The following is a 110995-nucleotide window of genomic DNA, read 5'->3' as shown; positions in this document are numbered from 1 at the left end:
GAAATACCTGTCGTCGTCGTCCGTCCGGACCGGAATCCGGGCGGCGACGCTGGAGGACAATTCGGAGAGATCCCTTCCCCACTGCTTTTTCGTGTACCCGCGGAAGAACATGTCGCAAAGACGGCTGCCCACGGAATTCAGCACCACATCCTCGCTGCTGCGCAGAGGCGCGCGCGGCTCCCGGATCGACTCCAGGAATGCCGGCACGTCGGCCTCTTCCAGTTCCAGTCCGAATACCGCGTTCAGCGTGGTCCGGTTGATCGGTATCGGAAAATGCCGGCCGTCGACGCGGGCCAGCACCCGATGCTCGTAGAACCGCCAGTCGGTGAAGCGGGACAGCCAGGCCATCACCCGCCGGCTGTTGGTGTGGAAGATGTGGGGGCCGTACGGGTGCACCAGCACGCCGTGGGCATCCGTCTCGTCCCAGGCGTTGCCGCCGATGTGCGGACGGCGGTCGATGATCCGGACGGAATGGCCGGCATCCGCCAATCGCCTGCCCGCGACGGCGCCGGCAAAACCGGCACCGACGACCAGCACGTCCGGGAAATCACTCGTGAGCCTCATGCTTTCTCGCTGCTCCGGGTATTGAAATCGTCTGCGGGCGTTATTGGGCCACAGTAGCCCGCCCCCGGGAACCACCCCTGCGCGCGTCGGCCGCTCAGCGGTCCTGCGCTTCGAGCAGTCCGGCAAGCTGCTGCTCCAGGTTGTGCACGAAGCGGGGCGTGTCGAACAGCACGCCTGTCTCGCGCACCGCCTCCAGGCGCTCGCGCAGGCGCAGGCAGGCGTTGGGCGTGGTCGCGAGTTCGACCGCCTTGTCCTCGTAAGCCTGCAGGTCGTACGTGATCAGTTCCGGCAGGCCCGCGGCGGTCAGCAGCGCTCCGGCCATGCGCGAGGCGAAGCAGCGTCCGGACAGGGTGAGGACCGGCAGGGTCATCCACAAGGCATCGTTGGCGGTGGTTCCGGCGTTGAACGGGAAGGTGTCCAGGAAGAGGTCCGGCACCGCGTAGCGCGCCAGGTAGTGTTCCGGCGCCACCCGGCCGGCGAAGAACAGCCTGCCCTCGTCGATGCCCCTCGCCTGCGCCTCGCGCCGCAGGTTGGCCTCGGCCCAGGGATTGTCCGACAGCAGCCACAGCATGCTGCCGGGCACCCGGCGCAGGATGTTCATCCACGCGTCGAAGACTTCGGCCGTGTACTTGTAGTTGTTGTTGAAGGAGCAGAAGACGAAGCCTTCCGGCGGCAGGCCGCAGCCCTTGCGCGTCGGCGCCGGCGAGCACAGGCGCTTGCGGTCGCTCACCTGGTACACGTCCGGCATGTAGATCGGCGTTTCCGAATAATAGCCGGCGTATTCTTCCGGAATCAGGAAGCGGTCGGCGATGACGTAGTCGATGCAGGGCAGCCCGGTGGTGGCCGGCAGGCCGAGATAGGTGATCTGGATGGGCGCGGGCCGGTGGGCCAGCATCTGCGTGCGGGCGCCGCGCGTCTGGCCGTGCAGGTCGATCAGGATATCGATCTCGTGGCTGCGGATGAGCTGCGCGGACGCCGCCTCGTCGAGCCCGTCGATGCGAATGTAGTGGTCGAAAGCCTTCACCACGCGCTGGCGCAGCGCCGAGCCGTCCTCGGGCGACCAGCAAAAGCCGTAGATCTCGAATTTCCCGCGGTCGTGCAGTTCGAACAGCTCGGCGGTCAGCATGGACACCGGGTGCAGGCAGAAGTCGGACGAGCAGTAGCCGATGCGTATCCTGTCGTGGCGATAGCCCTGCTCCGGCGCGAGGACGGGCATGTCCGCCGGGATCTTGCGGCTCGCGTAGTTCGTCGCGGCCGCGAGCTGTTCGGCCGGATCGTCGGACAGGCTGATCATCGCCAGCGCCGAAGTGGAGCGGCGCATCAGTTCCGGGTCGACGCCGGCGGGCGGCGCATGGACCGGCCACAGGCACTGCTTCTCGCGCAGGAACACCCAGTGGTGCAGCACGTCCGGCTGGCCGGGATCGATCGCCAGGCTGCGGTCGAGGCAGGCCAGCGCGTCGGCATACCGCTTTTGCCCCTCTTCGAGGCGCCCGCAGTTGTTGAGCACGGCGATCAGGACGGTGCGCTCGTCCGGCCGCTCGGGCGATGCATGCTGCTCCACCCACTGCCATTGCTCCATCGCCGCGTCGGGCTGTCCGAGGCGTTCGTACACCAGGCCGAGGTTGAACCTCGGCTGCACGAAGCCGGGCGCCAGCCGGACGGCCTGCTCGTATGCCTCGCGCGCGCCCTCCACGTCGCTTTCGGCGAACAGCGCCACGCCCAGGTTGAACCATGCGAAGTGGTCGTATGCGCTGCGGTTGCGCTTGAGCCAGGTCTGGTAGAGCACGGCGACGAGCCCGCTCAGCCCCCCCGCCTCGAGCCGGTTCGCGTAGTTCAGCAGTTGCGGAAAGTCGAGCCTGCGATGCCAGATCAGATTCACGATGCCGGCGTAGTCGACGTCTTTCATTTCACTCAAGATGAACGCTCCGGAAATGGCGACGCCTCCAGCGGCCGGGGCCTGGACCGGCTGGAGGCGTGGCGATGCGGCCGGCAACGGCGTCGGTCAGCGCGATCAGCCCAGGTTGAGCTGCTGGATCTGGTCGGTGGTCATCGCCGCGACCTGGGCCGGAGTCAGCGCCTGGACCTGCGCGGAGGTCAAGGCCGCGACCTGGTCGGTGCTCAGGCCGTCCTTGATCTGGGCGGTCGTCAGCGCGGCGATCTGGCTCGTCGTCAGTTCCTTGATCTGATCGGTCGACAGCCCCGACTGGATCTGGTCGGTGCTCAGGGCCTGGACCTGGGCGGCGGAGAACTGCACCAGGTCCTCGGTCTGCAGCGCGCCGATCTGCTCGGTGCCGAGCGCGCGGATCTGGGTCGCCGTCAGCGCCTTGACCTGGGCGGTCGTCAGCGCCTGCACGTTGTCGGTCGACAACTTGCCGACCTGCTCGGTGGTGAGCGCGGCGACCTGGGCCGCGCTCAGGCCCTGGATCTGGCCGGTCGTCAGCGAGTTGAGCTGGTCCGTGGTCAGGCTGCCGATCTGGGCCGCCGTCATCGCGCCGATCTGGCCGGTGCTGAACTCGACCAGATCGCCGGTCTCGAACGCCTTGATCTGCGACGACGTCAGGGCCGCGATCTGCGTATACATCAGCGCCTTGACCTGGCCCGTCGTCAGCGCCTGGATGTTGTTCGTCGACAATCCCTTCACCTGGGCCGCGGTCAGCGCCGCGACGTCTTCGGTGTTCAGCACCGCGATCTGGTCGCTGTCGAGGCTGTTCAGTTGCGCCACGGTCATGGCCTTGACCTGCGAGGTCGTGAGCGCCTCGACGTTCGCGGTCGAAAGCTGGGCGACCTGGTCGCTCGTCAGCGCCGCCACCTGCGTCGCCTTCAGCCCCGCCACCTGGTCGGTGCCGAGCGCGTTGAGCTGGTCCGTCCCCAGGGCCTTGATCTGCGCGGCCGTCAGCGCGCCGAGCTGATCGGTGCCGAGCGCGGCCAGATCCTCGGTTTCGATGGCGCCGACCTGGGCCGAGGTGAGCGCGGCGATCTGCGCATAGCTGAGCGCCTTCATCTGGCCGGTGGTGAGCGCCTGGACGTTGGCCGACGACAGGCCCTTCACCTGGGCGGCGGTCAGCGCCGCGACGTCGGCGGTGTCCAGCGCCGCGACCTGGTCGCTGGTCAGGCTGTTGAGCTGCGCCACCGTCAGCGCCTTCACCTGGGCGGCGCCCAGCGCCTGCACGTTTCCGGTGGCCAGGTTGGCGATCTGCTCGGTCGTCAGCGCGGCGACCTGCGTGGCCTTCAGGCTGGCGAACTGCTCGGTGCCGAGCGCATTGAGCTGCTCGGTCGTCAGCGCCTTCACCTGCGCGGCGCTCAGCGCCTGGAGTTGCGCGGTGCCCAGCGCGGCGACGTCGGCGGTCTCGATCGCCTGGATCTGGGCGGAAGTCAGCGCCGTCATCTGCGCCGCGGACATCGCGTTGAGCTGGGCGGAGGTCAGCGCAATGATGTTGTCGGAAGACAGGCTCTTGATCTGCGCCGCGGTCATGCCGGCCACGTCGCCCGTATCCAGGGCCGCGACCTGGTCGCTCGTCAGGCTGTTGAGCTGGGACGACGTCAGCGCCTTCACCTGTGCCGCACTCAGCGCCTGGACGTTCGCCGTGGCCAGGCTGACGACCTGCTCGGTCGTCAGCGCGGCGACCTGCGTCGCCTTCAGGCTGGCGAACTGCTCGGTGCCCAGGGCGTTGAGCTGCTCGGTCGTCAGCGCCTTCACCTGCGCGGCGCTCAGCGCCTGCAGTTGCGCCGTGCCCAGCGCGGCGACGTCGGCGGTCTCGATCGCCTGGATCTGGGCGGAGGTCAGCGCCGTCATCTGCGCCGCGGACATCGCGTTGAGCTGGCCGGAAGTCAGCGCGACGATGTTGTCGGAAGACAGGCCCTTGATCTGCGCCGCGGTCATGCCGGCCACGTCGCCCGTATCCAGGGCGGCGACCTGGTCGCTCGTCAGGCTGTTGAGCTGCGCCACCGTCAGCGCCTTCACCTGCGCCCCGCTCAGCGCCTGGACGTTCGCCGTCGACAGGCCGGCGACCTGATCGGTCGTCAGGGCCGCGATCTGGGTGGCTTTCAGGCCGGCGATCTGGCCCGTGCCCAGCGCATTGAGCTGGTCGGAACTCAGCGCCTTCATCTGGGCCGCCGTCAGCGCACCGATCTGCGCGCTGCCCAGCGCGGCGACGTCGGCGGTCTCGATCGCCTGGATCTGCTCCGAACTCAGCGCCGCCATCTGCGCGGCGGACATCGCATTGAGCTGGTCCGAACTCAACGCGGCGATGTTGCTCGTCGACAGCCCCTTCACCTGGGAGGCGGTCAGCGCGGCGACGTCCGCCGTGTCCAGGGCGGCAAGCTGGTCGCTGGTCAGGCTGTTGAGCTGCGCGGTCGTCAGCGCCTTCATCTGGGCCGCGCCGAGGGCCTTCACGTTGTCCGTCGACAGGCTGGTGATCTGCTCCGTGGTCAGCGCCGCGATCTGAGTCGCCTTCAGGCTGGCGAACTGATCGGTGCCGAGCGCGTTGAGCTGGTCGGAACTCAGCGCCTTCACCTGCACCGCCGTCAATGCGCCGATCTGCGCGGTGCCCAGCTTGGCGATGTCGGCGGTCTCGATCGCCTGGATCTGGCCCGTGGTCAGCGCCGCCAGTTGCGCGCCCGAGAACGCGGCGAGCTGATCGGAAGTCAGCGCGACGATGTTGTTCGTCGACAAGCCCTTGAGCTGGGCGGCCGAGAACGCCGACACGTCCGTGCCCAGCGCGGCGATCTGGTCGCTCCCGAACGCGTTGAGCTGGGCGGTGGTGAGCGCCTTGGTCTGGGCCGCCGTCAGGGCGGTGGCCTGGTAGGTGATGAGACCGTCGGAGAACGCGGTCGTGTCGAAGGCGGCGATCTGGCTCGCGTTGAGGACGACGAGGTCGGCGGTCTCGATGGCGCCGATCTGGTCGGACGTCAGGGCGCTGATCTGGGCGGTCGACATCGCCTTGAAATCGGACGTCGACAGCGCCTGGATCTGAGCAGTGGTCAGCGCCGAGATCTGCGCCCCCGACATTCCGCTGATGATGGACATGACAACCCCTTTTGCCTTTTGCGCCACGACGGCGAGACGTTCTGGAAAGATCCGGAGCGCCGTGCGACGACCCGGTCCGCATTGCTTCTATGCTTTCTGGACCCTTCATCGGACAAATCTCCGGGAACTTTAGGGCCCGGATTCTCCCGCCGCATCCGGCCGTGCCGGGGGTCACGGCCCTGCCCGATCGCCGCCCGCCGCGCCACTCCCATATATATGTATACGGCGGACGCGCCCATCGCCGGCCGGCGCGGAACCTCATCGCGGATTCGCAACGCGCCGGCAACCTGCCGCATGGGCCTCACTTGCGGAAAATGCGCACGGCAAGCCAAAAAACGCCTAAAGATTTTTCCGGGGTCACCGTAAGAGCAGCCAAGAGCACAACGAAACGCTCCTCACCCGCCCAGGCAGACGACAGAACCAACGGGTGTATGACCAACCTGACCTTCCAGGAGAAACATCATGGCCCAGACGATCAACACCAACGTGGCTTCCCTCAACGCGCAGCGCAACCTGTCCACCTCGCAGAGCTCGCTCGGCACCACCCTGCAGCGCCTGTCTTCCGGACTCCGCGTCAATAGCGCGAAGGACGATGCCGCCGGCCTGGCGATCGCCGAGCGCATGAACACCCAGGTGCGCGGCATGAACGTCGCCATCCGCAACGCGAACGACGGCATCTCGCTGTCGCAGACGGCCGAAGGCGCGCTGGGCAAGATCGGCGAGAACCTGCAGCGCATGCGCGAACTGGCGGTCCAGTCGGCAAACGACACGAACGACAGCGACGACCGCACGATGCTCGACGCCGAGTTCAAGCAGCTCGCCGAGGAAAACGAACGCATCATCAAGAACACCAAGTTCAACGGCCAGGAACTGCTGACCGGTGCGGGCGGCGACAGCGGCACCTTCACCTTCCAGGTCGGCGCCAACACGAGCACGGACAACCAGATCGCGATCACCACGACCGACATCGCCACCGACATGGGCACCGCCACGCAGGGCACCAGCGCGACCCTCGGCGCCGACGCCGCGGCGGCCCGCGACGCGATGGACGCCGTCGATGACGCGATCACCGTCATCAACACCGCGCGCGCCAACTTCGGTGCCTCGCAGAACCGGTTCGACGCCGTCATCAGCAACCTGCAGGTCGCCGCCGAGAACCAGTCCGCCGCCCGCGGCCGCATCATGGACGCCGACTTCGCGACGGAAACCGCCAACCTCTCCCGCACCCAGATCCTGCAGCAGGCCGGTACCGCGATGCTCGCCCAGGCGAACTCCTTGCCGCAGAACGTGCTGTCGCTGCTCCGCTAAGCCCGGGCCGGCCTGAAACAACGATGGGCGCGGAGCGTAAGATACGCTCCGCGCCGTCTGTCCATAAGGAGGACATATCATGTCGATTCAGCCCATCAGCCATAGCGCCGTCGCCATGCAGTCCATGGTGGGGCGCGATACGCAGGTGGCCCGGAGCGCGCCGGCGGAGCAAGGCGGTGCGGTCCCGGCCCAGGGCGTGGACGGCGCCGGGAGGGTCCCCGGCGCGGGCGAATTGCAGAAGGCGCTCGAGGACGTGGCCAGGGCCGTGGCACCAATGGCGCAGAGCCTCGAGTTCTCGCTCGACAAGGACTCGGGCCGGACGGTGGTCAAGGTCATGGACACCGAGACGAACGAAGTGATCCGCCAGATCCCCTCCGAAGAGGTGCTGGCGATTTCCAAGGCAGTAGACAAGTTGAAGGGCCTGTTGCTGAAGCAGCAAGCCTGATACCCGGGAGGTTCCCATCATGGCAATCAGCGCTGCAGGAGTCGGTTCGGGGTTGGACGTCTCGGGCATCATCAGCCAGTTGATGGCGGTCGAGCGCCAGCCCCTGACTCGCATCGAATCCCAGCAAAGCAGCTACCAGTCGAAGCTTTCGGCCTTCGGCCTGTTGAAGAGCGCGATGTCCAAGCTGCAGGACGCCGCCGCCACGCTCGCCAAACCGGGCACTTTCTCCGCGACCGCCGCCAGCGCGGGCGACACCAAGGCATTCACCGTCAGCTCGACTTCGTCGGCGCAGACCGGCAGCTACAACGTCGAGGTGAGCGCGCTCGCGCGCACGCAGCGCGTGGCCACCAGCGCCACCGCAGAACCCGCGGTGGGCGAAGGCAGCCTCACGATCAGCCTGGGCCGCTACGCCGAGGATGGCAGCTTCACGCCGGCGGAAGACGGCGAGAAGACGATCTCGCTGGCCGCGGGCGCCACGCTCGCCGACCTGCGCAAGGCGATCAATGCCGCCGACGCCGGCGTGTCCGCGCAGATCGTCAACAACGGCACGGTGAACCAGCTCGTCATCAGCAGCAAGGAAACGGGCGCCGCCAATGCCTTCAGGCTGAGCGGCGACGGCGCGCTGGCAGGCTTCGGCTTCGACGCCGGCAACCCTTCGGGCTCGTCCCTGACCTCGGTGCAGCAGGCGCAGGATGCGCGCCTGACCATCGACGGACTGGCGATCACGCGCAGCACCAACACGGTGACGGACGCCATCGAGGGCGTCACCCTCAAGCTCGCCAAGCTCACCGACGAAGAGACCGCCGTCACCGTCACGCGCGACGACACCGTCGCCACGAAGGCCATCGACGACTTCGTCAAGGCATACAACGAACTCAACACCCTGATCCGCAGCCAGACCAGCTACAACGCCGAGACCAAGAAGGCCGGCACGCTCAACGGCGACTCCGGCGTGCGCTCGATCCAGAACCAGATCCGCGGCGTGTTCTCCAACCCGCTTTCCGGCCTGAGCGGCGCGACCACGCTGTCGCAGATCGGCATCACCTTCAAGACGGACGGCAGCATTTCGGTCGACAGCACCAAGCTCACCGAGGCGCTGGCCGACCCGGCGAAGAAGGTCGGCGAGCTGTTCCGCGGCAACGGCACCGTCGAGGGCTTCGCCAAGACGCTGGAAAGCCGCATCAAGTCCATGCTGGACACCGACGGCCTGCTCAGCGCCCGCACCGAAGGCATCAGCCGCTCGATCAAGGCGCTCGACGACCGCAAGGAGACGATGGAGCTGCGCCTGGCGCGCATCGAGGCACGCTATTCCGCGCAATTCACCGCGCTGGATGCGGCGATGTCGAGCATGAGCACCACCAGCGCCTACCTGACGCGGCAGCTCGCCAGCCTGTCTGCCTAACGATCACATCGGGCTTCCCCGCAGGAGACACGTAAAGATGTTCGGAGGCTTCTCCAATCGCGCTGCGGCCTACGCCAAGGTCGGCGTCGAAACCGGCGTCAATACCGCGGACCCCCACAAACTGATCCTGATGCTGTTCGACGGCGCCCTGCTGCAGGTGCGCAGCGCCGCGATCGCCGTCGGCGGCCAGGACGTGTCCGCCAAGGGCCAGGCCATCTCGAAGGCCATCGAGATCATCATCAACGGCCTCAAGGTCAGCCTGGACATGAGCGCCGGCGGCGAACTCGCCGTCCGGCTGGCCGCGCTCTACGACTACATGAGCGACCGCCTGCTCTACGCCAACCTGCACAACAGCCAGCCGGCGCTGGAAGAGGTCGGCGGCCTGCTGGCCACGCTGCGCGAAGCCTGGGCCGGTATCGCCGGCAAGGCGGAGGCGACCGCGGCGGCGGCCTGACCGCCGCATGGCGCGGGTCTTGCTTCTGGTTGCATGGAAACATTCCGGAGCCGCGCCATGCCGACCCTCCACGATATCGACGCCCTGCTCGCCCGCTACCAGGCGATGGCCGATGCCGCACGGGCGAACGACTGGGACACCCTTGCCGCCCTCGAACGCGAGGCGGCCGAGCTGCGCGCCGCCTGCATCGCGCGGGCCGGCAGCGCGGCGGCCGATGCGCAGGAACGCGCCGCGCTGGCCGAAGGCATGCAGCGGATCCTCGCGCTGGATGCCGAGATCCGCAGCCACGCCGAACCCTTCCTGACCGCCGTGCGCAAGCTGCTCTCGGACGGCGTGCGCGACCGGGCGGTGCGCGCCGCCTACGGCGCACTCGAGCCCTGAGCCCGGGCGGCCCGGCCGCTGACGACACGGAGCGCGCACCGTGATCCCCGCCGACCTCGCCGCGCGGCTGCGGCTGCTCAACGAAGCGAGCTTCTTCAACGCCGACCAGCCGGTCGCCGGGCTGCAGCGCGCGCGCGAGATCCAGGCCGACCTGCCGGATCTCGTGCCGGGGCAGCGCGTGCTCGCCACGCTGCAGCAGGCGCTGCCCGACGGCACCTTTCGCGCCCTGATCGCCGGCCGGCAGATGACGCTGGCGCTGGACGCGTCCGCCAGCGCCGGCGACACGCTCGACCTCGTCGTCACCGAAACCACGCCGCGCACGGTGTTCGCGCGGCTCGCCACGCCCGACGCGGCCGCGGGCAACGCCTCGGCCCTGCCCTCGCTGAGCCGGACGGGGCGCCTCATCAGCTTCCTCCTGACCGGCCAGCCGGCCTCGGCACCCGCGGCGCTGTCGGCCGGCAGGCCGGTCCTGGACGCGCCGCCGGCCAGCGGCGCGCAACTGGCGCCGGCGCTGCGTGAAGCGATCGGCCGCAGCGGCCTGTTCTACGAATCGCACCAGGCCCAATGGGCGCAGGGCAGGCTCGACGTCGCGGCGCTGCAGCGCGAACCGCACAACCTGGCGGCCGCAGGCGGCGAGCGGCCGGGGAGCGGCCTGCCGGCCGCTGCCGCCGATGCCGCGCGCAGCGCGGCGGCACAGGGACGCGCCAGCGAACGGAACGCCCCGCCCGACGACACCGCGGCCTCGCCGCGCGCACGCCCCGCGGCGGACGAATCCCCCATGCCACGCGGCCTCGCCATCCCGGAACGCCTGCTGCCGGTGGTGCATCAACAGCTCGACGCACTCGCCACCCACCAGTACGTGTGGCAGGGCCAGGCGTGGCCCGGGCAGGCGGTCGAATGGATCATCCACGACCCCGAGAACGAGGCGCCGGAGCGGGAACAGGCCGAGGCCGGGGAGGAACCCGCCCCGGAATGGAAGACGACGCTGCGCCTGACGCTGCCGCGCCTGGGCGGCGTCGAGGCCGAACTACACCTCACCGCCGCCGGCGTGGCGCTGCGCATGCGCGCCGACGACCCGGCCGCCATCGCCGCGCTGCAGGAACGCCGTGCCGAACTGCAGTCCGCGCTCGACGCCGCCGCCCTTCCGCTCACCGGCATGGTGGTGGAACCGCGATGAACGCCGGCCCGGCACCCGATCCGCGCGGCGAAGCCGTCGCCCTCGCCTACAACGCGGGCGAGACGGCGCCGCGCGTCGTGGCCAAGGGGCGCGGCGTGATCGCCCGCGAAATCATCGAGCGCGCGCGCGAGGCCGGCGTCTATGTGCACGAATCGCCGGAACTCGTCGGCCTCTTGATGCAGGTCGACCTCGACGAGCGCATCCCGCCCCAGCTCTACGTCGCGGTGGCCGAACTGCTGGCCTGGCTCTACCGCGTCGAACAGGGCGCCGGGGCCGGCAGCGCCCCCGTTCCGGCGCCGGGCAGCCTGCCCGGCGCGCTGCCGCGCCGGGGCGCGAAAGCACACCCGGGCTGAGTCGTGCTATAAGCCTCGGCATCCCCGCAAGCCTTCGCCCGGTCACCATGGCCACCGACAACAACCAGACCCGCGTCGAACTGCTGCACGCCGACGACGAATCGCGGTTCCTGCTGCGCGACCCGCGCGAGATCGCGCATCTCATCCGCGAACTGTCGGACGAGCGCACCCTCGTCACCGCCCATCTCGCGCCGGGCAACCAGTCCTTTCTCACCCTGGTCCTCGGCCTGACGCCCGGCGAGGATACGCTGCTGCTCGACGGCAGCACCGCCGAGGCCATCAACCGGCAGATCGAGCACGCGGAACAGATCACCTGCATCACGCAGCTCGACAAGGTTCGGGTCCAGTTCTCCCTCGGGCGTCCGTCGCGCAGCGACGCCGGTTCCGGCCCGGTGTTCAGCGCGCCGCTGCCGGCGGAGATCCTGCGCCTGCAGCGGCGCGATTTCTTCCGGCTCAGCACGCCGGTCACGCATACGGTGGTGTGCTCGATCCCGCTCGGCGCGGGGCGGGGGAAAGGCGGCCGGGTGGACATGCGCATCCTGGACATCAGCACGGGCGGGATCGCCATCGCGGTCCCGCCCACCGGCATCGCGTTCGAGCCGGGCATGTCGTTTGCCGGATGCCGGCTCGAGCTGCCCGACAGCGAACCGATTCCGGCGCATCTGACGGTGCGCAACCTGTTCCGCCTCGTCACCCGCAACGGCGTCGAGATGCTGCGTGCCGGCTGCCAGTTCTCAGGGCTTCCGGCACAGGCGGAGAACGTCATCCAGCGCTACATCATGAAGAACGAACGCCAGCGCGCCGCCCGCGCACGCGGCCGCCGCTGAAACCGCCCATGTCCACCGCAGAGCCAGAACACGCCGGCCACGACGAACCCGAGCGCATCCAGCCGCTGCCGACCGAGGGCCTGGACAGGTACCTGCTGCACGGCCGGCGCCAGGTCCGCCAGTTGCTGCAGGCCCTGATCGATGCGCATGCGCTGGTGAGCGTGCACCTGCCGCCCGGGCGCGAATCCTTCCTGAGCGCCCTCGTCTCGCTGTCCGGCGACGAAGAGTCGCTCTACCTCGACGCCTGCATCGACGAAGGCACGAACCGCCGCGCGACCCTGGCCGACAAGCTGATGTGCGTCACCCAACTGGACCGCATCCGCATCCAGTTTTCCATCGAGGCCGCCACGCTGGTGTCGCTCGACGGGCGGACGGCGCTGCTGGCGCCGGTTCCGGGCCAGATGCTGCGCCTGCAGCGGCGCGAGACCTACCGCCTGCAGGTCCCGCTCAGCCACGAGGCGCGGTGCGCGATTCCCCGGCCCGGCGACGCGGGCAGCCTGTCGGTGCGGATCATCGACATCGGCGCGGGCGGCATCGCCTTCCACGCCGCGCCGGATGCGCTGCCGCGGCTCGAACCCGCGGCCGAACTGCCCGGCTGCCTGTTGCTGCTGCCCGACCTCGACCCGATCACGGCGACGCTGGAGGTGCGCAACGTCAATCCCCAGCGCAACCGCAGCGGCATCGAGACATTGCGCGTCGGCTGCCGCTTCGCCGCCCTGCCGCGCGGCGCGGACACCGCCATACAGCGCTACATCCTGCGCACCGAACGCGAAATCAACGCCCGCGAGCGCGGCGGCCTGTGAGCGTCACGGCAGCCGGTGCGCGACGAGTTCGAACACGTCACGCTCGCTTTCGCTGCTCGATGCCGAAATGACGCGCCGCTGCATCTTCACGTAGCGCTTTGCCGCGGGTGCATACCAGACCAGGTAGTGGATGCCGACCGGCTCGAGCTGCGCCTGGGCCGGGCCGCCGGTAGCGTTGCGGCTGCTCCAGACCTCCACCTTGTAGGCATCGAACGTGCCGGCCGGCACCCTGACCGATTCCTCGCCCAGCACCTTCGCCACCGAATGCCAGTTCGTCCAGTACCCGCCCACCTCCGGGGTCGCGAAGCCGCGCGCGCCTTCGCCGCGGGACAGTTCGACGAAGGCGCCCCAGTACGGGCTGAACTCGGTCCCGATCCCGTTCCATTCGATGAATCCGGGCTTGCCGCCCGCCCAGCGCCGCACCTCGCCGCCCGCGGCCGTGTCGGGCTCGACGATCTTCAGGGCGTCGGTGACGACCTCGCCGGCCACCGACTGGACGGCGACCTCGAAGCGGCGTTTCGGACTCGTCGGCCACTTGCCGCGCGATTCGTAGGTCCAGCGCTCACCGCCGAGCGGGCGGCCTGCATCGGCCGCGCGGGGAACCTCCACCGCAGGCACCGCGGCCAGCAGCGCAGCCGCGCTCGCTTCCGGCCGTGCGACCGGCGGCAGCGCGGAGGGCGCGGGCGCAGTCCTCGCGATGGAAACCGGCTCGCGGACGGTGCCCGGTGCCAGGCTCGGCGAGAACGTCGGTTTTGACGGGTTCGCCGGCCGGGGAGCGACGGTGACCACCGGGCTGGCCACCCGCCTATCCGCCTGCGGGGCCTTCACCGCCGGTGGCGCGGCAGCCGGCGCATCGGCCACAGGCGTCGCCGCAGGTGCGGTGGCCGACGGCACGGACGCAGGGGCCGATGGCACGGCTTGCGGCTCGCGCACCGTTGCCGCCGCCACATCGGGCGCCGCCCGTGCGGCCGGCGCCGCGGACGGCGAAGGCGCGGCGGCCTGCCCGGCGCCCTCGCCTTCCGTCCGTGAGACCGGCTGTTCCATCACGGCATGCCTGGCGACGCCGAACCACACGGCGCTGCCGGCAACGATGGCGGCGACGCCGGACAGCGCGATCCATCGCATCGCCCCCTTGCCGGCAGCGCCATTGCCGCCCGCCGGCGGGGACGAAGCCGGTTCCGCCGCGGCTGCGGAGAGTGCCGATGCCGGCGCGGCCCCGCTGCCCAGGATCCGCTCCAGGGTCCGGATCAGTTCGCCGCTCGACGCTTCCCACTGCTTGTGGTTGATCTCGATCGCCTGCCGGCGGGTCAGCGGCTTCAGCTCCGGCGGCAGTTCGTCCGCCTGCGGCATGACGGCGCCGCCCACCAGCACGGGGACCACACGGATGTCGCGCCGCAGCGCGGTGGCGGTTTCGATGCGGATGAAATCGGCCGGGTCGTCCAGCCGCCGCCTGCCGGCAGCATCGGTGGCATTCGTCCATTCGTCGCCGATGATGACGATCAGGACCCGGCACGACCCCACCGCATCCTCGATGGCGGCGACGAAATCGGTGCCCGGCTCGATGCCTTCCACATCCATGAAGATGCGCGCGCTGCCGAAATACCCGGCCAGCCGGTCGTACAGCCGGCCTGCATAGCCCGCCGAGTCGTCGCGTCGATAGCTGATGAAGACCCCGTCCACGGCGTGCGAGACTCCCTTCGTCGGACGAACCATTGCCGGAAAAGCGCATCCCGGCATGGACGCGGATTCCGCCGTCCGGAGAAAACGGGCTTCGCGGCATCACCCCGCGGCGGGAAATGCGCCGCCGGACGTCCGGACCCGGCCTGCGGCGGCACCTCGAGCGCCGCGGCCGAGCCGCGTCAGACGGACATGTTCATGATGTCCTGGTACGCGGTGACGAGGCGGTTGCGGACCTGCACCATCTGCTGGAAGGACAGGTTGGCCTTCTGCAGATTGACCATGACGTCCTGCAGATTGACGTTCGGGTCGCCGGCGGAAAAGTTCTGCGCCATCTCCCGCGCCTCGTTCTGCGCGGCGCTGACGTCCTTCAGCGCACCGTTCAGCACGTCGGCGAAGTTGACGCCGCCCGCCGCCTCTTCGGGCTGTACGGGCTTGTTCTGCGCTGCCTGCGATACCGAGCGCAGCTCGCTCAGCATCTGGTCGATTCCGCGGGTGTCCATATCCTTGCCCCGGGTGCCGGGTGGTGCGTTGAAGACGATTCCAATCTAGCACAGCAATCCGCATGCCACCATGCGGCAGCGGCTTACACGTCGTAACCTTCGTCGCGGTACTGCTGCAGCTTGTAGCGCAGGGTACGCTCGGAAATCCCAAGCCTTTCAACGGTTTTCTTGCGCGAGCCGCCCAGTTCCCGCAGCGTGGCGAGGATGTGCTCGCGCTCCAGGTCCTTCATGTTGGCCGACCTCGCGCCTGCGGCGAGCGCCGGGGCGGCAGAATCTGCCGCCCCGGCGGCCTCGTCCGCCGCCGGCGCCGCGGATACCGTCCGGGCCGCGGCTTGCGATGGCGCGCCACCCGCGCCGTCCGCCGCCGTCCGATCCCACGCCGGCAGGCACAGGCGCAGCGTCCCGGGCGCCACCGTGTCGCCCGTGGTCAGGATCAGCAGCCGGTGCACCGTGTTCTCGAGTTCGCGGACGTTGCCCGGCCATGCGTGGCGGGCGAGCAGCGCCTCCGTCTCCGGCGACAGGCGCACCTGGCGCTTGAGCAGCGCCGCATGGCGGGCGAGGAAATGGCGCGCCAGCGGTATGACGTCGCCGGGCCGCTCGCGCAGCGCGGGAATGGCGAGCGGAAAGACGTTCAGGCGGTAGTAGAGATCCTCGCGGAAGCGGCCGGCCGCCACCTCCTTCGCCATGTCGCGGTTGGACGTCGCCAGCACGCGGATGTCCAGCGGCACCGGCTTCTTGCCGCCGACGCGCTCCACCTCGCGCTCCTGCAGCACGCGCAGCAGCTTGGCCTGCAGCCCGAGCGGCATCTCCGAGATCTCGTCGAGCAGCAGCGTGCCGTTCTGCGCCTGCTCGAACTTGCCCGGCTGCGCGGCCTGCGCGCCGGTGAAGGCGCCCTTCTCGTGGCCGAACAGGGTCGCCTCGAGCAGGCTGTCGGGGATCGCCGCGCAGTTGATGGCGACGAAGGGCCCGGCGGCGCGCGGCGAATGCGCATGGATGTAGCGCGCGAAGACCTCCTTGCCGGTGCCGGATTCGCCCGACAGCAGCACGGTGGCGTCCGTCCCGGCCACCCGCGCGGCGAGCGCGAGCAGGTTGCGGGTATGCGGGTCCTCGGCGATGGTGTCGTCCGGGCCGGCCTGCACCGCGGCGTAGCGGCGCACGCTCTCGAGCAGCACGTCGGGCTCGAAGGGCTTCATCAGGAAATCGCAGGCGCCGCCGCGCATCGCCGCCACCGCCTTGTCGACGTCGCCGTAGGCCGTCATCAGCAGCACCGGCAGTTGCGGCAGCCGCGCGCGGATCTCGTGCAGCAGTTGCAGGCCGTCCATCGGCTGCATGCGCAGGTCGGTGACGACGAGGTTGAAGGCGCGGCGCTCCAGCTCGGCCAGCGCCGGCAGCCCGCCATCGACCCCGGTGACCTGGTGATGCGCCATTTCCAGCGTGAAGCACACCGCGTCGCGCAGCGCCGCGTCGTCCTCGACGACGAGAATGTTCAGTGCCTGGCTCATGTTTCGGGGACCGCGTCGGCGCCCGCCCCACCGCCGGCGGCCAGCGGCAGGGCGAGCGTGAAGATGGAACCCTGGCCGGGGGCGGAACGCAGCGTGATGTCGCCGCCGTGGCCGCGCGCCACGCCGCGGGCGATGGCCAGGCCGAGCCCGGTGCCGTCGGCGCGGGTGGTGAAGAACGGATCGAACAGCCGCGACTGCAGCTCCGGCGGCACGCCGCGGCCGGTATCGCGCACGACGAAGCGCAGCCCGGGAACCGCGCCGCCGGCCGCCGCTTCGAGCGCCACCCGCAGGCCGACGCTGCCGCCCGGCCCGGTGGCCTGGATGGCGTTTTCCAGCAGGTTGGTCAGCGCGCCGGCGATCGCCTTGCGGTCGCCATGCACCGCCGCATCGCCGCAGTCGCACTCGCAGCGGAAGTCGATCTGGCGCGCGCGCGCCAGCGGTTCGAGCGTATGCGCCAGTTCGGCGGCCAGCTCGCAGGCGTTGAAGCGCTGCCGGCCGAGGCTGTCGCCGCGGGCGAACAGCAGCATGTCGCGGATCAGGCGCTCGAGGTAGCGCAGGCGCTCGATCGCGCGGTCGGCCACCTTCGCCCTCTCCGCCGCGCCCAGCTCGGCCTGGCGCAGGTTGCCGGTATAGAGCAGCGCCGCCGCCAGCGGCGTGCGCAACTGGTGGGCGAGACCGGCCACCATCTCGCCCATCGCCGCGAGGCGTTCGTTGCGCTCGGCCGCGAGGCGCATCTGGTAGGTGCCGGTGATGTCGTGCAGCAGCAGGATGCGCTCGTCGCCCGACTCCAGCGCGGTTTCCGACAGCGCCAGCCGCAAGGTCTCGCCGCCCCGGGGCAGCGTGACCTCGCCCGGCGTCCCGGTGGCCTGCAGCGCGCGGCCGACCTGCGCCCAGTCGCGCCCGGCGAGGTCGGCGCCGAACAGCGCCTCGGCCGCGCGGTTGACCTGCACCACCTTGCCGCCGCGGTCGAGCACCACCACCCCGGCGGGCAGCGCGCCCAGCAGCATCGTCAGGCGCTCGGTGAGCTGCGCCACCTGGGCCTGCAGTGCGTTGTAGGCGGTGGACAGTTCCTCCGACGCGCGGCTGAAGAGCGCGAAAGCCTCCGCCAGTTGGGCGGCATCGAGCGCCGGGGGCGATGGCGTGGTGGCGTCGGCGGCGGTGCTCATCTCGGTCGGGATGCGGGTTCTGTCGGTGATCGGATGCCGGAATGGCGGCCCGCGTCGCGCGCGCTCCTTGCACCGGGCGCATCGGCCGGGCCATTCCCCCGTGGACCACTGTAGCCCACGGTCCGCCATGGTAGCCGGCAAACAGGCGGCAAAAAATGCCGCTTTTCCCCCGCTCCCGCTTGCGCCGGCGAGCGGAGAATGCCGTCATCCGGAATTGGGACGCAACGGGGTCGCGACCATGGCAACCGCAGAAAACACCGCAGACGCAGCCCTTGGCGCCGCGCCCGCCGAAGGCGGCCGGGCCTCGCGGCTGCAGCAGACGCTGCAGAACATCAACGCGCTCAGCCAGCGCCAGAAGATCGCCGGCGCGGCGGCGATCGCGCTCGCCATCGCGCTGATCGTCGGCGCGCTGCTGTGGAACCGCCAGCCCGAATACGCGGTGCTGTTCTCCAACCTGGAAGAACGCGACGGCGGGCAGATCATCGCCGCATTGCAGCAGCAGAACGTGCCCTACCGCATGTCGCCGGCCGGCAACGCCATCCTCGTGCCGCAGGCGATGGTGCACGAAACCCGGCTCAGGCTGGCCGCCGGCGGCCTGCCCAGGGGCGGGCTCGCCGGCTTCGAACTGATGGACGGCCAGAAGCTGGGCATCTCGCAGTTCAACGAGCAGATCAATTACCAGCGCGCGCTCGAGGGCGAACTGTCGCGCACGGTGCAGTCGATCGCCGCGGTCGCCGGCGCGCGGGTGCACCTGGCGATGCCCAAGCAGACCGCCTTCCTGCGCGACGACCAGAAGCCCACCGCGTCGGTGATGGTCAACCTGCGCGCCGGCCGCACGCTGGATGCGAACCAGGTGGCGGGCATCGTGCACCTGGTGTCGTCCAGCGTGCCGCGCATGACTGCCTCCGGGGTCAGCATCATCAACCAGGACGGCGAACTGCTCACCCAGCAGGCCGACCCGCTGCGCCGCGCCGGCATGGACCCGACCCAGCTCGACTACGTGCGCGAGATCGAGGCCGGCATGATCCGCCGCATCGAGACCATCCTCGGGCCCATGCTCGGCAAGGACAACTTCCGCGCCCAGGTCGCCGCCGACGTCGATTTCAACCAGGTCGAGCAGACCGCCGAGACCTACAAGCCCAACCCCTCGCCCGACCAGGCGGTCCGCAGCCAGCAGACCAACGAGCAGATCAACCCCGCGCCCGGCGCGATCGGCGTGCCCGGCGCGCTGACCAACCAGCCCCCCGCTCCGGCGACCGCGCCGATCACCGCGCCGGCGGTGCCGGCCGGACAGGGGGCCGGCGCGGCGGGCGCCGCCAGCAGCGCGCGCAGCGCGGTCCTCAACTACGAGCTGGACCGCACGATCCAGCACGTGAAGCAGTCCATCGGACAGCTCAAGCGCCTGTCGGTGGCGGTGGTGGTGAACCACCGCCCGGCGACCGCGCCCGACGGCCAGACGCAGAGCCTGCCGCCGACCGAGGAGGAACTGGCGCGCATCACCAACCTCGTGCGCGAGGCGGTGGGCTACAGCGCCGGCCGCGGCGACACCATCAACGTGGCCAGCAGCAGCTTCACCACGCCGGCGGCCGAGGCCACCCCGCCGCTGTGGAAGGACCCGGAGATGCTCGATCTCGGCAAGGAGATCGCACGCTGGCTGGCGGTACTCCTGGTGATCCTGCTCGTGTATCTTGCGGTGATCCGCCCGCTGGTGCGTACCGTCGTGCCGCCGAAGGAAAAGCCCGAAGCGGAAGGGGCCGGGGAAGCCGGCGAGGAAGGCGAAGAAGGCGAGGAAGGCGTGCGCGTCACCCTGTCCGAAGCCGCCGAGGAGGACAGCTACGAGGCTCACCTCGAGCGCGCACGCAACCTGGCGCGCAACGACCCGAGGATGGTCGCCAACCTGATCAAGGAATGGATGGGCGTCACCGAGGAGAGCCGCAAGTGACGACGCCGGAAGAGGGCCTGGAGAAGGCCGCGCTGCTGCTGATGACGCTGGGTGCCGACGAGGCCGCCGAGGTGCTGAAGTTCCTCGGCCCGCGCGAGGTGCAGAAGCTGACGATGAAGATGGCGACCATGCCGGCGCAGCCGCGCAGCAAGGTCGACCCCCTGCTGCTCGAGGTGAACGAGCATTTCGGCAAGGGCACGCTGATCCAGTCCGACCAGGAGCAGTTGCGCACGATGCTCACCAAGGCGCTGGGCGACGAGCGCGCCGGCCAGTTGCTGTCGCGCATGGTGCAGGGTTCCGACACCGCCGGCATCGAGGCGCTGAAGTGGATGGACGCCGCGACCGCGGCCGACCTCATCAAGAACGAACACCCGCAGATCATCGCCACCATCCTGGTGCACCTCGAGTACGACCAGGCGGGCGAGATCCTCAAGCATTTCGGCGACCGCCTGCGCAACGACGTCGTGCTGCGCATCGCCACGCTCGACGGCGTCCAGCCGGCCGCGCTCAAGGAACTCAACGAGGCCCTGTCGCGCATGCTGGCCGGCGCGACGACGGTGAAGAAGGCGGCGATGGGCGGCGTCCGCCACGCCGCCGAGATCCTCAACTTCGTCGGCTCGGCGCAGGAAACCGCGGTCATCGACAACGTGCGCGAATACGATCCCGAACTGGCGCAGAAGATCCTCGACGAGATGTTCGTGTTCGACAACCTGCTCGACATCGACGACCGCGGCATCCAGACCATCCTGCGCGAGGTGCAGTCCGATTCGCTGATCGTCGCGCTCAAGGGCGCCACGCCCGAACTGCGCGAGAAGGTCTTCCGCAACATGTCCAGCCGCGCCGCCGAGATGATGCGGGAAGATCTCGAATCCCGCGGGCCGGTGCGCCTGTCCGAGGTCGAGGCCGAGCAGAAGGAAATCCTCAAGATCGTGCGCCGCCTGGCCGAGGAAGGCCAGGTGATGATGGCGGGCAAGGGCGGCGACGATGGCTTCGTGTAAGCGCCGCATCGCGCCGCGCGGCGGCGGCAGGGCAGCCCGGTGAGCATCACCCGCCACCAGGCGGCCGGCGCCTATCGCCGCTGGGAACCGGTCGATTTCGACGCCCCGGAGACACCCCCCGCGCCCGACCCTCCGCCGCCGGCCGAAGAGCCGGCACCCGCGCCGCTCCAGCCCGAACCCGAGCCGGAGCCCCTGGCCGGCCTGCAGTTGCCGACCGCGGAGGACATCGAGCGCATGCACGAGGATGCACGCGCCGCCGGCCATGCGGAAGGTCATGCCGAGGGCTACGCGGCGGGCTTCGAGGCCGGCCGCGAGGCGGGCCAGGCGGAAGGCGCGGAACGGGTCGAGGAAGCCGCCCGGCGCCTGGCGGAACTCGCCGGCAACCTCGACCAGGCGCTGGGCCGGCTGGACCAGGAAGTCGCCGAGGAGTTGATGGCGCTGTCGATCGAGATCGCGCGCCAGATGGTGCATCACACGCTGGCCGTGCATCCCGAGGCGGTGATCGACACCGTGCGCAGCGCCTTGCTGCAGATCCCCCAGGGCCACGCCCAGATCCGCCTGCACCCCGACGACTGCGAACTGGTGCGCCAGCACATGGGCGAGCAGCTCGGCCATTCCGGCCACCGCATCATCGAGGATGCCGAACTGCTGCGCGGCAGTTGCCGCATCGACAGCCCCGGCGCGCAGGTCGACGCCACGCTGGAGACGCGCTGGCAGCGCACCCTCGAGACGCTGGGGCGCGAACATGCCCAATGGCAGCCGTCCGACGACGACGGGGAGGCATGATGGAACATCACGGCGTGCTGTGGCGCAGCTTCCTCAAGAGCGGCGCCAGCCTGGTGGAAAGCTGCAATCCGCTGGAAGTGTCGGGCCGCCTCACCCGCATCAACGGCCTCGTCATGGAGGCCGCCGGACTCAAGCTGCCGCTGGGCTCCGGCTGCCGCGTGCTGGTGCCCGGCGGCGGGGCGGTCGAGGCCGAGGTGGTGGGCTTCAACGGCGAAAAGCTCTTCATGATGCCGACCGACGACGTCTTCGGCCTGGCGCCGGGCGCGCGCGTGCTGCCCATGGAAGTGGGCGCGCCGCGCCTGGTGCTGGGCAAGCACATCGGGCCGCGCCGCCGCGCCGCCGACCGCGCCAAGCATCTGCCGGTGGGCGACGCCCTGCTCGGCCGCGTGGTGGACGGCGCCGGCCGGCCGCTGGACGGGCTCGGCCCGCTGGTCACCCAGGAAACCCGCTCGCTGCAGGGCCGCGCCTTCAATCCGCTGGCGCGCGCCCCGATCTCGCAGCCGCTGGACGTGGGCATCCGCGCGATCAACGCCCTGCTCACCGTCGGCCGCGGCCAGCGCCTCGGCCTGTTCGCCGGTTCGGGCGTGGGCAAGTCGGTGCTGATCGGCATGATGGCGCGCTACACCGCGGCCGACACCATCGTCGTCGGCCTGATCGGCGAGCGCGGCCGCGAAGTGAAGGAATTCATCGAGCAGAGCCTGGGTGCCGAGGGCCTCGCGCGCTCGGTGGTGGTGGCGGCGCCGGCCGACACCAGCCCGCTGATGCGCATGCAGGGCGCCTCCTATGCCACGACGGTGGCCGAATACTTCCGCGACCAGGGCAAGCAGGTGCTGCTGATCATGGATTCGCTCACCCGCTACGCCATGGCGCAGCGCGAGATCGCGCTGGCGATCGGCGAGCCGCCGGTCACCCGCGGCTACCCGCCGAGCGTGTTCGCGCGCCTGCCGGCCCTGGTCGAACGCGCCGGCAACGGCCCGGCCGGCGGCGGTTCCATCACCGCCTTCTACACCGTGCTGGCCGAGGGCGACGACCAGCAGGACCCGATCGCCGATTCCGCGCGCGCCATCCTGGACGGCCACTTCGTGCTGTCGCGCAGCCTGGCGGACCAGGGCCACTACCCGGCCATCGACATCGAGCAGTCCATCTCGCGCGCCATGCACAACCTGGTGGGCGACGATCACTTCGCGGTGGTGCGGCAGTTCAAGCAGTTCTTCTCGCGCTACCAGCGCTCGCGCGACCTGATCGCGGTGGGCGCCTACCAGCCCGGCGCCGACCCGGTGCTGGACATGGCCGTCAAGCTGTACCCGCGGCTCGAAGCCTTCCTGCAGCAGGGCATCCACGAGCGCGAGGGCTACGACGGCGCGCTGGCCCGGCTGGCCGAGGTATTTGCCACACCCGCCTGACCGAAGAGGCTCCGCGCATGATGATGCCGCGTTAGAATCGCGCACCCGATCCGCAAGACGTCCGAGATGAGCCGCTTCCACCTCCAGCCCCTGCTCGACCTCGCCCAGACGCGCACCGACGAGGCCGCGCGCAGGCTGGGCGAACTGATCGCCAGCGAACGTACGGTGGAGCAGAAGCTGAAGCTGCTGGAAGACTACCGGCAGGAATACCACGACCGCTTCATGCAGGCGGTGCGCGACGGCATCGGCCCCGACGCCTGGCGCAACTACAGCGCCTTCCTCGGCCGCCTCGACGACGCCGTCGCGGTGCAGCGCAAGGCGGTCGAGCAGTCCCGCCAGCAGACGGCGCAGGGCCAGCAGAACTGGCTGGCGCAGCGCAACCGGCTGAAAGCCTTCGACACCCTGTCGCAGCGCCACCAGGCCGGCGTCGCGCGCAGCGAGGCGAAGCGGGAGCAGAAACTCACCGACGAACACGCCGCGCGGCGCAGCCGCCAGGACGACGAGTAAGGGGACGGGCGGCCCGGCGGATATGGCCGGACGCGAGCGCGGCACGGGCATGGCATGAAGCTTGCTGATTGCAGGCATGGCATGAAGCTTGCTGATTGCAGCTCGATGTCCATGCAGATCCGCCATCCCGAGGTCACCACCATGCCCGCCCCCGTTTCCTCCAGCGCCGCACTGCCCGGTCTCGCCGGGATGCTGTTCGCCTCCTCCGTGCAGACCGGCGTCAAGGGCGCGGCGGCCACTTCGTCCGCCACATCGTTCTCCACCACCCTGCAAAGCCGGCTCGACGGCCGCCCCCCGGCGCGCGAACCGGGCGCGCACCTGGACGGCGCCGAACGCCCGCGCGAGCCGGAACGCAGCCCCGAGCGAGCGCGCGAGCCCGAGCGGCAGAATGCTGGCGCGCCGCGCGACGGCGCCGCAAACGGCAAGGCGGACGGCGCGCAGGAAGGCCGGCCCGCCGACGGCAAGGGCGCGCATCGCGAAACCTCGGGCGCGCATGGCGAAGGCACGCCTGCATCGCAGGCCGGCGGCAAGGCGGCGGAAGGCGCCGCCGCAGCGTCCGCCGCCGGCGGCACGGACCCGATCACGCTGGCGGCCCCGGCAGCCGTGGTGCTCACCGACGCCGCGGCCGATGCCGATGGCGGAACCGACGATACCGGCATCGATGCCGACTTGCCGGCAGAACTTGCCGCCCTGCTGCCGCAGCTTGCCGCGGCGAGGATGGCGGAAGGCGCACCCAGGCCCGGTCCGGCGGCGGATGACAGCCCGGGCAAATCGCTTCAGAATTCCGGCCTGCTGCCGAGAATGGATGCAGGACTGCCGGGCGCCGGGCGCGGCGCCGCGGATCCGGCGCTCATGCTGCAGGCGCGCGAGAACGCGGCGGCCGGCCGGCTCGCCGCCGGGGTGAAGGGCGCGGACGGGGCCGGCGCGGCCCTTGCCTCGACGCTTCCCGGCGACGCCGTGCCGCACCCTGCCGGCGAATTCGCCGCCTTGCGCAACCAGGCCATCGCCGCCCGGCCGGCAACGCCGCAACTGCCGGTCAACACACCGGTCGGACGGGATGGCTGGGTCGACGAGGTCGGCAACCGCGTGACCTGGATGCTGGGCCGCGCCGAGAGCAAGGCCGAGCTGGTGCTGACCCCGCCCAACCTCGGCAAGCTCGAAGTCTCGATCAACCTGAACGGCGATCAGACCACGGCACAATTCGTCGCGAGCAGCCAGGCTGCGCGCAATGCGCTCGAGCAGGCCCTGCCGCGCCTGCGCGAGATGTTCGCGGAAGCGGGCATCAGCCTCGGCGAGGCCAGCGTCGGCACCTCCGGCGAGCAGCAGGCCGGACGCGACGGCGGCAGCGGCGGACGCGGACGGGGCGGCGGCACGCTCGGCAACGGCACGGCGGCCACCGCCTGGTCGAGGCAACACGACGGGATGGTCGACACCTTCGTCTGAAGCGCCGGAATTGGGGCGGGTCTGCCCCACTTTTCCGCGCTTCGTTCGCAGCGGCCATCCTGGATAATGGGATTCAGGATCTAGGAGAGTCGCATGGCGAAGGCGCCAGCCAAACCGGAAGCTGCCACCGAGGCAGCCCCCAGGAAGAAGGGCAAGCTGCTGCTGATCATCATCATCGTCCTGCTCGTGCTGTTCGTCGCAGCCGCGGGCGTGGTGGTGTTGCTGCTGCTGAAGAAGGACAAGGGCGGCGGCGACCATGCGGACGCGCAGGAGACGGCCCCGCACTCGACGATCGATCTGTCCAAGCCGCCCGCCTTCGTGCCGCTGGACCCCTTCACCGTCAATCTGCGCCGCGACGAGGGCGACCACTACCTGCAGGCGGTCATCGTCCTGCGCGTCGGCGATCCCAAGCTGGCCGAGAGCCTCAAGGCTTTCATGCCCGAGATCCGGCATCGCATCAACCTGCTGCTGTCGTCCAAGCTGCCATCCGAGCTGGCCGACACCGTGGGGCGCGAAGCGCTCGCCGAGGGCATCGCCACCCAGGTGAACGAGGCGCTCGGCTTCCCCGCCGGCACCGATTCACGCGGGCGGACGCGCTCGAACGGGCCGGTGCAGGCCGTGCTGTTCAACTCGTTCATCATCCAGTGACGGACCCCCGCGATGTCTTCGGACTTTCTTTCCCAGGAAGAGGTTGACGCCCTGCTGCGGGGCGTCACCGGGGAGTCCGACGAGCCGGACGAAGATCTCGCCGACGAGGGCGGCGTCAGGCCGTACAACCTCGCCACGCAGGAACGCATCGTGCGTGGGCGCATGCCCACGATGGAACTGATCAACGAGCGTTTCGCGCGCTACCTGCGCATCGGCATGTTCAACTACATGCACCGCAACGCCGAGGTGTCGGTGGGCGCGATCAAGGTGCAGAAGTACGCGGAATTCATCCGCAACCTGGTGGTGCCGACCAACCTGAACCTGGTGCAGGGCAAGCCGCTGCGCGGCACCGGCCTGGTGGTGTTCGACCCCAACCTGGTGTTCCTGGTGGTCGACAACATGTTCGGCGGCGACGGCCGCTTCCATACCCGCGTCGAGGGACGCGACTTCACGCCGACCGAGCAGCGCATCATCAAGGGCATGCTCGACGTGGTGTTCGCGGAGTATGCGCGCGCCTGGGCGCCGGTGTTCAAGTTCGAGCTGGAATACGTCCGCTCGGAGATGAATTCGCAGTTCGCCAACATCGCCACGCCGTCCGAGATCGTCGTCGCGACGAGCTTCTCGCTCGACTTCGGCGGCGCGCAGGCGGAGATGCACGTCTGCTTTCCGTACTCGATGCTGGAGCCGATCCGCGACCTGCTCTACTCGACGATGCAGAGCGATCACCTGACGCAGGACAAGCGCTGGATACGGCTTCTGTCGCGCCAGTTGCAGACGGCCGAGATCGATCTGACGTGCAACTTCGGCACCGCCCGCGTGACGCTGCGCGACATCGTCGACATGCGCGTCGGCGACGTGATCCCGCTCAACGTCCCCGAGGCGCTGACGGCCGAGGTGGACGGCGTGCCGGTGTTCGAGTGCCGGCACGGCACGAAGAACGGGCGCTATGCGCTCAAGGTCGAACGCATCGTCAATCCCAACGAGAACGACGCCCCACAGATTCCTGGAGGCCAGAATGGCTGACGACAACCAGATCAGCGACGACGACTGGGCCGCCGCGATGCAGGAACAGGCTTCGGCCGAGGCCGGCGTGGGCGATGACGCCGCGCAGGTGGCCGCCGAACTCGCCGCCGCCGCGATGGGCGATTCCCCCTACCAGGCGCGCCCCGCCAGCCAGATCTTCGAAGACTTCGGCTCGGCCGGCGGCAAGCCGGGCTCGCTGAACGACTTCGACATGATCCTCGACATCCCGGTGCAGATCACGGTCGAACTCGGCCGCACCAAGCTGTCGATCCGCAACCTGCTGCAATTGGCGCACGGCTCGGTGGTCGAGCTCGACGGGCTGGCCGGCGAGCCGATGGACGTGCTCGTGAACGGCACCCTGATCGCGCAGGGCGAGGTGGTGGTGGTCAATGATAAGTTCGGCATCCGCCTGACCGACATCATCAGCCCCGCCGAACGCATGCGGAAGATCCGCCACTGATTCCCCGCCCGCGGCGCGACGCCGCCGCGGGCCCGCCACACACTTCGCCTTCGACGAGCAGCACGACGTGCCCATTCCCCCGTTCGCCCTTGCGGCCCTCTCCCTGCTGTCCGCCGCGCTTCCGCTGCACGCCGCGGAGCCGGCCGGCGCAGCCTCCCCGGCCGCGCCGGATCTCGCCGCCGGCCTGGGGCAGATGGCCGTCGGCCTCGCCGTCGTCGTCGCCGTGCTGCTCGCCTGCCTGTGGGCGATCAAGCGCCTGTCCGCCCCCCGTGGCACGGCGGCCTCGGCGCTGAAGGTGCTGGGCGCGGTGGCGGTCGGCCCGCGCGAGCGCGTGGTGCTGGTCGGGCTGGGCGACAAGGTGCTGGTGCTGGGCGTGGCGCCCGGGCAGGTCAGGACGCTGCACGTGCTGGGCGCCGACGAACTGCCCGTCCCCGTTCCGGGCGCGCCGGCGGCAGGCATGAAGGACTTCCCCGCCTGGCTCCGGCAGGCGATGGAGCGCCGCCAGTGAGCCCCGGACCCATGCCGCGGCGCGCCTCGCCCGCCGGCGCGCTGCCGGCGCTCGCGCGCTGCGCGGCCGGATTCGCGCTGGCGCTGGCGCCGCTGCTGGCCGCGGCGCAGGCGCTGCCGACGCTGACCGCCACGCCCGCCGCCGGCGGCGGCACCACCTACAGCCTGACGATCCAGACGCTGGTGCTGATGACGCTGCTCAGCTTCATCCCGGCGATGGTGCTGATGATGACCAGCTTCACGCGCATCATCATCGTCTTCTCCCTGCTGCGCCAGGCGATGGGCACGCAGACCGCGCCGCCCAACCAGGTGCTGCTGGGGCTGGCGCTGTTCCTGACGTTTTTCATCATGGCGCCGGTGGCCGAGAAGGTCCATGAGGAAGCCTACCTGCCCATGTCCCAGGGCACGATACAGTTCGACGAGGCGCTGCAGCGCGCCTCCGTGCCGATGAAGACCTTCATGCTCAGGCAGGTGCGCGAGCCCGACCTGTCGCTGTTCGCCGGCCTGGCCGGGCTGCCGCCGGTGGACAAGGCCGAGGACCTGCCGATGCGCGTGGTGATCCCCGCCTTCGTCACCTCGGAGCTGAAGACCGCGTTCCAGATCGGCTTCATCGTCTTCATCCCCTTCATCATCATCGACATGGTCGTGGCCTCGGTGCTGATGTCGATGGGCATGATGATGATGTCGCCGGTGATCGTGTCGCTGCCGTTCAAGATCATGCTCTTCGTGCTGGTCGACGGCTGGACCCTGCTGATCGGCTCGCTGGTGCAGAGCTTCGCGCCCTAGCCCGCCGAGGAGACGCCATCATGACCCCTACCACCGTCATCGACCTGGGCCGCCAGGCGATCGAGATCACGCTGCTGGTGTCGGCGCCGCTCTTCCTCGCCGCGCTGGTCACCGGCCTCATCATCAGCGTCTTCCAGGCCGCCACGCAGATCAACGAGATGACGCTGTCCTTCGTGCCGAAGCTGGTGATGATCTTCGTGACCCTGGTCGTGGCCGGCCCGTGGATGATCACCACGCTGACCGACTTCATGCGCCGGCTGTTCGAATCCATCCCCGCGATGATCGGCTGACGGCGCCCGGCCACGGCATCCCATGCTCAGCGTCACCGCCGCACAGCTCGACGCCTGGCTCGCGGCGCTGATGTTTCCGCTGGCGCGCCTCCTGGGCCTGTTCTCGTCCGCGCCGGTGTTCTCCAACCGCGGCGTGTCGATGCGCGTGCGGCTGGCGATCGGGCTGGCGGTGACGGTCGCGCTGTTGCCGGCCATGCCGCCGATGCCCGCGGTGCCGCCGGGCTCCGGGCCGGGGCTGGCGATCTTCGTGCAGCAGATCTTCATCGGCATCGCGATCGGCTTCATGATGCGCATCGTCTTCGCCGCGGTCGACATGGCCGGCGCGCTGATCGGCATGCAGATGGGCCTGTCGTTCGCCGTCTTCTTCGACCCCGAGGCGGGCGGCCAGACGGCGGTGATGTCCGACTTCCTCGGCCTCGTCACCACCCTGCTCTTCCTGTCGGTGAATGGCCACCTGCTGCTGATCGACGTCACCGTGAGGAGCTTCGAGTGGCTGCCGGTGGGCGCCGGGACGGTTCGCTCGTCCGGCTGGGGCCACGTCGCGCGCACCGGGGCGACGGTGTTCGCGGCCGGGCTGCTGCTGGCGCTGCCCATCGTGGCGGTGCTGCTGGTGGCCAACATCGCGCTCGGCGTGCTGACGCGGGCCGCGCCTCAGCTCAACCTCTTCGCCGTCGGCTTTCCGATCACCCTCACCGCCGGCTTCGTCAGCCTGATGCTGGTCTTCGCGAACTTCGCGCCCGTGCTGCAGAGCCTGTTCGAGCGCGGCCTGGACACCATCGCGTCGATGCTGGAAGCGCTGGCGCCGCTGCCGCCCGTCCTGCCCTGATCTCAGAGCTGCGGGAACTGGCGCGAACGCACCAGGCGGATCTCGCCGCTGGCGACGCGGCGGGCGAACGGGCGGGTCGACTCCATGCCTTCTTCGTAGCGCAGCACGTCGTAGCCGGCGAAACCGCCGGCCTCCGCCATGCGCTGCGCGCTGCGCAGGAAGACCTGGCGCGCCTCGCCCTCGCCGCCGGTGATGAGCGACTTCATGCGCAGGTCCATGCGCACCCGCTCGTCGCCCGCGCGGCTGACGTCGATGCTCCAGGTCGGCGCCAGCGGATCGTAGATGGCGTAGGCCACCAGCGCGCCGGCAATGTACTCCGGCTTGAAGTACGACAGCTTGCGGGCCATCAGCGCCCCGCCGGCGATGCCCGCCACCGTGCCGCCGGACGCGGCGACGTCGTCCTGCGTCACCCCGGCGAAGGTCGCCTCCCCGGTGGGCGTGGTCGAGCAGGCGGCGGCCAGCATCGCCGCGCCGAGCATCAGGCAGGCCGTACGAGGCGGGATGCGCATGATCGGGGTCAGGTCAGGTAGTTGAACAGCGACAGCCCGGCGACCTTCAGGAAGGACTGCTGCGCCGCCTGCAGGATGGTCTGCTGCTGCGTGAGGCGCGACAGCGCCTCGTTGTAGTCGAGGTCCTGCAGGTTCGACAGGGTGGTCGCGTACTGCAGGTCGAGGTCGCTGCCGATCAATCCCAACTGGTCGATCTCCACCAGTTGCGACCCGATCTGGGCGCGGACGCCCAGCACCTTGTCCAGGTTGCCGTCGATCGCATCCACCGCCGCCGTCACCGCGGCCGGCACGCCGGCGGCCGGCCCCTCCAGCGCGTCGATGAAGGAGGACAGCGCGGCGAACACGCCGGAGGACTCGTCGCCGAAGACGCGCTCGCCGGCGAAGGTGGTCGGCATGAAGCGCGAGGACGAGACCTGCATCGTCCGCGAACCCTGGTCGCCCTGGTAGCTCACGCCGCCGTCGGCGTTGCCGCTGAAGGGCGGGTCCTGCGACCGGTAGCCGGCGAAGAGGTAGTCGCCGTTGGCGTCGCGCGTGTTGGCGATCGCCAGCATGGCGTCGAACTGCGCCCGCAGGTCGGTGGCGATGGCGCGCCGGTCGCTCTCGGGCAGCGACGGATTGCCGGCTTCGAGCGCCCGGTCGCGCACGTACTTCAGGATTTCGCCGGCACCGCTCAGTTGCCCTTCGACCAGCTTCAGCGCGTCCTCCGCATAGCCCTGGTTGGACATGAACTGGGCATTCACGCTGCGCGACTGGCTGACGTCCAGCGCCCGCGCCGAGGCCACCGGATCGTCGGCCGGCGTGAGGATCTTGCGGCCGCTGGCGATCTGCTGGGCGGTGTGCAGCAGCGAGGCGGACTGCTGCTGCAGCGCGCCCACGCTCTGGTCGTAGATCATGTTGGTCGAGATGCGCACTTCGGGCTCCCGTTATCAGCGGCCGATCGCCAGCATTTCGTCGAACAGCGTCTGGGCGACCGCCATCACCCTGGCCGACGCCTGGTAAGCCTGCTGGAAGCGGAGCAGGTTGGCGGCCTCCTCGTCCAGATTCACCCCCGACACCGAGTCGCGCGCCGCCTCGGCCTGCGCCAGCAGCGCATCCTGCGCCTTCTCGCCGGCCTGCATCTCGCGCGCCTTGTTGCCCACCTTGCTCACCAGTTGGGCGTAGGCGTTGTTCAGCGTCGCGGTCGGCCGGCCGCCGGCGTCGAACATCAGCTTGTCGGTCTGCAGCGACCCCAGGAGCACCGCGTTCCGGTTGTCGGCGATGCCGCCGGTGTTGGGGCCGAAGGTGAAGGAATCGCCATCCGCCGGCGTTCCCGCCAGCGAGAACGTCAGGCTGTACCCCTCGGGCGCGGTGAGCGTGAAGGTCTTGCCGTTGCCTTCCGTCGCCGGGTCATAGGCGTTATCGGCAACCGGCGGATTTCCTGAAGCCAGCACGTAGCCCGCCGGCACGCTCAGGGTCCCGCCCGACCACGACAGGCCGACCGCGGTGAAGTCCGGCGTGGTGCTCGCCCCGGACACCATGCCTTCCGTGCTCGCCACGCGGATGTCGCCGACGCGCGCGGTGCCGCCGTTGGTCCCGGCCGCGGCCACCGCGACCGGGCCTGCCGCCGCCACCTTGCGCGGGTCCGCGATGCCCATCGCGAGCCGGCCCGCCGCATAGCGCGTCGGCTCGACGAGGTAGGTGCCGTCGGCGCCGAGCGCGCTCGTCAGCTTCAGGCCCTCGAAGGTCTCGCCTTCGCCGAGCGTCCTGGACGCGCCCGTGGTCAGGTTGGTCAGCGTGTAGGTGGTGCCGGAGATCGCCAGCGAATAGCTGCTCGCAGTGAGTTCGCCGATCGCCCCGGGGTCGATCTCGATCGTCGCCGCCGACGATTCCACGCTGACGGCGGCCGGCTTGAAGAAATCCGTGCCCAGCATGCCGTCGAGGTCGACGCCCAGCTTGTGCTGGGTATTGAAGGCGGTGGCCAGGGTGGTGGCGATCAGCCCCAGATCGCGCTGCACCGTGTCGAGCGCCTCGCGGCGAAAGGCGAGCGTGCCGCCGATGCTGCCGCCGGTGAGGAGCGTCTCGGACAGCGGCGACGCGGTGCCGTCGCGGGCGATCAGGGTGATCCCCAGGCCGCCGTTCTCACCGGCTCCGGGCGCGGTGCCGAGCCGGGCCGCATCGTCGCCCAGCACCAGGCGCTGCCCGGAACCGATGAAGACCGAGATCGTGCCGTCGTCCTGCGGCACGGTGGACACGCGGACGAGCTGGTTGAGCTGGGCCACCGCCTGGTCGCGCAGGTCGAGCAGGTCGTTGGCGGCCGTGCCGCCGCTTCTGGCGCGGGAGTCCATGATGCGCTGGTTGAGATCGGCGATCTCGCGCGCGTAGCTGTTGATGCTGGTGACGGTCGCCTCGATGTCCGCATCCACTCCCTGGCGGATCTCGGACAGGCGGCTGTCGAGCGCCTGGAAGCGCGCGACCAGCGCCTCTCCGGTCGACAGCAGCGCCTGGCGCGAGGCGATGTTGGTGGGGTTGGCCGACACGTTCTGCATGGCGGCGAAGAACTCGCTCAGCGCCGGCGACAGGCCCACCGACGGGTCGGCGAGCAGGTTGTCGATCTGGTTCACCTGCATGCTGTAGGCGGCGTATTCGGCGCGCCGGTTGTCGCTGAGCATGACCTGGTTTTCCAGGTACTGGTTGTAGGTGCGCTGCACCGAATCCACCGCCGTGCCCTGGCCGAAGAACGAGCCGCCCCTGAGCAGCGGCGTGGAGGTGCTCTGCTGCACCGTCTGCCGGTGATAGCCGGGGGTCGACGCGTTGGCGACGTTGTGCGACGTGGTCGACAACTGCGCCTGGGCGGCGTAGAGGCCGGTCAGTCCGATGTTCAGCAGGCTCGACATGGCGGTATTCCCGATACGCTGGTTCCAGCCATCAGCAGCAAGATCCTTGCCAGCGCGTCACATCCCCGCCGCGCCTCAGGCGGCCGAGGCCGAGGCCGAGGCGAGCGCATTGCGCAGCGTGCTGCCGCCGATGATGCGCGCGAGCTTGTCGGCATACATCGGGTCGGTGGCGTAGCCGGCCTGCTGCAGCCCGCGCGCGAAGCCGCCGGCGTCGCGCTGCCCGAGCACCGCCGCATAGCGCGGGCTGTTCGAGAGCAGCCGCGCGTAGTCGGCGAAGGATTCCGCGTACGAGCCGTAGGCGCGGAAGCGGGACTGCTCGGCATAGGTGCGGCCGTTGGCGTATTCGGTGGTGCCGACGTTCACCGTGCGGCCGTCCCAACTGCTGCCGGCCTTGATGTTGAAGAGGTTGTGGCTGGGGCTGCCATCGGCATGGCGAAGCTGCTTCTCGCCCCAGCCGGTCTCCAGCGCCGCCTGCGCGACCATGAACTGCGGCGGGATGCCCGTCCTGCGGCTGGCTTCGACCGCGTGCGGCCACACGTCGGCGACGAAATCGCGCGCGCGCGACGAAATCGCACCGCCGGCCTCGCGCGCGGCGCGGATCGCCTCGCCGAGCCGGGCCTGCAGCGCGGCGCTCCCGGCCACCGCGGCGGCATCCCCGGCTTCTTCCGCGGCGCCCTGCCCGCCGACCAGGCCCGCCGCCGCAGCCAGCCCCTGCGGCAAGGCGGCAAGCGCACCGGCAGCACTTTCCGCCGCCGCCGCGCGGACGGCAGGAATTGCCGCCCGCCGCACCACGTTGCCGAGATCGAAGCCGGCGGCGGGGCCGGTATTGCCGGTCATGCGCGTATCGACGGCATCGAGCGCGCTGCCGGCGGCCTTGCCGCCCAGTTGGCGGTACAGGGTGTCGGCCAGCCCGGTACCCTTGCCTTGCGCCATGTTCAGCGCCAGTTGCTGGTCGAGCAGCCCCTGGAACAGCCTGCCCTGCTCGCTGTCGAGCAGGCCGCCGGCAGGCGTGGCGTCGCGCATGGACTTCATCACCATCTGCACGAACAGGGCCTCGAACTGCCGGGACGCGGCGCGCAGCGCCTGGTCGGACTGCCCCTCGCTGCGCGCCAGGCGCTTGAGGTCGCCGAGCGCGTTCGGATCGAAGGCGTTGAGCTGGACGCCGCCGGTGCGGGCTGCCGTCATCGCCGCAGCCTCAGATGACCTCGAGTTCGGCGCGCAGCGCGCCGGCCGACTTCATCGCCTGCAGGATGCTGACGAGATCCATCGGCTTGGCGCCGAGGGCGTTGAGCGCCTTCACCACGTCGGCCAGGTTGGCGCCGCCCTTCACGTTGAAGAGCGCGCCCGCCTCGCGCTCGATGTCGACCTGGCCGCGCTGCGTGACCACCGTCTGGCCGCCCGACAGCGGCGCCGGCTGGCTGACCTGGGTCTCGGTGCCGACCGTCACCGTCAGGTTGCCGTGCGCCACCGCGCAGTTCTGCAGCGTGACCTTCTGGTTCATGACGACCGAACCGGTGCGCGAGTTGATGATCACCCTGGCCGCCTGCACCGCGGGCGTGACTTCCAGGTTCTCGAGATGGCCGAGGAAGGCGACGCGTGCGGTGGAATCCAGCGGCGCGCGCACCTGTATGCTGCGCCCGTCGAGCGCCTGCGCCGAGCCCGGCGCGGCGAGGTTGATCGCATCGACGACGCGGCGCGCGGTGCCGAAGTCGGTGGCGTTGAGTTCGAACGTCACATGCTCGCCCTGCCCCAGCAGCGCCGGCACCGCGCGTTCCACGGTGGCGCCGGCCGGGATGCGGCCGGCGGACAGGTGGTTGATCGTCTGCGACGCGCCGCCGGCCGACGCGCCCGCGCCGCCCACCACCATGTTGCCCTGGGCGATGGCGTAGATCTGGCCGTCGGCCCCCTTCAGCGGTGTCATCACCAGCGTGCCGCCGCGCAGGCTCTTGGCATTGCCGATGGACGACACCGTGACGTCCAGCGCCTGCCCGGGGCGGGCGAAGGGCGGCAGCGTGGCGGTGACCATGACCGCGGCGACGTTCTTCAACTGCAGGTTGGTGCCCGCCGGCAGCGTGACGCCCATGTTGCCCAGCATGTTGACGATGCTCTGCACGGTGAAGGGCGTCTGCGTCGTCTGGTCGCCCGAGCCGTCCAGGCCCACGACCAGGCCGTAGCCGGCGAGCTGGTTGTCGCGCACGCCGGCGATGGACGCCAGGTCCTTGATGCGTTCGGCCGCCGCCGGCGGCGCGAGGAAGAGGGCCGCGGCGGCGAGGACCGCCGCCAGCAGGTGCGTGGAACCGGAGGGACGATTGCGCATGTCGCGGCCTCAGAACGGCAGGATGGCCACGAAGAAGCGCTGCAGCCAGCCCATCGTGTTGGATTCGTCGATGAAGCCGCTGCCGCGGTACTCGATACGGGCATCGGCCACCTGGGTGGATTGCACGGTGTTCGACGCGGTCACGCTGTTCGGGTTGATCACGCCGGAGAAGCGGATGAACTCGTTGCCCTGGTTGATCGCCACCATCTTCTCGCCCGACACCAGCAGGTTGCCGTTGGGATAGACGTCGATCACCGTCACGGTGATGGTGCCGTTGAAGACGTTGTTGGCCGCCGCGGCGCCCTTGCCGGCGAAGTCCGAGGTGACGCCCGCCTCGGCGTTCAGCCCGGCCAGCCCGCCGAGCGGCAGCTTCGAACTCCCGGTGATGCCGCCGGTGAGGCTGGATTCGCGTCCGGCGCTGGCATTGGCGTTCTTCTGCGCGGTGTTGCGCTCGACCAGGTTGATGGTGATGGTGTCGCCGACGTGGCGCGCGCGGCGATCCTCGAACAGCGGCCGGCCGTAGCCCGGCTGGAAGATCGCGCCGGTGGCGGGCATCGCCTGCGGCCTCGCCTCGGGCCGCGCCGTCATCGGCTGATGGACCGCGGTGGGCGGCGTCGGGTAGATCGACGCGCAACCCGGCAGCAGGGCGGCACCGACGAGTGCCAGTGCGCCGGTCGTCTTCATGGCCTGCCTCCTCAAAGCTGCGTCAGCCGGCTCAGCATCTGGTCGGAGGTCGAGATGGCGCGCGAATTCAGTTCGTAGGCGCGCTGGGTGACGATCATGCTCACCAGCTCTTCGGCGACATTGACGTTCGACGTCTCGACGTAGCCCTGGTTGAGCACGCCGGAGCCGTTCGTGCCGGGCTGGGTCGGCGTGGCGACGCCGCTGGAGGCCGTCTCGGCGAACAGGTTCTCGCCCAGGCTCTGCAGGCCGCCGGGGTTGATGAAGGTGGCGAGCTGGATGCTGCCGATCTGCACCGGGGTGGTGGCATTGGGCTGCAGCACGCTCACCGTGCCGTCCTTGCCGATGGTGATGGTCTTCGCATCGGCCGGGATGTTGATGTTGTCGGCCAGCAGGTAGCCGCTGGCGGTGACGACGTTGCCCTGGTTGTCGAGCTGCAGCGCGCCGTCGCGCGTGTAGGCGGTGGTGCCGTCGGGCATCGTCACCTGCAGGAAGCCGTTGCCCTGGATCGCCACGTCGAGCGAGCCGCCGGTCTGCTGCAGCGTGCCCTGGGTGAAGATGCGCTCGGTCGCCGCCGGCTTGACGCCGGTGCCGATCTGCAGCCCGCTGGAGATCTGCGTCTGCTGCGTGGACTGCGCGCCGGGCTGGCGGATGGTCTGGTACAGCAGGTCCTCGAAGATGGCGCGCTGGCGCTTGAAGCCGTTGGTCGAGACGTTGGCCAGGTTGTTGGAGATCACGTCCAGTTGCGTCTGCTGGGCATCCAGCCCGGTGCGGGCGGTCCACAGGGAGCGGATCATGATGTAGTCCTCTTGGTTCGCATTGCCGGGGCGGCAAGCCTTGCCGGCAGGTGGCGGCGTCCGCCGGTTTTCGATGGAATCGTCGATGGAACCAGTCTAGGCCCGTGCCGCCGCCGGCCATCCCGGGATAAGCGTTGCAAAAACCGTGCTGCGGCGGCGCGCCGGAGGCGGGACCGTGGGCGGCACTCAGCCGACGGAAAGCACCTTCATCGCGGCCTGGTCGTTCTGCTCGGCCGATTGCAGCATGCGGGTCTGCATCTCGAACTGCCGGCCCAGCGAGATCATCTGCACCATCTGGTCGACCACGTTCACGTTGCTGCCTTCCAGGTAGCCGCCCGCCACGCGCACGTTCTCGTCCGCCGGCGCGGCGCCGCCCTGCTGCAGGCGGAACAGGCCGTCTTCGCCGCGCACCAGCGTTTCTTCCGCCGGATTCACCAGCTTGAGCTGCGCCACCACGTTCACCACGCCGAGCTGGTCCGGCTGCAGCGCCGAGATCGAACCGTCGGTCCCGATGCTGATCTCGTTGTCGGGCGGGATCGAGATCGGCCCGCCGCCGTCGCCGACCACCGGCCTGCCGTCGCGCGTCTGCAGGATGCCGTTGGCGCTGACTTCCAGGCTGCCGTCGCGGGTATAGGCTTCGCTGCCGTCGGGCATCTGCACCGCGATCCAGCCCTTGCCGGCGACCGCCACGTCGTAGGGGCGGCCGGTGAATTGCATCGGCCCGACGCCGTAGTCGGTGGCCACGCTCGCATCGACGGTGAAGGCGCGCGTGCGCAGCGCGTCGGTCTGCACCTCGACCGCGCGCAGCTTGTGCAGTTCGGCGCGAAAGCCGGTGGTCGTCGCGTTGGCGATGTTGTGCGCGACCGCGGCCTGCTGATCCATGGTGCCCCTGGCACCGGTCATCGCGGTATAGATCAGGCGATCCACGGTTCAGCCCTCCGTTCGCGCGCCGGGTTCAGCGCAGGTTGACCAGGGTCTGCAGGATCGCGTCCTGCGTCTTGATCGACTGCGCGTTGGCCTGGTAATTGCGCTGCTGGATGATCATCTGCACCAGTTCCTGGGTCAGCTCGACGTTGGATTCCTCGATCGTGCTCGACGTGATCAGGCCGTTGAGGCCCTCGCCCGGCGCGTTCTCGAACGCGGGGCCGGACTCGGTGGTCGCCTCCCACAGGTTGTTGCCGAGCGAGTTCAGGCCGTTCTCGTTGCGGAACGTGGCCAGCGCGACCCGGCCGAGGTTGTAGGTCTGGCCGTTGGTGTAGCTGCCGACGATGAGGCCGCTCTGGTCCACGCTGAGGCTGGCCAGTTCGCCGGCGCGCCGGCCGTCCTGGCCGATGTCGTTGATCAGGTAGGTGCCGCCGGTCTGCCGCATGCCGGTGAAGTCGAGCATGATCATGAGCGGCGCCGCGTCCGGCGTCAGCGTCGATTCGACGTTCCAGGTCGCGGTGGCGCCGAACGAGGTGTCCAGGGTGCCCGAAGTCGTGAAGTGCAGCGACAGCATGGGCGAGGCGTCGGGCCGGTTGCCGTCCAGGCTCGGGTACACGTCCCAGGTGTTGATGGCCGGGTCGGCCTGCTTGACGAAATAGAAGGTGATCTCGTGCGACTTGCCCAGGCTGTCGAAACCCTGGATCGACGTGCTGCGGTTGTAGGTGCGCGCGTCCCGCCAGTCGGTGCCGGTCGGGAAGGGATCCAGCAGCGGGTAGGCGTCCCGCGGGCTGATCTCTTCCGCATCGAGGTTGCCTTCCACGGTCACCCTGGTCGTCGCTTCCGGCGCCGAGCCGACGTTCGGGATCTGCAGCTCCTTCAGCCCGCCGATCTCGTTCGGCAGGCCCGTGCCGATGTCGGGGATGCTCTGGTAGCCGATCAGGCGGTCACCGGTGGAGGTGATGATGTAGCCGTTCTTGTCGAGATCGAACTGGCCGTTGCGCGTATAGGCGTTGGGGCCGCTCTCGCGCGAGATCATGAAGAAGCCGTTGCCGTTGATCGCCAGGTCGAGCGGGTTGTTGGTCGTCGTCAGGTTGCCCTGGGCGAAGGTCTGCCGCACCGCCGTCATCGAGCTGCCGGCGCCGACCTGCTTGTCCGACACGGTGCCGCTCAGCGACGCGGCATAGACGTCGGCGAACACCGCCGAGCCGGTCTTGAAGCCGGCCGTGTTGGTATTGGCGACGTTGTTCGAGATGATGTCCAGCGCTCTCGAGGAAACGTTCAGGCCGCTCAAACCTTGCTGGAAAGACATGATCGGGGCTCCGGATCAGAGGATCTGCTTGATGTCGTCGAACTTGAAGATGCCCAGCGAACCGACCTGGAAGTCGGTGCCGGTGGGGCCGCGGATGATGCTGGAGACGGTGCCGAATTCCAGCGTCCGGCCCTTGACCGCCTTTCCGTCCTTCGTCGCCGCGACCTCGATCGTGTAGACGCCGTCGGCCGCGCGTGCGCCATCGCTGGCGGAGCCATCCCAGACGAAGTTGTGGCTGCCGGCGGCGACGTCGTCGAAGGCGATCTCGTTCACCTTCACGCCCGCCGCATCCTTGATCGTCAGCACGACCTTGTCCGCATCGGCATCGACCTCGAAGCCCCCCACCGCACCGGCGCTGGTCAGCGCCAGCTTGCGGCCCTCGACGAGCACGCTGTGGCCGACGAGCGCGGCCGCCTGCATCGAGTCGCTCGTGCCCTGCGCATCGAGGAAGGTCTGGAACATCTTGTTCAGCCGCTCGATGCCGTCGACCGTGCTCATCTGGGCGAGCTGCGAGGTGATCTCCGCGTTCTCCATCGGATTCATCGGGTCCTGGTTGCGCAACTGCGTGGTCAGCAGGGTCAGGAAGCGCGATTCCTCGGACTTCGTCGTCGTGGTGGAACTGGTGCTGCGGGCCAGGCTGCTCATCGTGTTCTGCGAAGACTGCGTGCCGGATACGGTACTCATCGAATTCTCCTGCTGGCGGTGTCCATTGCCGGTCGGCGCTTACTGTCCGATCTGCAAGGTGCGCTGAAGCAAGGTCCGTGCCGTGTTCATCACCTCGGCGTTGTTCTGATACGAGCGCGAGGCGGAGATCATGTTCACCATCTCCTCGACCACGTTCACGTTGGGCATCTCGACGTAGCCCTCGGCGTTGGCGGCCGGGTTCGCGGGTTCATAGACGAGGCGCATCGGCGCCGTGCTCTCCACCACCTGGGTCACCTGCACGCCGACCGAGGCGTCCCCCGCGGCGACCGGCCTGGCCGCGAAGACGACCTGCTTGGCGCGGTATGGCTGCCCGTCCTCGCCGACCACGCTGTCGGCGTTGGCGAGGTTGGACGCGGTGGTGTTGAGCCGCAGCGACTGCGCATTGAGCGCCGACCCCGCGATCTGGAAGACGTTGAGCATGCTCATGATCGGTCCCCGGTATCGGCTTACTGGCCGCTGATCGCGGTGTTCATCGACCGCAGCATGCCGTTGATGAAGGTGAGGCTGGCCTCGTAGTGCAGCGCGTTCTCGGCGAAGGCGGCGCGCTCGACGTCCATGTTCACCGTGTTGCCGTCGACCGCCGACTGCAGCTCGGTGCGGTAGCCGGTGAAGCCTTCGAACGGGCCGGCATCGGCGGACGGGATGTGGCCCGGCCGGGTGGTGGCCAGCGCCACGCTGCCGGCCTGCTGCGCCAGCGCCCCCTGCAGCGCGGCGCGGAAATCCACGTCGCGCGCCTTGTAGTTGGGGGTGTCGGCGTTGGCGATGTTCGAAGCGAGCAACTGCTGGCGATGGGCCTGCAGGTTGAGCGCGTTCAGGTGGAAACCCATTTGCTTGTCGAGCAGCGTCTTCATCGCCTCACCCCGGATTCTGGCGCCGCGCCCGGAACGGCCGGGCCACGGCTGATTGCGGAAACCGTGCAGCTTCCATGCCAGCGATCCTAGCCGCCCGCCGGCGGCGGCCGTCGGCCGATAAGGCGAGGAATCCCCGGCCAATTTCGCCGCGGCGGGCGGCACCGGCGGCAATCTTTGCCGCCGGGTTGCCCGGGGCTGCCGCGCCATGATGCAATCGCGCCCATGAACGAGCAGCCCAGATGCGCGCTCCGCGCGCGGCCCCCACGCCATCCCTTTCCGGGATCCCGCTTCTCCGCCGCCCTCGCCTGCGGCGCGCTCGCCCTGTCGCTGCACGCCCCTGCGGTCCGCGCGCAGCAGCCGCCCGAGGCGGCGGCCGACGCCGTGCGGACCTTCCTGGAGCGGGAAACCCGCGGCCTGCCGGGGCAGGTCCGGATCACGGTGAGCCCGCTCGACGCACGCAACCAGTTGCCGCCCTGCGCGGCGCTGACCCCCTTCCTGCCCGCCGGCACCCGCGCCTGGGGCAGATCAGCGTCGGCCTGCGCTGCGACTCGCCGGTCGCGTGGACCGCCTACCTGCAGGCCAGCGTGGCCGTGATGGCCGACCACCTGGTGACGAAGCGGCCGCTGCGCGCGGCGCAGATCGTCGGGCCGGACGACATCGAACTGCGCCACGGCGACCTCGCCGCCCTGCCCGGCGACACCTTGACCGATGCCGCGCAGGCGATCGGCCACCATGCGCGCCATGCCGTCGCGTCGGACGTGCCGCTGCGCAGCGCGATGCTGCGCATCCCGCCGGCCGTGCAGCAGGGGCAGCCGGTACGGGTGATCAGCGCCGGCGCGGGATTCAGCGTCGCCAGCGAAGGCCGGGCATTGAACAATGCCGCGCCGGGCGAGTCCGTCCGCGTGAGAATGCCCAACGGCCAGGTGGTGACCGGCACCGCGCAGGCCGGCGGCAGCGTCGAGGTCGCGTTCTGAGATGGAGCCCCGATGCTCAAGGCGTGAGCTGCTCCAGGCAGAACGATCGACGATGGTTCTTCATCCGCCCGGATGGCGCGACACGGCAGGTCTGGTGGCGGGGATGCGTGGAGCGGGCGAGGACTGTCCGAGCCCCGAGCGCAGCGAGGGCGAGTTCCGCAGCCCGCGGAACGCATCCCCGCCACCAGACCGGATTCCAGGCATGCATGCAATCGCCCGGCCCCTTCGCGCATACCGAGTAGAAATTCCGGTTTTCCGCGCTAAAGTTTCGTCAAGGTTCGCCGTTACCCCGTCTGAGACAAACTGTCCGGGAAAGCATCATGAAAATCGAGAACACAGGAAAACCGGTTGCGGCCGGTAGCGCGAACGAGGCCAGGAACCGGCCCGCCGTCGCCGGCCAGAACGTGCCGGCGACCGTTGCCACCGCGTCGGACAAGGTCGAACTGTCGTCGCTGTCGTCCAGCCTGCAGAAGGCCGAGGCCGCAATGGCCGAAACTCCGGTGATCGACCAGAAGAAAGTGGACGAGATCCGCCAGGCCATCGCCGACGGCCGCTTCAAGGTGGATGCCGACCGCGTCGCCGACGGCCTGATCGCCAGCGTGCGCGAGATGCTGGGCCGGCAGGGCTGAGCGGCGCGCCCGGACCGGCAGGAACACGCAGCGCAGACAGGCGATGAACCGCCCGCCCCAGGCACCCACCCCCGCCGACACGCAGCGGCTTGCGCTGCTCGTCGAGGCCGAGTTCATCCAGTTGCGCGAGTTCATCGCCATCCTCGAACGCGAGGAGGCTTTGCTGGTCGCCGGCGACAGCGACGCCCTGGTCACGCTGGCGCAGGAAAAGAGCGACCGCTACCGCCAGTTGCAACGCCTGCACGACGATCGCGCCCTGCTGCTCGCCCGCCTCGGCCGCCCGGATTCCGACGCGTCGATGCGCGAGCTGTGCGCCGGCCTGCCGCGCGTGCTGGCACGCTGGGACGAACTGCTGGAACTGGCGCGCACCGCGCACGACCGCAACGCCATCAACGGCAGGCTGATCGTCGAGCGCATGGCCGCCAACCAGGCCGCACTGTCGGTGCTGCTCGCGGCGGCCGACCATCCCCAGCTCTACGACGCCGACGGCCAGACCCATCCTGCGCACGGCGGCCGCATGCTCGGCAGCGCCTGAACATTCTTCCAGTCCCCGCCTCTGCTATCCTTGCGCCCTTCGTGAAACCGAACGGCGCCGCAGCATGGCAGGCAAACAGTACGACGAATCCTCCTTCCGCGTCCTGAAAGGACTTGAGCCGGTGCGCGAGCGCCCCGGCATGTACACCCGCACCGACAGTCCGGCGCACATCATCCAGGAAGTCATCGACAACGCCGCCGACGAGGCGCTCGCCGGCTTCTCGAAGAAGATCCACGTCACGCTGCACCTCGACGGCTCGGTCGCGGTGGCCGACGACGGCCGCGGCATCCCGGTGGGCCTGCATCCCGACGAAGGCGTGCCGGTCGTGGTGCTCGCCTACACCCGGCTGCACGCCGGCGGCAAGTTCGACAAGCGCGAAGGCAACTCCGCCTACGCATTTTCCGGCGGCCTGCACGGCGTCGGCGTGTCGGTGACCAACGCGCTGTCCACCCGCATCGAGGTCGAGGTGCGGCGCGACGGCAGGATCCATCGCATCGACTTTGCCGACGGTGGCGAAACCATCGGCGAACTGCGCATCGAGGGCGAGTGCGGCCGCCAGACCGGCACCCGCGTGCGGGTGTGGCCGGATGCGAAGTACTTCGAATCGCCGCGCGTGCCGATGGCCGAACTCGAGCGCCTGCTGCGCTCCAAGGCGGTGCTGCTGTCCGGCGTCAATGTGCGGCTCGACATCGAGCAGGCGAACGCGCCGGCGCTCACCAAGACCTGGACCTACCCCGAAGGACTCGCCGGCTACCTGAAGGAACTCGCCGCCGATGCCGAAGCGGCGGCGCCGATCTTCACCGCCGAGAAGTACGCCGGCAAGGACGACCCCACCTTCGCCCCCGGCGAGGGCGCGGCCTGGGCGCTGGCCTGGTACGAGTCGCCGGTGCCGAGCGAATCCTATGTGAACCTGATCCCGACGGTGAATGGCGGCACGCACGAATCCGGCTTGCGCGCGGGCGTGTTCGAGGCGATGAAATCCTTCATCGACCATCACACGCTCCTGCCGCGCGGCGTCAAGCTGCAGCAGGAAGACGTGTGCGGGCGCATGAGCTTCGTGCTGTCGGCGCGCCTGCTCGACCCGCAGTTCCAGGGCCAGGTGAAGGAAAAGCTCAACTCGCGCGAGGCGGTCAAGCTCGTTTCCAGCCAGGTGCGCGATCCTTTCGAGATCTGGCTCAACAACCACGTCGACGCCGGCCGCGCGATCGCCGAACTGTCGATCAGGCAGGCGCTGGCGCGGCAGAAGAGCGCGCAGAAGGTCGAGAAGAAGAAGACCTCGGGCGTGGCGGTGCTGCCCGGCAAGCTGTCGGACTGCGAGTCGGAGGACATCGGCGAGAACGAACTCTTCCTGGTGGAAGGCGACTCTGCCGGCGGCTCGGCCAAGATGGCGCGCAACAAGGAAACGCAGGCGATCCTGCCGCTGCGCGGCAAGGTGCTCAACGCCTGGGAGATCGACCCCGACCGCCTGTTCGCCAACGCCGAGATCCACGACATCGCCGTCGCGCTGGGCGTGGACGCCCACCGCGCCGACAGCGAGGTCGACCTGTCCGGCCTGCGCTACGGCAAGGTCGTCATCATGTCCGACGCCGACGTCGACGGCGCCCACATCCAGACCCTGCTGCTCACCCTCTTCTTCCGCCACTTCCCGAAACTCATCGAGCGTGGCCACGTCCACGTGGCGCAGCCGCCGCTGTACCGCGTCGACGTGCCGGCCCAGGGCAAGAAGCGCCCGCCGCGCCGCCTGTATGCGCTGGACGAAGGCGAACTCGCCGCCATCCGCGACCGCCTGGAGAAGGAAGGCTTCAAGCCCGACGCGATCGAGATCGGCCGCTTCAAGGGCCTGGGCGAGATGAACCCCGACCAGCTCCGCGAAACCACGATGGACCCGGCCACCCGCCGCGTGCTGCCGGTGCAGGTGCGCAGCGAGGCCCTGGACGAAACGCTGAAGATGTTCACCCTGCTGATGGGCAAGGGCGAAGCGTCCGGGCGGCGGGCGTGGATGGAGGAAAAGGGAGACTCGGTCGAAGCGGACGTTTGACCCTTCCCGCCAGTGGTATATACTCCCGGTAGATTCCATTCTCACCCGGGAGGCCCGCGTGGAAACCGCCAAGCTCTTCATCAACGGCCGCAGCCAGGCCGTCCGGCTGCCCAAGGAGTACCGCTTCGACGGCGAGGAAGTCTTCATCAAGCGCGTCGGCGACGCCGTGGTGCTGCTGCCGCGCCACGGCTGGAATACGCTGTTCCAGGGTCTGGAAGCATTCGAGCCGGGCTTCGTCATGGAACGCGAACAGCCGCCCCAGGACGCGCGCGAGGCACTGCTGCCGTGAGGTACATGCTCGACACCAACATCTGCATCTACCTCATCAACCACCGTCCGCCCCAGGTGCGCCGGCGTTTCGATGCCTGTGCCGTCGGCGAGGTCGGCATCTCCATCGTCACCGCCACCGAACTGGCCTACGGCGTCGCCAAGAGCGGATCGGTGCGCAACCGCGCGGCGCTGGAAACCTTTCTGCTGCCGCTGGAGATCGCCCCCCTGGACGAACGGGTGCTGTGGCGCTACGCCGACCTGCGTGCCGACCTGGAACGGCGCGGCCAGCCCATCGGCGCGCTCGACACCCAGATCGCCGCCCACGCCCTGGCACTGGGCGCCACACTGGTCACAAACGATACGCGCGAGTTCCAGCGCGTCGCCGGCCTGATGCTGGAGAACTGGATCGAACCGCTGCTCTCCGAACCACCGGCACCCTACCTCGCGGCAACCGGCTGAACGGGCAGCGCAATTGCGGTTGTCGATACCAGACCTTGGCCGGCTGTTCGAGCCTTGCCTTGTCCTCCACCTGGGAGGAAACGAGGGACTGGGCCATCGATCGAGTCGGCGGTTGCCTGATGAACCCGGAGAGTCGGAGCAAGTGCGATCACGCGGCAGCGTGCATCGGACGCACTTCTTGCTCGATCGATGCACCAGCCTCGGCTTCGGCTTTTTTCAGGTCGTAAGCCGCCTGCAAGTTCAGCCAGAACTGCGGGGTGGTGCCGAAAAACCGGGCCAGGCGAAGGGCCGTATCCGGCGTAATGCTGCGGCGCTCGCGCACGATGTCGTTGATGCGCGGCGCCGGAACGTGAAGGTTCATCGCCAGCGCGTTGGCGCTCATGTCGAGCGGAACGAGGTATTCCTCGCGAAGCACTTCGCCCGGATGGATCGGGCGCATGTTGTTGGTAGCCATGTCGGTATCCTCAATGGTAATCAACGATCTCGACGCTCTCGGGCCCAAGTTCGGTCCAGGTGAAGCACAAACGCCACTGGTCGTCCATGCGGATACCGTGCTGCCCGACGCGATCCCGCCTTCGTCCTATCGTAGCCCGTCCCCACCCCAGGACAAGCCTCGGCGATTTCGGCCCGCGGCCGGCTCGCGTCATGTCGCCCTGACGGGGTAAGATCGCCCCCTTTCCGGGGTACTGCCAGCCATGGCTGGTCCTTGCCCCGGCCCTGAGTTCCGCTGAATTTCCCATGAGCAACGACATTCCCGACCTGTTCGGCGACAGCGCGCCCTCACCTGCCAGCCAGCCCGCCCGTCCCGCACCCGACCAGCCGCCTCCGCCAGCACCGGCCGCCACGGCGCCCCCGGCCCCGCCTGCCACACCGCCCGCCCCGCTCGCGCCCATGCCCGACGGCGCGCTGCCGCTGGACCGCTACGCCGAACGCGCCTACCTCGCCTACGCGATGAGCGTGGTGAAATCGCGCGCGCTGCCGCAGGTCGAGGATGGCCTGAAACCCGTGCAGCGCCGCATCCTGTACGCGATGAGCGAGATGCGGCTGTCGCCCGTGTCCAAGCACGTGAAGTCGGCGCGCGTGGTCGGCGACGTGATCGGCAAGTACCACCCGCACGGCGACACCAGCGTCTATGACGCCATGGTGCGCGTGGCGCAGGACTTCTCGCTGCGCTACCCGCTGGTCGACGGCCAGGGCAACTTCGGCTCGCGCGACGGCGACTCCGCCGCGGCGATGCGCTACACCGAATGCCGCCTGACGCCGATCGCCGAACTGCTGCTGTCCGAGATCGACCGCGGCACGGTGGACTTCCTCCCCAACTACGACGGCGCCTTCGAAGAGCCGCAACTGCTGCCCGCGCGCCTGCCCTTCGTGCTGCTGAACGGCGCCTCGGGCATCGCGGTGGGCATGGCGACCGAGATTCCGCCGCACAACCTGCGCGAAGTCGCGGAAGCCGTCTGCCACCTGATCCGCCACCCCGACGCGACGCTGGCCGACATCCTGCCCATGCTGCCCGGGCCGGACTTCCCCGGCGGCGGCCAGTTGATCTCCTCGCCCGAGGCCATCCGCGACGCCTACGCCAGCGGCCGCGGCAGCCTGCGCATGCGCGCGCGCTGGCGCATCGAGGAGCTTGCGCGCGGCCAGTGGCGCGTGATCGTGGAGGAGCTGCCGCATGGCGTCTCCACCGCGCAGGTGCTGTCCGAGATCGAGACGCTGACCAACCCGCAGCCGCGCGCCGGCAAGAAGGAAGTCTCGCAGGAACAGAAGAACCTCAAGCAGCTCATGCTCGGCGTGCTCGACACCGTGCGCGACGAATCCAGCGACAAGGCGCCGGTGCGCATCGTGCTGGAGCCCAAGTCCAGCCGCCAGGGCCGCGACGAGTTCATGGCGGTGCTGCTGGCCCACACCAGCCTCGAGACCTCGGTGTCGGTCAACATGACCATGATCGGCCGCGATGGCCGGCCGCAGCAGAAGAACCTGGTGCAGATCCTGCGCGAGTGGATCGACTTCCGCTACGTCACCGTCGAACGCCGCACCCGCCACCGCCTGGACGAGGTCGACCGCCGCATCCACATCCTCGAAGGCCGCATGATCGCCTTCCTGCACATCGAGGAAGTGATCCGCGTCATCCGCGAATCCGACGAACCCAAGCCGGCGCTGATCGCCGCCTTCGGCCTGACCGACGTGCAGGCCGAGGACATCCTCGAGATCCGCCTGCGCCAGCTCGCCCGCCTCGAAGGCTTCAGGATCGAGAAGGAACTGGCCGAACTGAAGGCAGAGCGCGACGGCCTGCAGCACGTGCTCGACAACCGCCCGGCGATGACGAAGCTGATCCTGAAGGAGATCGGCGAGGACATGAAGAAGTACGGCGACGACCGCCGCACCCTGGTGGAAGCCGTCGCCGCGGTGGCGCCGGCCGAGATCAGCGTGCCGGACGAGCCGGCGACGGTGATCGTGTCGAAGAACGGTTGGGTGCGCTCGCGCCAGGGGCACGGCATCGACCCGGCGGCGATCGGCTACAAGGCCGGCGACTTCGGCTTTGCGGTGATCGAGACGCGCACCACCTGGCCGCTGGTCGTCATCGACACCAACGGCCGCGCCTACACGGTGAAGGTCTCCGATCTGCCGGGCGGCCGCGGCGACGGCGTGCCGATGGCCACGCTGGTGGAGTTCCAGGATGGCGGCAAGCTGGCGCAGGTCGTCGCCGACGCGCCGGAGGCGACGTATCTGTTCGCCAACAGCGGCGGCTACGGCTTCCAGTGCAGCCTGGCCGACGCCACCAGCCGCCAGCGCGCCGGCAAGGCGTTCATGAGCCTGGAAAAGGGCGAGAAGGTGCTGGCGCCGGCGAGGGTGCAGGGCAACTGGGTGGCCGCTGCCTCGGAAAACGGCCGCCTGCTCGTCTTCCCGCTGCCGGAGATGAAGACGCAGAGCGGCGGACGCGGCGTCATCGTGATGGCGCTCGACGAAGGCGAGGCCCTGGCCGCGGTGGCCGCGCCGGCGGACGACGCCATGCTGGCGATCGAAGGCACGGGTCGCGGCGGCAGGGCGGTGACGATAGACCTGAAGCCCGCGCAGCGCGAAACCCTGCGCCATCGCCGCGCGCGCAAGGGCGCCCCGCTGGCACCCAGGATCAAGCCGGAGCGGATGCGCTGAGGCGGGGCCGGGCCGGGGCGGGGTAACCGGCGAACGGCCGCCGCGGCCGTCCCGCGCCGGCCTCCCGGCGCGCTATTGCGGCGCGGTAGCCGCAGCGGCGTCCGGCGCCGGCCCGGTCGCCGGTTCGGCCGGCGCGGGAGCAGGAGCAGGCGGCAGGATGGCGCTGATCGGATCGTCCGGCGCGATCTGGCCCGGCGCGCCGGGCGCAGCGTCGGCCGTGCGCGATTCGATCAGGATGGTCACGCGGCGATTGCGCGCCCTCCCCTCCTCCGTACCGTTGAGCGCCACCGGGCGCTGGTCGGCGTAGCCGGTGGCGGTGAGCCGGTCGGGCGACACGCCCGTCTCGATGAAGAGCCGCACCACCGAGGCCGCGCGCATCGCCGAGAGTTCCCAGTTCGACGGAAAGCGCACGGTGGAGATCGGCCGGTTGTCGGTATGCCCCTCGACCGTGATCGGAAAGGATGCCGGCGCCAGCACCTGCCCCACCGAGCGCAGCGCGGCGGCCGCGTCAGCGCCGAGCACCGCCTCCGCCGGCGCGAACAGCAGGCTGGCGTTGATCTCGACGCTGATGCCAAAGGCGCCTTCGGACACATTGACCTGCCCGTCGCGCGTCAGCGGCGAAAGCACGCGCCGGATCTCGTCTGCCATGCTGCGCAGCCGCTGCGCGTTGTCGCGGCGCTGCGCCTCCTGTTCCGGCGTCGACGGCGTGGCCGGCGCCATGGTGATCGGCTGCACGACGATCTGCTGCCCGCTGTCGTTCAGGTTGATGTTGCGGAAAGCCTGGACCATGGAGTCCGACAGCACGCGGTACTTGCCTTCGTTCACCGACGACAGCGAATACATCACGACGAAGAAGGCGAACAGCAGGGTGATGAAGTCGGCATAGGACACGAGCCAGCGCTCGTGGTTGTCCTGCTCCACGTCCTTCCTGCGCTCGCGCCTGTCCCGACGAACCATGGAAGATCTCGCTCCTGTCGCCGCGGCGTGCCGGGCCGGTCAGGCCACGTAGCCGCGCATGCGGCTCTCGACGATGCGCGGGTTGTCGCCGTTGGCGATGCCGACGATGCCATCGACGAACATCTCCCGCATCGTCGCCAGCGTGGAGATGTGCGACATCAGCTTCTTGGAGATCGGCAGGAACACCAGGTTGGCCAGCCCCACGCCGTAGATGGTCGCGACGAAGGCCACGGCGATGCCGGAGCCCAGCTTGGACGGATCGGTGAGGTTCTCCATCACGTGGATCAGCCCCATCACCGCGCCGAGGATGCCGATCGTCGGCGCATAGCCGCCCGCGCCTTCCCAGATCCGCGCCGCCTGCCGCATCTGCGCTTCCCACACGCCGATCTCCACCTCCAGCACCTCGCGCAGGCGGCCGGGTTCCACGCCGTCGACCAGCAGTTGCAGCCCCTTGCGCATGAAGGGATCGCCAACCGCCGTGGCCCGGTTCTCCAGCACCAGCAGCCCTTCCTTGCGTGCGATCTGGCTCCAGCCGGAAACCTGGGTGATGATCTCCTCGTGGCTGACGGCGGGCGGCACGAACACCCAGCGCACCATGCGCACGCCCTCGACGAAGGTACGCAGCGGGCTTTGCAGCATGACGGCGCCCAGCGTGCCGCCGACCACGATCATGAAGGCGGTCGGCTGCAGCAGCGAAGAAATGTGCCCGCCTTCCAGCGACTGGCCGACCAGGATGGCGGCAAGGCCGAGGGTGACGCCGACCAGGCTGATGCTATCCATGCGCGAGCGGCCCCTTCATCCCTTGCGCATCAGATCTGCGCCGGCCTTTTCGGCGGGCGGCCGCGGCGCGCACCGCTGCCGGCCGGGGCGCCGACGCCGAGGACCCGCGCGCGCAGGCGGGCCACTGCCTGGCTGTGGAGCTGGCAGACGCGCGACTCGGTCACGCCCAGCACCTCTCCGATCTCGCGCAGGTTCAGTTCCTCGTCGTAGTACAGCCCCATGACCAGCTTCTCGCGCTCGGGCAGGTCGTCGATCGCGCGCACGAGATTGGCGCGCATGTCGGCATCCTCGAGGATGACGAGCGGATTGGCCTCCGGCTGGCCGAGGTGGCGCTCGAAATAGTCCTCGCCATCGCCCTCGGCGAAATCCTCGAAATAGACGAGTTGATGGCCGCGCGCGTCCTGCAGCATCTGCTGGTATTCGGCGAGCGGCACGCCCAGCGAGTCGGCCAGCTCCGTCTCCGACGGCGGGCGGCCGTGCTGCTGCTCGAGCGCGTGGATGGCGGCCTCGATGCGGCGCATGTCGCGGCGCAGGCTGCGCGGCAGCCAGTCGTTCTCGCGCAGGCCGTCGAGCATGGCGCCGCGGATGCGCTGCACCGCGTAGGTCTCGAACTGCGCGCCGAGGCCCTCTTCGTAACGGCCGATGGCATCCAGCAACCCGATCATTCCATTCTGGATCAGGTCATCGACGTCCACGCTCGCCGGCAGTTTCGCCATCAACTGGAACGCGATGCGCTTGACCAGCGACGCATAGGCTTCCACGAGGTGCCCCTTGTCGAGTTTTCCTGCTGCGTCGTACATCCGGTCGGCCTGTGTGTCCTGTTGCGGCGGGAAGGCGCACTCGCCACCGCCATCCTGATTGCGGGACTGCATTCTCCCGCACTGTCGCAGGCATTACCAGCGGCGGCGGTCAGGCTTGTCATCCGTGCGACCGCGCGTCCGCCGTGCCGCAGGCGGGCAGCCGCGCCCACGAGGTGTATCGCCGCGCGGCCGGCGCCGCGGGCCGGCCGGGCCGTGCGGCCAGCACAGGCCGGGCGAGCCCGGCCGCGAGGTCGTCGCGCTCGACTTCGCCGAGCCAGGCCAGCGGCACGCCGACATGGCGGCGCACCAGCGTGTCGAGGCTGGCGAAGAAGGCGGCGGCATCGGCCCTACCGCGCGCACGGCACACCGCGACGTCGACCGAACCCGCCCCGCCGGCAGCCAGTTGCTTGATGGCCTGGTACGCCTCGGTGGCACCGCAGGCGCTCGCCTCCGCCACCAGCAGGCGGCGCGGCGCGGCATGCACGAGAGCCGAAGGCTCGGCGGCGGCGGCGCCGTCGGCGTGGATCAGCACGAACCCCGCATGGCGATGCAGGATGCGCAGGGCCTCGAACAGGCAGGTCCGCCGCGCATCGTCGAGCAGCGGCAGGGTGAGCGCCGCCGCTGCTGCCGGAACCCGGCCGAGCAGCCCCGGCACCGGCTGCACCACCGACGACAGCAGGGTGCGGCCGTCGAGCAGTTGCAGCAGGTCCGGCCCGGCACCCAGGCCGAGCGCGCCGCCCAGCCCGGCCTCCCCTTCGGCCTCGTCGATGACGAGCACGCGCAGGGCATGGCCGGCGATGCGGTGGGCGGCCATCACCGCGTTCTCCGCACGCAGCCGGCCGGCCGAATACAGGGCCGCCACCTGGGGCGGCGACCGGCGGAACAGCCGGCGCAGCCCGGCCGCCTGGTCTTCGCGCGCATCGGCCATGTCAGGCTCCCGCGCCGGCCGCCGCGAGCATCATGCCGGCTTCGTCGTCGTGCAGATGCCAGGGCGATTCCGCCGCCTGCTCGCGCATCGCGCGGTGCAGCAGATAGGCGCGGTTGGGCAGGTGCAGATCCTCCGGCACGCGCTGCCCGTTGGCCAGGAACAGGATGTCGAGCTTGCGCCGGATCGCCACGTCGACCGCCGGCGCCAGCGAGGCCGCCTCGTCCACCTTGGTGACGATGCAGCCGGCCAGGTCGCCGCCCCGGTAGGCGCGCACCACGTCGTCGAGCGTGTCGCCGCGGCAGGTGGCGTTGAGCAGCAGCAGCCGGCGCACCTCGCCGGCCTCGTTCAGCATGCGGGCCTGCGCGGACACCATGCGGTCGCGCTGGCTCATGCCCATCGTGTCGATCAGCACCATGTGCTTGTCGCGCAGGCCGGCCAGCGTCTGGCGCAGTTCGGCGCCGTCGCGCACCGCGAACACCGGTACGCCGAGGATGCGGCCGTAGATGCGCAACTGCTCCTGCGCGCCGATGCGGTAGCCGTCGGTGGTGACCAGCGCGAGCCGGCCGGCGCCGTGGCGCACGACGCAGCGGGCGGCGAGCTTCGCGGCGGTGGTGGTCTTGCCGACCCCCGTCGGCCCCACCAGCGCATACGTGCCGCCGCGTTCGATCAGGTCGTCCGCGCCCGAGCGGGCGCGCAGCAGGCTGTCCAGCGCCTTGCGCACGGATGCCCGGGCTTCGGCCGGCGTGGCACCGTCCTTGATCACTTCGGCCAGCCTGCGCGCCGAATCCGCGGAGAAACCGGCTTCCAGCAGTTCGCCCATCACGGCGGCGCGCGACGGGGCATGGCGCCGCGTGTCGCCCCAGGCGAAGCCGGCGAGCTGGCGCTCGATCATGCCGCGGATGCCGGTGAGTTCTTCCATCAGGCGGGCATTGGCCTCCTGCAGCTCGCGCACGCGGCTCTCGGCCGCGACCGACGCCTGCGGCGCCTCGGGCGTGGCGGCCGGGCGCGGACGGGCCGCCGTGGCCGCCTGGGCGGCGAGCAGGAAATCCGGCGTCTCGATGCGCGGCGGATCGAAGGGGCGGATCACCGGTTCGGCCGCGGCGCGGGCGGCGCTCGCCTGTCCGCGCCGCGCGCTCGCCGCGAGGTCGGACAGGCTGACGCGGAAATCGTCATCGGCGTCGTCCGCGGCCGGCGCGGTCGCGGGCCGGGCTGCGGGCTGCGGCATCGCCGGCTGCGAGGGCGCGGCAGCCGCGGCACCGGTCCGCGCCCTGGCGGCGGCAGCCTGCAGCGCGCCGACCGCGTCGCCGGGCAGGGCCACGATCTCGACGCCGCCTTCGACCGCGCGGTTCGACAGCACGATGGCTTCCGGACCGAGTTCCTCCTTCAGCGTGCGCAGGGCCTCGCGTGCAGTGGGGGCGAAATAGCGTTTCACGTTCATGGCGTCTCTCCCGGCGGCCGGACGCCGGCCGCAGCTTGAAGGGGATTATCGCCAGCCGGGCTGTGGCGACGAGGCCCGAAAAAGGGTCCTTTCCCCCGCCAATTCCAGCGGGACCGGAAGACCCGATGCGCGAAGAACCGGCCGCGGCTCAGCCCTGCGCGCCGATCATCGCGGTGACGCGGATGGTGCGCGACTCGGGCACTTCGTTGTTGGAGATCACCTTCAGCGAAGGCACCGCGCGGCGCAGGAAGCGCGACAGCAGCATGCGCAGTTGCGCCGGCACCAGCAGCACCGGCGGCAGGCCGATGTCTTCCTGGCGCTGGGCGATCTGCGCCGTCTGGCGCAGCAGCGTGTCGGCCAGGCCGGGCTCGATCACCCCGCCGTCGCCGCCCGAGGTCATCGCCTGCATCAGGATGCGCTCCAGGCCCGGCTCGAGCGCCATGACCTGCACCTCGGCATTGCCCGGGAACAGCGACTGCACGATCGCACGGCCCAGCGCCTCGCGCACCCGCGCGGTGAGCTGCGCCGGGTCCTGCGTGCGCGGCGCATGCTCGGCCAGCACCTCGATGATGCTGCGCATGTCGCGGATGTTGACGCCTTCTTCGAGCAGGCTCTGCAGCACGCGCTGCACGGTGGACACGGGGAGCAGCTTGGGCACCAGGTCTTCCACCAGCTTGGGCGCATCCTTGCCGATGTGGTCCAGCAGGGCCTGCGTCTCCTGGCGGCCGAGCAGTTCGGCGGCGTGGTTGAGGATGAGGTGGTTCAGGTGGGTGGCGACCACCGTGCTCGCATCGACCACCGTGTAGCCCAGGGCATGGGCCTGCTCGCGATGGGCGGGCTCGATCCACACCGCCGGCAGGCCGAAGGCCGGGTCCTTGGTCTCGCGGCCGGGCAGCGTGCCCGACACCCGTCCGGGGTTGATCGCGAGGAACTGTCCGGGATACGCCTCGCCGCTGCCGATCTCGACGCCCTTCAGCGCGATGCGGTAGGCATTCGGCCGCAGTTCGAGGTTGTCGCGGATGTGCACCGGTGAGGCCAGGAAGCCCACCTCCTGGGCGAACTTCTTGCGCAGCCCGCGGATGCGCTTGAGCAGTTCGCCGTCCTGCGCCTTGTCGACCATCGGGATGAGCCGGTAGCCCACCTCCAGCCCGAGCACGTCCACCGGCGCCACGTCGTTCCAGCTCGCTTCCTGCGCCTCGGGAGCCGCGGCGGCAGGTGCCGCCGGCTGCGCCGCGGCGGCCGTCACCGCCTCCTCGGCCATCTTCTTGCGCCGCGTCCACGCCAGCGCCCCCAGCGACAAAGCGAGCAGCAGGAAGACGAGGTTGGGCATGCCCGGGATGAGGCCGAGCACGCCGATGATGGCCGCGGTGAGCAGCATCACCTGCGGGTTGGAGAACAACTGGCCGATGACCAGGCCGCCGATGTCGCCGTCGTCGCCGACGCGCGACACCACCAGGCCCGCCGCCACCGAGATGATCAGTGCCGGGATCTGCGCCACCAGGCCGTCGCCGATCGTCAGCAGCGTGTAGTTGTGCGCCGCGTCGCCCACCGCCATGTCGTGCTGCACGACGCCGACGAAGAGGCCGCCGACGATGTTGATCACCAGGATCAGGATGCCGGCGACGGCATCGCCGCGCACGAACTTTGAGGCACCGTCCATCGCGCCGTAGAAGTCGGATTCCTGCGCGATCTCCTTGCGCCGGCGCTTGGCTTCCTTGTCGTCGATGAGGCCGGCGTTGAGGTCGGCATCAATCGCCATCTGCTTGCCGGGCATCGCATCCAGCGTGAAGCGTGCGCTCACTTCCGCGATGCGGCCGGCGCCCTTGGTGATGACGACGAAGTTGATGATGGTGAGGATCACGAACACCACGATGCCGACCGCGGTGTTGCCGCCGACGAGGAAGTGGCCGAAGGCTTCGATCACCTTGCCCGCCGCGTCCGGGCCGGAGTGGCCGTGCATCAGCACGATGCGCGTCGACGCGACGTTGAGCGACAGCCGCAGCAGGGTGGTCATCAGCAGCACGGTGGGAAACACCGAGAAATCCAGCGGTTTCCTCGAGTACATCGCCACCAGCATCACCATCACCGAAACCGCGATGTTGAAGGTGAAGAACACATCGAGCAGGAACACCGGCAGCGGCAGCACCATCATCGACAGGATCATGATGATGAGCAGCGGCGCCGCCAGCGGCCGCAGGTTGGCCGGCGTCAGCAGTTGGCGGATGTTGAGGGTGTCGTTGCTGGCCATGCCTCAGGCCCCGGGTCGGATGTTCATGATGGCGTGCGGGGACGGGTCATTCGTCGGGCGAGCCCGGGTCCATGTCCTCGGGCACCGGCAGGTTCGTCGGCACCTGCGGCGGCAGCCCGCCGCCGGCCGCCCAGGCGTCGAGCTGATAGACGTAGGCCATGACCTCGGCCACCGCGGTGTACAGCGCTGCGGGAATCGCCGCGTCGAGTTCGCAGTGCGCGTACAGCGCGCGCGCCAGCGGCGGCGCCTCCAGCAGCGGCACGTCGCTCTCCCCGGCGATCTCGCGGATCTTCAGCGCAAGCTCGCCGCGCCCCTTGGCGACGACGACGGGCGCACCCATCCTGTCGGCGTCGTACTTCAGCGCCACGGCGAAGTGCGTCGGGTTCGTCACCACCACGTCGGCCTTGGGCACCTGCGCCATCATGCGGCGGCGCGCCATCTCGCGCTGCATCGCGCGGATGCGGCCCTTGATCTGCGGATCGCCCTCCTGCTCCTTGCTCTCGCGCCTGACCTCGTCCTTGGTCATGCGCAGCTTGCTGTGGTACTGCCAGAGCTGGAACGGCACGTCGATCAGCGCCAGCAGGCCGAGGCTGGAGACGATCAGCAGCGCGGCGAACGCCACCGTGTTGGCGAAGTCGGGCATGCCGACCTCCAGCGGCTCGACCATGAGATCGAACAGGTGATCCTTGTTGTTCCACAGCACCGCCGCCGCCACGCCGCCCACCAGCAGCGACTTCAGGATGGCCTTAACCATCTCCACCAGGCCGTGCAGCGAGAACATGCGGCCGATGCCCTGCATGGGATTCAGCCGGCCGAAATTCGGCCCCAGCGCCTTGGGCGCGAACACCAGGCCGCCGAGCAGGATGGGCGCCGCGACCGCGGCCACCAGCAGCACGACGAACAGCGGCGTCAGCATGAACAGCGCGCCCTCGAGCTGCCCCCGCAGCGCATCGAGCATCAGCACGTGGTCGAAGGCAACCTCGCGCTCGAAGGCAAAGGCATGGCGCACCAGCGCGAGCATGCGCGTGGCCATCCAGTCGCCCATCATCCACAGCGACGCCGCGCCGGTCATCGTGACGAGAAAGGTCGACAGCTCCCGCGACTGCGGGACCTGCCCTTCCTCGCGCGCCTGTTCCAGCCGTCGTGGCGATGGCGCTTCTGTCTTCTCGAGATCGCTTTCTTCGGCCACGGCCGGCTCCGGTTGCCGCCCGCCGCGTCCCGGCGGATGCGGACGCGAGGCGGCGTGTGGAGATTATGGCGGCGGCCTGCCGTGCGGCAGCGCCCGATAAGCCGGGAGAAAGCCCCGCTATTCGGGCCCCTTGCGCGCAGCGCCCCGGTCAGCGCGCTGCGGGCAGGCGGCCGATGCCGCGGATGGTGTCGCCCGGCTTCACGCCGCGCTCGCGGAACCAGCCGATGTTCATCTCGAGCGCATAGCGCGCCGCGCCGGCCGCGCAGTGGTTGTCCTCGGTCTGCGGCTGCATGTCCTCGACGTTCAGCACCCTGCCCTGCGCATCGAGGAAAGCCACCGACAACGGAAGGTAGGTGTTGCGCATCCACATGCAGTGCATCGCGTCCTCGGGAAACACGAACACCATGCCCCGCTGCGGCGGCATGGTCTGGCGGTTCATCAACCCCGTCTGCCGCGTCTGGAAGGTGTTGACCACTTCGGCCTCGATGCGGTACATGCCGGCGCCAAGCTCGGCCAGCGGCAGATCGGCCCGCGCCGATGCCGCGAGCGCGGCTGCGATGATCCCACCGGCGATCGCGCGCCGTCCAAAGCGAGAAAGACTGCCCATGTGCCGTTTCCGAAGTCCGATGCGTAAGGATGGCGCGGATTCTAGCGCGTCCGGCCGCGCCGGGACGCCTCTGCCCGCCCCGCCGCACGAGGCGCGCGCCGGCCTGCCGGGGCCGCGCCCGCCGCGAGCCCCGCGGGCTGCTCCCGGCCTGCGGCCGCATCCGCCGCCGGCACCTCCCGCCACTGCCCCGGCAGCAGTTCCCCGAGCCGCCACGGCCCGATCGCCACCCGCAAGAGGCGCAGCGTGGGAAAGCCGACCTTCGCCGTCATGCGCCGCACCTGCCGGTTCCTGCCCTCGCGCAGCACGATCTCGAGCCAGCCCGTCGGCACCGTCTTGCGGAATCGCACCGGCGGGTCGCGCGGCCACAGCCAGCCGGGCTCCGCCACCACCCGCGCCTCGCACGGCCGGGTGTGGAAATCGCCCAGATCCACGCCGCGCCGCAGCGCGGCCAGCGCGGCTTCATCCGGTTCGCCCTCGACCTGCACCAGGTAGGTCTTGGGCAGCTTGTGCCGCGGATCGGCGATGCGGTGCTGCAGCGCGCCGTCGTCGGTGAGCAGCAGCAGCCCCTCGCTGTCGGTATCGAGCCGGCCGGCCGCATACACGTCCGGCACCGGCAGGTAGTCCTTCAGCGTCGCCCTGCCGGCTTCATCGGTGAACTGGCACAGCACGCCGTAGGGTTTGTTGAGAAGAATGAGTCTCGCCATGATCGAAAAGCCGGTTGCGTCGCCGCCCGGTCTCACTTCATGTAGGAGCGCAGGGCGCTCACGACCTGCTCCACGTCGTCGGCCCGCTCCTGCGGCGTGGCGTCCGGCCGCCCCAGGTGTTCGCGTATGTGGCCTTCCAGCACTTCGGCCATGAGCCCGTTCACCGCGCCGCGTATCGCCGCGATCTGTTGCAGGATGGCCGAGCACTCGGCCTCCTGGCCCAGCGCCTTCTCCAGCGCTTCGGCCTGGCCCTTGATGCGGCGTACCCGCGTCAGCAACTGCTTCTGGCCTCGGATGGTATGCGCCATCGGCACCTTCCTCCTTCCTCGTATATATACTGGGGTATAGTATATTGAGTTAACATTTGGGCGGGAGCAGCCATGCCATCTTCGACGGCCACCGGCGACTGGAAGCACAGCCACGTCTTCGACGAGGGCAATCCGCTCGCGGAACGCAACACCCGGCGCGCCGTCCTGCTGACGGCCGCGATGATGGTGGCCGAGATCGTCGGCGGATATGTCTTCAATTCGATGGCCCTGCTCGCCGACGGCTGGCACATGAGTTCCCACGCGCTGGCGCTCGGACTGTCGCTGCTCGCCTACGGCGCCGCCCGCCGCTTCGCCCACGATCGGCGCTTCGCGTTCGGCACGTGGAAGATCGAGATCCTCGGAGGCTACACCAGCGCGCTCTTCCTGGTCGGCGTCGCCGCGCTGATGCTCTACCAGTCCATCGAACGCCTGATTTCTCCCACCCCCATCCACTACGAGCAGGCGATCGCCATCGCCGCCATGGGGCTGCTGGTCAACCTCGCCTGCGCCTGGCTGCTGAAGGACGACCACGACCACCACGGCCACGATCACCACCACAGACATGACGGTCACGACCACCATCATCACGACCTGAACCTGCGCTCCGCCTACCTCCACGTCCTCGCCGACGCGGCAACGTCGATTCTCGCCATCGCCGCGCTGTTCGGCGGCAAGCTGTGGGGCGCGAACTGGCTCGACCCGTCGATGGGCATCGTCGGCGCGGTGCTGGTTTCCGTCTGGGCGTACGGGCTGCTGCGGGACACCGGGCGCATCCTGCTCGACGCGGAAATGGACGCGCCGGTGGTGGCCGAGATCCGCGAGGCCATCGACGGCTGCCCGGTCGACGCCGAGATCGTCGATCTGCACGTCTGGCGCGTGGGCAAGGGCAAGTACGCCTGCATTCTCGGCATCGTGACGCCGGCCGACGTCCCGCCCTCCTACTTCCGGCAACGACTGGACATCCACGAAGAACTGGCGCACGTGACCGTCGAGGTCAACAGGCTCAGTTGATCGCGGGAATCCCAACCCGCACCCTTGGCGGCAGGCATGCCGGCGGTCAATGCGGACCGGACACCTTCATCAGGACCAGGCCCGAAACGATGAGCAGCGCCGCCAGGATGCGGGTTGTGCTGGCGTGTTCCCCCAGGAACGCGATGCCCGCGAGGAAGGCGCCGACCGCGCCGATGCCTGTCCAGATGACGTAGGCCGTACCCAGCGGCAGCGTCCTCATCGAAAGCGACAGCAAGGCGAAGCTGCCGATCATCGTGACCAGCGTGATTGCCGTTGGAACCACCCGCGTGAAGCCCTCCGACTGCTTCATGCAGTAAGCCCAGACGACTTCGAGAAGCCCAGCGACCAGCAACATTGCCCAAGCCATACCCTGCTCCTTTCAAGAGCCGGGTCGTCCCGGACGATTTCCCGATGACGGGGGGAGGTCGTGGCCTCCGCTTTTCCGAGCGCCGATCATATCAGGCGAGATCCTTTCGCAGGACCGGCACGGGTCCGGCGGCGCGTAGCGACGGCGGAAGCGGCGACGCTTGGGCGGCCATCTCCGGCAACGTCGGCAAGCGGTATTCCCGAAGAAAGCCGTAAATCAGCGCGAACGGCGTCTCGACAGCACCTTCGGGCCCATGCCGGTGCAATCGGCAACGGGCCGTCCGATCCGGACGGCGGTACCCGCCCGCAGGCATGGCCGGAAACGCTATAGCCCGATCGGCACGGGGTGCCGTAATGGCTGTGCAGCGCGCCTCTCACGCGCGTGTAGCGCACGCTCGGCACGCTAGTCGTGCGACGAAGACCTTGACGGTCGAGTCGCTGACGAATCGTTCTCATCCTCCAGCAACAAATCCTCAGGCAAGGAGTTCACACGATGTTCGCGCACAAAATTAAAGCAGCAGCCGTCGTCTTTGCAGTGGCTACCATGGCTGCCCCGGCACACGCGCTGGTGATCGGCGAAGCCGACAGCGCCGGTGCTTTCCCGTTCGGCCCGAACGCCTATCTTGGCGGCTACTACTTCCAGCAGATCTATAGCTCGGCGAGCTTCGCCTCGGCGATCGACATCAGCCAGATCAGCTTCTACAACACGGCCACTCCCGGCGGCACGCTGAATTCGGGCGCCTACCAGATCTATCTGTCGACCTCGACCCTCGGCGTCGCCGGCTTTGACACGACCAATGGCGTGGAATACCCCTGGCTCGACACTTCCTGGACCCAGGTTTACGACGGCACGCTGCCGGCGCTCGCCGATGGCCGCGTCGATCTCGATCTGTCGACGACGTTCCACTACGACCCGAACGCGGGCAGCAACCTGGTGCTGACCGTGCGCAACGCCACGCTGAGCAGCGACGGCACGGCGTACCTGGACGTCGACAAGAACGTCGGCGTCACCAACAGCCGCTTCTCCGCCTACACGTATGACTGGAACCAGGGCCTGGTCACCGGCTTCAACGTCAATCCGGTGCCGGAACCCGAAAGCTATGCGCTGATGCTGGCCGGCCTCGGCCTGATCGGTGCCGTGGCCCGTCGCCGCATCGCTCGCTAAGACCGGGCTGGTGACAAGGTCGATCCACGGGGTTCCGAAAGAACCCCGTGGATCGTTCGGCGGCAATCGTTTGTCTGGTTGGCGGAAGCGGTGAGATTCGAACTCACGGACGGTTGCCCGTCGCCGGTTTTCAAGACCGGTGCCTTAAACCGCTCGGCCACGCTTCCCGCAAGAGCCTTCGCGCCCCGGTCATTCACCTACTCTGCCCGGCTCGAAGCGCGCGGAGTATACCGCAGTACCCCGGCGGCGGGCATGGAGTATGACGCTTGCGATCCCCGTCGGAATCAGGCCGCGTCGGCGCCCTGGATGCGCATGTCGAGGCGTTCGAGCAGGCTGCGGTCGCGGCCGGTCTGCGGGTTGGGAGTGGTCAGCAGGCGGTCGCCGTAGAACATCGAGTTGGCGCCGGCCATGAAGCACAGCGCCTGCTGCGCCTCGTCCATGACCTCGCGCCCGGCCGACAGCCGCACCATGGTGCGGGGCATGGTGATGCGCGCCACCGCGATCGTGCGCACGAATTCGAAGGGGTCGATCGGCTCGGTGCCGGCGAGCGGCGTGCCCTCGATCGGCACCAGGTTGTTGATCGGCACCGACTCGGGATAGGGCTCGAGGTTGGCGAGCTGCGCGATCAGCGCGGCGCGGTGGGTGCGCGATTCGCCCATGCCGACGATGCCGCCGCTGCACACGTTGATGCCAGCGCCGCGGACATTGTCGAGCGTGTCGAGGCGGTCCTGGTAGGTGCGGGTGCTGATGATCCTGCCGTAGTACTCGGGCGCGGTGTCGAGGTTGTGGTTGTAGTAGTCGAGGCCTGCATCCTTCAGCGTCTTCGCCTGCCCGGCGTCGAGCATGCCGAGGGTCATGCAGGTTTCCAGGCCCATCGCCTTCACCTCGCGCACCATGGTCGACACCCGCTCCATGTCGCGCGCCTTGGGCGAGCGCCAGGCCGCACCCATGCAAAAGCGCGTGGCGCCCTGCGCCTTGGCCGCCTGCGCGGCCTCGAGCACCTCGTCGAGCGGCATCAGCTTGCCGGCCTGCACGTCGGTATCGAAATGCGCCGACTGCGAGCAGTAGCCGCAGTCCTCGGCGCAGCCGCCGGTCTTGATCGACAGCAGCGTGGAGAGCTGGATCTCGTTCGGGTCGAAGTTCTCGCGGTGCACCTGCTGGGCGCGGAACACCAGTTCCATGAAGGGCAGCGCGAACAGGGCCTCGACGTCCTCCACGCGCCAGCGCTGCGGGCGCTCCGGCTGGCTGCGCGGCGCGGAACGGCGCAGTGCGTCGGGCGAGATGGTGGCGATCGTGCTCATGCTGTGTCCCTCAAGGTGTGGATGGTTTCGAAGATCGCGTGCAACGCCGGCACGTTCAGGTAAGGATAGATGGCTTCGGGCGCCGGCTCGGGCAGGCGCGGCACCAGGCCGAGGCAGGGGGCCGCGCCCAGGCCGCGGGCGAGCGCGTCGAGGTTCTGCGGGATGCAGGCCATGTGCGGATCGATGGTGTTGGCCACCCAGCCGCACAGGCGCAGGCCGCGGGCGCGCACCGCCTCCGCCGTCAGCAGGGCGTGGTTGATGCAGCCCAGCCGCAGGCCGACCACGAGCACCACCGGCAGGCCGAGGTCGCGGGCGAGATCGGCGCTGTCCCAGTCGTCGCCGAAGGGTACACGAAAGCCGCCCACGCCTTCCACGATCAGGAAGTCGGCCCGCTGCGCCAACCCATGCACCGCGTCCAGCAGCGCCTCGCGCTCGATGCGCCGCCCTTCCAGCGCCGCGGCCGCGTGCGGGGCGCATGCCGCCTCGAGCTGGCACGGGCCAGCCTCGGCCGCGGTGAGTTCGATCGAACCGGCCGCGCGCAGGATGGCGACGTCCTCGTTGATGTGCTCGCCGCCGATGTCTTCCATGCCCGCGGCCACCGGCTTGATGCCGGCCACGCGCGCGCCGCTCTTGGCGTACGCCTGCAGCAGCGCGGCGGAGATGCGCGTCTTGCCGATCCCGGTGTCGGTGCCGGTGACGAAAAGTCCGCGCAGCGCGGGTCGCGTGGGCTGCGTCATGCGGGGCTTCCCTGCTCGGCCAGTTCTTCCAGCGCCGCGCACAGCCGCTCGACGTCGGCGGCGGAATGGGCGGCGCTCAGCGTGATGCGCAGGCGCGCGGTGCCGGCCGGCACGGTGGGCGGGCGGATGGCGGGCACCCACAGGCCGCGCTCGTCGAGCCCGGCCGCCAGTGCGAGCGCCGCCGCGTTGTCGCCGACGATCAAGGGCTGGATCGCAGTCGCCGAATCGGCCAACCGCCAGCCCAGCCCGGGGTGGCGCACGATGACGTCCTGCAGCCGCGCGCGCAGTTGCGCGACGAGCCGCTCGAGATGGGCGCGGCGGCGCGCGCCCTCCCCGCCGCCGATGATGCCGAGGCTCGCGCGCAGGGCATGCGCCAGTGCCGGCGGGGATGCCGTGGTGTAGATGTAGCTGCGCGCCATCTGCACCAATGCGTCGATCACGGCCGGATGCGCGGCGACGAAAGCGCCGCCGATGCCGGCCGCCTTGCCCAGCGTGCCCATGTAGATGAAGCGCTCGCCGGCGAGGCCGAAATGCGAGAGCGATCCGCGCCCGTCCTCGCCCAGCACGCCGAAGCCGTGCGCGTCGTCGACGACGAGCCAGGCGTCGTGGCGCTCGGCCAGCGCGAGCAGTTCGGGCAGCGGCGCCAGGTCGCCGTCCATGCTGAACACCGCGTCGGTGACGATCAGCTTCACCGGCGTGTCGCACGCGGCCAGCCGCGCCTCGAGCAGATCCGTCCGGCCGTGCGGGTAGCGCCACATCTTCGCCTCGGCGAGCAGGCCTGCGTCAATCAGCGAGGCGTGGTCGAGCTTGTCGGCGAAGATCGTCGCCGCGCCGTCGCCCAAGGTGGTGAGCAGGGCCAGATTGGCCATGTAGCCGGTGCAAAAGCCCAGCGCCTCGCAACCCGGGATGCAGGGGGCGAGGAATGCCGCCAGGTCTTCCTCGAGCGCCGCATGCGCGCGGCCGTGCCCGCTCACCAGGTGCGACGCGCCGCTGCCCGCGCCCCAGCGCCGCGCACCGTCCGCCAGCGCCTCGATCAGCGCCGGATGGTTCGCCAGGCCAAGGTAGTCGTTGCTGCAGAAGGCCAGCATGTCGCGCGCCGCGCCGTCGCCGGCCACGCGCTGGTGCGGCGCGCACGGCGTCTCGGCGATGCGGCGGCGGCGATGCAGCGAGGCAGCCTCGCGCTCACGCAACCGGCGGTTCAGGTGTGCAAGCAGCATGGATGTCGGGCGTCCGGCGCAGCGTGGCGTCGAGCGTGGCCAGCGTGCGCTGCGCCAGCCACTGCGCGAGCCCTTCGTCCAGCACATAGGGCGGCAGCAGATAGACGGTGCGGCCGATGGGACGGATCAGCAGGCCATGTTCGCGGCCCGCGAGATGGAAGCGCTCCGCGAAGCGCTCGCCGGCGAAGGGTTCGCGCACGTCGAAGGCCCAGATCATGCCGCGCTGGCGCATGTGCTCGACGCGCGCATCGCCGTGCAGCGGCGCCAGCGCAGTGGTCAGCGCCCGGGCGTCCGCGCGGTTGCGTTCGAGCACGTCGTCCTCGGCGAAGCGGTCGAGCACGGCGAGCGCCGCGCGGCAGGCGAGCGCATTGCCGGTGTAGGAATGCGAATGCAGGAAGCCGCGCGCCACGTCGTCGCCGAGAAAGGCCGAGTACACGGCATCCCGCGTCATCACCAGCGACAACGGCAGGTAGCCGCCGCTGATGCCCTTCGACAGGCAGACGAAATCCGGCCACAGCGGCGGCTCGCCCGGCGGCGCCGCCTGTTCGAAGGCGAAGAAGCTGCCGGTGCGGCCGCAGCCGACGGCGATTTCGTCGGCGATCAGGTGCACGCCGAACTCGTCGCACAGGGCGCGCAGCCCGCGCAGATAGGCCGGGTCGTGCATCGCCATGCCCGCCGCGCATTGCACCAGCGGCTCGACGATGATGGCGGCGAGGTGCCCCTGGCGCTGCGAAAACAGCGTGCGCACCTCTGCGATCGCCCTCGCGGCGACGTCGGCCGCCGATTCGCCCTCGCCCGCCTGGCGCGCGTCCGGCGACATCACCATGTGGGCGCGCATCAGCAGCGGATCGTAGGCGTCGCGGAACACCGCCACGTCGGTCACCGCGAGCGCGCCCAGGGTCTCGCCGTGGTAGCCGTGGCGCACGCAGACGAATTCGCGCTTTGCGTCCTGCCCGGTGTTGCGCCAGTAGTGGAAGCTCATCTTGAGCGCGATTTCCACCGCGGATGCACCGTCGCTGGCGTAGAAAACGTGCCCCAGCACGCCGCCGGTGAGCGCCGACAGCCGCTCGGCGAGTTCCACCGCCGGCCCGTGGGTACAGCCTGCCAGCATCACGTGCGGCAGGCGGTCGAGCTGGTCGTGCAGCGCCGCGTTGATGCGCGCGTCCGCATGGCCGAAGAGATTGACCCACCACGAACTGTTGGCGTCGAAATAGCGCCGGCCCTCGTAATCTTCCAGCCACGGCCCCTTTGCACGCGCGACCGGCAGCGGCGGCACGGCCGTGCGGGCACGCTGCATCTGGGTACACGGGTGCCACACGTGAGCGAGGCTGCGCTGCTGCCATGCACGGTTGAGCCGGTCATCGCTGGTGGAGGATGGAGAAGGTCCTGCCGGGGTCAAGGTGCTGCGCTCTTCATTTTGTATTAATAATTACGGAATCTAATCGCGGCTGTTGCGCCGCGTCAAGCCGCCGGCCGGTGCGGAAGATCGGAACGCCTCGCCCGATGTCATCCATCCATGACGGAGGAAACCGCGCCCTGCCCGCCGATGCGCGCCCGGCAGTGCGCGAAAGTCCGCGAACGCTCACGCAAGCTCGAACAGCGCGATGGACTCGACGTGCGAAGTCTGCGGAAACATGTTGGCGATCCCCGCCCCGCGCAGCACGTAGCCCTTCTCGTGCACGAGCACCGCCGCGTCGCGTGCGAGGGTGGCGGGATTACAGGACACATAGACGATGCGCGACGGCATCTGCTGCGCGCCGAGCGCCTTCACCACCGCGACGGCGCCCTCGCGCGGCGGATCGATCAGCAGCTTGTCGAGCCGCCCCAGCGCGGCAAGGCTGTCCTCGGTGGCATCGAACAGATCGGCGGCATGGAACTCGGTCAGCCCGTCGAGGCCGTTGCGGCGCGCATTCTCGCGGGCGCGCGCCACCAGCGCCTCGCTGCCCTCGATGCCCACCACCGTCGCGCCCCCGCGCGCGATGGGCAGGCTGAAGTTGCCCAGGCCGCAGAACAGGTCGGCGATGCGCTCGCCCGGCCGCGGATCGAGCAACTGCATCGATCGCCGGATCAGCAGCCGGTTGATGTGGATGTTCACCTGGGTGAAATCCGTCGGCAGGAAGTCCAGCCGCACGCCGAACTCCGGCAACGCATAGGCCAGGCCGGGCCCGCCCTCCGGCTGCAGCGGCGCGGCGGTATCGGGGCCGCCGGGCTGGGTCCACGCCTGGATGCCCTCGGCATCCGCGAAAGCCGCGAGGCTGGCCTCGTCGTGCGCGGTGAGCGGCATCAGGTGGCGGAACACCAGCACGGTCGCGGCCTCGGTGACCGCCACCTCGACCTGCGGCAGACGATCGGTGACCGACAGCCCCGCGATCAGCTCCCGCAGACGCGGCAGCATCGCCGACACATGCGCCGGCAGGATCTCGCACGACCGCATGTCGACGACGTAGCTCGATCGCCGCTCGTGGAAACCCACCCGCACGCCGCCCTTGCTCGGGACCAGCCGTACGCTCAGCCGGGCACGGTCGCGGTAGCGCCAGGACGGGCCGTGGATCGCCGGGTAGACGATCTGCGGCCGCACGCCGCCGATGTGCCGCAGCGCATCTTCCAGCACGCGCTGCTTGACGGCGGCCTGCGCCACCGGGTCGAGATGCTGCATCGAACAGCCGCCGCAGGTGCCGAAATACGGGCAGCGCGGCGTCACGCGCTGGGCGCTCGCCTTCACGACGCGTTCGGTCTCGGCCTGCTCGTAGCGCGGCTTGCTGCGGTAGGCGCGATATTCCACATATTCCCCGGGCAGCGCCCCATCGATGAAGATCGCCTTGCCTTCGACGTGGGCGACGCCACGGCCTTCGTGGTCCAGCGACTCGATGACTGCAATGGGCATGGGGAAGCTTCCGGCTCGAAATCAGCCGGCGATTCTACCGCCTGCGCGGAGCGGACCGGGAGGCAGCCCTGCGGCGCATCGCCGGACGCGCATCGGCAGCGGAACCGGCAGCCTATAATGCCGCGCATGGACCTACCCGCTCTCGACACCCTGCTCGGCGGCCTCTCGCCGCGCCAGTTCCTGGAAGAGTACTGGCAGAAGAAGCCCCTCTTGATCCGCCAGGCCGTACCCGGCTTCACCGGCATGCTGTCGCGCGACGAACTCTTCGACCTCGCCTGCGACCCCGACGTCGAATCGCGCCGCGTGGCCCGCCAGGACGGCGAGTGGCAACTGGAGCACGGCCCGCAGACGCGCGGCCGGCTGCGCGGCAAGCGCCATCCGTGGACGGTGCTGGTGCAGGGCGTGAACCTCTGGGTGCCCGACGGCGACAGGCTGCTGCACCACTTCGACTTCGTTCCGCAGGCGCGGCTGGACGACCTGATGGTGAGCTATGCCGTCGACGGCGGCGGCGTCGGGCCGCACTTCGACAACTACGACGTGTTCCTGCTGCAAGGCATGGGCCGGCGCCGCTGGCTGATCTCGGATCAGGACGACCGCACCCTGGTCGAGGACGCCCCGCTGCGCATCCTGCGGAACTTCCGGCCCACCCATGACTGGGTGCTGGAGCCGGGCGACATGCTCTACCTGCCGCCGCACTGGGCGCACGATGGCATCGCGGTCGGCGAATGCACGACCTATTCCATCGGCTTCCGTTCGCCGACGGCGCAGGAACTGGGCACCGGCTTCCTCGGCTGGCTGCAGGAGCGCCTCGGCTGGCTGCAGGAGCGCCTCGGCCTGGAGGGCCTCTACTCGGACCCGGATCTGCGGCTGCAGGCGCATTCCGCCGAGATCGCGCCCGGGATGATCGACCGGATCGAACGCATGCTCGCCGGCATCCGCTGGACGCGCAGCGACGTCGCGGAATTCGTCGGCGAATACCTCACCGAACCGAAGGCGCACATCTTCTTCGACCCGCCCGAAGAGCCGATGGCGCGCAAGACCTTTGCCCGCGCGGTGGAGGCATGCGGCTATGCGCTCGACGCGCGCAGCCTGCTGCTGTTCTCGGAAGCAGGCTTCCACCTCAACGGGGAGGCCGTCGCGGTGCAGCCCGACCTGCGGCCCGTCGTCACGGACCTGGCCGACCGCCGCCGCCTCGGTGCCGGCGCGGCATATCCGGCCGCCCTCCTCGACCTGCTGTACGAGTGGTATTGCGACGGCTTCGGCGCACCGGACGAGCCCCGTTCCTGAGCGGACGATCACGATGCAGGAATACGCCTTCGACACCTACGCCGCCTACCGCGAACACGTGCTCGACGCCGTACGGCATGCGACGCGCAGCCTCGTCGTGTTCGATCGCGACCTGGCGCAGACCGGCTTCGAAAGCAGCGCCGGCATCGAAGCACTGGACACCCTCGCACGCAACGTCGTCGGCGACGAGGCGATCCGTATCCTGGTATGCAGCCCGGAGCACATCGAGCAGTACTGCCCGCGGCTGCTGAAGCTCGTCGAGCGCTATGGCCGGCGCATGCGCATACGCGTCGTCGGGGAATCCGTCGCGCATCCCGATGCCAGCTTCATCGTCGGCGACGGCAGCACCCTCGTCACCCGCTTCCATCACGACCGGGCGCGCGGCAAGCGCGTCGACGGCCCGGGCGCCGATACGAGCCGGCACACCGCACAATTTGAAACAATGTGGGTATCGGCAAAAGACGGACCAACCGGTGCTCCGCTTGGGATCTGAGGAACTTGCGCCGCATTGCGCAATGCCGCATGGCAGTAGTGGCGCCATAAAACCACATGCTAGAATGGAATACGGTTTGGCACTGTAGAACCGCTAATGCACTGCGTTGAATGTCTTGCCGTCGTTACCCGTTAAAAAGGAAAAACAGCACATGAAGAACTCCCTCCTCGTCGCCGCCCTCGTCGCTCTCGCCGTGTCCGCTTGCGGCAAGAAGGAAGAAGCCGCCGCGCCCGTCCCCGCTCCGGCCGCGGCCCCCGCCGCTGAACAGGCCAAGGAAGCAGCCCAGCAGGCTGTCGACGCCGCGAAGGAAAGCGCCGACGCCGCCGCCGAAGCTGCCAAGCAGGGCACCGCCGCCACGGTCGAAGCCGCCAAGGAAGGCGCCGCCGCGACCGTTGAAGCTGCCAAGGAAGGCGCTGCCGCTGCCGCCGATGCCGCGAAGGACGCTGCCGATGCCGCGAAGGACGCTGCCGATGCTGCGAAGGACGCTGCCGCTGCCGCCGTCGACGCCGCCAAGAAGTAATCGTCTCCTCGCAGACGAAGAAAAGCCGGCCAGATGGCCGGCTTTTTTGCTTTCTGCGCCTGCCTCGCGCCGACGGTGAGGCGAAGAAACCTCTCCATCCGGCAGCGAGGCGGCCGCAGCGGCTCCGGCGCCGTCAGCGAAGCTCCTGCTGAAGCAGGCCGAGAATACGCTTGGCGGTATCCGAGTTGTCCGCGCCCCCTTCCCGGGTGAGCACCGAGACCCGCGCCTGATCGCCCTGCCCCTGCACGCGCAGGCGGTATTCGCTGCCCGCGGCGACCGGCTTCTCGCTGCTCCGCCAGAAGGCCAGCCTGGACAGGAAGCCCTCGCCGCTCTTGGTCTTGTTGTCCGCATCCGGATCGACGTAGCGGACGAAGTAGAGACCTTCCGTACGATTGCGGTCTTCCACCGTGAAGCCGATGCGGTCTAGCGCCAGTCCGACGCGGCGCCAGGCGCGGTCGAAGGGCTCGGCCATCGTCAGGCTGACCTGGCCATTGGAGCCGGACGTGATCTTCGCCCGCTCCTCGGCCGGCGCGGTCGCCAGCGCGGACTGCGCGCGCGCTTCGTCGGCGCCCAGGCGCACCATCAGCCGGCGCAGCATTTCCGCCTCGAGTTCCGGATCGGCCGGGCGCGGCTGCCAGATCGTGGTGTCCTTCGCCTCGGTCGGATAGATCTCCATCATGCCGCGATGGCTGACGTAGATCTCGACCGTGCCGGACTCCTTGCCCGCCTCGAGACGGGTGCGGAACTTGTCGCGGACCGGCGTCGAGTAGAGCCCGTCGAGCACCTTGCCGATCGTCGAACGGATGATGTCCTGCGGAATCTTGGCGCGATCTTCCGCCCAGTCGGTTTCCATGACGCCGATGTTCGGGCTGTCGATGTTCAGGATGAAGCCCAGCTCCAGCCAGAAATCCTTCACCTGCGGCCACAGCGTATCCGCCGTGCCGGGGACGACCAGCCAGCGCTGCGTGCCGGCGCGCTCGATGTGCATCTTGTCCGGGGTGGCCAGCACCTCGCCCGAAGTCGACGCGGTCGCGGGCTGACCGGCGCGGTCGGCGGCGTAGGCGGAGTAGGTCGCGACGCCGCGCGGCGCGACGTCCGACACGGCATAGCGGTCGTCGCGCGTCGGCGCGGTCAGGTCGGGCGGAATCTCGAGCGGCGCGACCTGGCGCGCGCTCTTGTAGTCGATACGTTTGGTTTCGAGCAGCCCTCCGCTGCAGCCGGCCAGGGCAAGCGACAGCGCGGTGAGGGAGGCGGTGGTACGCAAGGAGCGATTCATGAGGTTCCTGGGAGGTCGATATTGCGTGTCAGACGTCGATGCCGGCCGTGCGCATCGCCTTCAGGACGCGCTCATGCTGCGATTCGGACAACGGCGTCAGCGGCAGGCGGATGCCGTAGCCGATCAGGCCCATGCGCGCCACGCCCCACTTCACCGGAATGGGGTTCGCCTCGCAGAACAGATCGCGATGCAGTGGCACGAGCCTGGCGTTGGTTTCCCGCACCCCGCGCATGTCGTCCGCCGCCGCGGCGGCGCACAGTTCGTGCATCGCGCGCGGCGCGACGTTGGCGGTGACCGAGATCACGCCATGGCCGCCGAGCATCAGGAAGGCCGCAGCCGTCATGTCGTCGCCGCTGTAGAGGGCGAAGCCCTCCGGCGCGCGCGCGACCAGGTCGCAGGCGCGGTCGATGCTGCCGGTGGCGTCCTTGATGCCGACGATGTTCGGGACCTCGGACAGGCGCAGCGCGGTGTCGTTCGACAGGTCGGCCACGGTGCGTCCCGGCACGTTGTAGAGGATCATCGGCAGTTCGACCGCCTCGGCGATCGTGCGGAAATGGCGGTACAGACCTTCCTGGGTGGGGCGGTTGTAGTACGGGACCACGGAAAGATGCGCATCCGCGCCGGCAAACTTGGCGAAGCGCGCCAGTTCGATGGCTTCGTCCGTCGAGTTGGCGCCGGTGCCGGCGATGACCGGCACGCGGCCGGCGGCATGCTCGACCGCCGCGCGGATGAGTTCGCAGTGCTCCTCGACGTCCACCGTGGGCGATTCGCCGGTGGTGCCGACGATCACGATGCCCTCGGTACCCTCGGCGATGTGCCAGTCGATGAGGCTGCGCAGACGGGGGAAATCCAGACTTCCATCGTCCTGCATGGGGGTGACGATGGCGACAATCGATCCGGTAATCATGGTGATGGGCTGGGCGGCAAAAGTGTGATTTTAACTGATCGCCGGAACTCGGCTAGATGGCCGGGCGTTTTCCTGCACCGGCATTGCAATGCCCGGCAGATGCTAGAGATCGGCGAGCGCCTTGATGTGCGCGACCACCGAACGGGCGAGGGAGGACAGAGAGTATCCGCCTTCGAGCAGCGACACGATGCGCTTGTGGCCGCAGTCCTCCGCGACCCCCTTGATCTGCTGCGTCGCCCACACGTAGTCGGCCTCGAGCAGGCCGAGCGAACCCATGTCGTCCTCGTAGTGGGCATCGAACCCGGCCGACACGAAGATCATCTGCGGATTGTGGTTGCGCAGGGCAGGCACGATGATGTCGCTGAACACCTGCCGGAAACCGTCGCCGCGGGTGCCGGCCGGCAGCGGCACGTTGCACATGTGCGCCGGCGGGTTGTCGACGCCGCAGTAGGGATAGAAGGGATGCTGGAAGATCCCGGCCATCATCACGCGCGGATCGTTGCGGAAGATGTCCTCCGTACCATTGCCGTGATGGACGTCGAAATCGACGATGGCGACGCGTTCGAGCCCATGGACCTCGGTCGCATGGCGTACGGCCACCGCGACGTTGTTGATGAAGCAGAACCCCATTGCCTTGGTCCGCTCGGCGTGATGCCCGGGGGGGCGGACGGCGCAGAAGGCGTTCTCGATCTCGCCCTTCAGCACGAGGTCGGTGGCAAGCACCCCGGCACCGGCCGAACGCAGGGCCGCCTTCATGGTGTTCGGGTTCATCGCGGTGTCCGGGTCGAGGTGGCGTATGCCGTGCTCGGGGACGTTGGCCATCAGTTCGTCGAGATAGACGGCAGGATGCGCGCGGCCGATCTGTTCGGGCGTGGCGACCGGCGCATCGTAGAACGACAGGTACAGGTCGAGTCCCGCTGCGATGAGGCGATCGTTGATCGCGGCCAGCCGGTCCGGGCACTCCGGATGGAACTTGCCCATGTCGTGCAGCCAGCACTCCCGATGCGTGATGAACGCCGTCGTCGTCATGCTCCCCCTCCCATGTCCTGATTCGAACGATCCGGCGCCGGAATCGGCCGCCGGCCCGGGAACATCGCCGTTCCGGGCCTGTCGATGCGGCGGTGACGCCTTGTTTGTCGTCTATTATCACCGCTTCAACATCAATTTCACAGTACGTCGCGTCATGCCCGATCGTCATGCAGACCGCCTTCTGGAGGCCGCCGGCCGGATCATTCTCGGCAAGGAACGCGAACTTCGCCTCGCGTTCTCCTGCCTCGTCGCCCGCGGCCATCTGCTGGTCGAAGACGTCCCCGGCGTCGGCAAGACCACCCTCGCGCATGTCTTTGCGCAGTTGCTGGGGCTGCAGTTCCAGCGCATCCAGTTCACCAGCGACCTGCTGCCGGCGGACATCGTCGGCGTATCGATCTTCGACCGCGAGACGGGCAGCTTCCGCTTCCACCCCGGTCCGCTCTTCGCCCAGTTGATCCTCGCCGACGAGATCAATCGCGCCACCCCGAAGACGCAGAGCGCGCTGCTCGAGGCGATGGAAGAGCGTCAGGTCACCGCCGACGGACGCACGCTTGCGCTGCCGATGCCCTTCTTCGTCATCGCCACGCAGAACCCGGCGAACCAGATCGGCACCTTCCCGCTGCCCGAAAGCCAGCTCGACCGCTTCCTGATGCGCATCCATCTCGGCTACCCCGACCGCGCGGCCGAACGCGCCCTGCTGATGGGCGAGGACCGCCGACGGCTGCTGGAGCGCCAGCATCCGGTGCTGTCGACCGACGAGTTGCGCGCGCTGCAGCATGCCGCGCGGGACGTCGTCGTGGCCGACGCGCTGATCGACTACGTACAGGCCCTGCTCGCGGCCACGCGCGCCGACGCCTCGCTGGCTGCCGGCCTCAGCCCGCGCGCCGGGCTCGCCCTGATCGCCGCCGCGCGGGCCTGGGCCCTGATCGAGGGGCGGGACCACGTGCTGCCCGAGGACGTGCAGACGGTCTTCCCCCATGTCGCCGGACACCGCCTGCACCTGGCCGGCGACGGCCGGGGCCTGCCGCCGGCCTCACTGCAGCGCCTGCTGCAGTCGGTCCCGCTGCGCTGATGCCCTTCGCGACGATGCCCCGTGCGCAGCCACTGCACACGTCCGTGCGCGGCGCACTCGACCGCTGGCTGTTCCACCTGAAGGTTCCCGAAACGGCGCCGATCCGTCTCACCCAGCGGCGCATCTACGTCCTGCCCACCAGCGCCGGGTTCGGCCTTGCCGCCGCCTTGCTGGCGATGCTGGTGGCGTCGATCAACTACAGTCTCAGCCTCGGCTTCGGGCTCACCTTCCTGATCGCCGGGGTGGCCGTCGCCAGCATCGTCCATGCCTTCCGCAACCTTTTCGGCCTCGGCGTGCAGCCGGGCCGCTGCGCGCCGGTGTTCTGCGGCGACGATGCGCGCTTCGTGCTCCGCATCGCCAATCCGCGCGCCGCGCGCCGTCCGGCACTGCGGCTGCGGGCACTCGGCGGCCGGACGGATTTCGAACTGGCGGCGTCGGATACCGCTACCGTCGAGCTCGCCTGCCCGACCACGCTGCGGGGGACGCTCCCCGCGGGGCGGACGATCCTCGAGACGACATGGCCGCTGGGGCTGATCCGGGCCTGGAGCGTCTTCGTCCCCGATCTCGACTGCATCGTGTATCCGAAGCCGGAAGCGGACGCCCCGCCGCTGCCGGCCGGCAGTCCCGGCGGCGGCAGCGGGCACCGCGAAGCCGGCGAGGGCGACGACGACTTCCACGGCCTGCGCCCCTACCGCGACAGCGATTCGCCGCGCCACGTCGCCTGGAAGGCGCTCGCGCGCGGCGCGCCGATGCTCACCAAGCAATACACCGGCCTTGGCGGCGGCGACGTCCTGCTCGGCTGGAACGATCTGCCGCCGGCGCTGGACGACGAGGCACGGCTGTCGCGCCTGACCGCCTGGATACTGGCGGCGGAGCGCACCGGACGGCGCTATGCGCTGCGCCTGCCCGGCACATATCTCGACGCCGGACAGGGCGACGCGCACCTGCACCGTTGCCTGCGGGCCTTGACCGCCCATCGCCCGCACGCAGGCCCGCAAGTAGATGCCCGCCTGGATGCGCGCTGAACGCCCGCAGCGCATCGGCCGCAAGCCGCGGGCCGCCGCCGGCCCGACCCCGCCTTCCCTGACGACGGAGCAGGGCGTGTGGCTGCTGATCGCCGCCGGCGTCACCCTCGCGCCTCACGCCCTCTATCTTCCACTTTGGCTCACCGGCGCCTGCGCCGTGCTGCTGGGCTGGCGCGCCCTGCTGCTGCGGCAGCGGCGGCAACCGCCGCACCACCTGTTGCTGCTGTCGTTCGCGCTGGCGAGCGGCATCGCGGTGCGCCAGGAATACGGCCACTTCTTCGGCAAGGACCCCGGCGTCGCGCTGCTTGCGCTGCTGCTGTGCCTGAAACTGCTGGAGATGCGCCGCACGCGGGACGTCCGCGCAGCCGTGCTGCTCTGCTTCTTCCTGCAGATGGCACTGTTCTTCGAGGACCAGTCGCTGCCCATCGCCCTGTCGGCCCTGGCCGGCACCTGGCTCGCCATCGTCGCGCTGCTCGCCCTGGCCGATCCGGGCGCCGCCCGGCGTGCGCAGATGCGCACCGGCGCCCTGCTGCTGGCACAGGGCATGCCGTTCATGCTGATGCTGTTCCTGCTCTTTCCGCGCGTGCAGGGACCGCTGTGGGGGTTGCCTGCCGATGCCACCAGTGCGCGCTCCGGCCTGTCGGACGCGATGAGCCCCGGCTCCATCAGCAGTCTCGGCACCTCGCCCGAAATCGCCTTTCGTGCCGAATTCGACGGCCCCCTGCCCGAGCCGCCGGCACGCTACTGGCGCGGACCGGTGCTCACCCGCTTCGACGGGCGGACCTGGCACGCGGCGCGCAACGCAGAAGCGGGTACGCCGTTCTACACCCCTTCCGGGCGGCGTTTCGACTACCGCATGACCCTGGAGGCCCATGACCAGCGCTGGATGCTGGCCCTCGATTTTCCCGGCGCCGGGACGGCACCGCTGCGCTTCTCGAGCGCCAACCAGGCCCTGTTGCCACGCCCCCTGCAAACGCGCAGCCGCTTCGAACTCAGTGCCTGGCCCGATACGCCGACCGGGCTGCAGGAAGCCGCGCCGGTGCTGGAATCGGCGCGCGCCCTCCCCGACGGCTACAACCCCCGCAGCCGGGAGCTTGCCGGTCGGCTCGCCGCCGGGGCAAGCTCCGATGCCGCGATCCTCGGCCGCGTCCTCGCGCACCTGCGTGGCAGCGGCCTCATCTACACGCTGCGTCCGCCCCTGCTCGGCCGGCATTCGGTGGACGAATTCCTGTTCGACACCCGCCGCGGCTTCTGCGAACACTTCGCCTCGGCATTCACCGTGCTGATGCGGGCCGCCGGCGTGCCGGCGCGCGTGGTCGCGGGCTACCAGGGCGGGGAGATCAACCCGATCGACGGCCATCTCGTCGTCCGCCAGTCCGACGCCCATGCCTGGGCGGAGGTGTGGCTGGCCGGGCGCGGCTGGGTCCGCGTCGATCCGACGGCGCTGGCCGCGCCGCAGCGCATCGACGCCGGCCTCGCGGCGGCGCTGCCGGAAGGCGAGGCACTGCCGCTGATGCTGCGCCGGGACCTCGGCTGGCTGCGCAACCTGCGCCATCGCTGGGAAGCGCTTTCCAACGCCTGGGACCAGCGCGTTCTTGGCTACAATCCCGACCGACAGCGCGAATTCCTCGCGCGCCTGGGTTTCGGGCGTGTGGACTGGGCGACGCTCGTCGGGCTGATGTCGGGCATGACCGTAGCCCTGCTCGGCGGCCTGATGGCCTGGGCCTCGTGGCAGCGCCACACGCGCGACCCGCTCGAGCGAAGCTGGCAGGTCTTCTGCAGGCGGCTGGCACGCGCCGGCCATCCCCGCGCCTCCTGGGAAGGCCCGCGGGACTACGGTCTCAGGCTCGCCACCGCCCTGCCCCGCCAGGCCGACGAACTGACCGGCATCGCGAATACCTATGCCCGCCTGCGCTATGGCGCGGCGGCCCGCCGCGCGGACGTCCGCGCGCTGAACCGACGGATACGCAAACTCGAACTGCAATGAACCTCACCCTCCGCGCCACCCTCGCCGCCGCGGCGATCGCCGTGGCCCTGCCGGGCGCCGCCCGCGCATCCTTCCTGGAGCGCGGCGACGCGCAAGCCTTCGTACGCGACATGGTCGAGCAGCACGGCTTCGATGCCGATGCGGTGACGGCCACCCTCGCGCTCGCCCGCCACGAGGCGCAGGTCATTCGCCTGATCTCGCCGCCGACGCGCGCCGGCGTGCGCTCGTGGCAGAAATACCGCGCCCGCTTCCTGGACCGGCTGCGCATCGACGGCGGCCTCGCCTTCTGGGCGGAGAACGAGGCCGACCTGCAGCGCGCGTCGGAGCGATACGGCGTGCCGATCGAGATCATCGTCGCCATCATCGGGGTCGAGACGGTCTACGGCCGGAACACGGGCAACTTCGAGACGCTGTCCGCCCTGGCCACGCTCGCCTTCGACTATCCACCGCGTGCCCCCCTGTTCCGCCGCGAACTCGAGTCGCTGCTGCTGCTCGCACGCGAGCAGGGCCGGGAACCTCAGAGCTACTACGGCTCCTACGCCGGCGCCCTGGGCTACCCCCAGTTCCTGCCCAGCAGCGTACGCAGCTTCGGCGTCGATTTCGACGGCGACGGCCACATCGATTTCGATGCCGGCCCGGCCGACGCGATCGGCAGCGTGGCCAACTACCTCCATGGACACGGCTGGCGCACCGGGGAGCCGATCGCCGAACGCGCCCGCTTCCGGAACGTCGTCGATCCCACGCCGCTGGTGGCCGCCGGCATCGAGCCCACCCTGGAACCGGCAACGCTCGCCGAAGCCGGCGTGACCACCCTCGGCGGCACGCCGCCGGCTGCCACCGCCACCCTCGTCGATCTCGAAACGCCGGGCACGACCACCGAATACTGGCTCGGCTATCGCAACTTCTACGTCATCACCCGCTACAACCGCAGCAGCTTCTACGCGATGTCGGTGTTCGAGCTGGCCGAGGCCCTGCGTGCGCGGCGTGCGACGCAACTGGCGCAGCGGGCAGGCGCCGCGCAGTAGCACCGGCCCGCAAGGCGGGCCGGCGAAGTGATGCGGGTCAAGGCGGGGCGCCCGGCCGCAGCCGACAATCGCGGCGTCGGGGGAGGAGGCGCCATGATCGTCACATCGCTGCTCGAGTCGTTTCCGCAACTGGACGGACAGGATATGCCGTCCGCCGTCCTCGGCCTGGCGCTCGCGCTCGGCCTGGATCCCACCGCCGACCTGCGTCCGGCGCGCATCGGCGTGCGCGACATCGCCGCCTCGCTGCGCGAGGGGCATGCGATGTTCCGCGCCACGGCGGCACTCAGCGTCGCCTGCGCCGCCGTCTTCGCCGCGATCGGCGCCGCGCTTTTCGTGACGCTGGAACTGCTGTCCATCGCACCGCTCAGCCTGTCCGTCGCGGGGGGATTCGTGCTGCTCGGCCCCGCGCTGCTGGCCGGTTTCTTCGCCGTCGCCGACTGCCGCGAGGGCGGACGCAAACCCGGCGCGGCCGAAGTGTGGCACGGGTTCCGCAGCATGCCGCGAGGCGGCTGGGTGGTGTCCTTCGTCTGCGCGCTGCTGCTGCTGATCTGGCTCACCGACGCGGGTACGCTGTATGGCTTCATGGTCGGCCAGACGCCCCAGGGCTTTCAGCAGCTTGCACGGGCCGACGGGTCGGTGACGAGCTTCGTCGGCTTCAGTTCGTTGATGGGGGCGGGCCTCGCCTTCATCCTGTTCTGCGTGTCGGCCTTTTCCATCCCGCTGATCCACGACCGGCGAGCCAACCTGGTGTCGGGCGTCGTGGCCAGCGTCCGGGCGGTATTCGGCCGCTTTCCCGCGATGATGTGCTGGGCGCTGCTGCTTGCCGTCGTGATGCTGCTGAGCGCATGGCTGCTGCCGCTGCTGCTGTATACATTGCCGATGATGGCCTACACGAGCCGGGCGCTCTACCGGCGCGTGTTTCCGCCGGCATGAAGGCCCCGCAGCGCGCGAAGGCGGAAGGGGTTACAGCAGCGCGTCGCGGCTGATGCCGCGGCGCTTGAGGATGCGCCGGAGCTGGCCGAGCGCCTCGAGCTGGATCTGGCGCACGCGCTCGCGGGTGAGATCCAGGCGCAACGCCAGTTCTTCCAGCGTCAGCAGTTCGCATTCGTCTATGCCGTAGCGGTGCAGGATCACCAGGCGCTGCTTGTCGCTGAGCATCTTGATCCATTCGCGCACCAGTTGCTCGACCTCGGACGAATGGATCTGCAGGTCCGGCGTCTCGACGTGCTCGTCGGCGAGCGACTCGCCGATCGACAAGGTCGGGTCGATGTCCAGCGGCGCATCGAGCGAGGCCGTATGCTCGCTCAGCGCCAGCACGGCGCGCACCTCGTCGACCGTCTTGTTCAACCGCCGCGCGATGTCCTCCAGCGTGGATTCGCCATTCGAGGCCGCCTCCAGCGAGCGCTGCGCGCGCAGGACCTGGTTGAGTTCCTTGACGACGTGGACCGGCAGCCGGATCGTGCGCGACTGGTTCATGATCGCGCGCTCGATGTTCTGGCGTATCCACCAGGTGGCGTAGGTGGAGAAGCGGAAGCCGCGCTCGGGATCGAACTTTTCCAGCGCGTGCATGAGGCCGAGGTTGCCTTCTTCGACCAGGTCGAGCAGCGGAATGCCGCGGTTGAGGTAATGCTTGGCGATGTTGACGACCAGCCGCAGGTTGCGTTCGATCATCGTCTGCCTGGACTCGAAGTCGCCGATGCGCACCAGCCTGGCCAGGCGCAGTTCCTCTTCGGCGGTCAGCAGCGGATTGGCGCCTATTTCATTGAGGTAGAGCTGCGTGACATCGCTGAGGAAGTCGTTCTCGGTGACCTGGCCTTGCTGGCTGACGAAGACTTCCACCTCCAGCGGAAGATCCGGCTCCTGACTTTCGAGATCGTCCAGCTCGACCGGTTCTTCCATCCATCACTCCTTCAGCGTGCCGGGAGATACTTCATCGGATCGACCGCCTTGCCCTGTTTGCGAATCTCGAAATGCAGCTTCGGGCGATCGGCTTCGGTATTTCCAAGTTCCGCGATCTGCTGCCCCTTGGCGACAACGTCGTCCTCCTTCACGAGCAGCTTCTGGTTATGAGCGTAGACGGAGTTGTACTCCTGGTTATGCTTGATGACAACCAGCTTTCCGTAACCGCGCAAACCGCTGCCGGCATACACCACCTTGCCGGCGGCCGAGGCATAGACCGGGTCGCCGAGGCTGCCGGCGATGTCGACGCCCTTGTTCGTCGTCTCGTTGAAGCCGGCGATCGGCTTGCCCTTTGCCGGCCACAGCCAATCGCCATTGCCCTGCGCCGGCGGCACCACCGCGGGCGCGGGCGTGGCCGGCTGGACTGCCGCGCCATTGGGACTCAGCTTCGCCCACGCCTCGTCCGAGTAAGGCTGACGACCGCCGATCGGTGTCTGCTTGATGGGCACTACGGCGGCGGCATCGCCCGGCGTGGCCGGAACCGGTGCCACCGCCACGCCGCCGGGCGCCACCGGAATCGCCGTGGCGACCTCGCCGCCGGCATCCTGACCGGGAGGCGCCACGCGCAGGCTCTGCCCCACGTGGATCTGGTTCGGATCGGTGAGGCCATTCCAGGCTGCCAGGCTGGCCACCGTCTGGCCATACTGGCGCGCGATGGCGAGCAGGGTGTCACCCGGGCGCACGACGTGTACGCCTGCCGCAGGCGCCTGCGGCGCCGCCGAAGGAGGCGGCACGCTGTCATGCACGGGCGCCGTCACCCGCGACGCGCAACCGGACGACACCGCCGCCGCGACCAGGAGCGCGGCGGCCACCCGCCTTTGTTTCGTGAATCGTTCGATGTCTTTCATTCCGTACCAGCAAGGAGCGGGACGAAGCGTACCGCCTCGTGCCAGCTTTCCCTGAACATGTTTCCTTGTCGCTCGACGAGCAGCAGGCGCTGCTCCGACGAGCCTACCGGGACGATCAGACGGCCGCCCGGGGCGAGTTGTTCCTTCAGCGCCTGCGGCAGACCGATTGCGGCCGCAGCGACGATGATGCTGTCGAACGGGGCCGCCTCCGCCAGCCCCAGACTACCGTCGGCAAGTTTCAGCCGTACGTTGGGCAGGCGCAAGGGACGCAGGTTTGCACGCGCCCGATCGAGCAGCGGCCGGATCCGTTCCACCGCATAGACCTCGGTGGCAAGCTGGGCGAGCACGGCGGCCTGATAGCCGCAGCCGGCACCCACCTCGAGCGTCTTGCCGAGTTCGCGCCCGGCGCGGAGCAGCTCGATCATCCGCGCCACCACGAAGGGCTGCGAGATCGTCTGCTGAAAACCGATCGGCAGCGGCGTGTCGTCGTACGCGCTGTAGGCGAGCCCTTCCTCGACGAACTGGTGGCGCGGCACCACCTGCATCGCGGCCAGCACACGCTCGTCGCGGATGCCCTGCCCGCGCAGGCGCTCGACCATGCGCGCGCGCGCGCGCGTGGCCTGCCCGGCATCCGCAGCGCGCATCGTCACAGCTTCAACCAGTCGGAGACCGGGGCGAGGAGCCCGGTGTGGGTCAGGTCCAGTTGCAGCGGCGTCACCGACACGTAGCCGTTCGCAACCGCATGGAAGTCGGTCCCCTCGCCGGCGTCGGCCGCACCGCCGGCAGCGCCGACCCAGTAGACCGTCTCGTTGCGCGGCGTCACGCTGCGCACCACTGGTTCGGCCTTGTGGCGCTTGCCCAGGCGCGTGACCTTGATCTCGCGCAGGCTGTCGTAGGGAACGTCCGGCACATTCACGTTGAGCAGCACCGGCTGGCGGAAGGGGGCACGCATGAAGCGTTCGGCGAGATCGCGCGCCACCCTGGCCGCAGCCGAAAAGTCGGACGCCGACTTGCTCACCAGCGACACCGCGATCGACGGCACGCCCAGCAGAAAACCCTCGGTGGCCGCCGCCACGGTGCCGGAATACACCGTGTCGTCGCCCATGTTGGCGCCATGGTTGACGCCGGACACGACCATGTCGGGCAGATGATCGAGCATGCCGGTGACTGCCAGATGCACGCAGTCGGTCGGCGTGCCGTTCACGAAATGGAAGCCGTTCGCGGCACGGCGCAACGACAGCGGGCGGTCCAGCGTCAGCGAATTGCTGGCGCCGCTGCGGTCGCGCTCGGGGGCAACGACCGTGACCTCGCCTATCGAGCCAAGGGCTTCCGCAAGCGCCGCGATCCCGGGGGCGAAATAACCGTCGTCGTTACTGACCAGAATACGCATTTCGAGTCCATGCAAAGCGTCGCCGAGGAAGACGGACATGCTTGATCCGCCCGGCAAGAGGCGAAAATTCTAGCACAGGGCGAAGATGTGTCCGGCGCGCCGGCGGACAATCGCCCGCGTGAAAAGACGCCCCGGCCGGCCTCCTCGCCGGCATGCCCCGACCCTTGCATCGGCCCGCGCTGCACGCCGCCGCGAGGGCCGCAGGCCGGCCCCCGATACGTCTCCGGCGATGGAAACCGGCGGGTGGTGCGGTGCAATAAAGGTTGCCTGCCCGGATTTGGATACACTATATTTTCGTGAATATATAAGTGCGAACCTCACTCCGGCTGCCCGAGCGGTCCTGCGCAAGGCAGACTTCCCGGGATGTCACGGCCGTTGTCTTTCCCCGGAATCATCCCGATGGATATTGCTGTCTGGCCGGAATGGCCATTGCGCTTCGGCGCCCTCTTCCACGTCGGGCTCGCCCTGATCCTGACCGCCCTGGCGGGCGAAGCATGCCGGCGCGCAAAACTGCCCGGCGTGAGCGGCTATGCGGCTGCCGGGCTGTTGCTCGGGCCGATGCTGCTGGGCTGGTTCGATACGACCGCCCTCACGACCTATCGCAGCGTGCTCGATCTGTGCCTCGTCCTGCTGCTGTTCGAGCTGGGCATACGCCTGGACGTACGGTGGTTCCGCGCCAACCCGTGGGTGCTGGCGGCAAGCCTGACCGAGATCGCGCTCAGCTTCATGCTGACCTTCGGCGCCCTGCGGGCGATCGGCGTCGGCACGGCGCTGGCGCTGGCCGTCGCAGCCGTCGCCGTCGGCACCTCGCCCATCGTGGTGATGCGGGTGGCCGCGGAGCAGCGCGCCAGCGGCCAGGTGACCGACCGGCTGCTCGCATTGTGCGCCCTCAACGCAGCCGCCTCCGTCGTGCTGCTCAAGCTCGTGATGGGCGGGCTGCACGGGACGCACGGCGGCGGTTTTCTCGCCCTGCTGCATCCGCTCTACCTGCTGGTGGGGTCCATCGCCTGCGGCGTGCTCATCGCGGGCGCCTACACCGCACTGCGCAAGATCGTGGATCCGGCGTCCGAACAGGGGCTGGCGGCCATCATCGCCCTCATGCTGGTGGCGATGCCCATCCTGAGCGCCCTCCGCCTTCCGGTCGTGCTCGCCCCGCTGATCGGCGGCGCCCTGGTCAAATGGTTCGACCCGCGCCCCCATCTGTGGCCGACGCAGTTCGGCAGCGTGGGCGGCATCCTGGTGATCGTCACCTTCATGCTCGCCGGATCGGCGGCGAGCATGGGCCAGCTCATGGCTGGCGCGGGCCTCGCCGTGGTGGCGATTCTCGCCCGCGCCCTCGGCAAGCTCGCCGGGGTGTTCGCATTCGGCCCCAGCAGCGGGCTCGACTACCGCAAGAGCGTGGCCCTCGGTGTCGCGCTGATGCCTTTGTCGGTACTGGCGCTCCTGCAGGTGGAGGACGTTCGGCTCCTCTATCCCGAGTTCGGCGAGCAACTGCAGCCCGTCGTGCTGGGCATGGTCGTGGTGCTCGGCCTGTTCGGCGCCATCGCCACGCGCTGGGCCCTGCTCCGCAGCCGGGAAACCCGTACGGAAGAAACTTCATGAGCCTCGATGCCTTTGCCTCCTCGCGCGCGCTTTCCATCGGCGTGGAACTCGAGCTGCAGCTCGTCAGCACGCACGACTACGATCTCGCCCCCGTCGCCGAAGACCTGCTGCGGGCTTTGTCCCGCACCGACCTGCAGGGCGAGGTGAAACCCGAGATGACGAACTCGATGATCGAGCTGTCCACACGCGTCTGCGACGACCACGACATGGTGTGCGCACAGCTCGAATCACTGCGCGATGCGCTCGCCGCCGCGGCACGCAAGCTCAACATCGGCATCTGCGGCGGCGGCACGCACGCCTTCCAGGACTGGGGCGAGCAGCGGATCTTCGACGGCCCGCGCTTTCACTACCTGTCCGACCTCTACGGCTACCTCGCCAAGCAATTCACCGTCTTCGGCCAGCATGTGCACGTCGGCTGCCCCAGTCCCGACATCGCGCTCTACCTGCTGCATGGCCTGTCCCGCTACATCCCCCACCTGATCGCGCTGTCGGCCTCGTCTCCCTTCGTCCAGGGGCGGGACACCGGCTTCGAGTCCGCCCGGCTGAATTCGGTGCTCGCATTCCCGCTGTCCGGCCGCGCCCCGTTCATCGAGACCTGGAGCGACTTCGAGCGCTACTTCGACAAGATGACCGGCACCGGCGTGGTCAGCAGCATGAAGGACTTCTACTGGGATATCCGGCCCAAGCCCGAGTACGGCACGATCGAGATCCGGGTCATGGACACCCCGCTGACCGTGCGGCGGGCTGCGGCCATCGCTGCCTACATCCAGACCCTGGCGCGCTACCTGATGATCGAGCGGCCGTTCCGCTTCGCGGAAGACGACTATCTCGTCTACACGTTCAACCGCTTCCAGGCTTGCCGTTTCGGCTACGCCGGCATCTACGTCCACCCGGAAACCCACGCGCACATCCCCATCGCGGACGAAATCGCGGCCAGCTTCGGGTCCATCGAACAGCACGCCATCGAACTGGGCACCGACGGCGCCCTTGCATCCTTGCTCGCCGACGTACGCGCCGGCCGCAATGATGCGCGCTGGCTGCGCGAGCAGCGCACGAGCCGGGCCCCGCTGGCCGAAGTCGTGATGGCGCAGTGTGCCCGCTGGACGCAGGGAGGCGAGATGTGAGCCGAACACCGCTGCGCATCGGCCTGTCGGCCCGCCTGATGCACAGCCCCCCGCCCGAGCTCGGCTTCCCGGGCAAGACCCTCCAATATCTCGAGCAGTCGATGGCGCACTGGATCATGTCGCACGGCGCGCTCGCATTGATGGTCCCGACCATCGGCGAACACCTCGGGCTGCGCCGGGCACAGATCTCCGTGCGCGACTACGTCACCACGCTGGACGGTCTGGTGCTGCAGGGCGGAGCCGACGTCAGCCCCACGACCTACCACGAGGATCCGCTGCGCCCGGAATGGAGCGGCGACCGCATACGCGATCTCTACGAGATCGAACTGCTGTGGGAGTTCGTGATCCAGGGCAAACCGGTGCTGGGCGTATGCCGCGGAGCGCAGCTCATCAACGTCGCCTGCGGCGGGACGCTGTGGCAGGACATCGCCGAATACGTGCCCGGGGCAGTCGCGCATCGCGACGGCGACCTGTACGACAACCACCACCATGCCATCGAGTTCGCGTCCGGCAGCCGGCTTGCGCAGATCTATCCGAAAGTCGGGGGCGGCCGCGTCAATAGCATCCATCACCAGGCTGTGCGCGAACTCGGCGCCGACCTGGTGGTCGAGGCGCGCTCGGTCGGCGACGGGGTGATCGAAGCCATCCGCTGGCAAGGCGCCGGCTACCTTTTCGGTTGCCAGTGGCACCCGGAGTTCCACAGCGGCAACGGCGACCTGCTGGACGGCAGCCCGATCATGCAGGACTTTCTCGAGGCCGCGGAAAAGGCGCGAGCCTAGACGAGATCGCGTTGCCGGCCCCGGGCGCGGGAAGTCGAACGAAGGGTGCGGTTCAGGCCGTCGCTTTGCGGCGGCGTCCGGCCAGTGCGGCGGCCAGGCCGGCGACGCCGAGGAGCGCGAGCACGCCGGGTTCGGGCACCGGGTTGACAGGCGTCCGCTGGCCGTCGATCGCGAAGGCGAGGTCGAACGCGTCCTCCGTCCAGTCGTCGCCGTCGTCGCCGCGCCATTGGCTGGAGCCGTTGGGAAGGCCCGTCTGCCAGAACCACTCGACGTCTTCGTTGCCGACCGACAGCAGGTAGGTGATCCCGCCCGCCAGGGAGAACGACAGGCCGTCGATCCAGTAGCGGTAGAGGGGGTTCTGGCCGTCGTCGTGGATCGCCGGATCCGCCAGTTCCCGATTCACCGCGCCCAGGTAGGTGACCAGCGGCGCGGCACCCCCCGCCAGCGAATCGAAGAGACGGACCACGAATCCGTCCGGGCCGGCCTCCGTCCCCCACCAGGCGATGCCTTGCAGTTCGCTGTCGCCGCCCAGGACGAACGTGTCTCCGTTCTGGTAGCCCACGCTGTTGGCCGAGAGAAAGCCCGGTCCGCCGTCCGCGGGGCGTTGCTGGACCAGCACGGCAGCGGATGCGGGCGCAGCCAGCGCTGCGGCCAGGACTGCGGCGGCACCCAGTTTCTTCAGGGTAGTGGGCAACATGCGACCTCCGGTAAGGGTTTCTGCCTGACGCTCAAGCAAGATCGGCGCCAGATATAAAATCAATTGCTTTCAATGGCTTGTGTTCCAGCCGGGGCGGGACCGTCAAATACGCCGACGCGCCCGCCCCGTCGCATCAAAGATCGAGCGGGTTCGGCTGCAATGTCCCCACCGGCTGGAACTCGAACTCCACCCAGTTCACCAGGAAGTCACTGCCGTGGAGCCCGGCACCGTCGGCATAGACGCCGGTGGCGAAACCGCCCCCCGCGCCGGCGTAGGCGCCGAACACGAAGTCCGTCCCGTCGTAGGCCCCGGCGCTGATTTCGACGGCGGTGAAGTCCGCCGTCGAATCCAGGCTCACGGTCTTGCCGCCGGTGGTCGAATCGGCGACGAACGTGGCTTCGTCCACCACGTTGCCGCTGGCGTCGAGCAGGCGCAGACGCCCGCTTTCGGCATGGAGCGTGCCGTCGTCGTTGAGGTAGAAGCGCGACAGATCGACGGTGACCTTGCTCGCGGCCTGTCCCAGTTCGATGCGCAGCACTTCGCGGCCGTCGATTTCCTGCCGCACGCTGCTGGTGGCGGCGGACTGGCCGCTGACGCCCAGGTCGCCGGAGTAATGATCGACGCCGGCGAGCGTGGTGGCGTTCGTTCCGCTGAAATTGACCGCGCTCCACGCCTCGCCCGTATCGGTGGCATCGGCCTTGTGGACGATGGCGGAGACCTTGTCCCCCAGCCAGGCGTCGGCGATCGCGTTCGGATTGCCCGAGGTGACCCGCGTCGGCGCCTCGCCGATGCGCACCGTCTCCGGCGGCAGCACGTTCCCTTCGACGGTGACCGACTTGCTGCCGGCGACGAAGCTGCCGTCCTCGTCGGTGACGCTGAGGGTGATGCCGTAATTGCCGTCATCGGCATAGGTGTGGCTGGCGTTGCCACCAAGCGCGGCGAACTCGGTGGCGGCGTCCGCACCCGGGTCGGCCAGCGTGCCGAAGTTCAGCATGTAAGCGCTGCCTTCGTCGACGCTGCCGGCACCGGTCAGTGCAATAACCGGCGCAACGTTGGTTACCGCCACAGTGAAGCTTGCGCTGGCTTCATCCATACCCGCTTCGTCGATCACCTTCACCGTGACTACGGTCGCGGCCGGACCATCCGGATAGACATGACTGATGTCGAAACTGCTGTTGCCAGGGGCGAGACTTCCGGTTTCGTCGGCCAGGCCATCGCCATCCCAGTCGATTTCGTAGGTCCAGCCATTTGCGCCTGCGTCGGCGCCATCGGTGAAATTCACGGTGCGCCCGAAAGCCTGGCCTTCGGCAACCTCGAGATCCCCACCGGCCGCAACGGCAACACCCGGGGTGACGTCATCATCCACAATCTCGCCAATCGCCCACAGTTCCGTATCCGTTCCTGCAAAACCGGCGTTACTGATTTCGGAGAGCCGCAGCACGAAGGTTTCGGTGGGCTCGTCGAGCGCATCGTCGAGGATGGGAACCTCGACGGTGAACGCGCTCTGGCCCGGCTCGATGAGGAACGTACCGGAGACGGGCGTGAAGTCCGCCCCGGCGCTGGCCGTGCCGGCCACGACCGCGAACTGCCCGCTGACCGCCGCGGCCGTCGGGCTGGACAGGTTCAGCGTGAACACGGCGGTGGCGCCGCCGGGCGCCTCCTGCACCTGGACGTCGGCCACGCTCAGGATCGGCAGGCCGTCCACCGCTGCCGGGGCATCGTTGTCGATGATGGTGCCGATGGCATCGAGCGCCGCCACCCCGCCGGCCAGCGCGGCGTTCTGGGGGTTGGTCAGCCGCAGCACGAACGTCTCGTCCGGCTCCACGGCGGTGCCGCCATACGGCGTGACCACGATCACCGCACTGGTCTGCCCCGGCGCGAACGTCAGCGTGCCGCTGGTGGCGACGTAGTCGCTGCCGGCCAGCGCCGTGCCGGCCACCGTCGCATAGCTCACCCGCACCGTTTGCGTGGTCGGCGCCGACAGCCGCACAACGAACTCCATCGTCGGGCTGTACGTGCTGTTGGACTCCAACACCTGCGCCGGCTCGATGCTGATCACCGGCACGACGCCACCGCCGGCATCGTCGTCCAGGATCCTGCCCACGCCCTCGGCACCCGCCCCCCCGGCGCCGACAGCACCAGCGAGAACTGCTCGGTGCTCTCCACGGCCGTGTCGCCGTACACCGGCACGTGCACCGTCGCCACCGTCTGACCCGCCAGGAAGGTCAGCGTACCGCTGACCGGTGCGAAGTCCACACCCGAACTGGCCGTGCCCGGTGCAGTGGTGTAGTTGACCGTCACCGCCTGATCCACCGGCTGCGACAGCCGCACCTCGAACACCACCTCGCGCTGGCCGCTGTGGCCTTCCACGACCTCCGCATCGCCCACCAGCAATGCCAGCTTCGCGCCCGTGCCGTCGTTGTCCAGGATCGTGCCGGCCGCGCGCAGGCTCACCGCACCGTCGGCGAACTGCGCTCCCCGGGCATTGGTCAGCTCCAGCACGAACGATTCGTCGAACTCCACCGCCGAGCCGCCGTACGTGGTGATCGCGATCACCGCGCTGGTCTGGCCCGCAGCGACCACCAGCGTGCCCGAGACCGCGTCGTAATCGCCGCCGTCCGTTGCCGTCTTGCCGATCGTCCGGTAGTCGATGCGAACCTCCGCCGTCGCCGCTTCCGACAGCGTCACCACGAACTGCATGTTCGGGCTGTACGTGCTGTTGGTCTCCAGGACCACCGCATCCGCCAGCGTCACCACGGGAACGCCCGGCGCATCCGTCACTCCGGCAATCCCGGGTTCGCCCTGACCGCTGGCGGGATACGTGTTGATCGGTTCTTCGATAGCAATCGGCATCTCTTCACCTCGTCAAGCTGGTCGGCCACCCACCGGTGCAATGAAGGGCGTAACAACAAATTTCAGACCCGGCGAAGAAACAGCGAAAAATCAGTTCGTTAGAATGTTAAATTTGCGTGAATGTAAAAAATTATGACATATGTGCCGGACGTCATAGACAGCACATTGCATTTGTGTTAACAAAAAAACAGGCGCTCGCTCTCCTGCAGGTCGCGCAGCAAGACGCCGCGCTGCGGCTGTACTTCGGCCGACTCGGGCAACAGTTCGGCATTGAGGCGCGCCCGGGTCAGGGGGCTGCGCAGTTCGTAGCTGATGGCCGGCAGCAGCGCGCGCTCGGCTTCGAGAGTGTCCGGATGCCCGGAATGAAGAACAGGAAGCGCCCGGTCAGATTGCACTGGCGCGTCTGGTATTCAGGGCGGGTCGGGATCGCAGACGCCGCCGTTGTCCTCGGCTATTCGAGGCCAGTGGGCGGCATGCCAAGGCAAACGGCTACACAGGCCCAAGGCGAAGGAGACTTTTCTCCGTCAGCGGTGCAGACGTTGAAAGTCGAAGTCCCAGGCGGATTCTCGCTCCCCTCCGCGATGCATGTCGCCCGCTCGCACGTCATCGCTGAAGCGAAGACCAGTGAGCACTTCGATTTCTTCCACGGTCGTCAGGAACTCGCTGACGCGCGCGAGTTCCTCCTCGTCATCGTAGGCTTCGGCGGCTTCCGGAACCCCTTTCGTGAGCTGCTTGAGGACTTCGGATTGATCGGCAAGCAGCGCCACGGATTGCAGTCCTTCCGAGCCATGCCACACCGCGATCTTCCAGAATTTCATCGGCACTTTCACACCGAAGCGGTACTCCGGATCGCTATCGGCAAACACCGGTCCGGCAAAGACAGATACGCGCTTGCGCATGGTGACCGCATTGCGCAGGATGTAGGACTCCACGGCCCGCCACCGGAACTTACCCTTCGCACTAGGCCGGTCGTCCGGACTGCCCTGATTGAAAAAGCCGAGTTGCGGCGCCGCATTCGTGTAGAAGAACGTATCCTCTTCGGCCAGCAGTGCGTCATCGGATGTGCCCCATGCCGGATCTCCCCGCAACACGATGTGCCCCTTCTGGAACATGCGGGCCGTGCGCTCGGCCATCGCACGATGATAGGCCCTGCGCTCTTCCTCCGATGCGTCGCGGCCGGGAAACACGGGCTTCTCGTATCCAGGCACTTTCTGGTTCTCGTAGAACGGCCGGACCATCTGTTCGCTGTCCAGGATGCGTGGATCGGGGCTGAAATCGTCGGACGCTTCAGCGCCTTCGAGCGCTTCGACGCCAAGATCCTCCAGGGTTGGAGCGGTGTTGGTCTGCTTTGTTTGCCGGTTGACTGCAACCACCCGCCGTCCATTGATGTTGCAGGCAGTAAATGCCGCCAGCCGCCGCTCGGCATTCATCACGATGGAGAAGTGGTGGTATTGCAATTCGTGGGGATCTTCACCGTGGACCGCAAACCGGTTCCGGGCCAGGCGGTAGCGAAGATTGGAGACCTCCGGCAACGGGACGATGAAACCGGGAATGAACCCGGGCTCGTAACCGTCCCGATCGGAGAAATCTTCGGCAGACTCTGCCGTCTGCCGCACGAACGCCGGGGGTGATGGCGCGGCCGATGGAACCGGCGGTGCGGCCTGGGACGTTCCCTCCGCAAGCGCTGGTGCGCCCGCCCAGGGCATGCGTACGCTGATCTCCAGTGGCAGCGTCCAAGTCACGATGCCATCACTCGAGACTCTTTGCGACATCGCCGGCCGCGAGCCCGTGGCATGGACTTCGGAGTTGGGTTCTCCCGCCGCTGCCTCACCATGAGGCCCGACGGGTCCGCTTCGGGCCGAACGATCCCAGATGCCAAGCACCGAACGCACCGCATCGTCACTGCGGCGGCCCATCGATCCGATACGGCCGCGCAGCGCCGTGACGATGGCGCTGATGCGGATCCCCTCGTTGACGTCGGTCCGCAGAGGTTGTCCCAGGATACTGGCGACCTCGAACGCCGGCTCGCCCCAATGGTGCAGGGCAATAGGCTCCCAGTCATTGTTGCAGACCGGGGATCCCGAAGATCCCTTTTCCGTGTCGCCCAGGTAGTGCAGCACTTGCAGGGTGTCGTCGCGGGCCACGAGGTTGTTCTCGCGAACGACCAGTTGCTTGAGCCGCCCCTGCGGATGCTGGATGATGTTGGCGATCTCGCCAAGCATGTGCTTGTCGGCTGCGTCGGACAGCGGCATGAACCCGAAGACATCGATCGGCTTGTCGCCGGACAAGCGGGGACCGACGGCGAGCAGCGCAAAGTCCAATCCATCCGTCGGGTCGTTCACGTAGCAGGCATCCGGGTCGAATGCAAAGACCGTCACGCGGCGCTGGTACCCGGAATCGTCGTTCTCGTAGTCGAACTCCACAGCCATCTGCCGCGCGGCGTCCGCACTCGGGATCACGTGGTTGTTGGTCAGGAAGAGTCCCGGTCCGACCAGGAAACCGCTGCCCTGAGCCCGACCCGAGCGGAAAATGACGCGGCCCACTGCGTTCGCCGCAAGACGCCCGCGCGTGAGGAACTCCACGCCCACGAAATCGATACTGGGCCCCTGCAGCGCCTCTGCTGCGGATCTCCGAAGCGCGACTCGGCCAGGCACCGCATCAACCTGTCCCTGCATTGCCTCCGATGCGGGCTCCTGGAGCACAACTCCGTCGATGCGTCTTGCTGTTTGAGCAACCAGGGTTGCCACTGCCTCTGCTTCGCGCAGCGGCATGCTGGCCTTCGCCGCGATGCGGGCGACCAACCGCGGCTCATGCGTTTCCGCCCCCAGCGGGTTGCCCGCCGCAATCTGCCGCAGCGAATGGGCGATCTCCTCACCCTGTTTGGCAATTCGCTGCCGGACCAGCCCCCGGAGATTGGATTCAGTCTTGGGATCCATATCCTTGCCTTCTCCTGTTCGGCCTCGGTGGCGTATCGCAGCCGAGTTCCCGCACGCTGCGCTTTCCCACCAAATCATGGCGTTGACGCCGTGAACAGTGCTGCCGCGGGCCCATGAAGGTGAGCCATTTTCCGGGCGAGGCCATGCAAAGTCGGTGCGAAAGCCTTGCCAGGGGGCCGACGTGTAGCCGCTCGAACTCAGGACAAGGAGGGCGTCAAACGTTCCGCCACCGCTCGACCAGCCAAAGAAAGTGCTCGTAGACCCTGGGGTGGTCCACAGCCCCATCCGGCCGGGTACCTCGCAGATGCTTGATGAGTTCCCCCGCCAGCTCGTGCAGGTTGAGGACGATCTTCCGCCAGGAATGTCGCATGAGTTTTTCGTCAAAGTCCCCACTGCGAATGCCGACAGCGATAAATTCGTAATAATTGAGCATGTACCGCGCCGCCTCGACCCCGTCACGAATTGTCGCATCGGTAGCTTGCCAATCGTTGTGCTTGACGGGAGTGATGCCCGTCAAGGTCGGGTAGGCCGCATTGAGCTTGGTGGCCTTGTCCTGAAAAGCGGTGGAGAGTCGGGACTGCAGCATGGTATTGACCGTATGCTGTTTCAGCGAGTTGCGAATCTGAACGGCGGCCGCCAGCAACCAGCCCAGAATGGCGGCGAGGACGGCATACAGCGCAATCCACTCTTTGGCATCCAGCCCGGTAGAAACGAGCGTCGGGTCCAATGAGACAAGCCAAAACCCGACAGGAACACCAAAAGCCGCAATGAGTACTACTCCCATTGCGGCAATCAAGATATGAGAAAGTCGCACTACAGTTCCCGCCTACCGCCTCTGCGGCAGACGGACGGCTTCAGCAAGCACCCGTTCCTTCATTGAACATCGCTCGTCTCCTTAGTTACACGTCCCTACTATAGGGACAAGCCTGTTGCAAGGCAACCCTCCGAACCTTCACCGCCCAACTCACGGGACACCCGCACTCGTCCCACCAAAGGCTTACAAAGCAAAAAGGCCAGTCTTTCGACTGGCCCAAGTGCTTGATTCGATTGGTCGGGGCGGCGGGATTCGAACTCGCGACCCCTTGCACCCCATGCAAGTGCGCTACCAGGCTGCGCTACGCCCCGACACAAGCCGCCATTATAGCAGCCAATTTTCTATTATCCAGTGATTTCGACGAGCTTCAGTCAGTCCCTCAACCCTGCCAGCGCTTCCTGGATATCGGCGCGCATCTCGGCCAGCAGCGCCTTGTAGCGATCGGCCTCGGCAACGTCTTCCTGGTGCTGGATGGCCGCTTCGCCCAGGCGGTTTCGCGCACCGGAGATCGTGAAACCTTCCTCGTACAGCAATTGCCGGATGCGGCGGATGAGCAGGACTTCATGGTGCTGGTAGTAGCGCCGGTTGCCGCGCCGCTTCACCGGCTTCAACTGGGTGAACTCCTGCTCCCAGTAGCGCAGCACGTGCGGCTTGACGCCGCACAGTTCGGCCACTTCGCCGATGGTGAAGTAGCGCTTGGCAGGGATCGGCGGCAACGGGACCGGACCGGCGTCAGGGCTGCTTGCTTGCATCGCTGAGTTGCTCCACTGCGACCTTCAGCTTCTGGCTGGCATGGAAGGTGACCACGCGCCGGGCGGTGATCGGAATCTCCTCGCCCGTCTTCGGGTTGCGTCCGGGGCGCTGCGGCTTGTCGCGCAGTTGGAAGTTGCCGAAGCCGGAAAGCTTGACGCTGTCGCCGCGCTCCAGGGCGGTCCGGATCTCCTCGAAGAAACCCTCCACCATGTCCTTCGCTTCACGCTTGTTCAATCCGACTTGCTCGAACAACAGGTCGGCCAGTTCTGCCTTCGTCAGGGTCACGTCATTCTCCCGATCCACGCAGGCGCGCACCGAGCACAGCCTCTGCCTGGCGGACGAGCGCCGAGACCGCGGCATCGACCTCGGCATCCTCAAGAGTTCGCTGAGTATCTTGCATCAACACCCTGAAAGCAAGGCTCTTCTTGTCCGGATCGATGCCCTTGCCATGGTAGACGTCGAACAGCGCGATCTCGCGCGCGACCGCCGGCGCCGCCTCGCGCAGGACCTCCAGGACGCGCTCCACCGTGACGTCGAGCGCGACCACGAGGGCGAGGTCGCGGGTCACCGCCGGCATGCGGGAAATCTCCGCGTAGGCCGGCAGCACCGCGCCGAGCGCAGCCTCGAGTTCGATCTCGAACACGACGGGCGCGCTGCCCATGTCGTAGCGCTGGACCCACACCGGATGCAGTTCGCCGACAATGCCGATGTTGTGGCCGTCGAGCCGCACCGTGGCCGCGCGCCCGGGGTGCAGGGCCGGATGCGACAGACTCTCGAAGCTCAGGCAGCGCGGCGCGAACAGCGCTTCGAGGTCGCCCTTCACGTCGTAGAAATCGACCTGGCGCGAGCGCTCGCCCCATTGCTCGGGCAGCGCCGAACCGGCCGCCAGGCCGGCCACCATCAGCGCCTGATGGAAACCGGCCACGGGCTGGCCGTCGGCCTTGCGCTCGAAGCAGCGGCCGATCTCGAACACGCGCACGCGATCCATCTGCCGTTTGCGGTTGGTCACCAGGTTCGCGGCGAGGCCGGGAATCAGGCTGGAGCGCATCACACTGAGCTGGCTGGCGATGGGATTGGCGAGCCGGATCAGGTTCTCGTTGGCGCAGAAATCCCGCTCCCAGGCTTCTTCGACGAAGGCGAAATTGACCACCTCCTGATAGCCGCAGGCCGCCAGCAGGTGGCGCACGTCCCATACCGGGCGGCGGCTCTCGGCACTGGAGAGCATCATCAGCCCGCCCTGCGGCGCGACCGCCGGGATGTTGTCGTAGCCGTGCAGGCGGGCGAGTTCCTCGATGAGGTCTTCCTCGATCTCGATGTCGAAGCGGAAAGACGGCGGCGTGACGAGGAAATCGTCGCCCTGCCGGGCCACCGCCAGGTGCACGCGCTCGAGCAGCGCCTGGATGCCGGCATCGTCGAGGTGGATGCCGAGCAGCCTGCGGGCGCGCGCCGGGCGCAGCCGCACCGCAGGCCGCGCCGGCAGATGGTCGCGCGCGACAGCCTCCTCCACCGGGCCGGCCTCGCCGCCGCAGATGTCGAGGATGAGTCGGGTCGCACGCTCGATCGCGGTGCGGGCAAGTTCGAAATCCACGCCGCGCTCGAAACGATGCGACGCATCGGACGCGAAGCCATGGGCGCGCGCACGGCCGGCGATGACGGCCGGCGCGAAGAACGCGCTCTCAAGGAAGACTTCGGTGGTATCGAGCGTGATGCCGCTCTCTTCCCCGCCCATGATGCCGGCCAGCGCCAGGGCGCGCGCCTCGTCGGCGATCAGCAGGGTGTCGGCCGCGGGCGTCACCGTCTGCTCGTTGAGCAGCAGCACCTGTTCGCCGGCGCGCGGGTAGCGGACGTGGATGGCACCGGACAGCTTCGTGTCGTCGAAGGCGTGCAGCGGCTGGCCCAGTTCCAGCATCACGTAGTTGGTGACATCGACCAACGCGCTGATGGAGCGGACGCCGCTGCGCACCAGGCGGCGCACCATCCATTCGGGCGTCGGCGCCCTGGCATCGACGCCGCGCAGGATGCGGCCGCAATAGCGCGGGCAGGCATCGGGGGCATCGAGGACGATGGCGCGTCGCGCATCGATCGCCGGCGTGACCGGCACCACCTCGGGCAGTTCCAGGGACCGGCCGGTGATCGCCGCCAACTCGCGTGCGACGCCGGTCAGGCTCAGGCAATCGGCGCGGTTGGGCGTGAGCTTGATCGTGAACAGCGTGTCGTCGAGCCCGAGGTAGTCACGGATGTCGGTGCCGGCCGGCGCGTCGTCCGGCAGCACGTAGAGGCCGCCGTGATCTTCCGACAGGCCGAGTTCGCGCGCCGAGCACAGCATGCCGAAGGACTCCACGCCACGCAGCTTGGCGGCCTTGATCGCGAAGTCGCCCGGCAGCCGCGCCCCGACCTTGGCGCAAGGCACGTTCATGCCCGCCGCCGCGTTCGGCGCGCCGCAGACGATCTGCAGCAGTTCGCCCGTGCCCGCATCGACCTTGCAGAGCTTGAGCTTGTCGGCATTCGGGTGCTTGTCGGCCTCGACGATCCGCGCCACGACGACGCCCGAGAACACCGGCGCGGCCGGGTCGGCTTCTTCCACCTCGAGGCCGGCCATCGTCAGCAGATGACCGAGTTCGGCGCTGTCGCACTGCGGATCGACGAAAGTCCGCAGCCACTGTTCGGAGAATTGCATGATTCCTATACCTGGATGGGCTTGCCTTGATGCGGATACCTGGGCGCAGGGCCGGGCAATGTCAGCGGAACTGGCTCAGGAAGCGCAGATCGCCTTCGAAGAACAGGCGCAGATCATTGACGCCGTAGCGCAGCATGGTGAGGCGGTCCGGCCCCATGCCGAAGGCGAAGCCGGTGTAACGCTCGGGGTCGATCCCGCCGAAGCGCAGCACGTTCGGATGCACCATGCCGCAACCGGCAATCTCGAGCCAGCGGCCCTCGAGCGCGCCGCTCATGAAGGCGACGTCGATCTCGGCGCTCGGCTCGGTAAACGGGAAGAAGGACGGGCGGAAGCGGACCTGCAGATCCTCCGTCTCGAAGAACTTGCGCAGGAAGTCGGCGATGACGCCCTTCAGGTCGGCAAAGCTGACGTTCTCGCCCACCCACAGACCTTCGACCTGGTGGAACATCGGCGAGTGCGTGGCATCGGAATCGACGCGATACACCCGCCCCGGCGCGATCAGGCGCAGCTCGGGCATGTGGTCTTGGCCCGCATGGCGCGCGACGTGATCCTGCATGGCGCGGATCTGCACCGGGCTGGTGTGCGTGCGCAGCAGCACGTCGGCATGGCCTTCGAGGTAGAAGGTGTCGTGCATCGACCGTGCCGGATGGTTCTCCGGCGTGTTGAGCGCAGTGAAGTTGTGCCAGTCGGTCTCGATCTCGGGCCCGTCGGCGACGATGAAGCCGATCGAACGGAACAGCGCCTCGATGCGTTCCAGCGTGCGGCTCACCGGGTGAAGGCCGCCGGGGATGCCGCCACGGCCCGGCAGCGTCACGTCGAGCGCCTCGGCAGCCAGTTGGGCCAGCAGAGCGGCTTCGCGCAGGGCCTGGCGGCGGGCGTCGAGCGCCTGCTCGATGGCATCCTTGGCGCGGTTGATCGCCGCCCCCGCTTCACGCCGCTCCTCGGGCGCGAGCTTGCCCAGCGCCTTCAGCCGCTCGGTGAGCGAACCGCTCTTGCCGAGGTAACGCGCCTTGGCCTGCTCGAGCGCGGCGCCGTCCACCGCTGCGGCGAAATCCGCCGCAGCCTGTTGAACCAGTTGATCCAGGGTTTCCATTTACCTGCCGTCCGGAATTGCTTTGATGCGGGGACACTAAAAAAAAAGGAGGCCAGGCCTCCTTTTTTCGGGCTGCGTCAGGTCACGCAGCGAGCTTGGCCTTGGCTTGTTCGGCGATCGCCGCAAACGCGGCCTTGTCGAACACGGCCAGGTCGGCCAGGACCTTGCGGTCGACTTCGATGGCAGCCTTCTTCAGGCCGTTCATGAAGGTGCTGTAGGTCAGCCCCAGTTCGCGGGCGGCCGCGTTGATACGCGCGATCCACAGCGTACGGAACTGGCGCTTGCGCTGACGGCGGTCGCGGTAGGCGTACTGGCCGGCCTTCATCACCGCCTGCTTGGCGATGCGATAGACGTTCTTGCGACGGCCTCGATAACCCTTGGCCTGGGCGAGGACTTTCTTGTGACGGGCGCGGGCGGTTACACCACGTTTAACGCGAGGCATGGCGGTCTCCTATCAAGCGTAAGGCAGCATGGCGCGAATCAGCTTCTCGTCGGCGGCGTGGACTTCCGTCATGCCGCGAAGCTGGCGCTTGCTCTTGGTGGTCTTCTTGGTAAGGATGTGGCGCTTGAACGCCTGGGACCGCTTGATCCCGCCGCTGGAGCGGACCTTGAAGCGCTTCTTCGCTCCGCTCTTGGTCTTCATCTTGGGCATTGCTAAGACTCCGTGTTTTTGGATGCCGCCAGGTAGCGCCGAACGAGCCGGCACGTTTTCAGACCTGGCACCACTTGTTTTCCGCCGCCCCGGTTTCCCGCGGCGCCGGTCTTGCCCCGTTTCCGGGGCAGATCCTGAGAACCGGTCAGCGGTTCTTCTTCGGTGCGATCACCATGATCATCTGACGCCCTTCCATCTTGGGCATCTGTTCCACCTGGCCGATCTCCTCGAGATCGGTCTTGACGCGCTCGAGCTGCCGCAGGCCGAACTCCTGGTGCGCCATTTCCCGGCCGCGGAAGCGCAGGGTCACCTTGCACTTGTCGCCATCTTCAAGAAAGCGCTTCAGGTTGCGCAGCTTGATCTGGTAGTCGTTCTCATCGGTGCCGGGACGGAGCTTGACTTCCTTCACCTGCACCTGCTTCTGCTTCAATCGGGCTTCGTGGGCCTTCTTCTGTTCCTGATACTTGAACTTGCCGAAATCCATCAGCTTGCACACCGGCGGCTTGGCCATCGGCGCGATTTCGACAAGATCCAGCCCGGCTTCTTCGGCCATGTTGAGGGCTGCATTCACAGAAACGATGCCGAGCTGTTCGCCCTCTTCACCGACCAGCCGGACCTCAAGCGCGTTGATCTCCCCGTTCACGCGCTGCTTTTTTTCTTGAGCGATGGTTCAACTCTCCACGAAAACCAAAAATCAGACCGGGCCGGCTTTCGCTTCCAGTTCGCGATGCCAGCGTTCGATCAGCGAATCGAGGGACATTTGGCCAAGATCCTGGCCGCCTCGGGCGCGTACGGCAACCATGCCCGCCGCCTTCTCCTTGTCGCCGATGACGATCTGGTACGGCAGCTTTTGTACGCTATGTTCTCGAATTTTATAGTTAATCTTCTCGTTGCGCAAATCGGCTTCGACGCGGAAACCGGCTTTCTTCAGCGCCGCAGCCACCTCGACCGCATAGTCGGACTGCGCTTCCGTGATGTTCATCACAGCCGCCTGCACCGGCGCCAGCCACAGCGGCATCGCTCCGGCGTGATGCTCGATCAGGATGCCGATGAAGCGCTCCATCGAGCCGACGATGGCGCGATGTAGCATGACGGGGAACTTCTTGGTGTTGTCCTCGGCGACGTATTCCGCCCCCAGCCTCACCGGCAGGTTGAAATCGAGCTGCAGCGTGCCGCACTGCCACACGCGCTCGAGGCAGTCCTTGAGCGAGAACTCGATCTTCGGCCCGTAGAAGGCCCCTTCGCCCGGCTGCAGTTCGTAGGCCAGCTCCTGGGCATCGAGCGCCGCGGCAAGCGCAGCCTCGGCGTCATCCCACTGTTCGTCGGAGCCGACGCGCTTCTCGGGCCGGGTCGACAGCTTCACCAGGATGTCGGTGAAGCCGAAATCCGCATAGACCTTCTGCAGCAGCTCGATGAAGGCGGCCGATTCGGCCTGCACCTGGTCTTCGGCGCAGAAGATGTGCGCATCGTCCTGCACGAAATTGCGCACACGCATGATGCCGTGCAGCGAACCCGAAGGTTCGTTGCGATGGCAGGAGCCGAATTCGGCCATGCGCAACGGCAGGTCGCGGTAGCTCTTCAGGCCCTGGTTGAAGATCTGGATGTGGCAGGGACAGTTCATCGGCTTGACCGCGTAGTCGCGCTTCTCCGACTGGGTGGTGAACATCAGGTCGGAGTACATGCCCCAGTGGCCCGATTTCTCCCACAGCGAGCGGTCGACGATCTGCGGCGTCTTCACCTCCTGGTAGCCATGCTCCGCGATGGTCCTGCGCAGGTACTGCTCGACCTGCTGCCACAGCGTCCAGCCCTTGGCGTGCCAGAACACCATGCCGGGCGCCTCCTCCTGGATGTGGAAGAGGTCGAGCGCACGGCCGAGCTTGCGGTGATCGCGCTTCTCGGCCTCCTCGAGCATGTGCAGATAGCCCTCCAGCTCCTCCTTCCTCGCCCAGGCGGTGCCGTAGATCCGCTGCAGCATCTCGTTCTTCGAGTCGCCGCGCCAGTAGGCGCCGGCCAGCTTGGTGAGCTTGAACACCTTCAGCTTGCCGGTCGACGGCACATGGGGACCGCGGCACAGATCGATGAAATCGCCCTGCCGGTACAGCGACACGTCCTCTTCCGCCGGAATCGACGCGATGATCTCCGCCTTGTAGTGCTCGCCGATGCCCTTGAAGAACTCGACCGCCTTGTCGCGCGGCCAGACTTCGCGCTGCACCTGGATCTCGCGCCTGGCGATCTCGCCCATGCGCTTTTCGATCGCGGCGAGGTCTTCCGGCGTGAACGGGCGCTTGTACGAGAAATCGTAGTAGAAGCCGTTGTCGATGACGGGGCCGATCGTCACCTGCGCCTCGGGGAACAGTTCCTTCACCGCGTGCGCCAGCAGGTGTGCGGTCGAGTGGCGGATGATCTCGAGCCCTTCGGCGTTCTTGTCGGTGACGATCGCCAGTTCGGCATCGGCCTCGAGCCGGTGGGACAGATCGACCAGCCTGCCGCCGACCCGTCCGGCGAGCGCCGCCTTGGCAAGCCCCGCGCCGATCGACGAAGCCACCTCGAATACCGTCACCGGATGATCGAAGCTGCGGACGGAACCATCGGGTAGCGTGATATTGGGCATGATTGCGAAGCCTCGGGGCATGAAATGGACTTGGTGTTCCGTCGCCTGGCGGTCGCTTGAGCCCGGGCGGCGGCGCATCGATGGATAGGGACGGTCGCCAGGCTGCACGCAAGCCGTAGACGAAAAAAAAGCGCGGTCGTCGCGCGCTTTTTCTCTGTCAGACGAGCGGAGCCGACCTGTTTAGTTTCCGGCCTTGAAAGTAGTTCGGAACATGACGATCGCCCCAGATGTCTGGTAGGCGCGATTGGATTCGAACCAACGACCCCCACCATGTCAAGGTGGTGCTCTAACCAACTGAGCTACGCGCCTGCTGAAGTCCCGCATTATAGACACCGAAACGATCTTGTCAAAGACTTTTTGCGGTGCCGCACAAGGGACTATTTCTTCAGCCGTCGTACCACGAACAGGATGATGATCGCGCCGATCACCGCACCGACGAAGCCGGCCGGCTGTCCGGCGCTGTAGATGCCGATGGCCTGCCCGCCGAAGGTGGCCAGCATCGCGCCGGCGATGCCCAGCAATGCCGTCATGATGAGTCCCAGCCCGTCCTTGCCGGGGTGCAGCAGGCGGGCGATCAGGCCGACGATGAGCCCGATGATGATGGTGCCGATGATGGACATGGACTAGATCTCCTGTTGAGCGGTTGTTTTGAAACTCAGGATGCCGGCCAGGCGGCGAGGAACTGCTTCCAGTGCGGCGCGTCGATGCGCGCCAGCGCGTCGCGCACCGCCTGCACCTCCTGCGCCCACGCCGCCGCGTCGAGATGGCCGCGCATGCGCTGGAAGCGCAGATGGACGAGGTAGGTATTGACCACGTCGGTCTCGCAATAGTCGCGGATCTCGGCGATCCGGCCCTCCTGCCAGGCCTGCCACACCGCCGACCCGTCCATGCCGAGCTTGCCGGGATAGCCCATCAGCTTCGCGAGTTCGTCCAGCGGCGCATTGGCGCGAGGCTGGTAGAGCGCGAGCAAGTCCATCAGATCCAGATGACGGGAATGATAGCGGCTGATGTAGTTGTTCCACTTGAAGTCGCGCGAGTCGTTGTAGTCCCCCTCGCCCTGGTCCCAGTAACGCGGCGCCGCCACCCCGTGCAGCATGCCGTGGTAGTGCAATACCGGCAGGTCGAAGCCGCCGCCGTTCCACGACACGATCTGCGGCGTGTAACGCTCGATGCCGTCGAAGAAGCGCTGGATGATCTGGCCCTCGTCGCAATCGGGCTCGGACAGCGAGAACACGCGGAACTGGCTGGCATCGCGCAGCACGCAGGAAATCGTCACCACGCGCTGCAGGTGGTGCGGCAGGAAATCGCTGCCGTGGCTCGCGCGCCGTTGCTGGAAGGCGAATTCCGCCACTTCCGCATCGGGCAGGTCCGCCGGCAGTTCGTTGAGCGCGCGGATGCCGGCGGTGTCGGGAATCGTCTCGATGTCGAAGACCAGGACCGGCATCACTTCCTCGCCCAGTTGCCGCCCGACTGCACCCACCAGCCCGCCTGCGCACGCTCGATCCAGCGCTGCGCGAAGGTCTTGCGCACGTCAGCCTCCCATTCCGGATGTCCGTTGGCGCGCGCGATCTCGCGGTACAGGGCGATCCGGTCGGCATTCTCCGCGGCCACCAGGCCATTGAGCTGCGCACGCTGCGCCAGCGGCACGCCCGACGCGTCGCGCAGGGCGACGGTACCGTCGGCCGCGAGGCCGACCGCGCCGGATGCGTAGAGCGGAGCGAGCTGGGCGTGGCGCTGCTGCATCGAGCCCCTCAGGGCGGCGATCGACGGAGAGTCGATGTCGAGATTGCCCTGCGCGCGGACGGCCGCCGGCAGCGAACCGATCAACACTGCGAACAGAATGCCCAGCCAGGCGCGCGGTCTCATGGTCTTGCTCCTCCTGCGCCCGGGGCTGCCGGCAGCGCAGCCGGCGTACCGGGCGGCTGCTGGCCTTCGCGCAACTGCCAGACTTCGTCGATGATGCGGTCCGCAGCCTTCTCGGCTGCCGCCGCGGGAAAATAAATGTTGATGGTGACGCAGCCGGCGAGCACGAGCAGCATCGACGCGCCGGCAAGAACGTGCAGCCTGGAATGCGGGCTCAATGACATCGAGTTTCTCCGGTTCGGCCCGCCGGCCCTGTGCCCGCATGCCATCAACGTACCTCTGGCGGGAGCTTGCCGTCGGTCACGCGCTGCAGGCGTTCGACGAGCTCCTTCCAGTCGATGCGGCGATTGTAGCCGATGACATCCAGCGCCGGGACGCCGCCTCCTCGCACGATGGCGAAGCCGCCGTCGGCGCGGACGGTGTCGCCGACGCCATCCGCCAGGCATACGTCGGCCTCGAGCACGCAGCGAAAACCCAGGTCGCGGTAGCCGAAGGTGTCGAACAGGCCGATCAGGCTGCGCTGTATCGCCGCCATCGCTCCCGGGCCACCCAGGGCGCTGATGTTCTCCACCGCCCGCTGGCTGATGCGCCGCGGATAGCGGCCGGGGCTGCTCGCGACCCGAGCATCGAAGCGCACCGGCCGCCAGCGGACCAGTTCCAGCCCGCGGACGTCGGCATCGATGAAGCCGGTGATGCTGCCGAAGCTGAAGGTTTCGGTGAGCTGCGCCAGATCGATGTGGCGGGCCTCGACGTCGGCCGACAGATACGAGGCGACGCCGAAGGGCTCCCGCAGGCGCAGATTGGTCGCCTGCAGGTAACCGTCGAACAGCGATATCACCAGCGCGCCATCGAATGCGATCTCTCCCGGGCGCACGCTCAGTGCCGGAATGGACGCCGACAGCACCCCGCCCATGGACGGCAGGCCGGCCGCCTCGGTCAGCAGGCGCATCGACACCGGCTCGATCACCGCCCCGCCGCTCCCCGCCCAGCCGTCACCGACGCGCTGCAGCGCCAGCCCGTCGAGCACGGCCGCGCCATCGAGCAGCGGGATCACGCTGCGCGCGAACGAAACGCGGTCGCGCTCGAGCCGGGCGGAGAGGGAAAACGGCCCCAGGGCCAGCTTTTCCCAGCGGCCGCCGCCGATGTGCAGTTCGGCCTGCGTGGCTCCGTCCGTCCGCCACGGCAGGCGTCCGCTGACCGGCCCGAAGGCCACGCCGCCGCCGCCGTCGGCCGCGGGGAGGCTGAAGCCGGCGTCGTCGAACACCGCGTCCACCGCCTGCAGGACGCCATCCCGGGCGGCCAGGACGGCGCCGACGTGCCCGGCGAAACGCAGCCGCGCAGCGGCCTCGGGTGCGATCAGTGGCGCGACCCAGCGCGGCCCGACGACGGCGAGGTCGGCGCCGGACACCGACAGGGTGCCGTCGATCAACCGCCCGTGCCGCGTGTCCAGCACCGCGGTGGCCGCCAGCGCGTCGACGCCGGCAATCTGCAGCGCGGCCTCCCGCACCTCGAACCGGTCGCCCTGCATCACGCCGCCTGCGTCGAGCCTGGCCCCGGCCTCGACGAAGAAGGGATGCCAGTACGCGGCCCCCTCGCGCCAGTCGGCCCGGGCTGTCCACTGCCAGCGCCCGTTGCGCAGCCCTGCCTCCAGCGCGAACACCAGGCCGAGCTTCTCCGCCGCATGCTGCCCGTCGGCGCTGCCGAAGCCGCCATCCTCCAGCGTGCCGCGCACGGTAAGGCGCCCCTGCCGCGCGGCGCCGGCCCCGGATGCCGACCAGTCCAGCTCGCCATGCACGATGCCCACCGGCTTCCAGTCCGCCACGCGGATTGCCGGCGATCCGAGCAGGGCCGCAGCGTCGGACAGCGGAAAACGCTCGATGCGGGCATGGAGCCCGCCGGAGGCCCCGGCGCGGACCGCCACGCGGGCGCCGGTCCGGCTGGTCGCCACGAGGTCGGCTTCGCCCGTCGTCAGGTCCGCATGGAAATCGACACGCCACGGCAGGCCCTTCCGCGCCACGCGCAACTGCCCGCCGCGGCAGGAGAGGAGCGGGTAGCTGAGGCGGCCCTGCGGACAATCGAAGCGCAGGTCGCGGAATTCATCGCCACCGATGCGCAGGCGCCCCAGCGCCAGTTGCAGGCGCGACTCGTCCGCCTCGAAGCGCACCGACAGGTCGCGCACCGAGAACGCGGGATGGTCGATTCGGGCCACGGAAAGGCGCACGCGCCCGGCCTCGATGGCCGGCAGCGCTGCGGACGCGGCCGGCATCCCGGCCCCCGAAACGGCCAGCGCCGCACCGGCCAGCGCGGCAGCGAAACCTCGTCGCACACCGCGACGCAAGGGCACGTCAGGCGGGGAAGACACCCGTGGAGAGATAGCGATCGCCACGGTCGCACACGATGGTGACGATCACCGCGTTCTCGACCTCGGCCGCAATGCGAACCGCCACATGCAGCGCGCCGCCCGACGAGATGCCGGCGAAGATGCCCTCCTCGCGCGCGAGGCGGCGGGTCATCTCCTCCGCATCGGCCTGGCTGACGTTCTCGATGCGGTCGACCCGCGGCCGCTCGAAGATCTTCGGCAGGTAAGCCTCGGGCCACTTGCGGATGCCGGGGATCTGCGAACCATCCTCCGGCTGGCAGCCGACGATCTGGATCGCCGGGCTCTTCTCCTTCAGGAAGCGGGAGGTGCCCATGATGGTGCCGGTGGTTCCCATCGAGCTGACGAAATGTGTGATCCGCCCGTCCGTCTGCTCCCAAAGCTCCGGCCCGGTCCCCTCGTAGTGGGAAAGCGGATTGTCCGGGTTGGCGAACTGGTCGAGGATGATGCCCTTGCCCTCGTCGCGCATGCGATCGGCGATGTCGCGCGCCAGCTCCATGCCGCCCGATGTCGGTGTCAGCACCAGCTCCGCGCCGAAGGCGCGCATCGTCTGGCGGCGCTCGATGCTCTGGTTCTCCGGCATCACCAGGATCATGCGGTAGCCGCGCATCGCCGCGGCCATCGCCAGCGCGATGCCGGTATTGCCGCTGGTCGCCTCGATCAGCGTGTCGCCCGGCCCGATGTCGCCGCGCGCCTCCGCGCGCATGATCATCGACAGCGCCGGCCTGTCCTTCACCGACCCGGCCGGGTTGTTGCCCTCCAGCTTGGCGAGGATGACGTTGTTGCGGCCGGCGTTGATGCGCTTGAGGCGCACCAGGGGCGTATGGCCGACATAATCTTCGAGCGTCCTGAATTCCATTCCCGTTCCGATGTGCGCGTGGAGTGTCGGTTCGACCGCGGATCAGCCCCGGCCGATCCCGTGATATTCGACGCCCATCTCGCGCATGATCGCCGGGTCGTACATGTTGCGTCCATCGAAGATCACCGGATGCTTCAGGGCCGCGCGGATGCGCTCGAAGTCCGGGCTGCGGAATTCCTTCCACTCGGTCACGATCACCAGGGCGTCGGCCCCCTCGACCGCCTCCATCGGGCGCTCGACATAGAGCAGCCGCGGCTCGTCGCCGAAGATGCGGCGCGCCTCGTCCATCGCCACCGGATCGTAGGCGACCGCGGTCGCCCCGCGCTGGAACAGCTCGGCCAGGATCACCCGGCTGGGCGCATCGCGCATGTCATCGGTGTTGGGCTTGAAGGCAAGCCCCCACAGCGCGAAGCGCATGCCGCTCAGGTCCTCGCCGAAACGGGCGACGATCTTCTCCACCAGGCGCAGCTTCTGCGCATCGTTGGCGGACTCGACCGCATTGAGCAGCAAGAGGTCGTGGCCGTTCTCGCGGCCGGTGCGCACCAGCGCCTTGACGTCCTTCGGGAAGCACGAGCCGCCATAGCCGCAGCCGGCATAGAGGAAGTGCCAGCCGATGCGCGGGTCCGAGCCTATCCCCTGGCGCACCAGTTCGATGTCCGCGCCCAGCGTCTCGGAAAGATTGGCGAGTTCGTTCATGAAGCTGATGCGGGTCGCCAGCATGGCGTTGGCCGCGTACTTGGTCAGCTCGGCGCTGCGCACGTCCATCACCAGCAGCTTCTCGTGGCTGCGCTGGAAGGGGCCGTAGAGCTGGCGCATCAGGTCGATCGCACGCTTGTCGTCGGCGCCGACGATGATGCGGTCCGGACGCATGAAGTCCTCGACGGCCGCGCCTTCCTTGAGGAACTCCGGATTCGAGACGACCGCGAAAGGGATGTCGGCGCCGCGCGCGGCCAGTTCCTCGGCGATCACCGCCTCGACCCTGTCGCCGGTGCCGACGGGCACGGTGGACTTGTCGACGACGACGCGATAGCCGTCCATGTGGCGGCCGATGTTGCGCGCCGCGGCGAGCACGTACTTCAGGTCGGCCGATCCGTCCTCGTCCGGCGGCGTGCCCACGGCGATGAACTGGATCGTGCCGTAGCGCGCGGCGTACTCGACGTCGGTCGTGAACGACAGGCGGCCCGCGGCGACGTTGCGCCGCACGATCTCGAGCAGGCCGGGCTCGTGAATGGGGATTCCACCTTCCTCGAGAACGCGGATCTTGTTCGGATCGACGTCGAGGCACAGGACGTCGTTGCCGACATCCGCCAGGCAGGCGCCACTGACGAGACCCACGTAGCCGGTACCAACCACGGTAATTTTCATGTTGGGCAGATCCTGAAGGGGTTGAACGGAAACGATGGCGAGGCGGCGCTCATGGCGTCAGGTCGAATTCCTCTGTCCGGCGCGGCGGATAGGTTTCCCAGCCGCCGCAGGCCGGGCAGCGCCAGTGGAATTGGCGCGCCTTGAAGCCGCATGCATCGCAACGATAACGGGCCACCTTGCGCGTGTGGCCGTGGATGAGCTGCTTGATGAGTTCGATGTCCGAGCGCTGCTCGGACGGCGCGGTCAGCAGCGCCGCCTCGAGCAGCTTGTCGAGGCCGAGGAGCGTCGGATTGCGCTTGAGTTCCTCGCGCACGAGTTCGTAGGCGGTCTTCGGGCCGTGCTTTTCCAGCTCCCAGCGGAACAACTCGTCGAGCAGGTCGAGCGAGGCGTGGTTCTCCAGCCATGCGCGCAGCAACTGGTGCCCCTGCTCCTGGCGGCCGAGGCGACCGTAGGCTTCCATCACACGTTCGGCAACCAGTGCGAGATACACCGGGTCCTGGGTCTCGATCCGCTTCCACGCCTCGAGCGCCGCCTCGTCCCGCCCTTCGGCGACGTCCAGGTCGCCCAGCAGCAGGCTGGCGCGCACGCTGCGCCGATTGACCGCCAGCGCATCGTCGAGATGGCTGCGCACCTCCTCGAAGCGGGAGTTGGCCAGCGCATTCGCGGCCAGCTCGCAATGGAAGTTCGCCACCTCGCGGCGCCACATCACGCTCTCGTGGTTGGGCAGGGCACGCGCGATCTCGATCGCCTTCGCCCAGTCCTTTTCCTGCTGATAGATCTCGAGCAGGTATTGCTGCGCCACGTCGTTGGCGCGCGTGTCGCGCAGCTTCAGGAACACCGCCTCGGCCCGGTCGAGCAGGCCGGCCTTGAGGAAATCCTGTCCGAGTTCGCCGAGCGCCTGCAGGCGCTGCTCCTCGTCGAGATCCTCGCGATCGACCAGCAACTGGTGAATGCGGATCGCGCGGTCGGTCTCGCCGCGGCGGCGGAACAGGCTGCCCAGGGCGAAATGCAGTTCGACCGTCTGCGGATCGATGCGCACCGCCTCGACGAAGGCATCGATGGCCTTGTCGGGCTGTTCGTTGAGCAGGAAATTCAGGCCATTGAGGTAGGAACGCGGCAAGGCGCGCGATTCCTGCACCACCTGGCGGATGTCGATGCGCGCGGCCAGCCAGCCCAGCGCGAAGAAAAGCGGCAGCGCGAGCAGCCACCAGAATTCAATATCCATGCTTGATCAGAGCGTCTCCGCATTCACCGCGTCGGGCGCAGGCGCGGCCGGCTCGGCCCGGTCGCGCTCCAGCCGCTCGACCTGGCGGCGCAGGCGGCGGATCTCGCGGTGCTTGCGCAGCAGGGAGGCGAACGTGGCCGTCACGCCGATCAGGGCACCGGCCGCGAAGCTCAGCAGGATCACGAACACCAGCGGAAGCTGCCACTGCCAGCCGAAGAAGAAGTACAGGTTCGCCAGATGGTCGTTCTTGACCGCGAACCCGAACAGCAGGAAGAAAAGCAGCAGACGGAAGAACCACATCAAGGCGCGCATGGGTCCGCATTATCTCCGAGCGAATGACGAAAAAGAAGGCGGCCGCAGCCGCCTTCCGGGACATCCTGCAAAGACGACCATTCGCCGCGCGGTCACTCGCAGAGATCCACCCGCTCGCGCAACTCCTTGCCGGCCTTGAAATGGGGCACGTACTTTTCCGGTACATGCACCTTCTCGCCCGACTTCGGATTGCGCCCCACGCGGGGCGGGCGGTAATTCAGAGCGAAACTCCCGAACCCGCGGATCTCGATGCGATCGCCGCGTGCAAGCGCATCGGACATCGCATCGAGGATCATCTTGACCGCGTAATCGGCATCCTTAGCAACCAGTTGCGGAAAACGTGCCGCAAGCTGGGCGATCAGCTCCGATTTGGTCATGACCGGCCGAATCAGTTCTTCTGTTCGTTCAGCTTGGCCTTGAGCAGTGCGCCAAGGTTGGTCGTACCCGAGGCAGCCGAACTCTCGGAAGCCAGCTTCTGCATGGCTTCGCTCTGTTCGGCCTGATCCTTGGCACGGATCGACAGATTGATCGAACGCGTCTTGCGATCGACGTTGATCACCATCGCCTCGACCTGGTCGCCTTCCTTCAGCACGGTGGTCAGGTCATCGACGCGGTGGGCGGCCGCCTCGGAAGCGCGCAGGTAGGCTTCCACGTCGTCACCCAGCGCGATCACCGCACCGCGGGCGTCGACCGACTTCACGGTGCCGCGCACGAGGCTGTTCTTCTCGTGGGTGGCGATGAAGTTGGTGTACGGATCGCCCTCGAGCTGCTTGATGCCCAGCGAGATGCGCTCGCGCTCGACGTCGATCGCCAGCACCACGGCCTCGACCTCGTCGCCCTTCTTGAAGCGGCGCACGGCTTCCTCGCCGGTTTCGCTCCACGACAGGTCGGACAGGTGCACCAGGCCGTCGATGCCGCCTTCCAGGCCGATGAACACGCCGAAGTCGGTGATCGACTTGATCTGGCCGCGGACCTTGTCGCCCTTCTTGTGGTTGATGGCGAAATCGTCCCACGGGTTGGACATGCACTGCTTCATGCCCAGCGAGATGCGGCGACGGTCTTCGTCGATCTCGAGGATCATGACCTCGACCTCGTCGCCAAGCTGGACGACCTTGGTCGGATGGATGTTCTTGTTGGTCCAGTCCATCTCGGACACGTGCACCAGACCTTCGATACCTTGTTCGACTTCAACGAACGCACCGTAGTCGGTGATGTTGGTCACCTTGCCGAACAGGCGGGTGCCCTGCGGATAGCGGCGCGAGATGCCGACCCACGGATCTTCGCCCAGTTGCTTGAGGCCCAGCGAGACGCGGTTCTTTTCCTGGTCGAACTTGAGGACCTTGGCTTCGATCTCGTCGCCGACGTTGAGCACTTCCGACGGGTGGCGAACACGGCGCCAGGCCAGGTCGGTGATGTGCAGCAGGCCGTCGATGCCGCCGAGGTCCACGAACGCGCCGTAGTCGGTGATGTTCTTGACGATGCCCTTGACGACCGTGCCTTCCTTGAGGTTCTCGAGCAACTTCTGGCGCTCTTCGCCCATGGACTCTTCGAGCACGGCGCGGCGCGACACGACGACGTTGTTGCGCTTGCGGTCGAGCTTGATGACCTTGAACTCGAATTCCTTGCCTTCGTACGGCGTGGTGTCCTTGACCGGACGCATGTCGACCAGCGAACCCGGCAGGAAGGCGCGGATGCTGTTGGTCATGACAGTCAGACCACCCTTGACGCGCCCGGTGATGACGCCCTTGACCAGCGTGCCGTCGTTGAGGGCCTTCTCGAGATCGTTCCAGGCCGAGATGCGCTTGGCCTTCTCGCGCGACAGGCGGGTTTCGCCGAAGCCGTCCTCGAGCGCGTCGATGGCGACGTGCACGAAGTCGCCCGGATTCACTTCGAGTTCGCCGCGGTCGTTGCGGAACTCTTCGATGGGCACGTAGCTTTCGGACTTCAGGCCGGCGTTGACGACGACGAAATTCTGGTCGATGCGCACGACTTCGGCGGTGATGACTTCACCGGCGCGCATTTCCTGCAGGGCGAGGCTTTCCTCGAAAAGGGCGGCAAAGCTTTCTTCGAGGGCGGGGGTGGTGTTGGACATAAAGGCAAAGATCCGGGACCGCCGTGCGACGGCAAACAAGGTTGATTGAAGAAACGGCCGCGGCGCCGATGGATGGCGCCCGCGCCCGGCAAGCTAGCCGGCGACCAGCCCGCGACCCCGCACGAGATCGAGAACGAAGGCCACGGCCTCGTCGACATCCATGTTGGTCGTATCGAGCAGGACCGCGTCCGGCAACTTCTGCAGCGGCGCCACGGCGCGGGCGGCATCACGCGCGTCCCGCTCCCGCAGATCCTGCAGAAGGCTTTCCATGTTAGCAGCCAAACCCTTTTCCATCAACTGCTTATGGCGACGCCCGGCCCGCGCCTCGACCGATGCGGTGAGGAAGACCTTGACCGGCGCATCGGGAAAGATCACCGAGCCCATGTCGCGCCCTTCGGCCACCAGGCCGGGGCCGCAGCGATAGTCCCGCTGGCGGTCGAACAGCGCATTGCGCACCGCGGGCAGCACCGCGACCTGCGAGGCGCCGACCGAGCATGCCTCGTTGCGGATGGCGTCGGTGACGTCGTCGCCGGCCAGCCATGCGCGCCCGCCGGCGAAGCCCGCCGGCAGGTCGGCGGCGATCCGGCCGAGCAGCGCCTCGTCGTCCAGCGGCGCACCGGCG

At 68.6% G+C, this 110995-nt stretch carries 112 protein-coding genes and 3 tRNA genes (2 of these 115 cut by a window edge); 43 read left to right on the top strand and 72 right to left on the bottom strand.

The window, feature by feature from the left end:
* From glf to CCZ27_RS05300, 3 genes are all read right to left on the bottom strand, one after another.
* Positions 1-564 carry the 5' portion of a UDP-galactopyranose mutase gene (gene glf, locus CCZ27_RS05310; protein WP_096446220.1) on the bottom strand. 591 nt of this gene lie to the left of the window's left edge, so the window shows 564 of its 1155 coding nt (coding positions 1-564); its start codon is at positions 562-564; its stop codon lies beyond the left edge, outside the window.
* A 94-nt stretch (positions 565-658) separates the two neighbouring features.
* Positions 659-2470 carry an O-linked N-acetylglucosamine transferase, SPINDLY family protein gene (locus CCZ27_RS05305; protein ID WP_232516646.1) on the bottom strand — a complete coding sequence of 604 codons (1812 nt, stop codon included), beginning with the start codon at positions 2468-2470 and terminating at the stop codon, positions 659-661.
* Between the two features lie 105 nt (positions 2471-2575).
* Positions 2576-5590: a beta strand repeat-containing protein gene (locus CCZ27_RS05300; protein WP_157748443.1), complete on the bottom strand. Its 3015-nt coding sequence runs from the start codon at positions 5588-5590 to the stop codon at positions 2576-2578.
* Positions 5591-6052: 462 nt separating this feature from the next.
* Between CCZ27_RS05300 and CCZ27_RS05295 the strand changes: the two genes are divergently transcribed.
* From CCZ27_RS05295 to CCZ27_RS05255, 9 genes are all read left to right on the top strand, one after another.
* Entirely contained in the window at positions 6053-6898 is an 846-nt protein-coding gene (locus tag CCZ27_RS05295) for a flagellin domain-containing protein (RefSeq protein ID WP_096446214.1), read from the top strand.
* A 79-nt stretch (positions 6899-6977) separates the two neighbouring features.
* A complete protein-coding gene (locus tag CCZ27_RS05290) occupies positions 6978-7343 on the top strand; it encodes a flagellar protein FlaG (protein ID WP_096446212.1) in 366 nt (121 codons plus the stop codon).
* A 19-nt stretch (positions 7344-7362) separates the two neighbouring features.
* Positions 7363-8745 (top strand): flagellar filament capping protein FliD, encoded by a 1383-nt coding sequence (gene fliD / locus CCZ27_RS05285; RefSeq protein ID WP_096446210.1) that lies wholly within the window; start codon positions 7363-7365, stop codon positions 8743-8745.
* Between the two features lie 37 nt (positions 8746-8782).
* On the top strand, positions 8783-9199 hold the full coding sequence (fliS, locus tag CCZ27_RS05280) for a flagellar export chaperone FliS (protein WP_096446208.1): 417 nt from the start codon (positions 8783-8785) through the stop codon (positions 9197-9199).
* 57 nt (positions 9200-9256) lie between these two features.
* The gene (locus CCZ27_RS05275) at positions 9257-9580 is read left to right on the top strand and encodes a flagellar protein FliT (protein ID WP_096446206.1); all 324 of its coding nucleotides are present in this window, start codon (positions 9257-9259) and stop codon (positions 9578-9580) included.
* A 40-nt stretch (positions 9581-9620) separates the two neighbouring features.
* Positions 9621-10757: a flagellar hook-length control protein FliK gene (gene fliK, locus CCZ27_RS05270; RefSeq protein WP_096446204.1), complete on the top strand. Its 1137-nt coding sequence runs from the start codon at positions 9621-9623 to the stop codon at positions 10755-10757.
* Positions 10754-11110 (top strand): EscU/YscU/HrcU family type III secretion system export apparatus switch protein, encoded by a 357-nt coding sequence (locus CCZ27_RS05265; protein WP_096446202.1) that lies wholly within the window; start codon positions 10754-10756, stop codon positions 11108-11110. Before fliK ends, CCZ27_RS05265 begins: the two co-directional genes overlap by 4 nt.
* A gap of 47 nt (positions 11111-11157) precedes the next feature.
* Positions 11158-11937 (top strand): flagellar brake protein, encoded by a 780-nt coding sequence (locus tag CCZ27_RS05260; protein WP_096446200.1) that lies wholly within the window; start codon positions 11158-11160, stop codon positions 11935-11937.
* 8 nt (positions 11938-11945) lie between these two features.
* The gene (locus CCZ27_RS05255) at positions 11946-12740 is read left to right on the top strand and encodes a flagellar brake protein (protein ID WP_096446198.1); all 795 of its coding nucleotides are present in this window, start codon (positions 11946-11948) and stop codon (positions 12738-12740) included.
* Between the two features lie 3 nt (positions 12741-12743).
* Here CCZ27_RS05255 and CCZ27_RS23935 read toward each other — a convergent pair whose 3' ends face one another.
* From CCZ27_RS23935 to CCZ27_RS05235, 4 genes are all read right to left on the bottom strand, one after another.
* Positions 12744-14420: a toll/interleukin-1 receptor domain-containing protein gene (locus CCZ27_RS23935; protein ID WP_096452207.1), complete on the bottom strand. Its 1677-nt coding sequence runs from the start codon at positions 14418-14420 to the stop codon at positions 12744-12746.
* A gap of 179 nt (positions 14421-14599) precedes the next feature.
* Positions 14600-14920: a flagellar hook-basal body complex protein FliE gene (gene fliE / locus CCZ27_RS05245; protein WP_096446196.1), complete on the bottom strand. Its 321-nt coding sequence runs from the start codon at positions 14918-14920 to the stop codon at positions 14600-14602.
* Positions 14921-15003: 83 nt separating this feature from the next.
* Positions 15004-16422, bottom strand: a complete 1419-nt coding sequence (locus CCZ27_RS05240; RefSeq protein WP_096446194.1) for a sigma-54-dependent transcriptional regulator — start codon at positions 16420-16422, stop codon at positions 15004-15006.
* Positions 16419-17588 carry a sensor histidine kinase gene (locus CCZ27_RS05235; RefSeq protein WP_096446192.1) on the bottom strand — a complete coding sequence of 390 codons (1170 nt, stop codon included), beginning with the start codon at positions 17586-17588 and terminating at the stop codon, positions 16419-16421. Before CCZ27_RS05235 ends, CCZ27_RS05240 begins: the two co-directional genes overlap by 4 nt.
* 238 nt (positions 17589-17826) lie before the next feature.
* Here CCZ27_RS05235 and fliF point away from each other — a divergent pair, with 238 nt between their 5' ends.
* The 13 genes from fliF to fliR all read left to right on the top strand — a co-directional run bounded on the left by fliF (position 17827) and on the right by fliR (position 29207).
* A complete protein-coding gene (fliF, locus tag CCZ27_RS05230; RefSeq protein ID WP_096446190.1) occupies positions 17827-19530 on the top strand; it encodes a flagellar basal-body MS-ring/collar protein FliF in 1704 nt (567 codons plus the stop codon).
* Entirely contained in the window at positions 19527-20528 is a 1002-nt protein-coding gene (gene fliG, locus CCZ27_RS05225) for a flagellar motor switch protein FliG (RefSeq protein WP_096446188.1), read from the top strand. Before fliF ends, fliG begins: the two co-directional genes overlap by 4 nt.
* 39 nt (positions 20529-20567) lie before the next feature.
* Complete coding sequence (gene fliH, locus CCZ27_RS05220; RefSeq protein WP_096446186.1) at positions 20568-21314, top strand: flagellar assembly protein FliH; 747 nt, start codon at positions 20568-20570, stop codon at positions 21312-21314.
* Positions 21314-22717, top strand: a complete 1404-nt coding sequence (fliI, locus tag CCZ27_RS05215; protein ID WP_096452205.1) for a flagellar protein export ATPase FliI — start codon at positions 21314-21316, stop codon at positions 22715-22717. The genes fliH and fliI overlap by 1 nt, the downstream gene beginning before the upstream one ends.
* Before the next feature lie 66 nt (positions 22718-22783).
* Positions 22784-23224: a flagellar export protein FliJ gene (fliJ, locus tag CCZ27_RS05210; RefSeq protein ID WP_096446184.1), complete on the top strand. Its 441-nt coding sequence runs from the start codon at positions 22784-22786 to the stop codon at positions 23222-23224.
* Between the two features lie 81 nt (positions 23225-23305).
* Entirely contained in the window at positions 23306-24667 is a 1362-nt protein-coding gene (locus tag CCZ27_RS05205; protein WP_157748442.1) for a flagellar hook-length control protein FliK, read from the top strand.
* A 93-nt stretch (positions 24668-24760) separates the two neighbouring features.
* Complete coding sequence (locus CCZ27_RS05200) at positions 24761-25315, top strand: flagellar basal body-associated FliL family protein (protein ID WP_096446180.1); 555 nt, start codon at positions 24761-24763, stop codon at positions 25313-25315.
* A gap of 12 nt (positions 25316-25327) precedes the next feature.
* Positions 25328-26338 (top strand): flagellar motor switch protein FliM, encoded by a 1011-nt coding sequence (gene fliM / locus CCZ27_RS05195; protein ID WP_096446178.1) that lies wholly within the window; start codon positions 25328-25330, stop codon positions 26336-26338.
* Positions 26331-26798 carry a flagellar motor switch protein FliN gene (gene fliN / locus CCZ27_RS05190; protein WP_096446176.1) on the top strand — a complete coding sequence of 156 codons (468 nt, stop codon included), beginning with the start codon at positions 26331-26333 and terminating at the stop codon, positions 26796-26798. Before fliM ends, fliN begins: the two co-directional genes overlap by 8 nt.
* A gap of 67 nt (positions 26799-26865) precedes the next feature.
* Entirely contained in the window at positions 26866-27306 is a 441-nt protein-coding gene (fliO, locus tag CCZ27_RS05185; protein ID WP_232516570.1) for a flagellar biosynthetic protein FliO, read from the top strand.
* An 11-nt stretch (positions 27307-27317) separates the two neighbouring features.
* Positions 27318-28091, top strand: coding sequence for a flagellar type III secretion system pore protein FliP (gene fliP / locus CCZ27_RS05180; protein ID WP_232516645.1), 774 nt, complete (start codon positions 27318-27320; stop codon positions 28089-28091).
* Between the two features lie 20 nt (positions 28092-28111).
* A complete protein-coding gene (fliQ, locus tag CCZ27_RS05175) occupies positions 28112-28381 on the top strand; it encodes a flagellar biosynthesis protein FliQ (RefSeq protein WP_096446174.1) in 270 nt (89 codons plus the stop codon).
* Between the two features lie 22 nt (positions 28382-28403).
* Positions 28404-29207 (top strand): flagellar biosynthetic protein FliR, encoded by an 804-nt coding sequence (gene fliR / locus CCZ27_RS05170; RefSeq protein ID WP_096446172.1) that lies wholly within the window; start codon positions 28404-28406, stop codon positions 29205-29207.
* A 2-nt stretch (positions 29208-29209) separates the two neighbouring features.
* Here fliR and CCZ27_RS05165 read toward each other — a convergent pair whose 3' ends face one another.
* The 12 genes from CCZ27_RS05165 to flgB form a co-directional block, all read right to left on the bottom strand.
* Entirely contained in the window at positions 29210-29716 is a 507-nt protein-coding gene (locus tag CCZ27_RS05165; RefSeq protein ID WP_232516569.1) for a hypothetical protein, read from the bottom strand.
* An 8-nt stretch (positions 29717-29724) separates the two neighbouring features.
* A complete protein-coding gene (flgL, locus tag CCZ27_RS05160; RefSeq protein WP_096446168.1) occupies positions 29725-30627 on the bottom strand; it encodes a flagellar hook-associated protein FlgL in 903 nt (300 codons plus the stop codon).
* Positions 30628-30642: 15 nt separating this feature from the next.
* A complete protein-coding gene (gene flgK / locus CCZ27_RS05155) occupies positions 30643-32589 on the bottom strand; it encodes a flagellar hook-associated protein FlgK (RefSeq protein ID WP_096446166.1) in 1947 nt (648 codons plus the stop codon).
* 75 nt (positions 32590-32664) lie between these two features.
* Positions 32665-33774, bottom strand: a complete 1110-nt coding sequence (gene flgJ / locus CCZ27_RS05150; RefSeq protein ID WP_096446164.1) for a flagellar assembly peptidoglycan hydrolase FlgJ — start codon at positions 33772-33774, stop codon at positions 32665-32667.
* 10 nt (positions 33775-33784) lie between these two features.
* Positions 33785-34906: a flagellar basal body P-ring protein FlgI gene (locus tag CCZ27_RS05145; protein ID WP_096446162.1), complete on the bottom strand. Its 1122-nt coding sequence runs from the start codon at positions 34904-34906 to the stop codon at positions 33785-33787.
* A 9-nt stretch (positions 34907-34915) separates the two neighbouring features.
* A complete protein-coding gene (locus tag CCZ27_RS05140) occupies positions 34916-35590 on the bottom strand; it encodes a flagellar basal body L-ring protein FlgH (RefSeq protein ID WP_096446160.1) in 675 nt (224 codons plus the stop codon).
* Between the two features lie 11 nt (positions 35591-35601).
* Positions 35602-36384, bottom strand: coding sequence for a flagellar basal-body rod protein FlgG (flgG, locus tag CCZ27_RS05135; RefSeq protein WP_096446158.1), 783 nt, complete (start codon positions 36382-36384; stop codon positions 35602-35604).
* A 186-nt stretch (positions 36385-36570) separates the two neighbouring features.
* Positions 36571-37311 (bottom strand): flagellar basal-body rod protein FlgF, encoded by a 741-nt coding sequence (flgF, locus tag CCZ27_RS05130; protein ID WP_096446156.1) that lies wholly within the window; start codon positions 37309-37311, stop codon positions 36571-36573.
* A 28-nt stretch (positions 37312-37339) separates the two neighbouring features.
* Positions 37340-38617 (bottom strand): flagellar hook protein FlgE, encoded by a 1278-nt coding sequence (gene flgE, locus CCZ27_RS05125; protein ID WP_096446154.1) that lies wholly within the window; start codon positions 38615-38617, stop codon positions 37340-37342.
* Positions 38618-38632: 15 nt separating this feature from the next.
* On the bottom strand, positions 38633-39301 hold the full coding sequence (locus CCZ27_RS05120) for a flagellar hook assembly protein FlgD (protein WP_096446152.1): 669 nt from the start codon (positions 39299-39301) through the stop codon (positions 38633-38635).
* Between the two features lie 39 nt (positions 39302-39340).
* Positions 39341-39748 (bottom strand): flagellar basal body rod protein FlgC, encoded by a 408-nt coding sequence (gene flgC / locus CCZ27_RS05115; RefSeq protein WP_096446150.1) that lies wholly within the window; start codon positions 39746-39748, stop codon positions 39341-39343.
* Positions 39749-39768: 20 nt separating this feature from the next.
* Positions 39769-40173 (bottom strand): flagellar basal body rod protein FlgB, encoded by a 405-nt coding sequence (gene flgB / locus CCZ27_RS05110; RefSeq protein ID WP_096446148.1) that lies wholly within the window; start codon positions 40171-40173, stop codon positions 39769-39771.
* A gap of 222 nt (positions 40174-40395) precedes the next feature.
* Between flgB and CCZ27_RS24620 the strand changes: the two genes are divergently transcribed.
* From CCZ27_RS24620 to vapC, 7 genes are all read left to right on the top strand, one after another.
* Positions 40396-40767, top strand: coding sequence for a hypothetical protein (locus CCZ27_RS24620; protein ID WP_332460896.1), 372 nt, complete (start codon positions 40396-40398; stop codon positions 40765-40767).
* Positions 40767-41147: a flagellar basal body P-ring formation chaperone FlgA gene (gene flgA, locus CCZ27_RS24615; protein ID WP_332460899.1), complete on the top strand. Its 381-nt coding sequence runs from the start codon at positions 40767-40769 to the stop codon at positions 41145-41147. The genes CCZ27_RS24620 and flgA overlap by 1 nt, the downstream gene beginning before the upstream one ends.
* Before the next feature lie 320 nt (positions 41148-41467).
* Positions 41468-41776, top strand: coding sequence for a flagellar biosynthesis anti-sigma factor FlgM (gene flgM / locus CCZ27_RS05100; protein ID WP_096446146.1), 309 nt, complete (start codon positions 41468-41470; stop codon positions 41774-41776).
* 43 nt (positions 41777-41819) lie between these two features.
* Entirely contained in the window at positions 41820-42311 is a 492-nt protein-coding gene (locus CCZ27_RS05095; protein ID WP_096446144.1) for a flagella synthesis protein FlgN, read from the top strand.
* Between the two features lie 64 nt (positions 42312-42375).
* Positions 42376-44349 carry a DNA topoisomerase IV subunit B gene (locus tag CCZ27_RS05090; RefSeq protein ID WP_096446142.1) on the top strand — a complete coding sequence of 658 codons (1974 nt, stop codon included), beginning with the start codon at positions 42376-42378 and terminating at the stop codon, positions 44347-44349.
* A gap of 58 nt (positions 44350-44407) precedes the next feature.
* Positions 44408-44638, top strand: a complete 231-nt coding sequence (locus tag CCZ27_RS05085; RefSeq protein WP_096446140.1) for an antitoxin — start codon at positions 44408-44410, stop codon at positions 44636-44638.
* Positions 44639-44643: 5 nt separating this feature from the next.
* Complete coding sequence (gene vapC / locus CCZ27_RS05080; protein WP_232516568.1) at positions 44644-45078, top strand: type II toxin-antitoxin system tRNA(fMet)-specific endonuclease VapC; 435 nt, start codon at positions 44644-44646, stop codon at positions 45076-45078.
* Positions 45079-45226: 148 nt separating this feature from the next.
* Here the strand turns inward: vapC and CCZ27_RS05075 are convergent, their stop codons facing one another.
* The gene (locus CCZ27_RS05075; protein WP_096446136.1) at positions 45227-45532 is read right to left on the bottom strand and encodes a HigA family addiction module antitoxin; all 306 of its coding nucleotides are present in this window, start codon (positions 45530-45532) and stop codon (positions 45227-45229) included.
* 284 nt (positions 45533-45816) lie between these two features.
* Between CCZ27_RS05075 and parC the strand changes: the two genes are divergently transcribed.
* Positions 45817-48231, top strand: a complete 2415-nt coding sequence (gene parC / locus CCZ27_RS05065; protein WP_096446134.1) for a DNA topoisomerase IV subunit A — start codon at positions 45817-45819, stop codon at positions 48229-48231.
* A gap of 72 nt (positions 48232-48303) precedes the next feature.
* Here parC and motD read toward each other — a convergent pair whose 3' ends face one another.
* The 10 genes from motD to CCZ27_RS05015 all read right to left on the bottom strand — a co-directional run bounded on the left by motD (position 48304) and on the right by CCZ27_RS05015 (position 58190).
* Positions 48304-49188, bottom strand: coding sequence for a flagellar motor protein MotD (gene motD, locus CCZ27_RS05060; RefSeq protein ID WP_096446132.1), 885 nt, complete (start codon positions 49186-49188; stop codon positions 48304-48306).
* Between the two features lie 39 nt (positions 49189-49227).
* A complete protein-coding gene (locus CCZ27_RS05055; RefSeq protein ID WP_096446130.1) occupies positions 49228-49968 on the bottom strand; it encodes a flagellar motor protein in 741 nt (246 codons plus the stop codon).
* 29 nt (positions 49969-49997) lie between these two features.
* Positions 49998-50768, bottom strand: a complete 771-nt coding sequence (locus tag CCZ27_RS05050; protein WP_096446128.1) for an RNA polymerase sigma factor FliA — start codon at positions 50766-50768, stop codon at positions 49998-50000.
* A 118-nt stretch (positions 50769-50886) separates the two neighbouring features.
* Complete coding sequence (locus tag CCZ27_RS05045; protein ID WP_232516567.1) at positions 50887-51696, bottom strand: MinD/ParA family ATP-binding protein; 810 nt, start codon at positions 51694-51696, stop codon at positions 50887-50889.
* A 1-nt stretch (position 51697) separates the two neighbouring features.
* Complete coding sequence (flhF, locus tag CCZ27_RS05040; protein ID WP_096446126.1) at positions 51698-53134, bottom strand: flagellar biosynthesis GTPase FlhF; 1437 nt, start codon at positions 53132-53134, stop codon at positions 51698-51700.
* Between the two features lie 148 nt (positions 53135-53282).
* A complete protein-coding gene (flhA, locus tag CCZ27_RS05035) occupies positions 53283-55382 on the bottom strand; it encodes a flagellar biosynthesis protein FlhA (protein WP_096446124.1) in 2100 nt (699 codons plus the stop codon).
* Between the two features lie 46 nt (positions 55383-55428).
* Entirely contained in the window at positions 55429-56571 is a 1143-nt protein-coding gene (gene flhB, locus CCZ27_RS05030) for a flagellar biosynthesis protein FlhB (protein ID WP_096446122.1), read from the bottom strand.
* Positions 56572-56719: 148 nt separating this feature from the next.
* Positions 56720-57178 carry a DUF192 domain-containing protein gene (locus CCZ27_RS05025; RefSeq protein WP_232516566.1) on the bottom strand — a complete coding sequence of 153 codons (459 nt, stop codon included), beginning with the start codon at positions 57176-57178 and terminating at the stop codon, positions 56720-56722.
* Between the two features lie 41 nt (positions 57179-57219).
* On the bottom strand, positions 57220-57882 hold the full coding sequence (locus CCZ27_RS05020) for a pseudouridine synthase (RefSeq protein WP_096446120.1): 663 nt from the start codon (positions 57880-57882) through the stop codon (positions 57220-57222).
* Between the two features lie 32 nt (positions 57883-57914).
* The gene (locus CCZ27_RS05015) at positions 57915-58190 is read right to left on the bottom strand and encodes a metal/formaldehyde-sensitive transcriptional repressor (RefSeq protein WP_096446118.1); all 276 of its coding nucleotides are present in this window, start codon (positions 58188-58190) and stop codon (positions 57915-57917) included.
* 72 nt (positions 58191-58262) lie between these two features.
* Here CCZ27_RS05015 and dmeF point away from each other — a divergent pair, with 72 nt between their 5' ends.
* Complete coding sequence (gene dmeF, locus CCZ27_RS05010) at positions 58263-59201, top strand: CDF family Co(II)/Ni(II) efflux transporter DmeF (RefSeq protein ID WP_096446116.1); 939 nt, start codon at positions 58263-58265, stop codon at positions 59199-59201.
* A 46-nt stretch (positions 59202-59247) separates the two neighbouring features.
* Here the strand turns inward: dmeF and CCZ27_RS05005 are convergent, their stop codons facing one another.
* The gene (locus tag CCZ27_RS05005; protein ID WP_096446114.1) at positions 59248-59568 is read right to left on the bottom strand and encodes a DMT family transporter; all 321 of its coding nucleotides are present in this window, start codon (positions 59566-59568) and stop codon (positions 59248-59250) included.
* 543 nt (positions 59569-60111) lie between these two features.
* Between CCZ27_RS05005 and CCZ27_RS23930 the strand changes: the two genes are divergently transcribed.
* Positions 60112-60732: a PEP-CTERM sorting domain-containing protein gene (locus CCZ27_RS23930; protein WP_198363268.1), complete on the top strand. Its 621-nt coding sequence runs from the start codon at positions 60112-60114 to the stop codon at positions 60730-60732.
* A gap of 79 nt (positions 60733-60811) precedes the next feature.
* Here CCZ27_RS23930 and CCZ27_RS04995 read toward each other — a convergent pair.
* The 6 genes from CCZ27_RS04995 to rlmD all read right to left on the bottom strand — a co-directional run bounded on the left by CCZ27_RS04995 (position 60812) and on the right by rlmD (position 66871).
* Positions 60812-60899: transfer RNA gene (locus CCZ27_RS04995), tRNA-Ser, on the bottom strand.
* A 117-nt stretch (positions 60900-61016) separates the two neighbouring features.
* Positions 61017-62033 carry a biotin synthase BioB gene (gene bioB / locus CCZ27_RS04990; RefSeq protein WP_096446110.1) on the bottom strand — a complete coding sequence of 339 codons (1017 nt, stop codon included), beginning with the start codon at positions 62031-62033 and terminating at the stop codon, positions 61017-61019.
* Positions 62030-62770, bottom strand: coding sequence for a dethiobiotin synthase (gene bioD, locus CCZ27_RS04985; RefSeq protein WP_096446108.1), 741 nt, complete (start codon positions 62768-62770; stop codon positions 62030-62032). Before bioD ends, bioB begins: the two co-directional genes overlap by 4 nt.
* Positions 62767-63987 (bottom strand): 8-amino-7-oxononanoate synthase, encoded by a 1221-nt coding sequence (gene bioF / locus CCZ27_RS04980; RefSeq protein WP_096452197.1) that lies wholly within the window; start codon positions 63985-63987, stop codon positions 62767-62769. Before bioF ends, bioD begins: the two co-directional genes overlap by 4 nt.
* On the bottom strand, positions 63953-65305 hold the full coding sequence (gene bioA, locus CCZ27_RS04975) for an adenosylmethionine--8-amino-7-oxononanoate transaminase (RefSeq protein ID WP_385961092.1): 1353 nt from the start codon (positions 65303-65305) through the stop codon (positions 63953-63955). The genes bioF and bioA overlap by 35 nt, the downstream gene beginning before the upstream one ends.
* A 264-nt stretch (positions 65306-65569) precedes the next feature.
* A complete protein-coding gene (gene rlmD, locus CCZ27_RS04970) occupies positions 65570-66871 on the bottom strand; it encodes a 23S rRNA (uracil(1939)-C(5))-methyltransferase RlmD (protein WP_096446104.1) in 1302 nt (433 codons plus the stop codon).
* Between the two features lie 126 nt (positions 66872-66997).
* Between rlmD and CCZ27_RS04965 the strand changes: the two genes are divergently transcribed.
* The 3 genes from CCZ27_RS04965 to CCZ27_RS04955 all read left to right on the top strand — a co-directional run bounded on the left by CCZ27_RS04965 (position 66998) and on the right by CCZ27_RS04955 (position 69171).
* A complete protein-coding gene (locus CCZ27_RS04965; protein ID WP_096452195.1) occupies positions 66998-68158 on the top strand; it encodes a cupin domain-containing protein in 1161 nt (386 codons plus the stop codon).
* A 13-nt stretch (positions 68159-68171) separates the two neighbouring features.
* Positions 68172-68651 carry a DUF7931 domain-containing protein gene (locus CCZ27_RS04960; RefSeq protein WP_096446102.1) on the top strand — a complete coding sequence of 160 codons (480 nt, stop codon included), beginning with the start codon at positions 68172-68174 and terminating at the stop codon, positions 68649-68651.
* A gap of 151 nt (positions 68652-68802) precedes the next feature.
* On the top strand, positions 68803-69171 hold the full coding sequence (locus CCZ27_RS04955; protein WP_096446100.1) for a hypothetical protein: 369 nt from the start codon (positions 68803-68805) through the stop codon (positions 69169-69171).
* A 133-nt stretch (positions 69172-69304) separates the two neighbouring features.
* Here the strand turns inward: CCZ27_RS04955 and bamC are convergent, their stop codons facing one another.
* The 3 genes from bamC to CCZ27_RS04940 form a co-directional block, all read right to left on the bottom strand.
* Complete coding sequence (bamC, locus tag CCZ27_RS04950; protein WP_096446098.1) at positions 69305-70447, bottom strand: NlpB/DapX family lipoprotein; 1143 nt, start codon at positions 70445-70447, stop codon at positions 69305-69307.
* Positions 70448-70475: 28 nt separating this feature from the next.
* Positions 70476-71354: a 4-hydroxy-tetrahydrodipicolinate synthase gene (gene dapA / locus CCZ27_RS04945; protein WP_096446096.1), complete on the bottom strand. Its 879-nt coding sequence runs from the start codon at positions 71352-71354 to the stop codon at positions 70476-70478.
* A gap of 102 nt (positions 71355-71456) precedes the next feature.
* On the bottom strand, positions 71457-72383 hold the full coding sequence (locus tag CCZ27_RS04940) for a histone deacetylase family protein (RefSeq protein ID WP_096446094.1): 927 nt from the start codon (positions 72381-72383) through the stop codon (positions 71457-71459).
* A gap of 154 nt (positions 72384-72537) precedes the next feature.
* Here CCZ27_RS04940 and CCZ27_RS04935 point away from each other — a divergent pair, with 154 nt between their 5' ends.
* From CCZ27_RS04935 to CCZ27_RS04915, 5 genes are all read left to right on the top strand, one after another.
* Positions 72538-73455: an AAA family ATPase gene (locus tag CCZ27_RS04935; protein ID WP_096446092.1), complete on the top strand. Its 918-nt coding sequence runs from the start codon at positions 72538-72540 to the stop codon at positions 73453-73455.
* 44 nt (positions 73456-73499) lie between these two features.
* Positions 73500-74480: a DUF58 domain-containing protein gene (locus CCZ27_RS04930; protein ID WP_332460895.1), complete on the top strand. Its 981-nt coding sequence runs from the start codon at positions 73500-73502 to the stop codon at positions 74478-74480.
* On the top strand, positions 74470-76467 hold the full coding sequence (locus CCZ27_RS04925) for a transglutaminase TgpA family protein (RefSeq protein WP_096452191.1): 1998 nt from the start codon (positions 74470-74472) through the stop codon (positions 76465-76467). Before CCZ27_RS04930 ends, CCZ27_RS04925 begins: the two co-directional genes overlap by 11 nt.
* The gene (mltB, locus tag CCZ27_RS04920) at positions 76464-77492 is read left to right on the top strand and encodes a lytic murein transglycosylase B (RefSeq protein WP_096446090.1); all 1029 of its coding nucleotides are present in this window, start codon (positions 76464-76466) and stop codon (positions 77490-77492) included. Before CCZ27_RS04925 ends, mltB begins: the two co-directional genes overlap by 4 nt.
* 93 nt (positions 77493-77585) lie before the next feature.
* Positions 77586-78425, top strand: coding sequence for a DUF2189 domain-containing protein (locus CCZ27_RS04915; protein WP_232516564.1), 840 nt, complete (start codon positions 77586-77588; stop codon positions 78423-78425).
* Positions 78426-78455: 30 nt separating this feature from the next.
* Here CCZ27_RS04915 and rpoS read toward each other — a convergent pair whose 3' ends face one another.
* Genes rpoS through surE form a run of 4 tightly spaced genes read right to left on the bottom strand, consistent with a single transcriptional unit; the run spans position 78456 to position 81689 of the window.
* Positions 78456-79391, bottom strand: a complete 936-nt coding sequence (gene rpoS / locus CCZ27_RS04910) for an RNA polymerase sigma factor RpoS (RefSeq protein ID WP_096446088.1) — start codon at positions 79389-79391, stop codon at positions 78456-78458.
* An 11-nt stretch (positions 79392-79402) separates the two neighbouring features.
* On the bottom strand, positions 79403-80299 hold the full coding sequence (locus CCZ27_RS04905) for a peptidoglycan DD-metalloendopeptidase family protein (protein ID WP_198363267.1): 897 nt from the start codon (positions 80297-80299) through the stop codon (positions 79403-79405).
* Positions 80296-80943 carry a protein-L-isoaspartate(D-aspartate) O-methyltransferase gene (locus tag CCZ27_RS04900; RefSeq protein WP_096446086.1) on the bottom strand — a complete coding sequence of 216 codons (648 nt, stop codon included), beginning with the start codon at positions 80941-80943 and terminating at the stop codon, positions 80296-80298. The genes CCZ27_RS04905 and CCZ27_RS04900 overlap by 4 nt, the downstream gene beginning before the upstream one ends.
* 2 nt (positions 80944-80945) lie before the next feature.
* Entirely contained in the window at positions 80946-81689 is a 744-nt protein-coding gene (gene surE, locus CCZ27_RS04895; RefSeq protein ID WP_096452185.1) for a 5'/3'-nucleotidase SurE, read from the bottom strand.
* Between the two features lie 399 nt (positions 81690-82088).
* On the opposite strand from surE, the gene CCZ27_RS04890 reads away from it, so the two are divergent.
* From CCZ27_RS04890 to CCZ27_RS04880, 3 genes are read left to right on the top strand one after another with little or no spacing between them, the layout of a single operon-like run.
* Positions 82089-83291 (top strand): cation:proton antiporter domain-containing protein, encoded by a 1203-nt coding sequence (locus CCZ27_RS04890; protein ID WP_096446084.1) that lies wholly within the window; start codon positions 82089-82091, stop codon positions 83289-83291.
* Complete coding sequence (locus CCZ27_RS04885) at positions 83288-84415, top strand: YbdK family carboxylate-amine ligase (RefSeq protein WP_096446082.1); 1128 nt, start codon at positions 83288-83290, stop codon at positions 84413-84415. Before CCZ27_RS04890 ends, CCZ27_RS04885 begins: the two co-directional genes overlap by 4 nt.
* Complete coding sequence (locus CCZ27_RS04880; protein ID WP_096446080.1) at positions 84412-85194, top strand: gamma-glutamyl-gamma-aminobutyrate hydrolase family protein; 783 nt, start codon at positions 84412-84414, stop codon at positions 85192-85194. Before CCZ27_RS04885 ends, CCZ27_RS04880 begins: the two co-directional genes overlap by 4 nt.
* A gap of 52 nt (positions 85195-85246) precedes the next feature.
* Here the strand turns inward: CCZ27_RS04880 and CCZ27_RS04875 are convergent, their stop codons facing one another.
* The 28 genes from CCZ27_RS04875 to CCZ27_RS04740 form a co-directional block, all read right to left on the bottom strand.
* Positions 85247-85891, bottom strand: coding sequence for a PEP-CTERM sorting domain-containing protein (locus CCZ27_RS04875; protein ID WP_096446078.1), 645 nt, complete (start codon positions 85889-85891; stop codon positions 85247-85249).
* Positions 85892-86024: 133 nt separating this feature from the next.
* Complete coding sequence (locus CCZ27_RS04870) at positions 86025-87995, bottom strand: Calx-beta domain-containing protein (RefSeq protein ID WP_096446076.1); 1971 nt, start codon at positions 87993-87995, stop codon at positions 86025-86027.
* Positions 87947-88744, bottom strand: a complete 798-nt coding sequence (locus tag CCZ27_RS04865) for a Calx-beta domain-containing protein (protein WP_096446074.1) — start codon at positions 88742-88744, stop codon at positions 87947-87949. Before CCZ27_RS04865 ends, CCZ27_RS04870 begins: the two co-directional genes overlap by 49 nt.
* Before the next feature lie 176 nt (positions 88745-88920).
* Entirely contained in the window at positions 88921-89139 is a 219-nt protein-coding gene (locus CCZ27_RS04860; RefSeq protein ID WP_198363266.1) for a hypothetical protein, read from the bottom strand.
* Between the two features lie 129 nt (positions 89140-89268).
* A complete protein-coding gene (locus CCZ27_RS04855; RefSeq protein WP_198363265.1) occupies positions 89269-91680 on the bottom strand; it encodes a DNA/RNA non-specific endonuclease in 2412 nt (803 codons plus the stop codon).
* A gap of 214 nt (positions 91681-91894) precedes the next feature.
* Complete coding sequence (locus CCZ27_RS04850; RefSeq protein WP_096446070.1) at positions 91895-92464, bottom strand: DUF4760 domain-containing protein; 570 nt, start codon at positions 92462-92464, stop codon at positions 91895-91897.
* Positions 92465-92728: 264 nt separating this feature from the next.
* Positions 92729-92805: transfer RNA gene (locus CCZ27_RS04845), tRNA-Pro, on the bottom strand.
* Between the two features lie 60 nt (positions 92806-92865).
* Positions 92866-93246, bottom strand: coding sequence for a MerR family transcriptional regulator (locus CCZ27_RS04840; protein ID WP_096446068.1), 381 nt, complete (start codon positions 93244-93246; stop codon positions 92866-92868).
* On the bottom strand, positions 93227-93532 hold the full coding sequence (locus CCZ27_RS04835) for an integration host factor subunit alpha (protein WP_096446066.1): 306 nt from the start codon (positions 93530-93532) through the stop codon (positions 93227-93229). The genes CCZ27_RS04840 and CCZ27_RS04835 overlap by 20 nt, the downstream gene beginning before the upstream one ends.
* Before the next feature lies 1 nt (position 93533).
* Positions 93534-95924 carry a phenylalanine--tRNA ligase subunit beta gene (gene pheT, locus CCZ27_RS04830; RefSeq protein WP_096446064.1) on the bottom strand — a complete coding sequence of 797 codons (2391 nt, stop codon included), beginning with the start codon at positions 95922-95924 and terminating at the stop codon, positions 93534-93536.
* A gap of 61 nt (positions 95925-95985) precedes the next feature.
* Complete coding sequence (gene pheS, locus CCZ27_RS04825) at positions 95986-97017, bottom strand: phenylalanine--tRNA ligase subunit alpha (RefSeq protein WP_096446062.1); 1032 nt, start codon at positions 97015-97017, stop codon at positions 95986-95988.
* Between the two features lie 82 nt (positions 97018-97099).
* Complete coding sequence (rplT, locus tag CCZ27_RS04820) at positions 97100-97459, bottom strand: 50S ribosomal protein L20 (RefSeq protein ID WP_096446060.1); 360 nt, start codon at positions 97457-97459, stop codon at positions 97100-97102.
* A 12-nt stretch (positions 97460-97471) separates the two neighbouring features.
* Entirely contained in the window at positions 97472-97669 is a 198-nt protein-coding gene (gene rpmI / locus CCZ27_RS04815; protein WP_096446058.1) for a 50S ribosomal protein L35, read from the bottom strand.
* Between the two features lie 145 nt (positions 97670-97814).
* Positions 97815-98336 carry a translation initiation factor IF-3 gene (gene infC / locus CCZ27_RS04810; RefSeq protein WP_096446056.1) on the bottom strand — a complete coding sequence of 174 codons (522 nt, stop codon included), beginning with the start codon at positions 98334-98336 and terminating at the stop codon, positions 97815-97817.
* A 27-nt stretch (positions 98337-98363) separates the two neighbouring features.
* A complete protein-coding gene (gene thrS / locus CCZ27_RS04805; RefSeq protein WP_096446054.1) occupies positions 98364-100280 on the bottom strand; it encodes a threonine--tRNA ligase in 1917 nt (638 codons plus the stop codon).
* Positions 100281-100512: 232 nt separating this feature from the next.
* Positions 100513-100589 (bottom strand) — tRNA-Val (locus CCZ27_RS04800).
* Positions 100590-100657: 68 nt separating this feature from the next.
* Positions 100658-100900, bottom strand: a complete 243-nt coding sequence (locus tag CCZ27_RS04795; protein ID WP_096446052.1) for a GlsB/YeaQ/YmgE family stress response membrane protein — start codon at positions 100898-100900, stop codon at positions 100658-100660.
* A gap of 35 nt (positions 100901-100935) precedes the next feature.
* A complete protein-coding gene (locus CCZ27_RS04790) occupies positions 100936-101724 on the bottom strand; it encodes a 3'-5' exonuclease (RefSeq protein WP_198363337.1) in 789 nt (262 codons plus the stop codon).
* The gene (locus tag CCZ27_RS04785) at positions 101724-102146 is read right to left on the bottom strand and encodes a YdbL family probable chaperone protein (protein WP_096446050.1); all 423 of its coding nucleotides are present in this window, start codon (positions 102144-102146) and stop codon (positions 101724-101726) included. The genes CCZ27_RS04790 and CCZ27_RS04785 overlap by 1 nt, the downstream gene beginning before the upstream one ends.
* A complete protein-coding gene (locus tag CCZ27_RS04780; protein ID WP_096446048.1) occupies positions 102143-102367 on the bottom strand; it encodes a hypothetical protein in 225 nt (74 codons plus the stop codon). The genes CCZ27_RS04785 and CCZ27_RS04780 overlap by 4 nt, the downstream gene beginning before the upstream one ends.
* A 44-nt stretch (positions 102368-102411) precedes the next feature.
* On the bottom strand, positions 102412-104409 hold the full coding sequence (locus CCZ27_RS04775) for a translocation/assembly module TamB domain-containing protein (protein ID WP_096446046.1): 1998 nt from the start codon (positions 104407-104409) through the stop codon (positions 102412-102414).
* A 79-nt stretch (positions 104410-104488) separates the two neighbouring features.
* Entirely contained in the window at positions 104489-105379 is an 891-nt protein-coding gene (cysM, locus tag CCZ27_RS04770) for a cysteine synthase CysM (RefSeq protein ID WP_096446044.1), read from the bottom strand.
* Positions 105380-105421: 42 nt separating this feature from the next.
* Positions 105422-106744 (bottom strand): UDP-glucose dehydrogenase family protein, encoded by a 1323-nt coding sequence (locus CCZ27_RS04765; protein WP_096446042.1) that lies wholly within the window; start codon positions 106742-106744, stop codon positions 105422-105424.
* Positions 106745-106793: 49 nt separating this feature from the next.
* A complete protein-coding gene (gene lapB, locus CCZ27_RS04760) occupies positions 106794-107969 on the bottom strand; it encodes a lipopolysaccharide assembly protein LapB (RefSeq protein WP_096446040.1) in 1176 nt (391 codons plus the stop codon).
* Between the two features lie 6 nt (positions 107970-107975).
* A complete protein-coding gene (locus CCZ27_RS04755) occupies positions 107976-108281 on the bottom strand; it encodes a LapA family protein (RefSeq protein WP_096446038.1) in 306 nt (101 codons plus the stop codon).
* 92 nt (positions 108282-108373) lie between these two features.
* The gene (locus tag CCZ27_RS04750; RefSeq protein WP_096446036.1) at positions 108374-108658 is read right to left on the bottom strand and encodes an integration host factor subunit beta; all 285 of its coding nucleotides are present in this window, start codon (positions 108656-108658) and stop codon (positions 108374-108376) included.
* Positions 108659-108669: 11 nt separating this feature from the next.
* Entirely contained in the window at positions 108670-110373 is a 1704-nt protein-coding gene (rpsA, locus tag CCZ27_RS04745) for a 30S ribosomal protein S1 (protein WP_096446034.1), read from the bottom strand.
* 93 nt (positions 110374-110466) lie between these two features.
* Positions 110467-110995, bottom strand: partial view of a bifunctional 3-phosphoshikimate 1-carboxyvinyltransferase/cytidylate kinase gene (locus CCZ27_RS04740; RefSeq protein ID WP_096452181.1) — the 3' end only. It continues 1424 nt past the right edge of the window; 529 of the gene's 1953 nt are visible here — the last part of the coding sequence; its start codon lies off the right edge, out of view; it ends in the stop codon at positions 110467-110469.

Origin of the sequence: Thauera sp. K11 (assembly GCF_002354895.1) — a bacterium.
Classification (GTDB): domain Bacteria; phylum Pseudomonadota; class Gammaproteobacteria; order Burkholderiales; family Rhodocyclaceae; genus Thauera; species Thauera sinica.
The sequence above is the reverse complement of the archived record's forward strand: the minus strand, read 5'-3'. Positions and strand labels throughout refer to the sequence as shown.

What these genes read in the sequence shown, in the direction of transcription:
- CCZ27_RS04890 (WP_096446084.1), top strand. Translation starts at nt 82,089, where the DNA reads ATGGATATTGCTGTCTGGCCGGAATGGCCATTGCGCTTCGGCGCCCTC.
- cysM (WP_096446044.1), bottom strand. Translation starts at nt 105,379, where the DNA reads ATGGAATTCAGGACGCTCGAAGATTATGTCGGCCATACGCCCCTGGTG.
- CCZ27_RS05295 (WP_096446214.1), top strand. Translation starts at nt 6,053, where the DNA reads ATGGCCCAGACGATCAACACCAACGTGGCTTCCCTCAACGCGCAGCGC.
- CCZ27_RS05300 (WP_157748443.1), bottom strand. Translation starts at nt 5,590, where the DNA reads ATGTCCATCATCAGCGGAATGTCGGGGGCGCAGATCTCGGCGCTGACC.
- CCZ27_RS05095 (WP_096446144.1), top strand. Translation starts at nt 41,820, where the DNA reads ATGAACCGCCCGCCCCAGGCACCCACCCCCGCCGACACGCAGCGGCTT.
- lapB (WP_096446040.1), bottom strand. Translation starts at nt 107,969, where the DNA reads ATGGATATTGAATTCTGGTGGCTGCTCGCGCTGCCGCTTTTCTTCGCG.
- CCZ27_RS04875 (WP_096446078.1), bottom strand. Translation starts at nt 85,891, where the DNA reads ATGTTGCCCACTACCCTGAAGAAACTGGGTGCCGCCGCAGTCCTGGCC.
- CCZ27_RS04955 (WP_096446100.1), top strand. Translation starts at nt 68,803, where the DNA reads ATGAAGAACTCCCTCCTCGTCGCCGCCCTCGTCGCTCTCGCCGTGTCC.
- CCZ27_RS05075 (WP_096446136.1), bottom strand. Translation starts at nt 45,532, where the DNA reads ATGGCTACCAACAACATGCGCCCGATCCATCCGGGCGAAGTGCTTCGC.
- rlmD (WP_096446104.1), bottom strand. Translation starts at nt 66,871, where the DNA reads ATGCCCATTGCAGTCATCGAGTCGCTGGACCACGAAGGCCGTGGCGTC.
- fliM (WP_096446178.1), top strand. Translation starts at nt 25,328, where the DNA reads ATGTCTTCGGACTTTCTTTCCCAGGAAGAGGTTGACGCCCTGCTGCGG.
- CCZ27_RS05265 (WP_096446202.1), top strand. Translation starts at nt 10,754, where the DNA reads ATGAACGCCGGCCCGGCACCCGATCCGCGCGGCGAAGCCGTCGCCCTC.
- CCZ27_RS04775 (WP_096446046.1), bottom strand. Translation starts at nt 104,409, where the DNA reads ATGCCGGCCGCGTCCGCAGCGCTGCCGGCCATCGAGGCCGGGCGCGTG.
- pheS (WP_096446062.1), bottom strand. Translation starts at nt 97,017, where the DNA reads ATGGAAACCCTGGATCAACTGGTTCAACAGGCTGCGGCGGATTTCGCC.
- bioD (WP_096446108.1), bottom strand. Translation starts at nt 62,770, where the DNA reads ATGACGCAGCCCACGCGACCCGCGCTGCGCGGACTTTTCGTCACCGGC.
- CCZ27_RS04965 (WP_096452195.1), top strand. Translation starts at nt 66,998, where the DNA reads ATGGACCTACCCGCTCTCGACACCCTGCTCGGCGGCCTCTCGCCGCGC.
- fliP (WP_232516645.1), top strand. Translation starts at nt 27,318, where the DNA reads ATGCCGCGGCGCGCCTCGCCCGCCGGCGCGCTGCCGGCGCTCGCGCGC.
- fliQ (WP_096446174.1), top strand. Translation starts at nt 28,112, where the DNA reads ATGACCCCTACCACCGTCATCGACCTGGGCCGCCAGGCGATCGAGATC.
- CCZ27_RS04940 (WP_096446094.1), bottom strand. Translation starts at nt 72,383, where the DNA reads ATGACGACGACGGCGTTCATCACGCATCGGGAGTGCTGGCTGCACGAC.
- flgK (WP_096446166.1), bottom strand. Translation starts at nt 32,589, where the DNA reads ATGTCGAGCCTGCTGAACATCGGACTGACCGGCCTCTACGCCGCCCAG.
- CCZ27_RS05120 (WP_096446152.1), bottom strand. Translation starts at nt 39,301, where the DNA reads ATGAGTACCGTATCCGGCACGCAGTCTTCGCAGAACACGATGAGCAGC.
- CCZ27_RS05045 (WP_232516567.1), bottom strand. Translation starts at nt 51,696, where the DNA reads ATGGCCGATGCGCGCGAAGACCAGGCGGCCGGGCTGCGCCGGCTGTTC.
- flhA (WP_096446124.1), bottom strand. Translation starts at nt 55,382, where the DNA reads ATGGCCAGCAACGACACCCTCAACATCCGCCAACTGCTGACGCCGGCC.
- CCZ27_RS05205 (WP_157748442.1), top strand. Translation starts at nt 23,306, where the DNA reads ATGAAGCTTGCTGATTGCAGCTCGATGTCCATGCAGATCCGCCATCCC.
- CCZ27_RS04885 (WP_096446082.1), top strand. Translation starts at nt 83,288, where the DNA reads ATGAGCCTCGATGCCTTTGCCTCCTCGCGCGCGCTTTCCATCGGCGTG.
- rpsA (WP_096446034.1), bottom strand. Translation starts at nt 110,373, where the DNA reads ATGTCCAACACCACCCCCGCCCTCGAAGAAAGCTTTGCCGCCCTTTTC.
- CCZ27_RS05255 (WP_096446198.1), top strand. Translation starts at nt 11,946, where the DNA reads ATGTCCACCGCAGAGCCAGAACACGCCGGCCACGACGAACCCGAGCGC.
- rpmI (WP_096446058.1), bottom strand. Translation starts at nt 97,669, where the DNA reads ATGCCCAAGATGAAGACCAAGAGCGGAGCGAAGAAGCGCTTCAAGGTC.
- fliR (WP_096446172.1), top strand. Translation starts at nt 28,404, where the DNA reads ATGCTCAGCGTCACCGCCGCACAGCTCGACGCCTGGCTCGCGGCGCTG.
- pheT (WP_096446064.1), bottom strand. Translation starts at nt 95,924, where the DNA reads ATGCAATTCTCCGAACAGTGGCTGCGGACTTTCGTCGATCCGCAGTGC.
- CCZ27_RS04855 (WP_198363265.1), bottom strand. Translation starts at nt 91,680, where the DNA reads ATGGATCCCAAGACTGAATCCAATCTCCGGGGGCTGGTCCGGCAGCGA.
- CCZ27_RS05145 (WP_096446162.1), bottom strand. Translation starts at nt 34,906, where the DNA reads ATGCGCAATCGTCCCTCCGGTTCCACGCACCTGCTGGCGGCGGTCCTC.
- CCZ27_RS04780 (WP_096446048.1), bottom strand. Translation starts at nt 102,367, where the DNA reads ATGTCATTGAGCCCGCATTCCAGGCTGCACGTTCTTGCCGGCGCGTCG.
- bamC (WP_096446098.1), bottom strand. Translation starts at nt 70,447, where the DNA reads ATGAATCGCTCCTTGCGTACCACCGCCTCCCTCACCGCGCTGTCGCTT.
- CCZ27_RS05235 (WP_096446192.1), bottom strand. Translation starts at nt 17,588, where the DNA reads ATGAGCACCGCCGCCGACGCCACCACGCCATCGCCCCCGGCGCTCGAT.
- CCZ27_RS05015 (WP_096446118.1), bottom strand. Translation starts at nt 58,190, where the DNA reads ATGGCGCATACCATCCGAGGCCAGAAGCAGTTGCTGACGCGGGTACGC.
- CCZ27_RS05240 (WP_096446194.1), bottom strand. Translation starts at nt 16,422, where the DNA reads ATGAGCCAGGCACTGAACATTCTCGTCGTCGAGGACGACGCGGCGCTG.
- CCZ27_RS23930 (WP_198363268.1), top strand. Translation starts at nt 60,112, where the DNA reads ATGGCTGCCCCGGCACACGCGCTGGTGATCGGCGAAGCCGACAGCGCC.
- CCZ27_RS05260 (WP_096446200.1), top strand. Translation starts at nt 11,158, where the DNA reads ATGGCCACCGACAACAACCAGACCCGCGTCGAACTGCTGCACGCCGAC.
- dmeF (WP_096446116.1), top strand. Translation starts at nt 58,263, where the DNA reads ATGCCATCTTCGACGGCCACCGGCGACTGGAAGCACAGCCACGTCTTC.
- CCZ27_RS05055 (WP_096446130.1), bottom strand. Translation starts at nt 49,968, where the DNA reads ATGGATAGCATCAGCCTGGTCGGCGTCACCCTCGGCCTTGCCGCCATC.
- CCZ27_RS04915 (WP_232516564.1), top strand. Translation starts at nt 77,586, where the DNA reads ATGATCGTCACATCGCTGCTCGAGTCGTTTCCGCAACTGGACGGACAG.
- CCZ27_RS04840 (WP_096446068.1), bottom strand. Translation starts at nt 93,246, where the DNA reads ATGCAAGCAAGCAGCCCTGACGCCGGTCCGGTCCCGTTGCCGCCGATC.
- CCZ27_RS04865 (WP_096446074.1), bottom strand. Translation starts at nt 88,744, where the DNA reads ATGCCGATTGCTATCGAAGAACCGATCAACACGTATCCCGCCAGCGGT.
- CCZ27_RS04935 (WP_096446092.1), top strand. Translation starts at nt 72,538, where the DNA reads ATGCCCGATCGTCATGCAGACCGCCTTCTGGAGGCCGCCGGCCGGATC.
- motD (WP_096446132.1), bottom strand. Translation starts at nt 49,188, where the DNA reads ATGGTTCGTCGGGACAGGCGCGAGCGCAGGAAGGACGTGGAGCAGGAC.
- CCZ27_RS04750 (WP_096446036.1), bottom strand. Translation starts at nt 108,658, where the DNA reads ATGACCAAATCGGAGCTGATCGCCCAGCTTGCGGCACGTTTTCCGCAA.
- flgJ (WP_096446164.1), bottom strand. Translation starts at nt 33,774, where the DNA reads ATGACGGCAGCCCGCACCGGCGGCGTCCAGCTCAACGCCTTCGATCCG.
- fliS (WP_096446208.1), top strand. Translation starts at nt 8,783, where the DNA reads ATGTTCGGAGGCTTCTCCAATCGCGCTGCGGCCTACGCCAAGGTCGGC.
- bioB (WP_096446110.1), bottom strand. Translation starts at nt 62,033, where the DNA reads ATGAGCACGATCGCCACCATCTCGCCCGACGCACTGCGCCGTTCCGCG.
- fliN (WP_096446176.1), top strand. Translation starts at nt 26,331, where the DNA reads ATGGCTGACGACAACCAGATCAGCGACGACGACTGGGCCGCCGCGATG.
- CCZ27_RS05090 (WP_096446142.1), top strand. Translation starts at nt 42,376, where the DNA reads ATGGCAGGCAAACAGTACGACGAATCCTCCTTCCGCGTCCTGAAAGGA.
- flgC (WP_096446150.1), bottom strand. Translation starts at nt 39,748, where the DNA reads ATGAGCATGCTCAACGTCTTCCAGATCGCGGGGTCGGCGCTCAATGCG.
- fliE (WP_096446196.1), bottom strand. Translation starts at nt 14,920, where the DNA reads ATGGACACCCGCGGAATCGACCAGATGCTGAGCGAGCTGCGCTCGGTA.
- CCZ27_RS04765 (WP_096446042.1), bottom strand. Translation starts at nt 106,744, where the DNA reads ATGAAAATTACCGTGGTTGGTACCGGCTACGTGGGTCTCGTCAGTGGC.
- CCZ27_RS05200 (WP_096446180.1), top strand. Translation starts at nt 24,761, where the DNA reads ATGGCGAAGGCGCCAGCCAAACCGGAAGCTGCCACCGAGGCAGCCCCC.
- CCZ27_RS04795 (WP_096446052.1), bottom strand. Translation starts at nt 100,900, where the DNA reads ATGTCCATCATCGGCACCATCATCATCGGGCTCATCGTCGGCCTGATC.
- rplT (WP_096446060.1), bottom strand. Translation starts at nt 97,459, where the DNA reads ATGCCTCGCGTTAAACGTGGTGTAACCGCCCGCGCCCGTCACAAGAAA.
- dapA (WP_096446096.1), bottom strand. Translation starts at nt 71,354, where the DNA reads ATGATTACCGGATCGATTGTCGCCATCGTCACCCCCATGCAGGACGAT.
- bioF (WP_096452197.1), bottom strand. Translation starts at nt 63,987, where the DNA reads ATGCTGCTTGCACACCTGAACCGCCGGTTGCGTGAGCGCGAGGCTGCC.
- CCZ27_RS05025 (WP_232516566.1), bottom strand. Translation starts at nt 57,178, where the DNA reads ATGGGCAGTCTTTCTCGCTTTGGACGGCGCGCGATCGCCGGTGGGATC.
- flgE (WP_096446154.1), bottom strand. Translation starts at nt 38,617, where the DNA reads ATGTCTTTCCAGCAAGGTTTGAGCGGCCTGAACGTTTCCTCGAGAGCG.
- CCZ27_RS05290 (WP_096446212.1), top strand. Translation starts at nt 6,978, where the DNA reads ATGTCGATTCAGCCCATCAGCCATAGCGCCGTCGCCATGCAGTCCATG.
- vapC (WP_232516568.1), top strand. Translation starts at nt 44,644, where the DNA reads ATGCTCGACACCAACATCTGCATCTACCTCATCAACCACCGTCCGCCC.
- thrS (WP_096446054.1), bottom strand. Translation starts at nt 100,280, where the DNA reads ATGCCCAATATCACGCTACCCGATGGTTCCGTCCGCAGCTTCGATCAT.
- rpoS (WP_096446088.1), bottom strand. Translation starts at nt 79,391, where the DNA reads ATGGAAGAACCGGTCGAGCTGGACGATCTCGAAAGTCAGGAGCCGGAT.
- CCZ27_RS04900 (WP_096446086.1), bottom strand. Translation starts at nt 80,943, where the DNA reads ATGCGCGCTGCGGATGCCGGGCAGGCCACGCGCGCGCGCGCGCGCATG.
- flgG (WP_096446158.1), bottom strand. Translation starts at nt 36,384, where the DNA reads ATGATCCGCTCCCTGTGGACCGCCCGCACCGGGCTGGATGCCCAGCAG.
- flgA (WP_332460899.1), top strand. Translation starts at nt 40,767, where the DNA reads ATGGCCGACCACCTGGTGACGAAGCGGCCGCTGCGCGCGGCGCAGATC.
- fliI (WP_096452205.1), top strand. Translation starts at nt 21,314, where the DNA reads ATGGAACATCACGGCGTGCTGTGGCGCAGCTTCCTCAAGAGCGGCGCC.
- CCZ27_RS04755 (WP_096446038.1), bottom strand. Translation starts at nt 108,281, where the DNA reads ATGCGCGCCTTGATGTGGTTCTTCCGTCTGCTGCTTTTCTTCCTGCTG.
- CCZ27_RS04785 (WP_096446050.1), bottom strand. Translation starts at nt 102,146, where the DNA reads ATGAGACCGCGCGCCTGGCTGGGCATTCTGTTCGCAGTGTTGATCGGT.
- CCZ27_RS04960 (WP_096446102.1), top strand. Translation starts at nt 68,172, where the DNA reads ATGCAGGAATACGCCTTCGACACCTACGCCGCCTACCGCGAACACGTG.
- CCZ27_RS05305 (WP_232516646.1), bottom strand. Translation starts at nt 2,470, where the DNA reads ATGAAAGACGTCGACTACGCCGGCATCGTGAATCTGATCTGGCATCGC.
- flgB (WP_096446148.1), bottom strand. Translation starts at nt 40,173, where the DNA reads ATGAAGACGCTGCTCGACAAGCAAATGGGTTTCCACCTGAACGCGCTC.
- parC (WP_096446134.1), top strand. Translation starts at nt 45,817, where the DNA reads ATGAGCAACGACATTCCCGACCTGTTCGGCGACAGCGCGCCCTCACCT.
- CCZ27_RS04790 (WP_198363337.1), bottom strand. Translation starts at nt 101,724, where the DNA reads ATGCCGGTCCTGGTCTTCGACATCGAGACGATTCCCGACACCGCCGGC.
- CCZ27_RS05165 (WP_232516569.1), bottom strand. Translation starts at nt 29,716, where the DNA reads ATGCGCATCCCGCCTCGTACGGCCTGCCTGATGCTCGGCGCGGCGATG.
- flhF (WP_096446126.1), bottom strand. Translation starts at nt 53,134, where the DNA reads ATGAACGTGAAACGCTATTTCGCCCCCACTGCACGCGAGGCCCTGCGC.
- fliF (WP_096446190.1), top strand. Translation starts at nt 17,827, where the DNA reads ATGGCAACCGCAGAAAACACCGCAGACGCAGCCCTTGGCGCCGCGCCC.
- fliJ (WP_096446184.1), top strand. Translation starts at nt 22,784, where the DNA reads ATGAGCCGCTTCCACCTCCAGCCCCTGCTCGACCTCGCCCAGACGCGC.
- CCZ27_RS04925 (WP_096452191.1), top strand. Translation starts at nt 74,470, where the DNA reads ATGCGCGCTGAACGCCCGCAGCGCATCGGCCGCAAGCCGCGGGCCGCC.
- fliD (WP_096446210.1), top strand. Translation starts at nt 7,363, where the DNA reads ATGGCAATCAGCGCTGCAGGAGTCGGTTCGGGGTTGGACGTCTCGGGC.
- CCZ27_RS05140 (WP_096446160.1), bottom strand. Translation starts at nt 35,590, where the DNA reads ATGAAGACGACCGGCGCACTGGCACTCGTCGGTGCCGCCCTGCTGCCG.
- CCZ27_RS04905 (WP_198363267.1), bottom strand. Translation starts at nt 80,299, where the DNA reads ATGAAAGACATCGAACGATTCACGAAACAAAGGCGGGTGGCCGCCGCG.
- CCZ27_RS05275 (WP_096446206.1), top strand. Translation starts at nt 9,257, where the DNA reads ATGCCGACCCTCCACGATATCGACGCCCTGCTCGCCCGCTACCAGGCG.
- CCZ27_RS24620 (WP_332460896.1), top strand. Translation starts at nt 40,396, where the DNA reads ATGAACGAGCAGCCCAGATGCGCGCTCCGCGCGCGGCCCCCACGCCAT.
- CCZ27_RS05020 (WP_096446120.1), bottom strand. Translation starts at nt 57,882, where the DNA reads ATGGCGAGACTCATTCTTCTCAACAAACCCTACGGCGTGCTGTGCCAG.
- CCZ27_RS05050 (WP_096446128.1), bottom strand. Translation starts at nt 50,768, where the DNA reads ATGTACGACGCAGCAGGAAAACTCGACAAGGGGCACCTCGTGGAAGCC.
- flgM (WP_096446146.1), top strand. Translation starts at nt 41,468, where the DNA reads ATGAAAATCGAGAACACAGGAAAACCGGTTGCGGCCGGTAGCGCGAAC.
- CCZ27_RS04850 (WP_096446070.1), bottom strand. Translation starts at nt 92,464, where the DNA reads ATGGGAGTAGTACTCATTGCGGCTTTTGGTGTTCCTGTCGGGTTTTGG.
- mltB (WP_096446090.1), top strand. Translation starts at nt 76,464, where the DNA reads ATGAACCTCACCCTCCGCGCCACCCTCGCCGCCGCGGCGATCGCCGTG.
- CCZ27_RS05005 (WP_096446114.1), bottom strand. Translation starts at nt 59,568, where the DNA reads ATGGCTTGGGCAATGTTGCTGGTCGCTGGGCTTCTCGAAGTCGTCTGG.
- surE (WP_096452185.1), bottom strand. Translation starts at nt 81,689, where the DNA reads ATGCGTATTCTGGTCAGTAACGACGACGGTTATTTCGCCCCCGGGATC.